Origin of the sequence: Zunongwangia atlantica 22II14-10F7 (assembly GCF_002094855.1) — a bacterium.
Lineage (GTDB): Bacteria > Bacteroidota > Bacteroidia > Flavobacteriales > Flavobacteriaceae > Zunongwangia > Zunongwangia atlantica.
Genome location: NZ_ARYN01000013.1, coordinates 57,672 through 173,014 on the forward strand (window position 1 = coordinate 57,672; position 115,343 = coordinate 173,014).

Here is a 115,343-nt window from a genome sequence, read left to right on the forward strand (position 1 = left end):
AAAATCTACCGCTGTTCTTATAAAATATCTTTCTGAAAAGTCTTCCGAAGAAAACTTCACGATCATTGTTGCCGATAAAGATTTAGAGGTCGCAAAAAAAGCCATCAAAAATCACCAAAATTGCCTTGCTGCTAGCTTCGATATTTTTAATGCTGAAAGTTGTAAAAAACACATTGCTCCTGTAGACCTTGTAATTTCGATGTTACCGGCAAGATTTCATATAGAAATTGCAAAAACCTGTCTTCATCTAAAAAAACATTTGGTTACCGCTTCATACATTAGTAAGGAAATGAAGGCTCTAGACACTGAAGTTAAAAAAGCCGGACTCATTTTTATGAATGAAATTGGCGTAGATCCAGGGATCGATCATATGAGTGCCATGCAGGTGATAGATCGTATTAGGGATAAAGGCGGAAAAATGCTAATGTTTGAATCATTTTGTGGCGGATTAATTGCTCCTGAAAGCGATAATAATTTATGGAATTATAAATTTACCTGGAATCCAAGAAATGTTATTGTTGCCGGCCAGGGTGGTGTTGCAAAATTTATTCAGGAAGGAAAATATAAATACATCCCATATCACCGCTTATTTAGAAGAACCGAATTTTTAGATATTGAAGGCTACGGAAGATTTGAAGCTTACGCCAATCGAAATTCTTTAGATTACCGCAATGCTTATGGGCTTCAGGATATTTTAACTTTATATCGCGGCACCATGCGACGTGTTGGTTATAGCCGAGCATGGAATATGTTTGTTCAGCTTGGGATGACAGATGATAGCTTTACGATGGAAGATTCAGAAAACATGACCTATCGTGAATTCGTAAATTCTTTTCTTCCCTATTCCCCTACAGATTCAGTTGAACTTAAATTGCGTCATAATCTTAAAATAGATCAGGATGATATTATGTGGGAAAAATTAATGGAGTTAGACCTTTTCAATAATAACAAGAAAATTGGGATAGCAAAGGCTACACCTGCCCAGGCATTACAGAAGATATTAGAAGAAAAATGGAGCCTTTCTTCAAAAGATAAAGATATGATCGTAATGTATCACAAATTTGGTTACGAATTAGACGGAAAACAAAAACAAATAGATTCAACCATGGTTTGTATTGGCAAAGATCAAACAGAAACCGCAATGGCTAAAACAGTAGGTCTTCCCGTTGGGATTGCCGCTGTAAAAATTTTAAAAAAGAAAATAAAGTCTCCAGGTGTACATTTACCAATTTCCAAGGAAGTTTACGAACCTATTTTACAAGAACTTCAAGAAAACGGTATCATTTTTAAAGAAAAACAAACTATCTATTTAGGATACAATGCAATAGGTGGGGTAAGCAATTAGGAAATGAAATCTTTTTTCCTATTTTAGCTTTATAACTACAACCAAATGAAGATCATAGACCAAAATGTCGTTATCGATGGTATCGACAAAACCATCCTTAACTTCCTTATGGAAGATGCCAAAAGGCCAATTTTAGAAATCGCAAAAAACATAGGAATTACTGGCGCAGCTGTACACCAAAGACTACGTAAACTAGAAAAATCTGGATTAATTGAAGGTTCCCGCCTTATTATAGACCCAAGGTTATTAGGTTACAAAACTATGGCTTTTGTAGGTGTTTATCTGGATAAAGCAGTAAGTAACCCGCTTGCAGTAAATAAGCTTAAAGAAATTCCAGAAGTAATAGAATGCCATTACACCACAGGAAATTGGTCTATTTTTGTAAAAGTGCTTTGTAAAGACAACGAGCATTTAATGAAAGTTCTAAATAAAAACATACAGGGCATTGAAGGTGTTTCCAGAACTGAAACCTTTATTTCTTTAAACCAACAAATAAGTCGACAAATTAAGATTTGATATTTGGATTTATTCTAAATTAAAATTAATTTTGGCGGCAAATGGATACGATTTACACCTCAAAATATTTCGTTGCCAGCCAGTGCGACAATAGCCGACGATTCTATATCGATTTTGGCCATAAAACCGTGAAGTTTTCTTTCTGCCAGTTATTAGCACTTCGTCACAAGCTGAAGTCTATAGATATTGAACAGCACGTAAACGGTGAAAACATTCATGGTTTAGAAGTTTTAAGTCTTTGTAATCGTGAGCATTTATTTGTCTTTAACACTCTAGAAATTCTTGATCTTCAGGAATTAATTCATGGAACTTTTGCCATGATGGAAATTAACTCTGTCCTAGCTTAGGTTTAGACTACTTCTAAATTGACCTCATTTTTAGCTACTTACTCCTTTTTTAGGTAATTTTGATGAAAATCAAATCCTATGAAAGACCTTGTAAGACAAAATCTACTTATTCACGTAGACATATTAGATTTATTAAACAAACAGATAAAGCAAGAAGCAGAATCCTCTGCAGCTTATCTTGCAATGGCATCCTGGTGCGATCATAACGGACTTGTTTACAGCGCTGAATTCTTTTACGAGCAATCTGCAGAAGAGCGCGAACACATGATGAAAATCTTCCACTTTATAAATGATAACGGTGGGACTGCATACTCTCCTGAAGTTGCAAATATTAATCACGATTTTGCTTCTTTAGAAGAAATATTTGAAACCGCATTAGATCAGGAAATCGCCATAACTAAAAGCATTCACAACATCGTTTATGAATGTAGAAATAAACGCGATCTTACTACTGAAAACTTTTTACAGTGGTTTATTACAGAACAAATGGAAGAAGAACAAACGATGCGCAGAGCATTAGAGTTGTTTGACCTTATAAATACTGAAAATGTTGGACTTCGCTTTTTAGACGAAAAAATTAAAGAAATTCGAGACGAAGCAAATCCTGCATAGTTTAAGACAACATCAAAATAAAAGAGGCTGCAATTTGCAGCCTCTTTTATTATTTAACAACTTATTGCTTTTAAGCTTTTTTAAGCCAATATTTAAAATTCACCTCCTGATCGATAATGGAAGCTAATTCTGAAATTGGCACGCGCTTTTGTTCCATCGTATCACGATAACGAACTGTAACCGTTTTATCTTCTAAAGAATCGTGATCTACAGTAATACATAACGGAGTTCCGGCAGCATCCTGGCGACGATAACGTCTACCCACTGCATCTTTCTCGTCATATTGCACTCTAAAATCCCACTTCAGCTCTTCTACAATCTCCTGAGCTAGTTCTGGTAAACCATCTTTTTTAAGCAATGGTAAAATCGCTGCTTTTGTTGGTGCTAAAACCGCTGGTAATTTAAGCACGGTTCTGGATTTCCCATCCCCAAGATCTTCCTCCTGTAATGAAGCAGAAAATACGGCTAGGAACATTCGATCTAAACCAATCGAGGTTTCAATTACGTAAGGCACATAATTTTCTCCCATTTCTGGATCATAAAAACGTAATTTTTTACCAGAATGTTCTTCATGTGCTTTTAAATCGAAATCGGTTCGAGAATGGATCCCTTCTAATTCTTTAAATCCAAAAGGAAAATCGAACTCAATATCTGTAGCGGCATTAGCATAATGTGCTAACTTTTCGTGATCGTGGAAACGATATTTCTCGTCTCCAAGACCTAAGCTTGCATGCCATTTTTGGCGAGTTTCTTTCCATTTTTCGAACCAGCTAAGTTCTTCTCCAGGACGTACAAAAAATTGCATCTCCATTTGTTCGAACTCACGTTGGCGAAAGATAAATTGTCTCGCAACAATTTCATTTCTAAAAGCTTTACCAATTTGTGCAATTCCGAATGGAATTTTCATTCTCCCGGTTTTCTGCACATTCGCAAAGTTTACAAAAATACCCTGCGCTGTTTCTGGTCTTAAATAAAGATCTGTAGCACTATCTGCTGATGCTCCAAGCTTGGTTCCAAACATTAAGTTGAACTGCTTAACATCTGTCCAGTTCTTAGAACCACTTTCTGGGCAGGCAATTCCTAACTCTTCAATCAAAGCTTTTACATCTGCCAAATTTTCTTCAGTTAAAGATTTAGCCAAACGCTCCAAAATTTCCTTTTCTTCAGCTTTATATCGCTGTACCCTTGGATTGGTTGCTACAAACTGCTCTTCATCAAAAGCATCACCAAAACGTTTTTTAGCTTTCTCTATCTCTTTTTGCGCTTTTTGATTGATTTTTTCAGCATAATCTTCAACCAAAACATCTGCACGATAACGCTTTTTAGAATCTTTATTATCGATTAGTGGATCGTTAAACGCATCTACGTGCCCAGAAGCTTTCCAGGTTGTTGGATGCATTAATATTGCGGCATCGATACCAACAATATTTTGATGCAGCTGCACCATACTTTTCCACCAATATTCCTTTATATTCTTTTTTAATTCAGCACCGTTTTGACCATAGTCATAAACCGCGCTTAATCCGTCATATATTTCACTAGACGCAAAAATATACCCATACTCCTTAGCATGGGATATCACGTTTTTAAATGAATCTTCTTGTTTTGCCATGTAGCAAAAATAAAAAAACCGCCATGATTTAACTCATGACGGTCTCTAAAATTTTGAGTTTCTTATCTTAAGCTAAAAGATGCTGTTCCTATAAGTGTTGCATCGTTATAAACATACACTTTATAGTTACCTTCCAGTAATTTTTCTTCAGCAGTATTAGCTAGAATACATACGTCTAATTCTTCATTTTCATAATATACTGTGCTTTGCGCACTATACACCATCACACCACCATCATGCTCTACTGCTATCTTATCGCCTACCAGCTCGTTTTCTGGATTGTAAACCTGCACATAAAGATTTTTCTCGCCAGCTTCAGTAAGATCATTGGCAGTGATTATGAAACAAGTTCTAACCTGGTCGATTCTTCTGGTACGATCGTTTTCTACAACTTTACCGCTATTTCTTACAATAACACCTTCTCCACGTAAACTGGTAATTTTAAGCTGAGAAGCTTTATTCACTTTATTTGCTAAACTTTGATTAGAAGTTTGTAACGAATCTGATAATCTTGTTTTTTCAGAAAGTTCTGTTTGAGTACTATCAATAGTCATTGCCATTCTTTGGTTTTGCAAGCTTAAACTATCTACTACTCTAAACAATCTTTCTTTTTCAGCTTTAAGATTACTAATTTCTCTACGATATCTTGTAATTAACACAAGATTTGCTTCGTAATCCTGAACTGAATCTAATAACCGGTTAATACGCTCCCGGGCATCAACCAGATTTTGATCCATAATTTCATTTTCATCAATAGCTTCATCATATTTTACGATAAGCTCGTTAAGCTCGTCCTCTATGGCCGCCTTTTCTTTCTGAAGAATTTCTTTATTCTCTTTTTCTTCATTGTAGAATCTTATCGTATAAATAGTAAGCGCAATAAGAGCCACCGCTAAAACACCAATAAGAATCTTTAATGCAGTATTATTCTTCTTTTCAGTCATCATAAAGTATTTTATATTTTATAAATTTAGAGGTTTAAGGCTTTCCGCAACAACCACTTAACAAATGTTTCACGATTTCATTAATTTGTTTTATCCAAAGACCTGCAATTGCTGCGAAAGACCATTATTGGATCGTGAAAAAGTGATTTGCACCTCTTGTTTACATCAACTCCCGCTTACTAACTATCAACCTAATAACGAAAATCAGGCAGATAAAGTATTTTATGGCAGAGCCGAAATTAATGCTGCTTATGCATTACTGATTTTTCGTAAAAAGAACATTGTGCAAATCTTACTTCACAACCTCAAATATAAGAGACAATTTGAAATAAGCTACTTTTTGGGGGAGTGGACGGGAGAAATACTTAAAAATAGCCACAGATTTACCAATATCGATATGGTGATCCCGGTTCCATTGCATAAAAACCGCTTAAAAGAACGTGGTTATAATCAAACCGAAGGCTTTGGGATAGAAATTGCCAAAAGTCTAAATGCACAGTATCGCGACGATCTACTTACTAAAACAAGCTCTTCCAAAAAACAGGCGCTAAAAAATCGAATTTCGAGATGGAACCTTATGGAACAATCCTTTCAACTCACCGATGCTTCGGCTATTTCAGGAAAACATATTTTATTGGTAGATGATATTTTAACCACTGGCGCAACTTTAGAAGCTTGCATTAACTGCTTGCGAAATTCAGAAAAAATAAAGGTCAGTATCGCTACTATGGCAATTACCATTTGATTGTTACGTTTAAATTCAAAATAATCGTTTCTTTGCGAAAGGATTTTTAAGTCTGAATTCTGAAAAATTTATAGCTCTTTTGAAGATGAACAGGAAGCTTTTCAACTTTATTCTTTTTATTGTAGTAATCACATCTGTAGTGCGATGTGCTAAGAAAGGAATGCCTGAAGGCGGCCCGATTGATGAAGAACCACCTCGATTTATTAGAGCAAATCCCGAAAATTACACTACCAATTTTGATGCTGAAGAGATTAGCATTCTGTTTAACGAATTCATTAAACTTGAAAATCCACAACAGCAAATCATCATTTCGCCACCAATGGATCCAGAACCAAATATTCTTCCGTTAGGCCAGGCCAGAAAAGATGTAAAAATCGAAATTATCGATACACTAAGAGAAAATACTACCTACGCGATTAACTTTGGGAAAAGTATCGTAGATAATAACGAAGGGAATCCTTATCCTTATTTTAAATACGTATTTAGCACCGGGGATTATATCGATTCTTTAGAAGTCTCAGGATTTATTGAAGATGCCTATTTAAAAGAAACGCCAGAGTTTGTTTCGATTTTTCTTTACGAGATGGATAGCACGTATACAGATTCTGTTGTGTATAATGAAATCCCGCGCTATGTGGCTTACACTCGCGATAGCAGTGTGAATTTTGACCTGGAAAACTTAAAAGCAGGGAAATATCAAATGGTCGCTATTTTAGATGACAACGACAATTATAAATTTAATCCTGGCAAGGATAAAATTGGCTTTTTAGAACAGCCAATCACCATTCCTACAGATAGTGTTTATACGATCTCAATTTTTCAGGAAGAGTTAGCTTTTGAAGTGAAACGACCTAAACTTTTTAAAGGAAGACAACTTTTAATTGGTTACCAGGGAGTGCCGAATTTAGATGATTTAGAGCTTAATTTTTTATATCCACCAATGGAGCCACCGGTTTCCAGAATTACCCGAGATGCTGAAACCGATACGCTTTATTACTGGTTTAGAGATCCTATAGAAACCGATAGTGTTTCTTTAGAATATGTAACGCCACGCCAACGCGACACCGTTTATATAAGAATGGCACAATTAGAACGTGATTCTTTAAATGTAAAAGCTGAACCGTCTGGAAATATTGAATACGACCAACCATTTTTACTGAAAGCAAATACGCCTTTGGTTGAAAAAAATGATGCGCTAATTACGATTTTGGATAAAGACTCGCTTGAAGTTTCTTTTACTTCTGAAATTAGAGATCTAGACAATCAATTAGAGATCTATTTCGATAAAGAACCTGAAGGGACTTACTATTTTAAAGCCTTACCAGGAACTTTAACTGATCTATTTGGAGATCAAAATGACACTATAAGTCAGAAATTAACTACCAAACCACTTTCTGATTATGGTAGCATTATCATGTCACTTCGAAATGTGCGCAGCTATCCAATGATCGTTCAATTAACCACTTTAAAAGGCGAAGTTGTTAAACAACAAACCTTAACTGAAGGTACGCAGTTCACTTTTGAGCATATAAGCCCTGGAAAATACTTTTTAAGAGTGATTTACGACGAAAATGAAAATGGTTACTGGGATACTGGTAGTTGGCTAGAACGCAGAAGACCCGAAAAAATAAGCTATTTCCCAGATACTTTAGAAACCCGCGCCAATTTTGACGAAGTATATCAATTTTACCTAGACTAATTTAAACTGATCACGATCGTCTAAAAATTTAAGCTGATTTCGTGTATTTTCGAGATGCGTTTTATCAAGCGTAATTTCTTTTGCGAATTCATTTTCAGCATTTTGCTGAGTTAAAATTTCACCCAGGCAATCGTAAATTCCGCTATGGCCGTTATAAACGAAACCATCGCCATCTTCGCCAACACGATTTACGCCAATACAAAAACTCATGTTTTCTATTGCTCTGGCTTTTAATAAAGCATCCCAGGCTGCAACTCGTTTTTGTGGCCAGTTTGCAACATAGATCAGCAAATCGTAATCTTCTGTATTTCTCGCCCAAACAGGAAATCTAAGATCATAACAAATAAGCGGACAAATTTTCCAGCCTTTATAATTTACGATCAAACGCTCTGTTCCGGCAGTATAGGTTTTGTCTTCTTTTGCCAAAGTAAAGGTATGTCGTTTATCATATTTTTGCACGTTTCCATCAGGAAAAACAAAAAATAATCTATTGTAAAATTCACCATTTTCAGTAATAATTACACTTCCGGTGATGGCCGCATCTTTTAGTTTTGCTTGTTCTTTCATCCATAGCAAAGTTTCTCCTTCGGCTTCTTCGGCTAAATTTTCGGCATTCATACTAAAACCTGTGGTGAACATCTCTGGTAAAACAATAAGTTCTACGGAATCACTTAAAGCAGCTATCTTTTTACTGAAAAGACTACGATTCGCAACCGAATCTTCCCATTTAAGATCTGCCTGAATAATCGCTACGTTTAAATTTTGCTTTGTGCTCATATTTTAAAAATAGAATATTTTTTCAAGTTCCTGTCAAATGATTGTTAAATGATTGCAGAAGCGTTCTAGATTAGATAGTTTTAGGTTAAAATCGATTCTCATGTTTTTAGAACACTTAAAAAGTAATCCAACAATTAACAACAAAACCACCCGAAGTATTATCGCAGGTGCCATTGGTGGATTGGCAGGTGGAGCTGTAAAAGGTTTGGTTGAACATTTTTTACCTGTTCGTAAAGCTGAAAATCGAAGTGCGCAACTTAAAATTTTGGATGATCTTTCTACCAAAATCACCGGAACTCCTATAAGTGTTCAAAACGAAGAATTAGCAGAACAATTGGTGAATTTTCCCGTTGGCGCTAGTGTTGGAGCTGCTTATGGCTACGGAAAAAAAGATAAAGATCAATTAAATCTTGCTGAAGGAATTATTATGGGAACCTCAACCTGGGTATCTACACATCAAACTTCGTTGCCTATTCTTGGGCTTAAAGACAAACCAACCGACGTTCCTTTAAAAATGCAAGCAAACGAGTTTATAGCGCATCTTTTATTCGGAATCACTACAGAATTGGTAAGAAATAAGGTAAATCAAGGCTTGAAGAAATAGAGTTCAGTTTACAGTTAAGGGTTTACGGTAGACAGTATTATTAGTGAGAATTTTTAGTTTTAAACCTTCAGGTACTTACTTAATATTGACAATATAAAATTTTTGGTGTAAATTCACATCAAAAACGCACCATGTCTAGACAGAGCATTTCCTTAACTGAGCCTAACGATGAATGGCTCAAAGATCAGGTAGATAGTAAAGAATATTCCAGCAAAAGTGAGATCGTTAACGACCTGATCAGACAGGCCAGAAAACAACAAGCTAAAATTGATTGGATAAGTGCTAAACTTAAAAAGGCAGAACAAAGCGGATTTACATCAGATAGTAAACATGATATTTTAGCACAATCTAAGTCATTATTAGATGGCTAATTATAAGCTTAGCAACACTGCGAAAGAAGATATAATTCGGATTCATCAATATGGCGTTTCAAAATTCGGAATGAAACAAGCCGATTTATATTTTCATCAACTTTTTGAATATTTCGAGATCATCGCCAAAAATCCATACTCATTTGAAGCTGTAGATTATATAAGAAAAGATTACCGCAGATGCGTATGTGGGTCAGACAGTATTTTCTACCGTGTGAATAATGATACGGTTGAAATAATGGCAATCATAGGAAAACAAGATTTGGACAGTATTTTTAGCTAGAACCTATCAGTTTTTAGCCTTCAGCGGTTAGATTTAATAATTACAAAATTGTAATGGAGATGCTGAAACAAGTTCTGCATGACGGACAGGTTTAGCAGAACAAAAATAAACTTATTCAAATTTCAGTATTTCAATCCTGTTTCTTGACTCGTGATTCTTTCGTCTTTACTTATCTATACTCTATTCTCTCTTGTCTAATATCTCAATTCTAAAAGCGCAGCGGTCTAATATCTAACTAGGTTTCCAGACTTTTCATCATTTTTCGAATACGGTCTTCTAGCTTTTCTGATGATAATTTTTCACGTAGTCGATCGGTAATGATCGGAAAAGAAAAAGGTGTTGGTTTTTCACAGTTTTTCCATACGACTTTTTGATGCTCTATTCGCTCTAAAGCTTGTCGTAATCTTCCTTCTTCTAATTGATGTTCAAAGGTTTCTCGAAAAGATTGCAGATAGAGTAAATTATCTTCTTCGTAATCTCTAAAGACACTAAATAACAACTGCGAACTGGATTGTAAATGTTTACTTTTTACAAGTTTGTTAGGATAACCCGTAAAAACGAGTCCGGCGATTACGGCAATATCTCTAAATTTTCGGCGAGCCATTTCTGTTGCATTCAGACTTTTATAGAGATCGTCCATTAAAAATTCCACAGAAAATAAGTTATTATCTAACACCTGCTGCATATCGATTTCCTGATCACTTAACAGCTCAAACCCGTAATCGTTAAAAGCGATAGAAAATGAAATTGGGGACAACAAACTGATACGATAAGCCAGTAAACTTCCTAATGCTTCGTGTACAAATCTACCCTCAAAAGGATAAAAGATAGCGTGATAACCTTCTCGGGTTTTAAAGGTTTCAATAAGAAATTCGTCACTTTTGGGGATTACAGATTCCTTTTTTTGACGCTCAAAAATACCGGTTAGAGCAGAAAGTTCTTCAGACTTCCCGGTAGCCGAATCATATTCTGAAGCTAGATACATTTCTTCCCGTAAAAATTCACTCATCTGCGCAGAAAAGGTCATTCTTCCGCCCATCCAACTGGGAACTTTGGCGGTTTTTTTCTTCGATTTTTTAACCAAAACCTGCATGTTTTTGATCCTGACCAGTTCTAAATTTCGGCCGGCAAAAGTAAACACATCACCCGGCGTTAATTTAGAAATAAACCATTCTTCCATGGTTCCAATATAGCCGCCTTTCATATATTTTACGCTCAGCATCGCATCACTCACGATTGTCCCAATTTGTAATCGATGTCGCATGGCAACCCCTCGATGATTCACTTTAAATCTCCCATCTTCCTCGATTTCGACCTTTTTATATTCGTCATAAACCTGTAAACTCTGGCTGCCTTTCGTGATAAAATTGAGCACCCAGCGCCAATCATCTTCAGTCATCGCCTGGAAACAAAATGTCGACTTTATTTCAGGATAAATTTCCTTCGGAAAAAACCCGTTTGAAACCGCCAATGTGGTTAAATACTGTACCAAAACATCGAAACTTAGCAAATACGGAATTCGATCTTCCACCGCTTTTTTCTCCACAGCTTTTTGCAAAGCTGAAGCTTCGATCAATTCGATCGCGTGTGTAGGTAAAAAGTAGATCACACTTTCTTTTCCCGGCTGGTGACCGCTACGCCCGGCACGCTGTAAAAACCGGGCAACACCTTTAGGACCGCCAATCTGAATAATGGTTTCTACCGGCGCAAAATCGACTCCCAAATCTAAACTCGAGGTACAAACTACCGCTTTCAGACTTTCGTTTCGAATCGCCTGTTCTACCCACAATCGTGTTTCCTTATTGATACTCCCGTGATGCATGGCAAGTTCGCCTGCAAATTCAGGATATTTTGAAATGATCTTTTGAAACCACAACTCACACTGCGACCTGGTATTGGTAAAAAGTAGCGTAGTTCTTGAGTTTTTAATGATCGGCACCACCTCATCTAACAAGTGCAATCCCATGTGTCCTCGCCACGGAAACTTTTCCATGGTTTCGGGAATAATAGATTTTACTTTTATCTTTTTCTGAAGATTCGCCCTAATCAATTCTGAATTCTGAAGTGCTTCAGATTCCGGCCCCAATAAAACTTCCCTGGCCTGCTGAAGATTTCCTATAGTTGCTGAAATTCCCCAAATTCGAAGCTTTTTTGAAACAGTTTTTAGTCGCGACAAACCAAGTTCTACCTGTACGCCACGCTTGCTCCCTAAAAGCTCGTGCCACTCGTCTACAACAATCGCTTCAAGATTTTTAAAGGTTTTATCGTAATTTTTTGAAGAAAGTAAAAGCTGCAAACTCTCTGGAGTCGTAATTAGCAAATCTGGCATCGATTTTTTCTGAGCTGCTCGCTCCTTTTGCGAAGTATCACCAGTTCTTATTCCCACCGTTAAATTAGTACCCAATCCAGAAGCAAAACGTTCAGCGGCTTGTTCAATTTCAACAGAAAGTGCGCGAAGTGGTGTGATCCAAATCGCTTTTAGTCCTTTTTTAGGCTTGGTTTTATAATCGGGATTATTTTTGATGTAATTCAGCACAATGGGCACCCAAAGCGCGTAGGTTTTACCACTTCCGGTAGGCGCGTTTAGGAGTCCGTTTTTCTTTTGCAGGTAAGCTTTCCAGGTATCCTTCTGAAATTTAAATGGTTTCCAACCCTGATCAGAAAACCAATCTTCAGCAATTTTCAAAAGTTCCTGTCTTGTCATTTTAAATAAAAATATATCCTGAAATTATCGAATTTCGAATCTAATTTTCTACGGAATCAAAGCTTTGAGATCTTCCAGCGTATTGGCTTCTTCAATTTTTTTATCGGTTCGCCAACGAAGAATTCTTGGAAATCTGGTGGCGACGCCACTTTTATGACGTTTCGATTCGGCTATGCCTTCAAAAGCGACTTCAAAAACATGATGAGGTGTCACGCTTCGCACTGGGCCAAAACGCTCTAAGGTATTTTTCTTGATCCAGGCATCTAACTTTCTAAATTCAGCATCGGTTAAACCGCTATACGCTTTAGCAAAAGTCACCAATTCTTCCTTTTTCTCGTCCCACAAGCCAAAAGTATAATCGGTAAACAAATTACTTCGCCTACCGTGACCGCGCATCGCATAGGTAAGCACCGCATCGATAGTTAGAGGATCGACTTTCCATTTCCACCAATCGCCCTTTTTACGCCCAACCAAATATGGCGAATCTAAGCGCTTCAGCATTAAACCTTCAGATTTTACTTCTCGAGATCGCTCTCTTTCTTCAGCTGCTTCTTCCCAATTTTTAAACTGGATAGTGTGCGATAAATGCAAGGGTAATTCATCAGATTTTACTTCAGTATATAATTTCTCCAGTATCGCCCTACGCTCTTTAAAAGCCCGTTGCCGAATATCTTCACCTTCCCACTCCAGGACATCATAAGCTTTAAGGATTACCGGTGTTTTTTTCAGTAAATTTTTTGAAACCGTTTTTCGGCCAATACGAGTTTGAAGATCTTTAAAAGTTCCTATTTCTCCTTCTGGAAACGGCAAAATTTCTCCGTCGATCACTGTTCCGTTTGGGATTACGCCCACAAACTTTTCGAACTCAGGATATTTATCGGTTACCAGTTCTTCCCCGCGGCTCCACACGAACAATTCGTCATTTCTTACAATTACCTGCGATCGTATGCCATCCCATTTATGCTCGGCACTCCATTCGCTTACATCGCCCAAATCTTTTGGTTCATCTTCGATTGCATAGGCCAGATAGAACGGATAAGGTTTCGATAAAAAATCCTCTTCATTTTCTTCTAAAATCAGCTTCGTATAAGTAGTTTTTGCGGGATTCCAATCGCCCATCATTTTATACGCTAAAATATCTTCGTCGATATCTGTGGCTTTAGAAAGCGCACGCGTCATTAACTTCTGGCTCACACCAATTCGAAAACTTCCGGTAATAAGTTTGGTAAAAACAAAACGCTCGTAATAATTTAAACTGAGCCAATTATCTTTTAAATATTCTTTCTTCTCTTCCTCAGATTTTGGTTTTAGATCGATGATTTCCTGTAGAAACTGATTTAGGCTTTTTTCTGAAGATGCTGAAGAAGGTGGAATTACCAAGGCAATGGTTTCAGCAAGATCACCAACGATATGATAAGATTCCTCAAACAACCACAACGGAATATTAGCAATTTCTGAAGCCCATAATCGCATTAAAGTCGTATTTACCGGTCTTGGCGGTCGCCTATGCGAAAGTATGGCGATCGTCCAAACCTTATCACGATCTGGCGCATTATTGAAATATTTGGTTAAAGCTTCAACTTTTAGCGTGGTTTTGTTGGTGCTATCCAGCGTTTTTATAAGTTCTGCAAACTGTCTCATTCGTCTTCGGTTTTAGAAGTTTGCTCGGCATTTTCTTCTTCATATTGGGTTTGCTCGGTTCTGGCATCGTAGCCAATTTCCCGAAGATATTTCGAAAAAATATCGGTATACCCGTGAGTACAGATCACTTTCTCTGCACCGGTTTCTTTTATTGAAGAGAGCAATCCCTGCCAGTCACAATGATCTGAAAGTACGAATCCGCGATCGATAGCTCTACGTCTTCTGGCACCACGAAAGGTCATCCATCCACTTGCTGAAGCCGTAACATAAGGCACCATTTTTTTAATCCATGGTGTTCCATGAGCACTCGGCGGTGCCACCACAATATTGCCTTTAATTTCATCCTTTTTTACATCGCGGGTAATCCTGGTAGTTTCTGGCATTTCTAGTTGTGGTCGCAAAACTTCGGTCATATTTTCTATCGCTCCATGCGTATAAATTTTCCCAATAGAAGTATCTAAATACTTCAGCAATCGTTGTGCTTTCCCAAGAGAATATCCAAAGATCACCGAAGTTCTTCCTTCAGCCTGATTTTGTAGCCACCAGTTATTTATTTCAGCAAAAACCTCTTCCTGTGGCTGCCATTTAAAAGCGGGTAAACCAAAGGTACATTCAGTAATAAAAGTGTGACACTTTACCGGTTCGTAAGGCTTTGCCACACCATCATCTTCAGTTTTATAATCACCGGTAAACACCCAAACTTCGCCTTTATATTCTACCCTTATCTGTGCTGATCCAATAATATGTCCCGCAGGATGAAACGAAAATTTCACGTTATTAATGCTAAAAGTCTCGTTCCAATCTTTTCCGCTTACATTAATTTCTCCTAATCGATGTTTTATAATTGGAATATTGCTGTGATGAGTAATATATTTTTTATGCCCCCAACGAGAATGATCGGCGTGTCCATGCGAGATTATCGCTTTATCTACCGGGCGCCAGGGATCCAGATAAACATCTGCCTGGGCGCAATAAATTCCTTTGTCATTAAACGCCAGTAGCGGAGTATTCTTCATCAGGTTTTTACATTTTTTGCAACAATACTGATGAAATTAGGCAAAATAGAAAGGCTAAAAAAGGGATTAAGAAAAGATTAGCGAATGTTCTATAATTGAAATTTCTTAAGAATTAAACAAAAATATCTCATCATTATTTATATTTGCAGCCAAAATCCCTCAATATGTCATTTTCAGATTTATTCGGCTCAGGAGAGCATTTAAGAAATTTAAGTCATTTTGCAGCTATTGTTAATCTTGCTGCGGTAGACGGTGCAATTAATGAAGCAGAAGAAAACTTATTAAGACGCTTTGCCAGAAAGTTGGATATTACAGAAAGTGAGTACAAAAAGGTACTTGAAAACCCTAAAGGATATCCATTAACTCCTTCTCATGATACTGAAAGACGTTTAGAACGACTTCACGATCTTTTTAGAATCATCTTTGCAGATCATATTATTGATGATGAAGAAGCCGAACTGATAAAACGTTACGCTATTGGTCTTGGTTTTTCCAGTCAGGCTTCAGAAGCTATAATTAAAAGATCTGTACAGATTTTTGGTGGACAAATCTCTTTTGAAGATTACCAGTATTTGTTAGAGAAAGAGGATTAATCTCCGTATTCTTTCATGAACGCTTCAGCTTTTTCTACCATTGTTTTGCTTCCGCAGAAAATGGCAGATCGCTCATGCAGTTCTGTAGGCATAATATCCATCACACGCTGGTAGCCATCACTGGCTTTACCACCGGCCTGCTCTACTATAAATGCCATAGGATTACATTCGTAAAGTAAACGAAGTTTCCCTTTGTTGTATTTAGTGCTTTTTGGATAAATATAAATACCACCTTTTATCATATTTCGATGAATATCTGATACCATCGAGCCTATGTATCTTGAAGTGTAAGGACGATCGCCTTCTTCTTCCTGGCAGTATTTAATATATTTTTTCACCCCGTTAGGAAAGTGTGCATAATTCCCTTCGTTGATAGAATAAATATTGCCTGTTTCAGGAAATTTCATGTCTGGATGTGAAAGATACCAGGATCCCAATGCAGGGTTTAAGGTAAAGCCATTCACTCCGTGCCCGGTTGTGTAAACTAGCATTGTTGAAGTTCCGTAGATAATATATCCTGCAGCCACCTGCAAATTACCGGGCTGTAAGAAATCTTCTGAAGTTACCGGAGTTCCTATCGGAGTCACTCTTCTATAGATCGAAAAGATTGTCCCAACCGAAACATTTACATCGATATTAGAACTTCCATCTAATGGATCCATAAGCACCACATATTTATTTTTATGGTCTTTACGGCTTCCGGCAATAGTGATAAATTCATCATTTTCTTCGGAACCTATTCCGCATACGATTTCACGATTAGTAAGGGTTTGGATAAACGTATTATTCGCAAATACGTCTAATTTTTGTTGATCTTCTCCCTGAACATTTTGTTCTCCAGCAGCCCCTGTAATATCTACGAGTCCTGCTTTATTTACCTCGTGATTTACTACTTTTGCTGCTAAGCGAATAGAACGTATTAATCTTGATAATTCTCCCGTCGAATATGGGAAATCCTGTTGGTTATCGATGATAAACTCACCGAGCGTTGGTCTGGTTTTAGTCATTTTGATTCACAGTAGTTTGTTATCAAATTTATTGAAAAATTGCCGTTTTACATCGTTTTCGTAAACGTTTTAACACAAATTAAAATTTCACCTGAAAGGTTTTCAATATGAAAATAGAAGTTAGAAAAGCTGTAAAAGAAGATATGACCGCTGTTTTAAGGCTAATAAATGAATTAGCTAAATTCGAAAATGAACCCGATGCTGTAGAGCTTACTGTAAAAGATTTGGAAAACGATGGTTTTGGAGATCGCCCGTTATTTGAATGTTTTGTTGCTGAAGCCGATGGCAAGATCGAAGGTATGGCATTATTCTATTATCGCTATTCTACCTGGAAAGGAAAAACCGTACACCTTGAAGATTTGGTGGTAAGCGAAGCTTTTCGTGGAAAAGGTCTTGGTGGCGCATTGTATGCTGCAGTGATCAATTATGCTAAAGAACAGGGTTGCAAACGAACCGAATGGGTTGTGTTGGATTGGAACACCAATGCAGTTGAGTTTTACAAAAATAGTGGCGCTACTGTATTTAAAGAATGGCGCACAGTACAGATGGATGAAGCCGCTATGGAAGCTTTTTGTGCAAAAACCCGTTAAGATTAAGCTAAGTCCTTTTAAATCCTGAAAGTTCTAAAAGCATATTCCTATTTTTGTTAAAATCAAAGCAAAAATTATGGAATATCAGATACGCGAAGCTAAACGGGAGGACATGCCAAAAGTTCTTGAATTGATCATGGAACTGGCAAAACATGAAAATGCTGAAAATGAAGTAGAAATTTCTGTAAAAGACCTGGAAACTGAAGGTTTTGACCACGGAAATTTTAAATGTTTTGTTGCCGATGTTGACGGCAAACTTGCCGGGATGGCTTTAGTTTATTTTAGATTTTCTACCTGGAAAGGTCGTACCGTTCATTTAGAAGATCTAATTGTTACTGAAAGTATGCGTGGCACTGGTTTAGGCGGCGCTCTATATAACCAGGTGGTAAAATATGGTTATGAGCATGGCGTAAAACGTGTAGAATGGGTTGTTTCTGAAGGAAATAAAAATGCGATCGAATTTTACGAAAATACAGGTGCCGATATTAAAAAGAACTGGTACACAGTTCACATGAATGAAAGCGTTATTAAAAAGAATATCCAAAAATAACGAATGAAAGTCTTCAAATTTGGGGGAGCATCTGTAAAAGATGCAGCAGGAGTAAAAAATGTTCTAAAAGTGCTGCAAAAGCACCAAAATCCAGATAAACTGATCGTAATTTCAGCGATGGGGAAAACCACCAATGCGCTGGAAGTTATTATCCAGAAATATTTGAGCGAACAATCTCCTGAACCCGAAATTGAACGATTAAGATTGTTTCATGTAGAGATCATGAACGGACTTTTCGAAAATAAGCAGGCTGCGGTTTTCGAAAAAATCAATCAGTTTTTCACCAATCTTAAAAATTTTCTTCAGCATAATAAATCGAAACAATACGACTTTGTTTATGACCAGATTATAGGTTTTGGCGAGTTAATTTCTACCAGCATTGTAAGTGAATATTTATCAAGAAACGGTATTAAAAACACTTGGGTTGACGCTCGTGACCTTATAAAAACCAATAGTACTTATCGTGATGCTAAAGTAGATTGGGAAACGACACAGAAAAATATTATTACTGAAATTAAGCCTAAAAGCATAAGTATCACGCAGGGTTTTATAGCTTCAGATGCTAACAATTTCACCACGAGTTTAGGACGAGAAGGGAGTGATTATACAGCAGGAATTTTTGCATATTGCCTGAATGCTGAAAGTGTAACAATCTGGAAAGATGTACCCGGAGTTCTAAATGCAGATCCTCGAGAATTTACCGAGACGACTTTGCTTAACGAAATCTCTTATGAAGAAGCGATCGAACTGGCCTTTTACGGCGCATCTGTAATTCATCCAAAAACGCTTCAGCCATTACAGCAAAAGGAAATCCCGCTTTTTGTAAAGTCCTTTTTTCATCCAGAAAACGAAGGCACAAAAGTTTGCAAAGGAGATGGATGCGCGGTAGTTCCGCAATTACCTTGCTTTATCGTAAAGAAAAATCAGGCTTTAATATCTTTATCTTCGCTGGATTTTTCGTTTATGGTAGAAGAAAATATTAGTGAAGTTTTTCAGCTTTTTCATCAATACCAGATGAAAGTCGATCTTATACAAAATTCGGCCATTAGTTTTTCGGTTTGTGTGGATAACAAATTCAATCAGCTTGAAAAATTAATTCAACACTTAAAGGCAAAATTTCGCGTTGAATACCAAACAGGTGTTTCATTATATACTATTCGCCATTTTAATGAAGCTGCAATTACTTCCGTAGAAAAAGGAAAAAAGGTGCTGTTAAAACAGCTTACGCATAATACTGTACAGATGGTAACAGATTGCTAAAACCTTAATGCTATTTGTTTGCTATATTTGTTTAAAACCAATTAACCAATGGGATTTGTAACCGCCAAAGAAGTTGCTCGAGTAATGAATCTCGAAAAAATGGGTTTTCTAGGAACCACGGCTGGATGGGTGCTTTTAAGAACTACAAAGCTTTCCCGATTAAATAAAGAATATCAAAAACGAAAGAGCCTTAAAGGGGTTGAGTTTATCGACTCAATTCTTGAAGGTTTCGAAATTCAGTTCGATATTCCAGAAAAGGATCTGAAGCGTATTCCTAAAACCGGCCCTTTTATTACTATTTCTAACCATCCACTTGGCGGTATCGATGGGATGATCTTAATGAAGCTACTGCTGGAACAAAGGGAGGATTATAAAATTATCGCAAACTTTTTATTGCATCGTCTAGATCCTTTACGACCATACATTATGCCGGTAAATCCTTTTGAAACTCATAAGGATGCAAAATCGAGCGTTGGCGGCATTAAAGAAGCGATCGCTCATTTGCGCGAAGGCCACGTATTGGGGATGTTTCCTGCAGGTGAAGTTTCTACTTATAAAGATGAAAAACTAATTGTAGATAAACCCTGGGAACCGGTAGCAATGCGCTTGATCCAAAAGGCAAAAGTTCCTGTTGTTCCTATCTATTTTCACGCAAAGAACAGCACATTTTTCTATCGTTTAGCCTCGATGAGCGATGTCCTTAGAACAGCTAAACTGCCTAGTGAAATGCTTTCGCAAAAACGCCGAAAAATAAAAGTGCGAATTGGTAATCCAATATCTGTAGAAGACCAGGCAGAATTTAAAGACCTGGAATCGTTTACCGGGTACCTGCGCCGTAAAACTTATATGCTGGCCAATGTTTTCGAAAAAAAGAAGCTTTTCGAGAAAATACCGCACACTTTAAAACTTCCCAAATCGCCAAAAAAGATCGCTACAGAAACCAAATCTGAGCTTATGGAAGCTGAGGTTGAAAAGTGTAGACAGCTTGACAAACGCTTACTGGTTTCTAAGAATTACGAGGTGTTTTTAGCTAAAAGAGAAATCATTCCCAATATCGTGCAGGAGCTTGGGCGATTACGTGAAATCACTTTTAGGGAAATTGGTGAAGGCACAAATAATCCGGTAGACCTGGATCCTTTTGACGATCATTATTATCATCTTTTTCTGTGGGATAGCGATGCCAAAAAAGTTGCCGGGGCGTACCGAATGGGAATGGGTGCCGAAATTTTTAAAGACCATGGTATTAATGGTTTTTACCTTCAGGATCTTTTTAGATTTGAGCCAGAATTGTATAAAATGATGAGTGAATCTATCGAAATGGGTAGAGCATTTATCATTAAAGAATATCAGCAAAAACCAATGCCTTTATTTTTGCTATGGAAAGGAATTGTGCATTGTACTCTTCGATTCCCAGAGCATAAATATCTTATTGGTGGCGTAAGCATTAGCAACAAGTTTTCTAATTTCTCTAAATCGCTTATGATCGAGTTTATGCGCTCTAATTATTACGATCCTTACGTAGCGCAATATGTAAGACCGAAGAAAGAATTTAAGGTAAAACTTGAAGATGCCGATAAGGATATCGTTTTTGATAAAAGTGAAGCCGATCTTAATAAGTTTGATAAGATTATTGACGAGATCGAACCAGAAAACCTTCGATTACCTGTATTGATCAAAAAGTATATTAAACAGAATGCAAAAGTAGTTGCCTTTAATGTCGATCCATTATTTAACAATGCGGTAGATGGTTTAATGTACATTAGAATCGCAGATCTTCCTGAAAGCACCGTAAAACCAGTAATGGAAGAATTTCAAAAAGAACTGGAAGAAAAACACTTAAACAACCAGTAATTGCAAGGCTGTTAATTTAGTGTTATACCTAAAAAGAGCTTAGGTAAATGTTATTTCAATTATTATATTCATTTTAAACAGAAAGCAAAAAATGGAAAAGATATTGATTGCCGGCGCAACCGGCCAAACAGGAAAACGAATTATTGAAATACTAAACAGCTCGCAAAACTTCAACCCTGTAGCGATGATTCGAAAAGAAGAGCAAAAGCAAATCTTTGATGATATGGGCGTAGAAAGCGTACTTGCAGATCTTGAAGGAGATGTAAAACCTGCATTTAAAGGAATAGACAAAGTTATATTTGCAGCAGGCTCTGGAGGAAGTACCGGACCAGAAAAAACTACGGCGGTAGACGAAGAAGGAGCCATTAAAATGATCGATGCGGCAAAAGAAAATAACGTAAAAAAGTTTGTAATGCTTAGCGCTATGGGAACAGACAACCCTGAAGATGGCGGAGATCTAGAACACTATTTACGCGCAAAGAAAAAAGCTGATGATCACTTGCGTGAAAGCGGAGTTCCTTTTACCATCGTACAACCAGGAAGTTTAAGTGACGAATTGGGCCGTGCCCGAGTTAAAGTTGCTGAAAAACTAGGCGAATATGGCGAAATTGCACGAGATGATGTTGCCTTTTTAATGGTAATGTCTCTTGCCGATCCACTAACTAAAAACATGAGTTTTGAAGCCTTAGAGGGCGAAACTCCGGTTAAACAGGCGTTAATCGAGTTAAGCGGAATTGGATAAAATAAAGGCTTATTTTTTAAAATATTAAGGATGGTAAAAATACCATCCTTTTTTTATAGGTATTGTTTTACAAATGTTCTACAAAAATCCTTAATCTCGATCCTAATATTTTCAAAAGCATCGTGAATTTGTCGATTATTACCTTTTACTGCAGCAGGATCTTTAAAATGCTGATGGATCATAACGGCTTTAGATGTAGAAAAGTAAGGACAATGCTCCTTAGCATGATCACAAACACTTATTATAAAGTCAAAATCTACATTTTTGTATTCTTCTATTAGATTACTGGTATGCTCTTTAATATTTATGCCATCTTCCTGCATTGTTGCGATTGCACGAGGGTTAACGCCATGTTTTTCTATACCTGCGCTATAGATATTGGCCTTTTTAAATGCAAAATATTTTAAATATCCGTGAGCAATCTGGCTACGGCATGAGTTTCCTGTACAAATCACAAGAATGTTTTTCATAAGCCTACTTTTTACGATAAAGCTTCAGCAATTACAAGACTGAAAAAACGATAAAAAAATCGCGAATATCGCTAAAATACTAAGCTAAGATAGATTTCCTGTTTCCGTAGTGTTAAGCATTTAGGCTATTTTAGAAAAACTTTATCTACAGGTTCCCAAAGTTCTATTTTATTCCCTTCAGCATCTAAAATCCACCCAAATTTCCCATAATCATAACTTTCTGGCTCTCCCACCACGGTAACTCCTTCAGCTTTTAATGTTTCTAAAAGTTCATCTAAATTTTCAACCCTAAAATTCATCATAAATTGCTTTTTAGACGGCTCAAAATAGCTGGTTTCTTTATCCATTGGGCTCCATTGGGTAGAGCAATCTTTCCCTTCTTTATCTTTCCACCAAAATGTACATCCATAATTATCGGTATCTAAACCTAGATGCTTTTTATACCATGATTTTGCTGCATCGGGATCTTCAGACTTAAAAAAGATACCGCCAATTCCTGTTACCCTGTTTTTCATAATTTCTGAATTAATTTTAGTAGCTATTTTGAATTTGGATGAAAACTGATGATCTCTAAGATATTAAATAGTTCTATAACCTGAAGAATTAGTAAAAAATATAAAACAGCAGAAATAAAAAAGCTGCCTGAAAATATCGAATTTCGCAGGCAGCTTTCTTAAAATTTATGTGATTTGGCTTATTCTTCGCCTTTACCAAATTGCTTAATAATTTTATTGGCAATTACCGTGGCTAACTTTTCGTGCGACTCTACCGTCCAACCAGCCACATGCGGACTCAAAATTGTATTGGGCATAAACATAAGTTCACGCATTGCTTCAGGTAAAGGTTCTGCCGCACTTACCGCTACGTTTTTCTTGTTAGCAAATAAACTTTCGAAAGAAGATTTTTCGTATTCTAAAACGTCTAATCCTGCACCTAAAACCTGTCCAGATCTTAAGGCATGTACTAAATCTTCAGTCACAACATTTTTACCACGTGCGGTATTAATAAACCAAAATGGTTTTGCGAAAGATTTTATAAATTCTTCATTTACCATTTTATCTGTCTTTTCTGTCCACGGGGTATGCAAACTCACTACATCACATTTTTTAGTGAATTCTTCCCAATCTACCTGAGTGGCATTACTATCGTCTACATCGTCTTTAATATCGTAACAAAGTACTTCTACATCAAAACCTCTTAGTTTTTTAGCAAAAGCCTTCCCCATATTACCGTAGCCAATAATCCCTACGGTTTTTCCATCAAGCTCGATCCCGCGATTATCTTCACGATTCCAAAGTCCTTCTCTAACTTCTCTATCAGCTTTATTTAATTTATTAAAAAGGGACAGCAACATACCTAAGGTATGCTCTCCTACAGCATTTCTATTACCTTCTGGAGCCGAGAATAATTTAACACCGCGTTCTTTTGCATAATCCACATCTATATTCTCTAAACCGGCACCAACTCTCGCAATAAACTTAAGGTTTGGGGCAGCATCTAGAAAATCTTTATCGATAGTATATCTACTTCTTATTACAATTCCATCATATAAATGCTGATTTTGTAAAGTTTCTTCCCTGCTTTGTGTAAATCCTTCGATATTGTGATGCCCTGCATCTGCCAATAACTCAATCAACTTAGAGTGATTCGTATCGGCGTGTAAAATGATCATTTTAATCTATTTTTATTAATATATAATTCGTGATTTATGGTTTGAACGCACAAATCCTTTACCCAGTTAAGCTTAGAAAACCAGATACCTTTCTGTTCCATATTTATTCTGAAAAAGATATAATCTGAATTTATAGCAAATTTATCCGAAGAAAAAGAGGATAAACCGCCTTCTAAATTTAATTGTTGAAAAGTGAAAAGTGTCATATTCAACCGCTACAATAGCTAACAAATTTAAGCAAAGCTGAGAATATGAAGAAGAAATAAAGGATTTTCTTAGAAGCCTAATATCGCTTTTGCGATTAAAAAATAGGTAAGAATCCCAAAAACATCATTACTGGTTGTAATAAACGGCCCGGTGGCCACAGCAGGATCGATATTATTTTTATCTAAAACTATTGGAATTACTGTACCAATCATGGCCGCTAACAAGATTACAGATATCAACGCCACACAAACACTTAAAGACTCTGTATACGTAGTTTCAAACCAAACACTGCTTATTATAAATACGATAATTGCAATCGAGACTCCGTTTACCAATGCCAGTGAAGTTTCTTTAAGCAGGCGCTTTGCAATGATATTTCCTTTTAAACTTCCGTTAGCTAATCCCTGTACAACAATGGCACTAGATTGCACGCCAACATTCCCTGCAGTTGCCTGAATTAGCGGAACAAAAAGCAGTAATTTAGGGAAAACCGTCATCGTTTCCTGAAAACCACCAATAATCCCAGCTGCTCCCAAACCACCAAACATACCTATTAAAAGCCAAGGTAATCTTGCGCGGGTTTGTTTAAAAATATTATCATCAGCTTCTACACCTTCAGAGATACCAGCCGCCATTTGGTAATCACGCTCGGCTTCCTCTTTAATAAAATCTACAATATCATCGATGGTAACTCTACCTACCAGTCTTCCCATCTCGTCGATAACTGGTATCGCTTCCAAATCGTATTTCTGCATGATTCTGGCCACATCTTCGCCATCGGTATGCACACTTACATAATCTACATTTGGGATATAGATATCTCGAATATTCTCGTTGCTTGCCGCGGTAAGTAAATCTTTTAGAGACAGCCTTCCTTTTAATCTGTTTTTATCGTCTACAACGTAAATAGAGTGCACGCGGGTTACATTTTCTGCTTGTGCACGCATCTCGGTCATACAACCGGTAACACTCCAGTTTTCGTTAACTTTTACCAGCTCTTTTGCCATTAGACCACCGGCAGAATCTTCAGGATAACGTAAAAGTTCTACGATATCTTCAGCATGTTGCTCGTCCTGAATTTCAGAAATTACCTGCTTCTGCAACTCGGGCGAAAGCTCGTTCATAATATCTGCCGCATCATCGGTATCCATTTCTACCAACTCGTCTGCAATTTCTTTAGCAGACAGCGTTTCTAAAATGCGCTCTCTAACCCCTTCTTCAAGCTCCATAAGAGCTTCTGAAGTTTTTTCGCTATCAAGAAGTTTTACTAAGTAAGTTGCTTCGTCTAAACTAAGCTCGGTGATAATTTCAGCAATATCAGCATGGTGAACATCATCTAAGTGCAATAACAATTCTTCATCATTCTTTTGCTCGATGAGGAATTGAATTTTTTCAATTAGTTCGTTGCTAATTTGAAACTGCATAAGGCTCAATTTTTAAGGTCAGTGAAATAAAATCCTGAGTGCTGAGCTGCTCTGGCCGCTTGCCAAAGATAGCATCTTCCCTTAAAGTATCAGGTAAATTAAGACTTTTTAAACTATTTCTTAAGGTTTTGCGCCGTTGCTGAAATGCGGTTTTAACAATTCTGAAAAATAAGGCCTCATTGCAAGGTAAATGATAGTCTTTTTTACGAGTTAATCGTAACACACCACTATCTACTTTTGGAGGCGGATTAAATACTGAAGGCGGTACGGTAAATAGATATTCAGCATCATAAAAAGCCTGAGTTAAAACTGAAAGTATCCCATAGGTTTTACTCCCCTCTTTTTCACAAATTCGCTGTGCCACCTCTTTTTGAAACATCCCTGAAAATTCTGGAATCTGATCTCGCATTTCTAAGGCTTTAAAAACTATTTGCGACGAAATATTATACGGGAAATTACCCGTTACTGCAAAAGGCTTGTCCCCAAAAACCTGAGTGAGATCGTATTTTAAAAAGTCCTGTTCGTGAACTCTGCCATGCAACTTTAAGTAATTGGCATTTAGATATTCTACACTTTCAGTATCAATTTCTACAACATGAACTTCAGTGTCTTTTTCGAGCAAGAATTTGGTTAAAACGCCCATCCCGGGGCCTATTTCCAAAACATAATCATAGCCAGAAAGCGACAAAGTATCACCAATTTTTTTGGCAATATTCTCGTCTTTAAGAAAGTGTTGCCCAAGATGCTTTTTTGCTCTAACCTGGCCACTTTGATCTTCTTGGCGGGATGGCTTATAATTTTTCTTAAATTTCTTCTTGCTCATATTGTTTGTTTTTAGAACAAATTATTGCTGATCCATCACCTGAAGTTCTGTAGAAAACTCTACAATCTTACCTTTAAAAACTGAAGTTTTAGCAATCATTGCTGCATGATCTTCTACATAAAATGTTTTTAGATAGGCCATACTTTCAGCGGTGTATTGTACAGAATAGGTAATCCCGCCCATTGGCTCTTTGCTAAGCACTTTAGTCATTAAAGCATTGGTAAATTTACCAGTATCCAGCATTGCAGGAATATATTCGGCTTTCATCCACTTTAGCCACTCGTCGTGCACTTCTTCCTGAACGTTTGTTGTCACGTTATAAATAACCATTTTCTAAAATTTAATCCTGAATTTGCAAAAGTACGAATCAAAAACCTTGATACAAGCCAATAAGTTGCGAAACCTAAAAGCCATTAATGCTTAATTTCAATATTAGTTAAAATTTAATGCTTTTTATTCCGAAGAAAAGAAACTAAAAAATTTAAAGGAAATAGTATTTGTGCTGCGATGGTAACAGCTGCTGTAAAAAGCATAAGCAACATTAGAGTTTGCTTAAAAGCATAATCGATCTCTAAATTTTCAACATCATCATAAAAAACTAACAATATCAATAATCCAAAAATGCTTATAAAAACATGGTAAGCCGTCATCCAGCTAATCAATTCCCTGTTAAATTTATCCATTAGCCAATATCCTAAACCAAATAATGCAAAAAATATGACAATGAGTCCCGCAAAAAACAAGTGATTAATCACGAAATAAGTAGCATGAATATTTAATACCGCAGAATGTTCTTTATTGAACAAACCATACATAAAGACAAATGGAATAAGCACCCAGAAAAGTTTATAGGATTTTTCGAGAAGTAATTTCATTCTATTTCGTCGCCTCTAAGCGATCTGTATTTTTTTCGAGATTCGATAAAATAAATACTATCCTCGAAATTAAACAATATCTTTTCGTAGTATTGCTGGGCTTTTTCAGGAAGATTTAGCATGTTGCTATACATTTCTGCCAGATTCCAGGCCGCATTATCTGCTAATAAATCCTGCCCAAAATTATCCAATATCGCCAAATAATTTTCTTCAGCTAAAAGATATTGCGCTTGTAACTCGTATAACTGCGCCTGTTTAAAAAGGGCTTCATCTTCAATTTTCTCGCCTTTATGCTCGGTTAATAATTCTGATAACTCTGCTATAGCCTGTTCATTTTTTCCCTGGAAAGCCAATAAATCTGCATGTGCGTATTTTTTTAGCGCAACCTGGGTAGAATCCTCTAAAGTATTATCGTTTATCATTAAACTAAGCTCCATCGCATCGTTTGCGATTAACTGCGAAGTTGATTTTTTTAAAACATCAAGCTGAGTTTGTGCCCATTCGAAATCACCTTTATAATAGCTGGTTTTGGCTACTTTAAATTGCGCATCCTGAGCAATTTTGTCGTTTTTCACCATCTTTTGCACCTGCGTGTAGGTGATAAGCGCTTCATTAAATTTTTCCTGAAGTACTAAAACATCGGCAATTGCCATTTTAATTCGGGCTTTCTCGTATTCATTAATAGCCTTATCTAATAAATTTTTCAGCAAATTTTCAGCTTCGATCACTTTATTAGATTTAAAGGCCAAAAATTGTCCAAAATCGATTTGTAGCGGAATGGTTTCTCCAGCGTTTTTATATTCTGCAATAACACTGCGGAAGTTTTTTTCTATTTCTGGATACTCTGAAGTTGTTGCGGTAGCTACATCCAAACTTAATTTTAGCTGTTTTGCGCGTAATTTTAAATTTGGCGGAGCTTCTTCAATTATAAAATTGGTGACTTCCTTAGCCGCTTCAAGATCTTCTGCTCTTTTTGCTGCGTAAGCCAAATTCATTATTCGGTTTAAATTTGGCACTTCAGCTCTTCTAAAAATTGCTTTTTCCTGAACTAGTGCTTTGCTATATTCTTTTTGCTGAATATACAGCCAGCTTAGCATTTCATTATAAAAAGGATCTGGATTGGTTTGAAGGCGCTTTAAAAGTGTAGTTCTTAATAAAACATTAGCTTCGGCAGAAGCATCTTCAGTAATAAATTCTCCAAATTCACGATTGGCATAAGGAAAATATTTTTCGTCTTTAATTACAAGATCCAGGTAACTTTCAAACATTTGTTGAAGCTCACCCTGTTCTCCATAAAGCCTGGCCAACTTAAGTTCTAAACCGGCATTTGGCATAATTTCGTTGGCTTTTTTATAAGCTGTAGCAGCGTATTCTAATAAATTAATATTCTCGAATTTTAAGCCTACGCTAAATGCCTGTCGTGGTTCGGTTTCTATAACTGCCAGTGCTTTTTGGTAATATTCTTCAGCTTTAGCTTCATTTCTTTGCAAAGCAAAATTATGCCCAATATCAATTAAAAAAGTTGAGTTTTGTGGCGAATCTTCTAATTGCCGCATAAGCATTTCTTCCGCCTTATCAAATCGTTCTAACTGTTGTAAAGAACTAACTACACCATTAAAAGCACGCGGATTATTACTTTGCTGCTCTAATGTTTTTTGATAATAAGACAAAGCTTTTTCGTACTCTCCTTTATCAAAAAAGTTTTGGGCCAGTTGTAAGGATTGTGCGTTTACTTGTAGCGAAAAAAGAAAAACTGATATGAATAAAATAAAAAAGCGCATATTGTAAATATAACAAAATGCGCTTTTCAATAATGATAATTAACTGGTTAATCGATCATATCGAAACCTGTGTAAGGCACAAGCACCTCTGGAATTTTAATTCCGTTTTCTGTCTGGTAATTTTCTAAGATTCCGGCTAAAACTCTAGGTAACGCCAAAGCACTTCCGTTAAGTGTATGTACCAACTCTTTTTTACCTTCCTTATTTTTATAACGTAATTTTAAACGGTTTGCCTGAAAAGTTTCAAAATTTGAAACTGAACTAATTTCTAACCAACGATCCTGTGCGGTTGAAAACACCTCGAAATCGTAAGTTAAGGCAGAAGTAAATCCTAAATCACCACCACATAATCTTAAGATACGATAAGGTAATTTTAGATCTTTTAGCAATCCTTTTACGTGCTCTATCATTCCTTCTAAAGCAGCATAAGAATCTTCTGGCTTTTCAATTCTTACCAATTCTACTTTATCAAACTGGTGTAAACGGTTTAAACCACGTACATGAGCTCCATAAGAACCAGCCTCTCTTCTAAAACAAGGTGTATAACCGGTACAGGCGATAGGAAAATCTTTATCTATTAAAAGATTATCACGATACATATTGGTAATTGGCACCTCTGCAGTTGGGATCATATAAAGATCGTCTGCAGTGATGTGATACATTTGTCCTTCTTTATCTGGCAATTGCCCTGTACCATATCCAGAAGCTTCATTAACCATTAATGGCAATTGATATTCTGAATACCCCGCCTCTACCGCTTTATCTAAAAAGTAAGAAACTAAAGCACGTTGTAACCTTGCTCCTTTACCTTTATAAATAGGGAAACCAGCCCCGGTAACTTTATTTCCCAGCTCAAAATCGATAATATCGTATTTTTTTGCCAGTTCCCAGTGTGGTAAAGAACCTTCAGCTAAGACAGGAATATCACCTTCTTTGTAAACTTCCTCGTTATCATCTTCAGAAGTTCCTGCCGGAACAACTTCGTTAGGAACATTAGGAATTGTATAAAGCAGTTTTTCTAAATCTGCGATTGTATTTGATAAAACCTCAGAATAATTCTTAGAATCCTCTTTTAGTTTTCCGGTTTTCTCTTTTAGAAGATTGGCTTTTTGATGCTCTCCATTTTTAAACATCAATCCAATTTGCTTAGAAAGCTTATTGGATTCGGCCAAAGTATCATCAAGTTTGGACTGAGTGGAGCGACGGGTTTCGTCTAAACTCAATACCTCATCAAAAATAGATTCAGCATCAAAATTTCTCTTCTTCAGCGCTGCGATATAAGCGTCTTTATGCTCTTTGATGTTGTTAACTTGTAACATAAGGCCAATTAATTTTTATTGCCGTTAATAATAATTTGAAGCAGCAAATGTAATAAAAGCAAGGCTAATTATTTGTCTAAATTAGAAGGCAAAATCCAATCGTGATGGGCAAAATAATTCCATTCTTCATTTGCAATATCAACCTCTGGATCGATAAGTCTTTCGTAAGGTCTTCCGTTCACAGAAATCTGTGCATCTACAAACACCTGTATCTCTTTCCCTTCTTTAGCATATTCTTGTTTTAAACGCTGTGCAAACTGCCAAATAACATCGGGTTTAGTACTAATAATTCGGCGTTGTTTTTTAGAAAGATATTTATGCTTTTTTACAATTATAGTATCCTTAGTTCCCTTTTCTACAATTTTAAAGCTGGATCTTCCGCTTTTTGTTCTTAACATCATTCGCCAACTAAGTCTGTGCCCTTCCTCTGTCCACAGTACATTATCTTTAATTAACCAATGCCTTAGCGGTAAAGAAATTTGGATCACAAACCATAAAACAATAGCAAATTTTAGAATCATATTATTTTCAGGAACAATCACCTCATCCCCATCGTAGTGCTCTTTTTTATTCCGAAGTAAATATTTATTGACTTTTTGAGTAGGAAAAAAGAATACACAAAAGGCCAGAGACAGGTATGGAAATATCCCAATATGAAAAACAAAACTATTGAATAAATGAAAAAATATCGCCAAGATAAAGAACGGAACGCGGGTTCGTTTCCAAAGCAACATAGGCACGATAAGTAAATCGAAAATTAATCCAAAATAAGCAATCACCCATTTTATCCATGGTTTTTGAAGAAATTCGCCAACCAGCCAGTAACTTCTTTTCCCTCGCATTAACAACTCGGGCACTGTACCATCTAACCAATCTGGATATAACTTTGCAACCGATGCATAAGTATAAACAATCCATAATTGCAGTACTATAAAAAGCCAAACCCAGCGAGGCATAGAAATCGATCTTATTGCTTTATTTTTCCAGGCGTCGTAAGACAAGGCTGTGTGCGCCGGCAAGCAGGTCATAATAAAGCAAAGTAACATTAAAAGATAGTAATGATTATTGTAGGAAGACTTTTGCATTAAATACACTGATGCCCACATAATAGTGTAGCAAAACATCGAAAATCGATATTTAAAGCCTATCATTACCAGGATACCAAACAAGCCCATTAGCCCATAATAGTAATACATAAGATCACCAGGCAGCGGTTGTAAAAATTCGAATCCTATAAAATTGAATGTAAAATCTGGTTCGACTAAAGTACGTCGAATCCAACCTGTGAAAATTCCGCCAATAGCTTCAAGCGCAATCAATAATCCAAATGCTATTCTAAAGAAAATTAATCCTGAATTATCTACCCGCTTAAAAAGCCATCTATTCCACATAATTATCTTTTATATATTGAGATGAAAATGCTTCATCCTGTTTCATGGCTATTTTAAGGTCATTTACAGAATTAAACTTTTTCTCGTCTCTAATGCGTATTAACAAATCTATTTTTAATCTCTCCCCGTAAAGGTCTTTATCTAACTTAAAAAAATAAGTTTCGATGGTTCGAGAAGTACCACCAACTGTTGGGTTGGTGCCAATACTCATCATCCCAAAATAATTTTTCCCTTCAATATTGGAGCGTACCACGTAAACGCCGTTTTTAGGGATTAACTTATACTCTTCTACAATATTAATATTAGCGGTTGGATAGTTAAATTCTTTTCCTAAACCACGACCTCTAACCACTTCACCTTCTAAAGCAAATGGATATTGTAAATATCTATTGGCTTTTTCTACCTTACCTTCTTCTAAGGCTGTTCTTATTTTGGTGGAACTTACTGCAACTTCTTCTACATCCTGGCGGGTAATCTCTTCTACCTCAAAATCGAATTCTTTTCCAAATTCTTTAAGATCGTCGATATTTGCGGTACGATTTCTTCCAAAACGATGATCGTAACCAATAATCACTTTTTTGGCCTTTAATTTTTCTACCAGCACTTCTTTTACAAACTCTCTGGCGGTAAGTCTTGAAAACTGCATGGTAAAAGGATGAATCACAAGATGATCTATTCCAGATTTCTCTAAAATATCTGTGCGTTCTTCAATTGTATTTATCAGTTTTATACCGCTTTCTTTCTGCAAAACCATTCTTGGATGCGGAAAAAATGTAAGGATTACCGATTCTAATTGATTGGCCTGCGCACTATCTACCAGGCGGTTTATTATTTTTTTATGCCCTGCATGTACCCCGTCAAACGTACCAATAGTTACCACTGTTGGCTTATCACTCTCAAATGCATTTGCTCCTTTATGTATTCTCAAGGCTCTTTATTTTCCGTTAAATGAATTCATTGTATTAGAAACACCTGCTGTCCCAAAAGATTCAATCAACTCGGCCGACTTTTTTAAACGCTCTGGAAGCTCTTTATTTTCCTCATCACTCCATTCTCCCAATACATAATCGATTTGCTGACCTTTAGAAAACTGGTCGCTAATACCGAATCTGAATCGGTTATATTTTGTAGTGTTAAGCTGACTTTGAATATCCTTTAACCCGTTATGCCCACCATCACTTCCTTTAGTTTTAAGGCGTAATGTTCCAAAAGGCAGGTTAAGATCATCTGTCACCACCAATAAGTTTTCTATTGCAACTTTTTCCTTCTGAAGCCAATAGTTCACCGCCTTTCCACTTAGGTTCATATACGTACTGGGTTTCAGTAAAATAAACGTTCTGCCTTTGTATCTAAATTGGGCAATATCGCCAAGCTTTTGAGTTGTAAACACTGCTTCGTGCTTTGCTGCTAATTCATCCAGAACTTTAAATCCAATATTATGGCGTGTATTTTCATATTTTGGACCAATATTTCCCAGGCCCGCGATTAAAAACTTTTTCATGGGATCAATTTCTTCTTCTGTAGCTTTCTTACTTTTTAAAATTCTTCCGAAGAACGACAGCATTATATTGTTTCTTTTGGTAAAGATAAAATTTTCACTGTGCTTTTAATAACAGTGATGCTAAAGTTCTTACAAAAAAATATCCCGTATCGTGTTGATACGGGATATCCTATATTTAAGCAATTTGAAGTTTATTCCTGAGAATCATTAACTTCAGTTGCTGGTACATCTTGTGCATCGTCGTCATCTTCATCGTCGTCATCAAGAGCAACAATGTTACGAGAAGTTCTAACCTGGCAAATTACTGTGTTATCTGGGTGCTGAATTTTGTAATCTTCGCTTTCTACAGCAGTTACATATAATTTCTGACCAATTCTAAGCTTAGTAACATCTGCCTCGATATAATCTGGAAGTGCTCCTGGTAAACCACGTACTTTTAAACGACGTAAGTTATATCTTAACACACCACCATTTTTAACACCACGAGCAACACCTACTGTATGGATTGGAATTTCCATAGTGATTGCTTTGTTGTCGAATATTTCGTAGAAATCAACGTGAAGAATATTATCAGTTACAGGGTGAAACTGAATATCCTGAAGAATTGCATTGTACTTTTCTCCACTCTTCAACTCGATTACCACAGTGTGAACATCTGGTGTGTACACTAAGTGCTGGAATGAAATTTCCTCGGTTGTAAAGTGTAATGGCTCTCCATCACCACCATACAATACACAAGGAACCTGGCCAGCATTACGTAGCGCTTTAGTAGCTTTTTTACCTACGCTTTCTCTTTTAGATCCTTTGATCGTAATTGACTTCATTTCTTATTTATTTTTTAAGGAGTGCAAAATTGCAACATTTTGCTGAAATATTAAAGCCTGATTCTAAATTTTTTAGCAAAAAAAGAATTACATTAAAAATTTAGAACTGATAGAACGGTTGCCATGTACACGTTGCATTACGTCTGCAAAAAGTTCAGCGCAACTTACAACTTTTATCTTATCACATTTTTTTCTAAGCGGAATAGAATCTGTTACGATAAGTTCTGAAAGTTTAGAATTTTCTACACGCTCGTAAGCGCCACCTGAAAGTACCGGATGCGTACAAATTGCTCTTACACTTTTTGCACCACGTTCTATCATAATATCTGCAGCTTTGGTAAGTGTACCGGCAGTATCTACCATATCGTCTACTAATATTACATTTTTACCCGTAACATCACCAATTAACTCCATGTGAGAAATTACATTAGCCTTTTCTCTTTGCTTATAACAAATAACCACATCGCTTTGCAATTCTTTAGAATAAGCATAAGCTCTTTTAGAACCTCCCATATCTGGAGATGCTATGGTTAAATTATCTAAATTAAGGCTTCTTAAATAGGGTAAGAAAACAGTAGATGCAAATAGATGATCTACAGGTTTTTCGAAGAATCCCTGAATCTGATCTGCATGCAAATCCATCGTGATAATACGCGTAGCACCAGCAGTTTCCAGAATACTCGCTATCATTTTTGCAGCAATAGGAACACGAGGTTTATCCTTTCTATCCTGTCTTGCCCAACCAAAATAAGGCATTACTGCAGTAATATGTCTTGCCGATGCACGCTTTGCAGCATCTAGCATTAAAAGCATTTCCATCAGGTTATCTGCTCCAGGATTTGTAGAACCAATGATAAATAATCTGGCCCCGCGAACAGACTCTTCAAAAGAAGGCTGATATTCACCATCACTGTAAGTAGAAGTGATTACATTCCCAAGCTTGATACCGTACGAAGCAGCAATTTTCTCTGCAAGATCCCGGCTTTGGGTACAGCTAAAAATCTTAGCTTCGGTTAAAGGAGTACTCATTGTTGTGTTGTTTAATTATTAATTAATAGTTGCGATGCAAATTTAGAAATTAATTCTTTGTTAAAAACCGCAAATATTAATTCTATTTGAAGCAATATAACAACACAATAAAATTATTAAACAATTTTAGAAATAACAGCCTCGGCTACCGCTTTTTGCTCTTTTATTTCTTTGTTTAGAAGAATCAAATATTGTAAAATAAACACTACAAAATATTGTATTTATCCTACCATCATCAGAGCTATAATTATATGTATTCCCGTTATTGCCGCGCAAACTTAAAATTTGACGATCATTAGAATCTGCCGTGTAATCATATTTTACACCAAGCCCAAGCCAATCGTTTATATCGTATTTTGCGCCAAAATGAATAGCCCAGGAATTAATAATAATTTCTGGCTCTCTAACCTGTGCACTATACTCTTTATTTAAGAAGTGTTGATAAGCAGGCCCTGCAAATATGCTGAAGTTATTAAATAATTCTACTCCAATTAAAGCAGCCGCACTAACTTTATCCAGCTTGTAAGAAGTATCTAATCTACTTAACTCGTAATTAAGAGTTATGCTACTGTATTCTATTTCTGGACGGATAAAAAATGTTGGAGAAAAATTATATTGTCCAAATACACCGCCATGAAATCCAATATCAGAATCTGGCAAAGTTCCTGTATCTGAGAAGTTTAAAGTTTGAAAAAAATTGACTCCTCCCTTAACACCAGCAGTAAATTCCTGTGAAAAAACTTTTGGGGTTAAAAAAAGGGCCAGCAATACCATTAAGGTTAGTCCTTTATATTTCATAAATATTGTATAAATCGGGGGCACAATTTCAGCTGTAAACTTAAACGATATTTTATAAAACTAATTGTAAAATAAACATATTTTAATCTAAAAATCCGTTAAAAAAAAAGCTCTGCGACTGCAGAGCTTTGAATTACAATTACTTAGTACCTTGGGTGGGAATCGAACCCACACTTCCGAAGAAACTGGATTTTGAATCCAGCGCGTCTACCAATTCCGCCACCAAGGCAATTGGACGGCAAAATTAAAAAATTATTTGATATGCAGTATCTTTTTCTTTAAAAATCGAATTCTAACATTATCCTCTCTACTAAACCCAAGATTGGATAATTTTTTAGCTCTTTTTTATAAATCAATTCTTAAATCCTAAAGTTTACTTCCGCAGAAAACATAATACTCAGGATTAACCAAAAAGCTATAAATCTTTTTCATAAAAAAATCCACCCCGGGATAGAGGTGGATTTAAGAAACAAAAGGAATGAACAGGTTCTAAAACCTGTTTCGTTATTTTCTTAAAGAGAACCTCTTTAAGCTAATATAAATTTGGATGTATTTCACCAAACCCGAATCAATCTCAAAAAAACAGAAAAAACCTTAAAAAACTGTTAGCTGCAATTCAATTAAATGTAAAGTTTAGCTTCAATAATTGTTAGCAATATTACCTAAACATGAAGTATTAAAAGCCTTCAAAAAAGAATAGACTTATAAAAAACTAAAGGCAAGCTGCTTATCGCTCTGAACCATCTAAAAACAAAAAACTCCCGACTATTAGCCGGGAGCATCATTTCATAAATGAAATCGAGAAAACGTTCTTAGACTTCACTGCAAAGTAGAAAACAAATAGGTTTTGCAGCTAAGCTTTTAGAACAAACCCCTATAAAGAGGCAATTGAACGAAATACTTCATTAATACTATTTAAGAACTGCTAGTACCATGAATTAATACTCCAAAACTAGCTTATAGGTTTAGATAGCACCATCCCCATGCAAGGGTATATTTTAAAAATCGTATTTGCGCTGCAACGCGTAGCGAAGTAATTCTCCCGGCCCATGCAAACCGAGTTTTCTTATCATGTTTTTACGGTGAGTTTCTACCGTTGTTTTCCCAATAAACAAAGCATCTGCAATTTCCTGATTGGTTTTGCCTTTACCTACAAGTTTTAGAATTTCGATTTGGCGTTTGGTAAGAATTCCTTTTGTTTCCTGAACGGTATCTTCAGCAGTAAGACTTAAATTGGCATCGTAATATAAATTCCCTTCAGAAACCGCCAATATCGCCTTCTCCATTTCGGTAAGCGGAGAGTTCTTTAGCAAATATCCTGTTGCGCCGGCTTGAAGCATAAGATCTACCGCTTCGTCCTGATCGAACATACTAAAAGCAATGATTGCAATTCTGTCGAATTTCGCTTTGATCAATTTTGCGGCTTCGATACCATCCATCACCGGCATTCTAATATCTGCCAATACCACATCTGGAATATTTTTTTCCACCAGTTTTACCAGTTCTTCCCCATTTTTTGCATGACCAATAATCGAAATCGTATCGTGATACTTAAAATAGGCCAAAACTCCATCGGCAACGGCTAAATGATCTTCAGCAATAATTACACGAATCATGTTCTTGGAATATTTAAAATTACCGTAGTACCGCTACCCGACTGGCTATCGATATCTACATTACCGCCAAGATGTTCTACCCGTTTTATGATCGAAGCCAAGCCCATCCCGTCGTTATCTTTTATAATAGAAGGGTCAAATCCTTTACCATTATCTTCTACCATAATATTAATATGATCTTCGAAAGAAGTAAGATGCACTATAATTTCTGAAGCTTGCGCGTGTTTGATCACGTTGGTTATCAATTCCTGTACAATCCTGAAAATCGTTATTTCTACACTATTTTCCAGGCGACCTTCCATATCGTGATCTTCTACCTGTACCACCAGATTATTCCCCACAGAAACTTTAGAGGCAAAATTCTTTATCGATGGCACCAAACCTTCGCTCGTTTTTAAACCGGCATTTCGTTGATGCGCATAATTTCTTACCTGTTGGTAGGTTTCATCTAAAAGTGAATTGGTAGCTTTAAATAATTCGTCCTGCTCGTCACGAAGACGATCGGTTTTAGTTTTTAAGTTATGAAAATGAAGTTTTAACGTGGCCAGTAATCCGCCTAAATTATCGTGAAGATCGTTTGCAATGCGTTGGCGTTCTTTTTCCTGCCCCTCGATCATGGCGTCTAAACCGGCAAGTTCCTGGTCTTTAAGTTGCTTTTCTAACTGGTTTTTCTCTAAAGCCGATTGTTTTATTTCTAACTGCTTTTTGGCCATGCGGTTGCGATACACCAAATAGGTAGCAACAAGCAATAATACCAGTAGAATTACTCCTGAAATTAACCAAAATCGAGATTGCTTTAATTGTAGGTTTTCATTTTCTTTTTTCTGAACCTCGTACTTGGTTTGGATATCGTAGATCGCTTTTTCCTGTTCCTGCAGGTTTAAACTATCCTGGTAAGCCTGGGTTAATTTGTAATATTCTAATGCTTTTGCAGGTTGCTCATCCAGCTCGTAAGTTTTAGCTATTAGATCGTATAGAAATTGTTTTCTAGAGATTCTGTAGTCCTTCTGTAGATTTAAAAGCGAATCTGCTTTTAGATAATTGAAAATAGCTTCATCATAATTGCCTAATTTCTTATTTAAACTACCAAAATTCAGATAATTATTTTTCTGATGATTTATACTTCCAAATTTCTGAAATAAAGGCCGAGAAAGAGTTAAATAATAATAAGCTGAATCTTTACGAGGAGTGAATTCCATATAAATTACCCCAATATTACTCAACATATGGGCTTCTGCTAAACTATCTTTATCTTCCTTTGCTATATATAAGGCTTTTCTAAAATATCCTATTGCGCTATCTGGAACAGCATTTCTGGCAAAATTAGCTGCAATTCTGATGTAAGCTTTTCGCAGGTTTTCTGAATCATTTTGCGACAGATGATAATCCACATACGCATCAATATATTCATTATAATTCAAATGTTCACTCCCAATATTTCTTACAACCTGAAAAAGTTCAAGATTAATAGTTGCTACTTTTTCAAGACTATCCAATTCAGTATATAGCTTTCGCGCTTTAAGCAATAAGGGATAAGCATCTGAATCTTCTTTTTTGAATTTATGGTTGGCAGATTGTAAATAATAAAACCTGGCTTTTTGTGGAATAGATAGCGAATTTGTATCAATTTGCGATAGTATATCTAATGACAACTGATAATTATCTGCTTCTTTAGAAGCTTCAGCTTCATCCAAAAGTTGTTGCTGAGCAAAGCACGAGGCCAGCCCAAAAATTAAAAATCCACAAAAAACCAGTAACTTTTTCATTATCCTAAACCACCAATTACACCTTCTCCTACCGTTTCTTCATCTTCAGGATCGCCAATACCTCCGCCTACTCCTGTGCCTAACTTCCAAACTATTTTAAATTTTAAAAAGCTAAATTGAAAGTCACCCAAATTCAAAGAAATATTTTTAGTCGCTACATCGCTACTAGGTGTAACATTTTTATCTCCTGAAACATAAATTTCAATCTTCAGAATTTCGGGAACTAATGGGCTGTTACCAATTACTTCGCAAGTGGTATACGAAAAATTTTGGGGGAAATGGAAATCTACGGTATAGTTACTACCGTCTTTTTGTAAATTATCCACATAAAATAGTGGATTGCTGTTAGGCTTACTCATTTTAAAATTTAGATTTTAACATAATTTTAAAAATAAGAAATAAATCAACTCAATAAAATAATGCTTCATTTTTATCGAATATTAGCTATTAGAAAGCTTAAACCAATAATTCACTATTAAGTTAAAAGCAAAACCACTATTTATTTAAGTATTCATTAACATAAACTAAATTTAGTAAACATTGCATTTTTAAACATTTGTAAGAAACAACTTTCAATTCTTTCTACATACTACAAAAGCATAAAAAAACCGCCAAAAAATGGCGGTTTAGAAGATAAACTCATTAGGTCAGAAACTCTTAGAAAAAGTAAAGCCTATAAGCTGAAATTGTAAAGTTTTAGGCCTTCTTTATTTTAGGCTTTTTCTTCATTTTATTCAACCAGATAAATGTCCCGGTGATAGGAAGACTGGTTGCAATTAAACAGGCTAAAAAATAGATAAATTTAGAGAAACCACCATAAATGGCTCCTGTATGTAAAGGCTTAATTAAAGAAGTGATTCTTACATTAAGCGGTTTATCATTAAAAATTTCCTTTTTAAGCACTTTCCCGTCGCGATCTACAATTAGATTATCTGCAATTATCGGGGAAAGTTTAGCCGATTCGTATTTTCTTATACTATAAACACCTTTATCTCCAGATGGGAAACTAATCGAGGTTTTTCCCTCGTAATTCAGTTCCTGTGCAGTAATCTTTTCAACTTCAGCAATAGATATTACCTCATCTTCGCCAATTTGAGCTTCACTTTCTACGCGCGGGCCACCACGACCGCCAAAAATCTGCGCACCCATAACTTCACTTCCCAAATCACGATACCATTGGAAAGACCAGCACAAACCGGTAAGCGACATCACCACTAAAAAAATACAGGCATAAAATCCTAAAGTATTATGTAAATCGTGGTTAATACGTTTCCATCTTGCAGAAAATTTAATTTTGAAGCCAGGTTTTAAGGTTTTCCACTTAATATTTTTCTTCGGAAACCAAAGTACGATCCCAGTGATCGAAAGGATTAAAAAGATAATGGTTGAAACTCCAACGATTGGTCGCCCAATTGAAGAATCCAATAACAACCATCTGTGTAATTTAAACATCGAAAAGAAAAAACCATCTAAAGAAGATTCCTGAGTTTTACTAAATTCTGCCGTATAAGGATTCACATAATACGTGCTTCCACGGCGTTGTTCTGGCGATTCTTTAACGCTAAACTCGTAAGCTTCGCCTTCTTCAGCTGGTACGGTAACCGAGCTTACGATCCCTTCACTTTCTAATGCCGATATTAGTTGTTCTACAGATAATTTTTTATCTCCAGCTTCAACCGTAAATTTTTCAGCAAAAAAACCTTTTATCTCTTCTTCAAAAGTAAGTATGGTTCCGCTAAGACAAACCAAAAACAAAATAATTCCGCTGGCCAACCCCAACCATAAGTGAACATCGTTAATAAATGCGCGTAAACCGTACTTTTTCTTTTTCTTCATTTTAAAATATATAAAAATAAGCCTAACAAATCCCTACTATTACTAAGATTAGCCAGTTTTAAAGAACTTTATTTAGACTTATTCAAAATTATTGCTTCAAAAATAATCAGCTTTTTCAATTCCTTATAATTTAATTAGACCAATTTTAAACAATTTTCAAAATAACACTGATTATCAAGTTCTTACGTTTTGTTAAAATTTAAGCGAAATTTATGCAATTAGAGATTTTATATGGTTTATCGTATTAGCTTTTGTGATTTTCTTAAGAAGTCGTACATTCGGCAACCTTAGCCTTTATCCCGTATGTCACAATTTTGGTTATATCTTAAGTTAGGCCTGGAGCATGTTTTAGATTGGAATGCTTACGACCATATTCTTTTTTTAATTGCTCTGGTAGCATCATACACTTTTACCTCCTGGAAAAGAGTGTTATGGCTAGTCACTATTTTTACACTAGGCCACACTGTAGCTCTATTTTTATCTACTTACGAAATTGTGATCGTAGATACGGCATGGGTAGAGTTTTTAATTCCGGTTTCGATCATGATCACTGCGATCTATAATATTTTTACCGCAAGTAATAAAGAAAAAAACAGCAACCCCGCTTTATTATATTTTACAACTGCATTTTTTGGGATTATACACGGGCTTGGTTTTTCTACCTATTTTAAAATGCTAAGCAGCGGATTTTCATCAAAAATATTTCCTCTTTTAGAGTTTGCTTTAGGTATAGAATGCGCACAGGCCATCGTAGTATTATCTGTATTAATATTAGCGCTTATCGTTCAAAATTTCTTTCAGGCCTCTAAGCGTGATTGGATACTGGTTGTATCTGCCATTGTAATAGGAATCATTCTCCCCATACTAAGAGATAATTTTAACGCGATTTAATTAACTTTAACGCCTTAAAATTGGTTTAACCTGTCGCTTACAATAATTTAGCGATTCTTACATTATAAGATTTAGAGATTAAAAAAAATCTCTTTTCAGAAGACATGCAAAAAGAAAAACAACTTAAATACGACAAAGCCTATTTAAGAATAGCCAGAGAATGGAGTAAACTTTCTCATTGTAAAAGAAAACAGGTTGGTGCAGTTATTGTAAAAGATAGAATGATTATTTCTGATGGTTACAATGGTACCCCAAGCGGATTTGAAAATTTTTGTGAAGACGAAGAAGGCTACACCAAATGGTATGTTTTACATGCCGAGGCTAATGCTATTTTAAAAGTTGCCGCTTCTACACAATCCTGCCAGGGTGCAACTTTATACATCACCATGTCGCCATGTAAAGAATGTAGCAAACTTATACACCAGGCAGGGATTACTAGACTGGTATATTGCGTAGACTACAAGGATAATAGTGGTCTCGATTTTCTTAAAAAAGCTGGAGTCGATTTAATACAGATAACGCAATTAGACGATTGAAAAATAAAAAAAACATATATACCCCACTGCTTTTAGGTATTGCCTGCGCTATTGGCGTATTTATGGGCGGTAAGATAAATTATTCATCTTCAGATCAATTATTTTCATCAAACCCTAAAAAAGAAAAATTAAACCGCCTTATCGACTATATCGATTACGAGTATGTTGATGACGTAAATACAGATAGCATCGTAGATGTTACGGTAAATACGATTTTAAAAGGTCTGGATCCTCACTCGGTTTATATCCCAGAGCAGGAATACGACAATGTTTCACAAAACATGAAAGGCGATTTTGTGGGAATTGGAGTAAGTTTTTATTCGGTTGAAGATACCATTATGGTTATCCAGGCATTAGAAGGCGGGCCAAGTGAAAAAATAGGAATTCGTGGTGGTGATCGTATTTTATATGCTAACGATAAGCCGCTATTCGATCTTGGTGTAAGTAGTGATTCTTTAACCACTTTCTTAAAAGGAAAACAGGGCAGCAATGTAGAACTTAAGGTAAAACGCCCGGGACGGGAAGAGCTGCTAAGCTTTAACGTGAAACGTGATCATGTACCCATAAAAAGTGTTGAAGCAGTATATATGCTGAATAAAACTGTTGGTTACATAAAAATTAATCGTTTTGCTGAGTCTACTTACGAAGAGTTTGATGCCGCTATACAAGCCCTAAAATTAATGGGTGCTAAAGAAATTGCATTAGATCTTCGTGATAATCCTGGTGGTTATTTAGCAGAAGCGATTAATATTGCAGATGAATTTCTAAAAGATGAAAAACTAATTCTTTTCACAAAAAACAAAAGTGGCTCGATCGAAGAAACCTTTGCCCAGCGTGAAGGCGATTTCGAAGACGGCCATGTGTATGTTCTTATCAATGAAAATTCGGCTTCAGCAAGCGAAGTTGTTGCCGGCGCATTGCAGGATAATGATGTAGGAACAATCATTGGGAGACGCTCTTATGGAAAAGGATTGGTACAACGAGAAATGGATCTTGGTGATGGTAGTGCAGTACGCTTAACCATCGCAAGATATTATACGCCAACCGGTAGATCTATCCAAAAACCTTACGAGAACGGAAACGACAACTATTTTAGGGATTACGAACGTCGCTATAAGAATGGTGAACTTAAAAGCATTGATAGCATAAAAGTAGACGATTCTTTAAAATATGTTACTCCCGGTGGAAAGATCGTTTATGGTGGCGGCGGAATTATCCCCGATGTGTTTATCCCCAAGGATATCGAAATTGAACGCGAACACATCAGGATTTTACTGAATGGCGGCTTTTTAAGCAGGTTTGTTTTTCAGGAATTGGAACGCGACAGAAAATACTACAATTCACTTTCTAAAAATCAATTTGAAAATGAAGTAGAAGTTACAGATGAAACTGTAGATCGATTAATTGCCTACGGAAAAAGCGAAAAACTAAATATTCGCCTTACCGACTATAAACCGCTTATGAAGCAATATTTAAAGGCAGTAATGGCGCAACAGTTATTTGGCTCTACTTACTTCCAACAATTAAAAAACGAAGGCGACCCGGTGATCGAAAAAGTCCTGGAATTATCTGAAAAGAAGAATAATTTTAAAGATTAATGGCTATAATCGATCTCCTTGGCACCTACTGCATCATCTTACCCTTATTATTTTTTGTAATTGCAGTAAGCTTCAGGTTATTGGATAATAGTGCATTGTTATTTCTGCAAAAGGATATTATGGTAAGCTCTTCTTATGTTTCAAAAAAAACCATTAGGAGACATATCGCTTCAAATCCAGATAAAGTTTTTACAGGTAAATTAAAACGGGCTTTGATTTACCGCAGTTTACACAAGCTCTTTATCATCTTAATGATTAGCGCTATCATTACCGGGGTAAGTTGTATTATTTTAGGATAGTTTGTCGTGAACTTTAGTATGTTCACCACCATTCCAATCGGTAAGAATATCTGTTGCTACAGCAGCACCACTTCCGCAGGCAATAGAAAACTGGCTACGCCAACCTGCCAAAGAACCAGCCACATAAAGATTAGGAACTACAAGATGATCTTCGTTAATTAACTGCACTCTATTTTTAGAAGCTTTTGCTTTTTTATGCGGAATCACATATTCGTCTACTCCGCCAATTCTAAAATTATCTGAATAGCCAATAGCGATCACTACTTTTTTCGCTAAATGAGAATTCTTATTGGTTTTAAGCTCGTAAACTCCGTTTTCATTTTTACTAATATGCTGAAGTTTCTCGCCTTTTAATTGTTCAACTTTAGGATATAAATCTTCCAATTGTTTAGGACCTTGTTTAAGTACATCCATTCCTTTAGTTCCCGGTTGTAACCCAAGTACATTATTAAAAAGTGCAGTTTGCAGATCTGATGTTTTTTGATGCATCACGATCCCCACTTTTTTGTCTTTGGCAAATTCCTTTTCTAAACCAGATCCTATCACTAAAGCACAAGACATTCCTGCGGCGCCTCCTCCAACAATTAAAAGGTCATATTCCATATTATTGATTATGTTTTTTTGCGATCGTTCTGGAAACTAAAAGAATTCCCATTAATACAATTACACAAAGACTTGCTACAATTGCGATTAATGCTGTTCCACTTTCGTCTTCCATTAGATTATTAAAATCTAAAATAGTGATATTAAATCCAATAACAACAATTCCTAAAAAAACGATGGTGTAGATTAAATACTTTGTCATGAAAATAAACTCTGAATGTTTGCGGCAAAAAGTTTAACGGCGATTGCCAGTAAAATAACGCCAAATATCTTTCGGATAACATTTATACCCTGCGATCCCAAAACCCGCTCGATTTTTCCTGAAGATTTTAAGACGATATATACAAAGATAATATTGATTATGATAGCCACAATAATATTTATGGTTTCATATTCTGCCCTAAGCGACAAAAGCGAGGTCATTGTTCCTGCGCCGGCAATTAAAGGAAAGGCCAAAGGTACTATCGAAGCAGATTCTGGCGCATCATCTTTATATAAACTAATCCCCAAAATCATCTCTAAAGCCAGGAAGAATAGAATAAAAGAACCCGCTACTGCAAACGAGTTTACATCGATCCCAATAAGATTTAAAATCTCTTTCCCTAAAAACAAAAAAGCGATCATTAATAAACCGGCTACCAAAGAAGCCTTTTCACTTTGTATATGTCCTACTTTTTTTCGTAAATCCAAAACAATAGGGATGCTCCCAATAATATCAATTACCGCAAATAAAACCATCCCTACGGTAAACACTTCCCTGAAATCGAACAAATTAAACATAGCTCAAAATTTTTTGCAAAAGTAAATTTTCATAGCGATTTTAGTTATTTTCAGCTATAAATATTTCTCAAAAATTAAATCGATAAAAGATCGTATTTAAAGCTAGCATAGAACGATTTTAAATCTAGGGTATCGTGCAAATAATAAGGCGCTTTTCTTTATAAAATCAATCTTAAAATTATCTTTGCCGTATGTTTCAGTTAGGTAAAACCATAGTTTCAGAAGAAATTCTAAAGAAAGAATTTGTTTGTAATCTCTCTGCCTGCAAAGGAGCGTGCTGTGTAGACGGTGATGCTGGTGCTCCTGTAGAAGAGTACGAGAAAGAGATCATGGATAGAATTTATCCAAAAGTAAAACCATTTCTTAGGCAAAAAGGAATCGATGCCATCGAAGAACAGGGACGATATATCACCAACGATTTTGGGGAGATCGAAACTCCACTTATCGATGGTGCAGATTGCGCTTATGTAACTTTCGATGACAAAGGCACTGCGCTTTGCGGTATCGAAGAAGCCTATAACCAGGGCGAGATCGATTGGAAAAAACCGGTTTCCTGCCACCTTTACCCGGTGCGTGTTCAGGATTATTCAGAGTTTTCTGCCGTGAATTATCATCAGTGGCATATTTGCGACGATGCCTGTAGCCTTGGCGAAGAATTGGGCGTACCCATCTATAAATTCACCAAAGAAGCTTTAATTAGAAAATTTGGAGAAGACTGGTATGCCGAATTAGAAAAAGTAGCCGAAAAATTATAATCTGGGCGTTGCCTACGGCCGGGCTTTCGCTACTCGCTTCACAAGATCTATTGATCTTGCAAGAGTTCAAACAAAACGCTCTATCCCTAACGCAAAACTAAAATCATGAACTGGGAACAACTATTATCACTAAAACGATCTGGAGATACCAATAAAAGATTACGTAAAGAACAAGACGAAACCCGTTTAGGTTTCGAAGTAGATTACGATCGTATCATTTTTTCTTCAGCCTTTAGAAGTTTACAGGATAAAACCCAGGTAATCCCGCTTTCTAAAACAGATTTTGTACATACGCGTTTAACCCATAGTTTAGAAGTTTCTGTTGTGGGCCGTTCTTTAGGAAGATTAACCGGAAAAAAGGTTTTAGAAAAGCATCCACATCTTAGCAACATTCACGGTTACCAAATGAACGATTTCGGAGCCATTGTTGCCGCGGCTGCTTTAGCACATGATATAGGAAATCCTCCTTTTGGACATTCCGGAGAAAAAGCAATAGGTGAATATTTCTTAAATGGAAACGGTAAAAGATTCAAATCACAAATTAGCGATAAGGAATATCAGGATCTGGTAAAATTTGAAGGTAACGCAAACGGATTTAAAATTCTTACCGAAGATCGACCTGGTACGCCGGGCGGCTTAAGAATAAGCTACGCAACTTTAGGCGCTTTTATGAAATATCCTAAAGAATCTTTACCTCACAAACCCACAAAAAATATTGCCGATAAGAAATTTGGTTTCTTTCAAAGTGAAAAAGAAACCATGCTTGATGTTGCGCAAGAACTGGGATTATCTAAAACCGGTAAAGATGGAGATATTAGCTTTTCCAGACATCCTCTAGCTTTTCTCGTAGAAGCTGCAGATGATATTTGTTACACTATCATCGATTTTGAAGATGGGATAAATCTTGGTTTAATCGATGAAGATTATGCTTTAGAATATTTAATAAAACTGGTAAAAGATACCATTTCTACACCAAAATATAATTCACTTCAAAGCACCGCAGATCGTTTAAGCTACTTAAGATCATTAGCAATAAACACTTTAATTCGCGAAGCTGCCGAAATATTCTTAGCCAACGAAGAAGCTATTCTTGCAGGAGAATTCCATCAGGCACTTTTTGATAAAAGCAAATACGAAGCGCAGATCAAAGATATAATCAAAATTAGCGTAGAAAAGATCTACCAAAGCGAAGAGGTGATCAATAAAGAAATTGCCGGGTATAAAATGCTCGAAACTTTACTAGATACCTACACCAAAGCATTTTTACCAGAACGTGAAGATTTAGACTCTAATTTTAATGATCTGGTCTTAAAATCTGTTCCAAAATTAAAACACCTGCAAGCTGAAACTTCGGTGTACCAAAAATTAATTCAGGTTTGTTCATATACCGCATCATTAACCGATGGGTTTACGGTTTCTTCTTTCAAAAGATACCAGGGCTCAGGTTTTTAATTTTTCAGAAAAAATAATCTTGGGTTAAGGCCACCAATGATGAATCGATATATCTGCTAACTAAAAATCCTCGTTAAGGGATTTCAGCTTAAAAAACATAAGTAAAACCAATTCCTAAAAGCTGTTTCCATTGTACACGTGCGCCCAAAGTTTCCAGTTCGCCATCATCGTCGATATCTTCCCTATACTTAGTATCATTATCGTATAGCAAATGAGAACCAATATTAGCTTTTATAAAATCGTTTACCTTCATATCAAAAGCCAGTTGCCAGTCGACATCAATATTCCCAAAGTCTTTTAAATAATCTGAATATAAACTAATCTGGGTATTCATATTTACGTTAGGAAACACCTGCTTTTTAAAATCACTGGTAATTAAAAATCCAAACTCAGATCGTACTTTCCTACCCTCTCTAATTAAATTGCCAAGCTCATCATACTCGGCAGGATCTACCCCAAAAGAACCTTCGTTTGCCAAACGCTGATCGAGTACAAAAGTAGATTTCTCGGTTACCGGAGAGATATAGGCGTTAAAATTCTCGTCTGGATGTGAATATTGTGTACCCACACCAATTAAGAGATAACCCGGAGCCATGAATTTAGAAATTGCTGTCTCGGTATTAGGATATCGATATCCATTAGCAAACTGCGTTCTAAAATCGATATTCCCAGAATAATACCAGTTAGAGACCGAATCTGTACGATATCCAAAAGTAGTTTTAAACTGAATTTGATCGTCGGTTTTTCGTACTTCCTGACCTTCCTGAGAGTTTAGGCCATATCTTAAGGACAGGTAATTTTTCCAGCTGGTAAGCTTTTTCTTATAGTTTCTTTCGAATTGCCCGTGGAATAATGCTGAAATGGAATTGTTTCCACCGGCATTCCAGTTTACAAAGGCTACTTCACTTAAATTCACTCCAACTGAATTTTTTTCAGACCAGTATATCACTACAGGCTCAACCTCTGCAGAATCTTGCGGCGACTGTGTGGTGTCTTGCGCCGTTTGATTTTGTGCACACATCGATAAAGAAGAAATACCCAGATAGCATGAAATACAAATTAAACTAATGGTTAATCGCACTTTCATTGGTTATTTAGATTATTCGGATTCGCAAAATTAAAATTTATAATAAATATTTCACCTGGCGGACAATACTTTTAACGTCGATTCTGGCAATTTCTTGTAATTCGTCAATTTTTCCGTGCTCTATAAAAGAATCTGGAACTCCCAAACACTTTATTTTACAAGTGTAATTATGGGCCGCTGCAAATTCTAACACCGCACTTCCAAAACCACCACTTACAATACCATCTTCTAAAGTGATAATACTTTTATATTTACTAAAAACATTATGCAACATAGTTTCATCTAAAGGTTTAGCAAACCTCATATTGTACAATCCCACCTCGTTTTCTATTTCCTCTAAAGCCAGTTTCGCATTTTTTATAATCGATCCTAAAGCTAAGATTGCAAGGTTTTCACCTTCTTTTTCACAAACAGCTTTACCTATTTCTATCGCTTGAAAAGGAACCTGCCAATTATTAGTTATTCCTCTACCTCTTGGATAGCGTATTGCCATTGGATGTGTTAAACCTAATTGAGCAGTGTACAAAAGCTGCCTTAACTCAATTTCGTTTGCCGGTGCCGCAATAATCATATTCGGGATAGCCCTTAAATAAGCCAAATCGAACAATCCATGATGTGTAGCGCCATCTTCACCTACCAAACCAGCCCTATCCAAACAAAAAACAACCGGTAAATCCTGCAAAGCAACATCGTGAATTACCTGGTCGTAAGCTCGCTGTAAAAAAGTAGAATAAATATTACAAAAAACAACTGCGCCCTGCGTAGCCATCCCGGCAGCTAAGGTCACAGCATGCTGTTCGGCAATTCCAACATCAAAAGCTCTTTCAGGAAAAGCTTTCATCATATATTTTAGGGAACTTCCGGTAGGCATTGCGGGAGTAATCCCTATAATCTTTTTATTTTCTTTCGCTAATTCAACCAAAGTAAGTCCAAAAACATCCTGATATTTTAGCGGTAAGCCTTCAGAATTTCGTGGCAATAATTCCCCTGTTTCTGGCTGAAATTTCCCCGGCGCATGATATTTCACCTGGTCTTCTTCAGCTTTCTTTAAACCTTTCCCTTTTTTGGTAATAACATGAAGAAATTTAGGTCCTTTAATTTGCTGTAGTTCTTTTAGAATCGATAATAAAGCTTCTAGATCATGCCCATCTACCGGCCCAAAATAATTAAAATTAAGAGCCTCGATGATATTGCTCTCCTTAGGTTTATATCCAACTTTAGCTTTGGTAAGATATTCTTTTAAAGCACCAACACTAGGATCGATCCCTATTGCATTATCATTTAAGATCACCAGCAAATTAGCATTTGTTACTCCGGCATGATTTAAACCTTCAAAAGCCATCCCGCTTGCAATAGATGCATCACCAATAACAGCGATATGGTGTTTTTCTAAATTTCCGTTTAACCTAGAAGCCAAAGCCATTCCCAGCGCTGCAGAAATAGAAGTTGAAGAATGCCCAACCCCAAAAGTATCATAAACACTTTCTTCTCTTTTTGGGAATCCGCTTATGCCTCCTAACTGCCTGTTCGTATGAAAATTATTTCTACGACCGGTTAATATCTTGTGTCCATACGCCTGATGACCAACATCCCAAACCAATAAATCTTGTGGAGTATCAAAAATAAAATGCAGTGCAATGGTTAATTCTACAACGCCAAGACTCGCACCTAAATGACCTTCTTTTACCGCTACAACCTGAATAATGTAATGGCGCAATTCTTTTGCCAGTAGTTGTAATTCCTGGAAAGACAAGTCCCTTAAATCTTCAGGCTTTTCTATTTTATTTAAAATCTGATACTCCATAATCTTGACAAATTTAGCTTTATCCTGAAACTAATTTGAATAATTAGTACTTCCTTTTTTATCTTGCTGAAAAATTAAAGCGTGCTTACACCATACGATGATACTTATTTTATGAAAAAGGCTTATGAAGAAGCCGAAATTGCTTTTGAAAAAGGCGAGATTCCTGTAGGTGTAGTGGTAGTTATTAAAAATCGAATTATCGCCCGTGGCCACAATCTTACTGAAACTTTAAACGATGTTACCGCTCATGCCGAAATGCAGGCGATTACAGCTGCAGCTGGATTTTTAGGAGGAAAATACTTAAGGAACTGCACGATGTATGTTACTTTAGAACCTTGCCAGATGTGTGCCGGCGCGCTGTATTGGAGTCAGCTTTCTAGATTGGTTTTTGGAGCAAAAGATGAGCATCGCGGTTACCAAAAATTTGGCGTACAACTGCACCCAAAAACAGAAGTTACCAATGGCATTATGGAACAGGAATGCGGCCAACTTCTTAAGCGCTTTTTTATAGAAAAACGCAACCTTAACTAGGCTATTCCCGGGCTTATTGGTTTTTATGAAAATTTTTAGGCTTCCGGAATCAAAAGTGTTATAGATAGTTAAAATTTATTCCCATCTCTGATTTTTTTTGAAATTTCACATCGCCCAAGCGCAATTTCGACTTTTCAAAAAACTAATAGAATATACATGGTGAATAGATTTATACTTCAGCAAACCTCTTTCAGTTTTAATAAAATTTACTTCGCTTTTTGCCTAATCTTAGCAATTAGCAGCACCTATTCTTACGCTCAACAACCTGGCAGAAAAGTGTCTCAAACTTTTTATTTTACAGGAAATACGGGGGTAGACGAATCCAGTTATACTCAGGAGGTACTTTCAGCAATAAATAAAATGTCGCAACAAGATGAGAAAGCGACATTTGTTGCAATTGGTAATATCACAGCAAAAAATGGTTTTCCTCCAAAGAAAAAAGACAGGGAAAAAGCTGAAGAATTGCTTCGTAAAAACCTTATGGAGCCCATGGAAAATTTTAACGGGCGTGTAATTTATACTCCGGGTAAAAACGAATGGAACAAAAACGGCCATGAAAATATCGATGATATGGAGTCTTTTATACAAGACAATAGTAAAGCTGAATTTTGGCCAAACGATGGTTGTGTAAGAGAACTTGAAGATTTAGATACTGAAAATATTGAATTATTAATGGTAGATTCTCAATGGTTTTTAGAAGATTGGGACGATCATTTATACATTAATAATAAGTGCGAATTAAAAACACGCGCCGATTTTTTTACCAAGTTTAAAGATGATCTTAAAGACGAACAAAACAAAACGGTAATTGTAGCAATACATCACCCGGTTTTAAGCAATACAAGACAGGGATTTTTTGAAAAAACAGGCGGATTTAAAAAAGAAGATTACCACAGCCAGCAGCGAGAACAATTAAGAGGGACTTTAGAAACACTGGCGAGTATGTTCCCAGATGTGATTTTTGTTTCTGCAAGTGACGAGAATTTGCAGTATTTAGCAGACGACGGAATTCCTCAAATTATTAGTGGTACTGCCGGAAAAAAAACCAGAAAAGCAAGAGCAGATGAAGATGATGGCCAATTTGCCTCAAGCGATCATGGTTTTGCCAGACTTACTGTTTACGACGATAACAGCTCTGAAGTTGAATTTTATTCAGTTGAAAATGGAACTCCTGAAAAATTATTCAGTAAAATCATCAAAAGACAGCAAACAACGATGGACGAAGTTTCTTATCACGATATAAGTGACTGGTCATCTACCAAAAAAGCCTCTATTTATACTGAAGAAGAAACCTCTAAAACCGGTTTATACAATTTCTTCTGGGGTACCCATTATCGTGATGTTTATAGCAAAGAAATAGAAGCTCCTGTTTTAGATCTTAGCAAACTACCAGGTAATCCCGTTGCGATTTCTGAAGGTGGTGGGCACCAATCAAGATCGGTAAGAATAAAGGATGATAATGATCATGAATTTACATTAAGGGAACTTAGAAAAAGTGCCGTTAGATTTATACAATCTGCCATTAAAAACCATTATGTAGAGGATTATATGCAAAACACCGTGGCAGAAAGAATTGTGCAGGATTTTTATACCACGGCACATCCTTATGCTCCTTTTGCCTTAAATCCTATCTTAGACACGCTTAATATTTATAATGCAGAGCCAGAAATCTACTATCTGCCAAAGCAAAAAAACCTGGATATCTTTAACGAAGATTATGGTGATAAACTTTATATGATGGAAGTTCACGCCGGGGACGAGAATAAAGACAATCCTAAATTTGGAAGTCCAGATGATATTGTATCTACTACAGATCTTTTACTGGATATGCGCGACTCTAAAGAATATCAAATTAACCAGGCTTCCTGGGTTAAAGCGCGTATGGTAGATATGCTTATTGGAGACTGGGATCGTCACTTCGATCAATGGCGTTTTTCTGAATTTGAGCAGGAAGACGATACAAAACTTTATGAGCCGATACGAAGAGATCGCGACCAGGCATTTCCAAGATACGATGGAATAATCATTAAATTACTGCGCCTGGCGATTACCGATTTCAGAAAAATGCAGGATTATGAAAAAGGCGTTAAAAACGTTAAGTGGCTAAATTTTGATGGCTATGCTTTAGACCAGGCATTTATTAAAGATCTTAGCTGGGAAGATTGGAAAAAGCAGGTTGAATTTATCCAAAATCAGCTTACAGATCAGGTAATCGAAGATTCTTTTAAAGTCTTACCAGAAGAAGTTCAGGATCAATCTATAGAAGATATCAAAAAAGCAATGAAAGAACGCCGTGATAATCTTTTAGAACCTGCTCGTGCCTATTACGAGTATTTAAACCGTTTTCAGGTAATTACCGGAACAGAAGAAGATGACAAATTCCTAATCACCAGAAAGCCTGATGGAAAAACTACCATTTCTATAGAATCTGAAGATGAAATTGTTTACGAACACACCTACGATAAAAAATTAACTAAAGAAATCTGGATTTACGGTTTAGATGGTAAGGACGATTTTAAAATTGAAGGTGATGGTGACCATCCAATTAAACTTAAAGTTATAGGTGGAGAAAATAACGACAGCTACGATTTTGAAAATAACCGCAACGCCAAGCTTTACGATTATAAAAACAAGAAGAATACTGTTAAAGGCAGTAGCAGCAAATGGCTGGTAGACGATTATGACATTAATAATTACGATCCAGACAAAAGAAAATACAGCACAAATACCGTATTCCCGGCAATTGGCTGGGATCCGGATGCCGGCTTTAAAGTTGGAGTTTCAGACACTTATACAACTTATGGATTAGCCAATAATCCATTCCAAACTCAGCATGAATTTGGCGCTGCATATTTTTCAGCTACTAATGGATTTGAATTCACTTACGCAGGAGAATTTGCTCATATTTTCCATAACTGGAACTTTGGGATCGAAGCTGGATTTACAAGTCCTAATTATGCGATCAACTTTTTTGGCTACGGAAATGAAACCAGTTACGATGACGATGCAGTAGATAGAGATTATAACCGAGTAGGAATTGCACAGTGGAACATAGCTCCTTCGTTAATCTATAGAAATGGAAGCGGAATAAACTTCGCCATTAAACCAATGCTAGAATCTCACGAAGTAGATTATAAAATGAATGAAGCTACAGGCGAATTTTTCAACCCTGAAAATGATGTTTTTGAAAGTCAGGTTTACGCCGGTGGGGAGCTTTCATTTCAGTATAAAAATAAAGGGAACGAGCTGGCATTTCCAAGAAGAGGATTTCAGTTCGATTTAGCTACAGGTTATAAGACAAATATCGACGAATTCAACAACGAATTCGTATATTTGAAACCATCTTTATCTATAGATTATCCGTTACATGAAAGTGGGCTGGCAGTGATTGCAACTAAGATTGGGAGCCAGATGATTTTTGGTGATAACTACGAATTTTATCATGCAGCAACCTTAGGTGGTAATCATAGTTTAAGAGGGTATAGAAACGAAAGATTTAATGGTAAAACATCATTTTACCAGAGTACAGATTTAAGAGTAGGACTTGCTAAATTCAGGACTAATTTTATCCCGGTAAGAATGGGAATTACTTTAGGTTTTGATTATGGTCGCGTTTGGGAAGACAACGACAACTCAGATGTTTGGCACAACGATTTTGGAGGTTCTATTTTTATAAATGGGTTTAATGCACTTTCAGGTAATTTAGGATTATATCATAGCGAAGATGGAAACAGAGTAATGTTCTCGCTAGGATTTAACTTCTAAAATATTAATAAATGAATGTAAATAAACCGGTATTTAGTTATATCGAATTTTACGAATGGACGGTACAGCTGGTAAAAAACAAACAGACTTCCGGAGAAAAACAAACCGAAAATCTTATAAAATTTACCGAACTTAATTTAAGCCGAATGAAAAGGCTAAATAAAACGACAAAACTAATTCCTGAATTAGAGAATTTTGTGACCACACTTAAAAAACCGCAGGTGTGGTATGTAATTACTGAAGCCTGGTGTGGGGATAGTGCCCAAAACCTACCAGTGATTGGTGAAATTGCTGCTGCTGGCAACAAAATTGATTTAAGGGTCATTCTTAGAGATGAAAACCCTGAATTAATTGAGAAATATCATACTAACGGCAGTAAATCGATACCTAAACTAATTGCTTTTTCTGAAGAAGGAGTAGAATTATTTACCTGGGGCCCAAGACCAAAAACTGCACAAGATTTGGTTATGGACTGGAAAGAAAACCCTGCCGGTAGAGATTTTGAAGCTTTCGAAAAAGAATTACACACCTGGTACACCAAAGACAAAACACAAACTACCCAAAAAGAATTTCTGGAGATTTTAACCAATCTTAAATACTAAAAAAAATGAGGGCTGAAATTGTACAATTTCAGCCCTCATTTTTTAAAGCTTTAGAAATTCTAGAAAAAAGAAAAGGCTGCCAACAAGCGTTGATCAGCCCTTTTCTCACTCTCTCTCACTTAAAATCAATTACAAATACTGAGTTCTTCAGAATTTGTTTCCGGGGAATCAGATTTAGGAATGATTGCCCAGAAATACATTTTAATTTCTTTCCTTTTTAGCTTTAAGACAAACAGCTGATTCAAAAGTATAAATTGAATGCCGTTTAAATTGTTAACAGCTTGTTATTTCACTTTATTTTAAGCTTTTAGAGCTACCTTATTTTTGCTCGGTTTTTAGTTCTTCACTATCTCTTGCCATCATCACAAATAGGTAGTCACCACTTTCTTCTTTAAAATTGAATTCTTCGCCAATAAGCTCCCAACCTTCAACATTATATTTTTTTATGAGTTTTATTAATCCATTAAAATCATAATGATTAAAAAGCTTAGATCGTTTTTGTTTGATTTTCTGGTAATCTTCTCCGTTTAAAGAAACATAGGCCATATTATACTTAAAACTATACGGACCATAGACTATGCTTAGATAATCTTTTCGAATAGCTTTATGATTAGAAACTTCAGGTGAAATTGCTAAAGAATCTGTTTCCTGAGCGCTCACCATAATAGAAAACCCGAAAACAATTAAAATCGAAAGTAGTTTGAAAAATTTCATAGGAATACCATTTGAAGTTTTTCAAAAACAAGAATAACTCCAAAGTCTAAAAATCGATAACTTATTTATACAAAAAGGGAAATTTCCCCTTTAGTAGGTGCGCGTAAAATCCTCAGGAATAAAAAGTATAAAATTACCGGTATTCGCTTTTTCTGGAACAAATTCTAAAGCTTCGTCGTCGCTTTGTTCTGCACTAATAACCGCGATCTTTAAATCGGGTTTCATTTCTTTTAGATACCAGTAAATTCCGCCATAACTTTTACTATGATAATCGCCGTTATAATGAAGAAAAATCCCATCTTCAGGAAGGTAATCCAAGATCTTTTCAGCCATTGTCGCGTCTTTGATCGCCTGGGCTTCTACAAATTTCATGGCATCGCCCTGCATACCGTGACCGCTCATCATTTTTAGCATTTCAGCATAACCGGGAGTGATCGTATCTACTTTTATGGGAAGTTTTGCGAAGTAAGATTTAGCTTCTTCAGCATAAGTTTTTAAAGAATCCAGGCCTTTTTTAGACACTGCAGATGCATAACGTCTTGGCACATTGGTTGCCACAAATTGTAGTTTATTGCTTTTTGCGAATTCGATTAGAGGTTTATAATCTGTTTTATAATTATTCCAAAGTCGCATTTCTTCTTCGAAACGGCTCTGCGGAATTTTACCTTGAAGATATTCATCTAAAATCAATTGATTATCGGCTTCAAACATTTCGGCTCCTAAGACCAAATTGGTGTTTTTAGCATATAATTTTTCAGTAAGCTTTTTCTGAAGCCAATGCACAACAGGATGATCATGGAATTCTCCAAAAAGCACCACATCATAATTCGATAAACTATCGCTCATTTTTTGAAATGAAACCGAATTTCCTTCAGAATCATAAATTTCGTAGGCTTTTAATTGTTGCGCATTTACTGTAAAAGCTGCCACTAAAACGAATAAGGTTACAAAAATCCTTTTCATACTAAAAATTTAAAGCTTAAGATAATTAAATTCCATCATTACAAGGCTTAACAAATGCTTTAATCGAGAAAAAATCCCTGCCTTTGTAAGCAGGGATTGCACTAACTAAAATAACACTTCTTATAAAAGATCGTAAACGATCTGAGGAAAACCGCGTTCCCCTTGTTCATTAAGCAACGCAGTAAATTGTAATTTGTAAAAATTACCATCGGTATCTCTTACAATATAATAACGGTCTGAAAGTGCTCCTTCACTACTAGAACGCCATCCACTTGCAATTAGGGCGCGATCGTTATATTCGAATTCATTTTCGTTTACATCTTCTAATGTAAACTCGTCGTACGATGGTGCTCCGGTAGCAACAGGCGCAGCATCTTCGCCTTCGCCAGGCTCTTCAGTAAGTACCATATAAACTCCTACGCCATTCAAAGTATTATGCAACACATAATCTGAATATGTTAAACCCGCATTTATACCGCCCATACTTCCGTAGTAAGAATATACGCTGGTATAATTTAGATCCCAGTTTTCTTTGGCTGGTTCTACATCAACCTCGGTTCCATTTTCTAAACTAAAAGCAGTAAATTCATAAGCTTCGTCTTTAGTGATCACTACTTCTGTATGTGTAACCTCACTTAAGGGAGCGTATTGTAAAACATAATCACTGTCTTCCATAAAAACTTTGATCTTATAGAAACCACGATGATCTCCAGTGGTGTTTATCGATCCTGCTTCTGCTGCATCTTCTGGGATTTCACTACCAAGTGAGATAATGATCACCTCAGCTTCGGCTTCAGTATTTGGAATATCGCCTATGGCAGTTTTATCTAAATCACCTGTACTATCATCGGTAAAAGAAATATTATTTTCTACGTCCCCGTACATAGTGTAACCCAATGGTAAACCAACAAGCAATTCTCCTACTGTTGTTACACTTACATCTACTGGTTGAAAAGTTGCCATGTTCAGAGATTTTAGATTCATTGTAGATTCTAAAGCCGTGCTCTCACTAACCGCATCGATGTCGTAAATCCCCTCTAGTTTTGCCGCTGAAGCTAAAATCGAAGAGTTTAAAACCACACGATTCTCTGAACTTACAAAGCCAAGTTCCCAGCTATCACGACGAACTACAGTTGTTTCTTCTGTACTTAGATCGATATATACCTGGTTAGGTTCTGTAGAGCCGCCAGACTCGATATCTAAAACTGCACTTTCTACAGCGGGGATTTCGATAATTCCTCCTCCGTTATCATCATCGCTACTACAGCTAAAGACAATAAAAGAGAGGCAAAATAATTGAAGTAAAAGATTCTTTTTCATTTGGTGTTGATTAGAATTAAATATTTAGGTTATATAAAAGTTTTAAAAAATAAGACCGGCCGTAACCAAACAACAAAGAAGTTGATGGTGCTTCGTGACCGGATGTTGCGGTAATAGCCGAATTGTTTACGCGAACTACATTAAATAGATTTCTGGCGCCCAGTGTAACTTCAAAACGTTTCTTAAAGAAATATTTGTTGATACTGGCATCCATTAACGAATAATCTTCCTGCGTTCCCTTTACAAATTCGTTAGTATCGTTATCTCTAAAATATTGCTGCAACTCGCCATTGTATTTTAGCAGCAGTGAGAAACGAGTTTCAGCTTTTGGCCAGTAGTAGCGCAAAGCAGCCGTAGCATTTAAGCTGAATAAATAATCATCTGGATTAGACAATTCGGTTTCCAGGCTTTGTGAAATCCCGGTGTAACTTAGGCCAATATTGGTTTGAAAATTTTTATAGCTGAAATTATTTTCAGTAGAAACACCTAAAATTTTATATTCACTGATATTTAGATATTCCATTTGCGAATTATCGCCCACAACCGCCAGATCTATTTTATCCTGAATATCAAAATGGAAGAATTTCAGGTTATTCTGAAGCCGAAATTCGTTGTTTAAAACTGAAGTTTTTTCCGCAGAAATCAGGTACGAAATTCCGTCTTCTGGCTTTAAATCTGGATTACCGCGCACATCATGATTGGCATCTACAAAATAGTAGTATAAATTAGTGAAAGTTGGCGTTTTATAAGCCGATCCTACCACCGCCTGAAGTTTTAGATCCTTCGCCGGCTTGTAATTAGCACTGGTAGACCAGATAAGTTTCCCGTCGTAATTAGAATTGTGGTTATAACGGACTCCCGGATAGATCGACCAGTTATTTTTAGTAAAAGAAAGCTGAGAAAATACATCATAATTCCCCAAATCCTGTTCTGCAATGTTATCTGAATATGCTCCGCTGGCTACGGCATCATAACCTTGCTGATAGGTGATTTCGTAACCCGCTGTAAGATTAAAATTGGCTGATTTTGACAATAAATTTTCGAAAGTCCCTTTAGAAAACCAAAGATCACTTTCTTGATTGGTCATTTTTGAAGTTGTACTTCTCTTTTGTTGTCGCCTAAGATCGTAAACGTAGGTTTCGTAATCTCGAACCTGAGTTTGGTACGAAAGTGATAGATTATAATGCACCTGGTTTAAATTCCCAAAAGCCTGAGCTTCGTGCCTAAACCGGTTACTTACAAATTGCTCATCATTTGCAGTAATATCGTATTCTCCATCCTGGATTCGCGTATTTATAGCGTGATTGTAAATATCCAGAGTTTCATTATAATAGTTGAATTTGTAGAAAAAATTGAAGTCGTTTTTAGCGAATTTTAGCATTCCATTTAAAGTGTGCTGAAGTTTTGGATTCCATTCATAACCTCGCCTACCGTCATTAGCCACACTATTTCCAGACATGCCGAAATAATCTCTTCCGAAGTAATTATTTTTGAATCCGTTAAAATCGTTTCTTGAAAAATTAGCTGACGCATACCAGTGATCTGAAATATTATGCGCAATATTTAAGTTTTGGATATGCCTCCCTTCATCTTCAAAATTATATTCTTCACCAACCGTTTCTTCCTGTACACTTGCCCTGATATTCCATTTAGAAGCACTAGATTTTTTGGTGATAATATTTATAACTCCGGCTACAGCATTATCGCCATAAAGTACGCCCATAGCGCCTTCAGCAATTTCTATCCGTGCAATATCTTCAAGATTAATTTGGGTGAGATCAATATTATTTCCGTAGCCATTATCGCTAACCAGCGGCACGTTATCCACAAGGATTTTCACATAATCTCCAGACAAACCAAACATGCTCACGGTAGAGCGACCATCTGCAGCATTGGGCGTAATGCTAATGTTTAATTGCTGATTTAAAATGTCTGCCAGGTTATTCGCCCCAACCTGATTGATCTGCTGTGCGCTAATCGTATTTACGCTAAATAATTCTTTATTTATACTATTTATAGTCTGTTCATTTCCAAACAAAAGCACTTCGTCCAACTCATTTATATTAACCGAATCCTTTTGTGCATAAAGGCTCCCAAAGATTAAGCTGAAATAAATAAAAGCTGCAATTCTCATTATTTAGATTTAGTTTAAATAAATTTAACCGCAAACTTATATGCAGAAATTGAAACAACCAAAGAAAAACTCATATTATTTTTAACCAATCTAAATAAAAATAAATTTAACATTTGAAATTGGACTTCTTTCAAAATGAATTTTACATTTGCCTTATTTAGATTTAATAAAAATAAAATATGAAGCTATTTAAACTATTCAGTATTCTATGTTTTATCGCCATAATTGGTTGTAAAAACAACGAATCTGAAGCTAACCAACCACAAGAATCTCAGGAAGAAACAGCTAAAGAGCGTATTATTAGTCTTAATGGTACACTAAGCGAAATTATTAGCGAATTAGGCTTTAAAGATCAAATTGTAGCTGTAGATGTTACCAGTATTTACCCAGCCGACTTAAAAGAAAATGCTACAGATCTTGGCCATGTAATGAATTTAAATGTTGAAGCCCTTCTTCAGCAAAAACCAACACAAATTTTCGCGGTTAAGAAAGAACTTTCAGCAGATATTATTGCTCAACTTGATGGCTTAGAAGTACCGGTACATTATTACGAGCCAGAATACTCTGTAGAAGGAGCAAAAAAACTGGCCAATAGTGTTGCGAAAGACCTAAATACTGAAGCTCCAAAAAAGATCACTAAAAACATCGAAAATGAGCTTGATGCTTTAAAGGAATTTAATAGCAAACCAAAAGTAATGTTTGTTTATGCCCGCGGTGCTGGTACTTTGCTTGTTGCCGGAAAAGAAACTCCCGTAGCAAAAATGATCGAACTTGCCGGCGGCGAAAACGCAATAAATACTTACGATGATTACCGCCCACTTACTACAGAAGCTGTTGCACAGGCCAATCCCGATGTGTTGCTATTTTTTGATAGCGGATTACAAAGTGTAAACGGTGTAGAAGGTTTAAAAGATATTCCTGGTCTGGCGAATTCAACCGCTGCTAAAAAAGGACAGGTAATTAGCATGGACGGCTTGTTACTTACAGGATTTGGCCCAAGAATGGGAGAAGCTGCGGCTCAACTTAACACAAAGCTTAGCCAGTATGCAAACTAAGTTTAAATGGTATATGTCCTTAGGCTTTATTCTATTGATTGTCTCTTTTATAGCCTCTAGCCTTTTGGGCGTATACCAGCTAAACTGGAATGACTTTCTGCTTTTATTTAAAAGCATTTTTGATGATACTGTAGCAGTAAATCCTACCGATGCTTATATATTCTTTGATGTACGTATGCCACGAACCATCTTAGCAATAATTATGGGTGCAGGACTTGCTGTTACAGGAACATCTTTGCAGGGTATGTTTAAAAATCCACTTGCTACTCCCGGAATTATAGGAATAACTTCGGGATCTGCACTTTTTGCGGCTGTAGCCATTGTTTTAGGAAGTACGATAAAAAGCTTTCTTCCTGAAATTTTACATTATTCCTTAATTTCTATCGCTGCATTTATTGGTGCACTATTAGTCATGATGCTAGTGTATAGCATTTCTTTTAAAAACGGAAAAACTCATGTAGTGATCATGCTTTTAGCCGGAGTTGCCATTGCTGCCCTGGCCGAAGCAACTACAGGTTTTCTAACCTTTATTTCTAAAGATGACGAACTGCGTGATCTTACGTTTTGGCGATTGGGAAGCCTTGGTGCTGCCAACTGGCCAAAAGTGATTATTCTATTAGTAATTAACCTTGTTAGCCTTAGTTTTTTATTGGGCAATGGTAAAGCTTTAAATGCCATGATGCTTGGCGAAGAAAATGCCAGGCACCTGGGTATAAAAGTGAAAAAATATCATGCAAAAATTATCTGGTTATCCTCTTTAGTTGTAGGAGCTTCAGTAGCGTTTGCAGGAACAATTGCTTTTATAGGACTTATTGTGCCTTACATTCTAAGATTGCTTTTAGGATCTGACTACCGCATCATTTTACCGCTCTCTGCCGTTTTTGGCAGTTTGTTGCTGCTTACTGCAGATATAATTAGCCGAACCACTTTAGCTCCTATCGAAATCCCAATAGGAATTATTACCGCTTTTATGGGCGCTCCGGTTTTTATTTTAATTCTTCTTCAATTTAAAAAAGCTTTATAATGTTAGCCGTTAACCAGTTAAACATCAGCATAAAAACGAGGCGACTTCTTCAGGATATTAACTTTAATATCCAACCGGGAGAACTTTTTGTGATCATTGGTCCAAACGGCGCCGGAAAAAGCACTTTGCTTAAAGCTCTAACTGAAGAAATCAACTATTCAGGAGAAATTAATTTTCAGCAACAATCAATTAAAAAATGGACCACAGCAAAGCTTGCAAAAACAAGGGCTAAATTTAGCCAACATCACCAACAGGATATTCCGCTGCCGGTAAACGAGGTAGTTATGATGGGGCGCTATCCTTATTTTGCCAGCAAACCAAACCTTACCGATCTAAAAGTAGTTTCTGAAAGTTTAAAACTTACAGAGATGAGCGCTTTTAAAGACAAATCTTATAACCAACTCTCTGGCGGGGAAAAACAACGTGTTCACCTTGCCAGAATATTTGCACAGCTAAATAACGAATTTCAGGAAAAACTAATGCTACTGGATGAACCGCTCAACAACCTGGATGTTTATTATCAGCATAAAGTTTTAGAAGCGGTTAAAGGCTTTGCAAAAAAAGGAAATATAGCCGCAATTGTGATGCACGATCTAAATCTTGCTGCACAATTTGCAGATCGTATTCTCTTGCTTAAAGATGGCAAAATGGTAAAATATGGCAATCCTAAACAAGTGCTTACATCTAAAACCATTTGCGATGTTTACGATTTTCCCTGCAAGGTAATGTCTCACCCTCTCGCACAAACACCTATGATCGTGTTTGGTGAGGAAAAATCAACCTCAATAATTCAAAATATTAACCCATGAGTACAACAAGTTTAAAACAACAATGGGAAACTCTTAAAGAAGAGCAACCTCAACTAAGAATACGTAATGCCGCACAGGCGCTAAATGTAAGTGAAGCTGAATTGCTTGCCACAAAAATTGGTAATGGCGTTACCCGATTGGAGAATAACCCTAAAGAAATTTTACAGGAAATCGAATCTTTAGGAAAAGTAATGGCTCTAACCCGAAACGAAAGTTGTGTACACGAAAGAAAAGGAACCTATTTAAACCCATCGATTGGCAAATCACCGGTTGGTCTTTTTGTAGGGGAAGATATCGACCTAAGAATTTTCTTTATGCATTGGGCATTTGCATTTGCTGTTTCTGAAATGGCTCGCGGAAAAGAACGTCTTAGTCTTCAATTTTTTGCTGAAGATGGTATGGCAATTCATAAAATCTATCTTACGCCGCAAAGCAATATTGATGCCTATAAAAATTTAGTTGAAAAATATAAAGCTGAAGAACAATCAGCCGATTTAGAAATTAAGCCTTTTTCTGAAGAAAAAAATTATAAGAGCGATGAAGAAGTTGATCTTGCCGGCTTCCAAAAATCCTGGCGTGAATTGCAGGACACGCATCACTTTTTTGGACTTCTTAAAAAACACAATATTAGTCGTACACAGGCTTTAACATTAGCGCCTAGTGCTTACTACGCCGATAAAATTGAAAAAGATGAGATTGTAAGAATGTTAGAAATTGTTGCCAGCAAACAAGTGCCTATCATGGTATTTGTTGGTAATCGCGGAAATATCCAAATTCATACCGGTGACATTAAAAAAACGCTGTGGCACCAGCAATGGTTCAATATTATGGATCCAGATTTTAATCTTCATCTAAATATGGAAAAAATCGAGAATTGCTGGGTGGTTAGAAAACCAACCGAAGATGGCATTGTAACTTCAATAGAATGTTTTGATGATAATGACGAATTGATCGTACAATTCTTCGGAAAAAGAAAACCAGGAATTCCGGAGATTAAAGAATGGCAGGAGGTTGTAGCACAACTTCAGCAATAAAAATAAAATCGGCAAGTATAAAGCTATAAGAGAAAGTTCTTCAAATCAGCTTGAATAAGATATAAAAAGCTTTTGCGAAGCCATTAAAAATTAAGTTATGCTGGAAATCATATTAATCGTTCTGGCAGTTATTTGTTTTTTGATTATTCTGTTGCTTTACAAAGGCGGCGGAATTAGTTCTAGTAAGTTTTAAAGTCAGGAAAAGGGATTGGAGGTTAAACTCTAATCCCTTTTTGGGTTTTAGATAAAATGTATTTATAAAGAATTCTCCTTTTTAACTTCGAAAACAAAATTTATACAAGTATGCTAATTGAATTTCACTTCATCACCTTTCAAATTGAAGCCAATCTATCTCTACTCCGTCACCGCTTTTAAGTTGCAATATCAAATCCTGAATAGCTGTGACATCATACTTAATCTTTTTGTTAAAAATATCCCATTCCCCGCCATTGTGGATACTCAGTTCCATAATTTCCTGATCGATCTCACCTGCCAATTTTAAGGCTATAGTACCACCAGTTAGAGATCTAGCTCTTATTTTGATATTCTTAGGCGCTTTGGAACCAAAATCAACCCGATTATATCTTATCCAGGCATCAGGTTTATTTAAAACCGCTTTCCATCCGCGAAAAGGATCAAGCCTATCTAGAAAAACAACAGCAACTCCATAATTGCTTTTCGCACTATATCGGTCGATTTGAATTTTAGAGGTACTTACAGTGATACCAACTCCACGTTTGGTAGGAATCACTTTTTTAATATCGCCATTCTCTCGAAAGAACAAACTATCGGCACGAATGGATCGATTTTTATCAAAATCTGGAGAAAGATCATTATCGTGATAAAACAAATACCACTGATTTTTATAATCTACAATGGAATGATGATTCGTCCAGGTTCCCGATTCAGATTCATCCATAATTACACCTTTATGAGTGAAAGGCCCCATTGGATTATCAGAAACAGCGTATTCCAGTCTTTCAATATTATTGGCTACGTGAGGATATGTCATATAATAAATACCTCCACGCTCAAAAACAAATGGCCCCTCGATATGCCCTTTTTTAGGAATTTCATCAAAGGTTTTGATTTTTGAATCCAGCTCAATCATATTATCTTTTAACTTAGCTCCATAAATTTTACTCTGAGACCAATAGAGATAAACCTGGCCATCTTTATCTATAAAAACGTTTGGATCTATACCTTCCACTCCGTTGATAGGATTATTTTCGATCTTGTAAGGACCTTCAGGTTGTTCAGCAATCGCTACACCTATCGAAAAACCACCTTCACCCTCCCCAGCATTTTGCATCCTCGTAGGAAAAAAGAAGTAATATTTATCATCTTTTTTAATTGCATCAGGAGCCCACATACTATAAGCTTTAGAATCTGCCCATGGTACATCTTTTTGATCTAATATTTTACCATGATCTACCCAATCGATAAGATTTTCCGAAGAAAAAACATGGTAATCGGCCATATTGAACCATTCAGTACGACCTTCACCTTTAGGCGGCACAATATCATGAGAAAGATATACGTAAAGTCTCCCATCAAATACTCGAGCCGTAGGATCTGCTGTAAACTGATCCATTATAAGCGGATTCTGCGCAAAGGCATTAAAACAGAAAAAAAGCATAAACAAGTGCAAAGAATGTATCTTCTGCATTTTGAAATATTTTATCTTAATTGGATATTTCCAGCTATAATTTTAAAAGCTATCACGACCTAATGCTCTATTTATCTTTTTAATCTAAATAAAACACATCTTCACAACCAGGCTTTTGGTACATCAAAAGCCTGATATTAAAAGAAAATTTTAATCAAATACATTTTACCGAAACTATGTTATTGCAACCAAGTAACCTTTGTTGGCTTAATCGCCAAAACCTTTATTATATCCTGTTATTTTGTATTAAAAAATCTTGAGCTCTTCAATCTATTCCTCAGCTCCCAGGCCTATTGCAAATCCAGCATATGGTAGTTTTCTATTGTAGCCAGAATCCCATAAACCTGCCGTATTATCAACAGGTTCAGCTAATGAGATCCCGTATTGTTGTTCACTTGGAACATTAGATTTATACGAACTAACTAATCTTTCATATAATGCAGATTGTTGGACATAAGCTTCTTGCGTATTTTCTGAAATGACAATTTTAAGATCTGTAACATAAATAAGTTTTCCTGTTGCAGCTAACTCATCGAACATATTTTCTACTAGATTAAAATCACTTTCCGTATTCAATTCTAGACCAACCGCAACACCGTCGATATCATCATTAGCTTTAAGCAAATTAATAACCGCATCTCGCTCATTGGAATTTATATCCAAATTGGTTTCACTTAAAAACAATTTGGTAGATTCTGGAGCTTTCTCTCTAACTGTACTAAATGCAAAGGGTATGTAGTCCTCTCCAAGAAAATCTGCCCAATAATATGAAGTTTCTTCTTCTGCATCACCACTTACAGCTATACTACCTGTTTCTTCAAAAGGTTCTTTTACTACTGTCCAGGCATCAACTTTGTCACCAAGCTCATCATATACATTCGTTATATACTCTTTAAGAACTCTCTGAACTGCATTTTTCTTAACATCTTCAGACACATCAAGCCTTACTTCACTCTGAGAAATTGCTGGCGAGCCTACTCCAGAAGGAGTATTGCTTGTAAGAGTGAAATAGAATCGATCTATCTGAAATCCGTTTTCACGAATTGAAGCAGCGAAATTATTTTCTCCAGCCGTTAAGTTATAGGTGCCAATATTTGTCCATTTCCACCCACCAGAGCTTAAGGGCCAATAACCATATGTAAATGGGCTTCCATTAACACTAAGAAAAAATGAATCGTCACTTGCCGTAGGGCCTAATCCACGAACCCAACAAGTATAGGTTCCCGCTTTAACAGCATTGATAGTATAATTTATATAGTATGGCTCTGAACCAGGATTATTTGGAGTAAGGTAATTTTCGGCACTATTTGCCAATACGTACATTCCACCAGACGCATCAGCATCGCTATTTATTTGCCATTCTGAACCTAGAATTCCATCCTCTGCTTCAACAAATATTTCTTCAGGATTTTCAACTTTACCATTTAAATTGATCAAGGACAGTCCTTCTATATTCAAAAAATAGGTGACATTAGGGGTATATCCCAATTCTATTTTGAAAGAAAACTCACCACTATCATCGAAATCTGTAGTTTGAAACTGAATTTTATTCCAACCTATTTCCGTAGTAAAAGTAGTGCTGGTGGAGTCTACTTCTGTCCAATCCATTTCTGGTTCATTATTATTCAAACCGTCAAAAATAACTCTTCCCTCACCAACCTGATCGGAAAGTATGTAAAAAGTCAATTCAAATTCTGCACCTTCATCAACTGAGTAAACAGGTGATTGTAAAGATGTATCTTCTCTTGAAACGACTGATGCATCATTCTCTAACTTAACAGATTGCTCTCCCATATATTCCTCTATAGAAATATCACCGTTAACCGTCCAATCAGTAAAGGTTCCATCAGCAATAACACTCTGATCTACAAAATTAGGAAACAAAGGTGTAGAATAAGTGATTGATGCTCCAAATGAGTTTAGATATGAAGCATTTTGATTCAGGTTTGAAACAATGGCGTCACCATATACAGAAAGTTCCTTATTTGTTGCCTCATTAATGTAATTATTTATTACTGAAAAATCATAAGTTCCATCATCAGATAATATTGCACTAGAATTGAGTCCCGCTAAAGGTGTAACTTGTGTAAAGTTTGTTCTTACCAACTTTCCCATATTTTCGTCTGACAAGTCGGCTAAAGATGCATTTGCTCCTATTTTTAGTTCGCCTGCATATGATTTAAGAACATCGTAAGTATTCACCATCTCTTCATTTACTACACCAACAGGTTTTTCAAAAGTTAGTCCCGATTCAAATTCACTATCTAATTCGGCTTCTTCACAGGAAAACATCGTAGCCATTAAGACAAATAAGATTATAAATCTATTAAGTATTTTCATTTTTATATTTTTTAAGCTATGTCCTTATTAGAAGATATTTTTACTCAACAATTACGCTGAAATATTCGGGTGACACGCCCCTATCCCTCGTCACTAGAGTATCCTTAGTTGTATAATTATACCCTAAATCTTGTAAATCTACTGTATAGTCTAAATAGAGTGCATCTCTATCTGTACCACCTATACTATTTTTTTCTCCATCAATAACAAATTCCCCTCTACCCGTTATAGAATAAGAAGAAGAGTTACTCGATATAACACAATTATTATTATCATCAAAAGTCAATATTAATTCAATATTTGCACGAGTAGTTAAATTATCGTCTTCATAGATTGTAATAGGTAAAGTACATTGTCTAAAACCAGTAGTAGAGAGACTCACAACCTCATCATACTCGACATATTCTTCTTCTCTTATATCGGTAATTGTCGTTGTTCCGTCAGAAATTTGATCCTCTCCCCTTCTTAGGTAATTTGCATCCCAAGGATTTACATACTTAATCCCATATAGCACATAATCTTTAGGTGGTGTTACCCAATCTGAGCTAATCATCCTATTTGGTGTATCAACTAAGGCATTTCCACTTAATATACTATCTGCATTCGTTACACCTGTCATTAAAATTGGTATCACATAATGACGGGTAAGAGTAAGCGGATCTTGAAAAAAAGCATCCTCAAACTGCACCTCAACTCCGCCCAGGATACTTCCGTCTTCAATTACAATTTGATTACTTTCTAAAGTGTAGTAATTACCTGGTAATGGAGCGAGATTAGATCCATCTTGAAAACTTAATCCATCACATAAGGATTCATCAACTTCTATATCAATTATACGATCTTCAGTATTTGAATATACTCCCCCCATCGTTGCAGTAATTTTAACCTTATGCTCATTATCGAGAGAATTATCTACTTGAGGATCTCTTCCAAGCTCTAAAGTTCTTAATGGATATTGATTTGCGAAATATACAGTAGTATAATCAAAATCAGGATAACTGATATCTTCACTCTGGCAGGAGAACAAAAGCCCCACTATAGAAAAAGTCAATATTATTATATTTTTCCTCATAATTTTTAATTTTAATCGTTTATTCCCAACCATTATTCTGTAATAGTGCACTATACTTTAAGACTTCGCTAAAAGGTATTGGACCGTAGACCATATAATCTTCATATAACCGCTGTTCTACATCAAATACTTCATTAGTACTCGCATCGTATCCTCTTGCAGGTTCATTTAAATCTTCATCCCATCTACGCAAATCCCAAAATCTGAAGCCCTCAAAAGAAAGCTCAAGTCTTCTTTCGTTACGAATTAAATCTCTCATTTTATTCTTATCAACAGAGCATTCATCCAGGTATGGGTCATCAGTAATTCCAAGAGCACGCTCTCTTATTGCCTTTATAACATCAACCGCAGAATAGGATGCGTTTGAGGAAGCCCCAGTTGGCCCATATGCCTCATTAGCTGCCTCAGCATAATTAAGGAAGATCTCGGTGTATCTTATTCGTGGTGTATAATTAATTTGTCCTTGCCAGGATCCATCGGCATTATTATAATTAACGTCCATTCTCAAACGCTTTTTCATATAATAACCTGTTCGCGTTGAGTTTTCCAATCTATTTATAGCATCATCTGTTCCTGAATTGGTACCAGTATAAATAGGAGTATCATTAACTCCTAAAACACTACCATCATAAACAATGTAATTTGATAAGCGCGGATCTCTATTTATATAAGGTTCAGATGAATCGTACCCACTAGACGGATGTGTTATTGGATAGCCATTACTCATTGGAAATGCTCTCACTAGATTATGGGTAGGATTCATTCTACCATCTCCAAACAATGACGGAGGAAAGTTTGTAGATTCCTGAGATGATCTTGATGTCTCAATATTATTACGCCATAAAATCTCAGTAGGATTATTACCTCCGGATAAGCCGTTTAACTCGCTTGTATTAGAATAATAAGTATCTCCTAGTGATGCCAGGCCAGAAATACCTCCAATATATTCCAAAACATCAGCGGAATAATTAGCTGCTTCATCCCATCCAATATTAGAGCCGTTTCGAAAAGCAGGACTTGCTGCCATCAAAGCGACTTTAGATCGAAAAGCCATAGCAATTTGCCCATTGAGTAATTGGTTAGAGAAATCTCCCATTACCCTATTATAATTACTTGACAGTGTTACAATGTTCGCATATTTATCTGGTATCTGGCCAGGTCCTGCAACGTTATTATATTCAATTGGCAACAGAGAAATAGCCATATCAAGATCACTTAGTATTTGCTCCACACATTCTTGATAACTGGCTCGAGGGATATTAAAATCAGCTCCAGAATCTTGGAACTCAGTTAAGATTGGCACTCCTAACAAGTCTCCATTAACCGAATAACCACCGTGATTCCTTAAGATATAATATAAAAACACTCCTCGTAAACCATAAGCTTCACCTTTCATTCTCATATTAAAAAGCTCTGCCACTTCTGGATCTTCAACCCAATTTACATCATCGCTACGTTCTATAAAAGTGTTTAAAGTCTGAATTGCTCCATATCCATCCACCCACATTCCAACAGGATTGTAAGAAGCAGTCCAGGAACCAGTAGCCATTTGCAAATATGAATTGCCTCTGTCATTTGTTACAGCATCATCCGTGGCATATTCAGTATTTGAATATTCATCGGGCAGATAGCGATATGCAGATGTTAAAACGCCCTGTGCAAATTTTGGATCAGTGTACATAAAGTCTAAATCCTTAAAATTTTCAACTGCCGGATCGAATTGATTCTCACAACTCGATAATGACAAAACAAAAACAAACAAGAGTAAAATATTTCTTCTCATAATCTTTTAAATTTTTAATTAAAAGGCAGCTTTAAGCCCAAGGTTATAAAACCGGTATTGAGGGGCAATACCAACGTTCATTTCCATCATTTCCCTTTCCTTTGATACGGTCAAAAGATACTGCCCACTTACGTATAAACTAAACTCGCTTAGTAAAGATCTATCATTAAATAAGGTGTCAGGAAAATCATAGGTAAGTTGAACCTTCGTTAAATCAAAACGATTATTATCAAACCTCCAGAAAGTTGAATTTCTGAAGTTGTTAGTATTAGAAGTAGTTGTTAACCTTGGGTAAGTTGCTGAATTAGCTGTTTCTGGAGTCCATCGACCTAATACATGTTCTGAATATTTTCGATTACCATAAACCCAAAAATATGGTGAGTTTTTATAACCAATTGCACCAGACTGCCCTTGCCCCATAGCAAATAATGTCCAATCTTTATATTTTAGTGTTAGATTTACTCCGTAGGTAAAAGGCGAACCACTTCTACCTAAATCTACCTGATCCCTAGTATCTACAATTCCATCTCCATTTACATCCCTATACTTTAAATCCCCGGGTAAAACATCCCCAAATGTTTGATTTGCATGACTATCAATATCAGCCTGATCTACAAAGAAGCCTTCAGATATGTAACCAAAAGATGCATCTAAAGGTTTTCCTTCTCTATTTTGATATTCGTCCTGATATACCTCATCTCTAACTACGGCTTCAGAATTATAAATCATTCCCACAACTCCTAACTCGTATTCAAAATTCCCGAGTTTGTTATTGTGAGAAACAGAGAAGTCCACACCAGTTCTCATATCCTCATTAAAGTTGATATATGGCAGATAAGAATAATCCCATCTTCTATAATACGAAGGATAAATAGTATTTGCACCCTGGGTAAGTAACCCATCAGTTGCTTGATTGAAATAGTTTACATTCAATATTAATTTTTCATCTAAAAATGCGCCATCCAACCCTACTCGATATTCTTCTCTCTTCACAAACCCTAAATTAGGATTGGAACCTCTTTCTGAAAGCACTGTCGCGCCCCCCATGGTATTATCTCTCCATCTATACCACCCACTATCATCATAATATCCCTGATACATATAATAATCAGTAATATCAATATCCTGGTTAAGATTCGCATAAGATGCTGTAATCTTTAGATTATTTATAAATGATGAATTTTTTAGAAAATTCTCATCGCTCAGTCTCCAGCCAACTGTAAAGGTGGGAGATAAAGCGATTCTATTTCCTTTTGGTAATTTGGCAGAATGAACAACTGCGCCAGAAAAATCTACATAATACTTATCAGCATAATTATAAGCTGCCTGAATACCTAGGTTCGTATTATTAGTACTGTGGTAATCACTTCCCTCATGACCAGAATCAACAGAATTTCTGGATTGATAACCCCATCCTATCAAGTTTCCTGTTATATTATGAACCTCATTGAATACTCTTTCATAGTTTAACTGAGAATAAAAAGAAGTTGTCTGTTCATATCTAGAATCACCTAAATATTCGTTAGTAGAATTTGTATCATCGCCATAGCTGGTTAGGCTTATTATTCTATCAACTCCATTCATATTTGCCCATGTAGGCTGATAGGTGGCATAATTTTCTCGAAAAGCTTCAGAATAATAATTACTGTAATCGATACTAAAAGTGTTTTTAAAAGAAAGCCCCTTGATGGTATTGCTTAAATCTGCTATAGCACTTACCTTATATTGGAAAACACGGGACTTATATCTAATGTATCCAGCAGCTAACATATCTGCAAAAGCATTTGTCTGTACCGCATTGTTACCTCCTAATAAATACTCTCCATCAATAATATTGTTACTATTATCGATAATGTTTTGTAGCGCCGTATTTTCACTATCTAAAGAGCTTATGGGAATTAAAGGAGTGAACCAGTTGGGACGCATATAAGAACTTTGGCCCCAAAAATCACCGCGTCCAATATAATTATTATCAAACCTAACATAAGCATCTGCATTGGCAGACAACCAGCTTGTTAGTTGCATATCCACATTACCACGTACGCGAAAATTTAGATCACTATTATTTCCCTGTTCCCCATATTTTATAATATCATTATTATAACTCATCCCAAGATTAGTATAATATTGAGTCTTTTCATCTCCGCCAAAAACCTCTACTGTTGCATCAGATCTGTTATAGGTTTCACGCAAAAATTCCGAAGAAAAATAATCAACATCGGGATATCTATAAGGCCTAGTACCTGACGCCGTATTGTAAATAGTTTCATCGCTGTAAATTCGAGCTATACCATCATTATCAGATGCTTCATTATACAACGTCATATATGATGGAGCATCTAAATAGTTAGGGTAACTCTTAGGCACAAAAAAACCTGTATTTGCTCGAGTTTGGATGGTTAATGCTTGTTCTTTCCCTCTTTTAGTGGTAATAAGGATCACACCTTTAGCTGCCCGACTTCCGTACAGCACAACAGCGTTAGCGCCTTTAAGAACAGTAACAGATGCCACTTCAGTAGCATTTAGATTAGAAGCATCTCTGGGAATCCCATCTACTAAAACTAATGGAGATTGCCCCCAAATATTACCTGTATATCCACCTACAAAACTACGAATACCATCGAGAGCATATGTTTGATAATTTTTATCTAAAAGATTATCTATATCAACAGACGAAATCGCTCCTAGTACATCTTTCTTTTCTTGAGTATCAAAAGCAACATTCACTAAATCGCCAGGAGCCTTATTTGCTAAAACTGTAACAATACTATCTTGATTTTCCTGTGCTTTTACTGTGAAAACCCCCATACAAAGCATCACAACAAATACAGAAAGAAAATTTATAAATACTTTATTCATTTTATTTGAAATTAAAGATTGAATGTTCGGTAAAACAAATTACCAGCCTGGATTTTGGTGAAATTCAGGATATAGATTTACATCATCAAGCAAGAGTGGAAACCAATAATTTCTTGATGTTAATTGTCTTTCGAATATGGGAACCATTCTCAAATTTAAAACTCTGGCATCCTTATAATTTTCAGCAAGTCCATCGCCTGTTAACCCATTAGGATCTCTCTCAAATTCAATCGCTGATTTTAATGTATAAGGTGCTTGATCAAGTAATTTCCATCTACGTAAGTCGCAAAACCGATGTCCTTCATAGGAAAGTTCAACAGCGCGTTCTCTTCGTAACTCCCCCATAAAACCAGCTAAAGAAGTAGTGTATTTATTAGCTACAGGGCCTACATTTGCCCTGTCTCTAACTACATTTATAGCTTCTACAGCAGACAAAGAGTAGGAATTAGCTGAGGATTCAATCCCATAACCTACTGCAGTTGCCTCTGCATACATCAAATAAACATCTGCTAATCGCATTAAACTTAACACTACGGTATTATTTGACATTGTTGTACTTTCAGTATTTCTCTCTGCCATTTTAGGCTTAAATTTAGTAAGCATTAATCCTGTTAGATTAGAACGCCCACCATTAACTGTTCTAAATCTGCCACCTGTATATAAACTAGCAAACTCTATATCATCTGGAAGAGATTCAGTTGCGCTTACCCTCTCTCCATCTAGTATTAGATCTTTATAAAGCCTTGGATCTCTATCTTTCCATGGGTAATTTGGATCATACCCAGATTCTGAATCTGCTTGGGTAATATCTCTATCGCCATTGATATTCTCACTTTCAGTAATAGGTAAACCATTAGCCATTCCGTAGTTATTAAAAACATAGTTAGCTGTAGGGCTTATGTAATAACCTCCCTGGCTCAAGTCTTTTGGTATATAATTATTAATTTGATTCCATCTAAATCTACCTGCGGCTTCAACCGTATTTTCCCAAAAAATAGTTTCATTTAAACCTGGAATTCTTCCATTGCTATTTTGCGTATAGAACAGTTCTGTATATTGACTAAAATCTGCCAACTCATATCTTCCAGTAGTCTCAGATAAGGCTAGCGCTTCTCCTAAAGCTTCTGCAGCTTGTCTACAGTAATCCTGATTATAAGAGTCTGTTCCTCCCGAGGATTCATTCATAAGCGGACTCCCTGCGTATAATAAATTCTTTCCTAAATATGCAAGAGCCATGATCTTATTAGCTCGCTGCATATTATTACCCAGGGTTGTTCTTCCTATAGCAGTTTCATCCCAGTCTACAGGTAGCAAGTCTGCTGCTCTCCTAAAATCCTCAGCTATCTTATCTGCCGTTTCTTGATACGTCAATCTTGGAATTCGAATAGGCTCGTTAGCAGGAAGTACTTCATCAATATAGGGCAGACCTCCCCAATATTTAATTAAAGAATAATGAAACCAAGCTCTAAAAAAATAAAGTTGTCCAGCAATTAAATCTCTTTCTTCTGGTGTTGCATCTGTAAGAAGATCTAAATTTGCGATTCCAATATTTGCTTTACGGATTCCATACCAGGAAAACCCCCAAACATTACCTTTATCAAATCTATTTGTAGATGATGGGTTTGTACCCGTTTTAAATGGAGAACTATAGTTGTTCCATGCCCAAAAATTACCCCGATCTACAGCTTGGGCAAATTCATTAGAGGCAGATTGGTCCCAAAAGACCTCTTCCCCAAGGTTAAAAGAATTATGATAAGCATAAGCCGTATAAACAGGAACAGCATTATATAATTCTTCTGTAAAACCCTGAAAATTTCTAAAATTTTCAAAAGGTTCTGTTTCACTAATATCACTATTTGGCGACCTATCTAAATAATCTTCGCAAGAAGAAAGTATTCCTAATAAGCCTGTTAGTACCAGTGTATAAAAAGAATATCTTATATATATTATTTTTGAATTCATTATATCTAATTTTAAAAATTCACATCAAAACCGAAAGTAATACGACGCATCGTTGGATAGGCACCTCCTCTAGAATTTCCACTGAAATTACTTTCTCTATCATCTGGCATTTTCGTCCATAAAAACAAATTATTACCGCTCAAATAAAATTTGCAAGAGTTCATACCGATACTCTCTATCCATCCATCTCTAAATGTATACCCTAATTCAGCAGTTTTTAATCTTAAATACGAGCCATCATAAATATATCTAGTCCCTACAGCCTCATTACCTTTGGGAGCTAGCCATCGTGGTAAAGGCACATCTCCACCATCTTTTATCGTCCAGTAATCACCTTCTACATATGCATTATTATTACTCTCGGAGAAGGTTGGGAAAAATACTTCTCTCGTCACATTAGATACTCCGTAAAATTGCATAGAGAAATTAAATCCTTTCCAATCCACCCCTAGCATTGAACTGAAAGTATTTTGAGGAACTCCGGTATACCCGTAAGGGGCTTGATCATAACTATCTATAATACCATCTCCATTAAAATCGATTATATTATAGTCTCCCGGTAGCTTCACATTATCATTTATTTGGCGAGGTGTACTTCCAAGTACTTCATCCCAACTTGTAAGATATCCAGAGTCTAGATATGAAGTATTTTGTCCAATAGAATAGCCCGCAGATTTCTGATAACCTGGATACAACTGTGGATCATCAGCGAACACTATTTCATTTTCTGCATGAGTCATATTTATGTTCGCCCAAACTGTAAGATCTGAGTTAAGATCTTTGCTAAGATTTAACGCAAACTCATATCCAGAACTCTTAACTTCTCCCAGATTTCCAGTTGGCGCCGAACCTCCAAAGAAGGAAGGAATTGCACGAGATCCACCTCCTATTAATATATCAGTTCTATGATCATTGAAGTAATCAAATGAACCCGAGATCAAACCATCTAACAGGGAGAAATCGACTCCTATATTTTTTTTCTCAACGGTTTCCCATGAAATATCAGGATTACCCATAGATGTATTTCTAAAATAAGTGTAAGGAGATTCATTAGAGGATAATCTTCCCAATATTGAGCTTCCACCGTAATTCCATTGATCTGCATATAACCAACGTCCACCTACAGAATCATCACCTATTCTGCCCCAGGAAGCTCGAATTTTAAATGTATTGATAAAATCTAAAGGCTTCATAAAGCTTTCGTTAGACAACATCCACCCACCCGATACGGATGGAAAAAAAGCAAAACGATTTTTTGGCCCAAACTTCTCAGACCCATTATAAGCTCCGTTAAATTCTAAAAAATACCTATAGTCATAATTGTATGTCCCACGAAAAACCCAATCCTCTCTAAAGTGAGAAAACTCACTTCCGGTAGCGTACTTCTCGCGACTAAACAAACCAAGTAGTGTCACGGAGTGTAAACCAAAATCACCTAGATAATTTAAACGCCCAGAATAATATTGTCTTCTATAGGTTGAACCAAGTGCCACACTACCAGCATTTGTACCCCATAATCTCTGGTCTACAAAATCTAATTGTGTAGAAGCATCTATTGGTAAGTTGTAAATAATTTCCCCAGTATCTGGATTTACCCACATTCTTTGAATGTTCTGAAATGCTCCGTCATTAACACCTCTATCTACTTCTCTAAAAGTATTGTCATAAGAATATAATCCTTCAAGAGTTAATCCATCTGTAATAAAATCAAGACTTTGCTTTAACCTAAAATCTGCAGTAATTTTCGCTTGCGTTTGTTTTTCAAATCCAGCACGGGCAAGATCTCTATAAGAGTTTGGTTGATTAGCATCATGCGGAAAGTAAAAACCATAAGTATTTGTAGAAGTATAATAAGGTAGCATCGCATCTGGCGCAGTTCTATATGCTGCTGCCCATGGACCATTCCCTGAAAAATCCCAGGGTGTTTTCTGAACCCCGTTTGAACCAAATAAATTGGTACTAAAAACGGTTGTTTTTGTTAAATCAAAATCTAAATTACTCCTAACGTTTATTCGGTCAAATCTAAATCCTGGTTGATAACCTTGATCGTTATCAACTATCTTAAACAAGTCACCTTCACTTAAATAATCTACAGCCGCAAAATATCTAACTAGCTCTGTTCCACCCGCAACATTCACACTTGCATTATGTGATAAGGCATAATCTTGGAATAGAACGTCCTCCCAATCTACATTGGGGTATCTTTCTGCCTCCGTTAAATCTGCTGGATAACGATATTTGTCAATTATTCCCAAAGGCCTATAGTCTTCCCAACTTACCGGCGAAACAGACAGCTCCCTTTCGATAGATTGATTTCTAAGCATTAACGCATCATAAGAATCGTATTTAGCAGGTAGCCTGGAAGCGGTCTTCACAATAGTATTTGCTCTAACGTTAATACTCGCCTTACCCTGTTTACCACGTTTAGTGGTTATAAGTATAACCCCATTTGCTCCACGTACTCCATATACCGCAGTAGCAGAAGCATCTTTAAGAACCGAAATACTTTCTACAGAGGATATTGCGACATCATTCATTGATCGCTCAATACCGTCTACAAGTATAAGAGGTCTGCTATTGTTCCATGACGTTTGTCCTCGAATGTAAATATTAGGATCTTCAGATCCAGGTAGACCGGTTGAAGAAGTGGTTACCACTCCTGGTAATTGTCCTGTTAAAGCAGCTCCAATATTAGTTACTCCTCCTGTTCTTTGAAGATTCTCTCCGGTGGTTTGAGAAATAGATCCAACCACACTCGCCTTCTCCTGCCTACCGTAACCAACAATAATAACTTCCCCCAGTGAATCCTGGTCGATTTCTAAAACTACATTGATCTCTGTTTGATTATTTACTTTCCGCTCAACCGTTTTATAACCAATAAAACTATATACCAGTGTTGCACCAACAGGCACCTCGATAGTATACCTGCCATCCATATCGGTTATAGCTCCTCTATTGGCTACCCCTTTTATCATAACATTAACCCCAGGAACTCCTAGATTATCTTCTGAAGACGTCACTGTACCACTTATGGTAATTTCCTGCTCCTGAAATTCTTCCACTTTTAGTTCTGCTCCGTAAAACGGAACCAAAAACAAGAATTCAAACAACAAAATTATGGACAACCATCTTAGATAGTCCGGACATTGTATTTCTGTTTTCATATGATATTTTCTTAGTATTAGTTAAAAGATCCAGAAATTCATGAATTCGATCTTTTTCGAAAACGTTTTCGAATGCTGATTAAAATAAGAAGTATGAATTCCATAGATAAAATTCAAGCTATTAGCTAAACTTCGTTTAAGCGCTTTTGGCCATTTTCGTATTGATTGAGAATCAATCATAATTTCAAGTTTTAATGATTGGTTATTAGTTGACTTTTAAAAATTTCTCGATAAAATGATAAGCTTTGGCTGAAACTGGATCAACAATTGCGATTTGTACAAATACTATCATTTATTTTGGAAAAGTTTCCCAAAGATTAATAGAGTGCGTTTCTTCTATTTTAAATGATATAAATCGACAATTGATTTATTCATATTTTCAAAATTGTGTCACAATTACCCCTTAACATTTATATAAGAAATCAATATTTACTTTTATTAATTATTTCTTAAATAAAATTTTGATTTAACACAATTATAATTTTTGAAGCTTATAAATGTGAATTTTATCTAAAAACTGACTTCAAATATATTTTATATGAAAATTGAATAGCTATTTATTTGTTACAATTACTTTTCTTTATGTTACATGGGAAAAAATAATGGCAAAAAAGAGTTGATTCCACATAATTATCAATCGATTTCGTTGATATATTTACAGAATAAATCCTTCAAAATTGATTATAATTAAATTTATACGGTCAATTATTGAGTTATTATTACCAATTACTACATCCTGTGCAAATCACAACAAGTTAATAGCAACTATCAAATCTGGAATCCATTTGACCCGATTTTAAAAAAAATTCTAACACATGTTTAGGCTGATTTTTTTTCAAAGAGAAAAAAAGATATCCAGTTAGAGAAGAGCTTAAAAAATTTAAAAGCATCAGTAGAAATTTTAGAAATAAACCTAGAATTTCTTCTGATAGTTTTATCTGGTTATTCGAGATGTAGCTAGACATCACTGAAACCTTTGCTCATAAACAGGAAAATCTAATGTTGAAGATCTGGAAGTAAATACAAGCATCTTCAATACATATAAAAGAAAATAGATGATATTAATAAGTCTAAACAATAGAATTATCAATACTTATTTAAGTAGCCTCGCCAGGAATCGAACCTAAGTATATAACTAACTAAAAAACAACAACTTAACCACTATACTTGATTATCTGTTGACGATCTGTGAACTTTTGGAGAAAGATTTGATCTTTCATATATCAAATTTAATCAAAATAAATCAACTTAAATGATAAACACCAAGAGACTTCGCTTCAAAATAAATAGCATCTCTTTCTCAAATACAACTAAAGCTTTACCTTCACTCAGCGTTTGTTATTTTACTAAATTACAATAGTAAAACCTACCACACAATTAAAAAATTGAATAGTAAATTAAAAAAACTGCCCATTGCATTTGGATTTCGAACTTTTTACGCAGTAACCTTACGATTATTTTTTGGTTCAAATATTATTGCTATCTATAATCTCAGCTAAATCAACATTTTCTTCTGCTATTGATTTTTATCGTGTAAATATTAGAATCATACACTTGAAGTACCCTGTTAGGAAAGCTTAGCTGCTAAACTAAGTTCAATTTTTCATTTATCAAGCAGCATTTCTTCGTAGTTTTAAATATTGGTTAATTGGTATTTCATTTTCTATTCTCTGGTGCCGTCTTTTATAGTTATAAAAACTAAAATAGGTGCCCAGTTGCCAGTAAAGATTTATACCAGATTCTTGAGGATTTAAGTAAATACTTTCGTGCTTCACGTTTCTCCAAAGCCGTCCTATAAATACATTATCGATAGCTCGTCCTTTTCCATCCATACTGAGTTTGATTTTTCTTGAGAGGACACTATGGGTAAAGATCTCTGAAGCGAACTGGCCTCCCTGGTAGGTATTGATGATCTCAGGAGTCCCGTAGTTATCAATAGCTTCTTCTAAAATTTCTTTACACGACTTAGCATCCACTGAATTAGATACCGACCAATTAAGAAAATAGCGGCTCTGCAGGTCTATAATCGCTACCAGATACATAAATTCTTTTTGCATGGGAATAAAAGTGATATCGATGGCCTAAACCTAATTGGGGCGATCTACAGTGAGGTTCTCCAATAAATAAGGATACACTTTATGTTCTTTATTTCGCCTGGAGGTATGTTTCCCTAGCATGATAGCTCTAAGTCCCATTACCCTCGATTAAAGTCGCTCTATGGATTTTTTATTATCTTATATCCTTTGTCGAGGATAAGCCAAATATGCATTCGTCTGACTCCTTTAAACGGATAATAGGTATAGTGTTCATCCATCAATCACATCTGTTCTAAATTGAGTTTATTCTCTCTACGCGGTTCGTAATAAAGACCACTCCGATCGATCTGCAATAGCTTACATTGTCGCTGAAGGCTAAGTTTTGAATGATCCTTGCTTATCATTGTTCTACCTTCCTCTAAAGGTTTTATCGCAAGGCGTTTTTTGAGAAATCATTCTCCACTATAAGCTTCCTACTCACCTTAGGAAGCTGGCTTTTCTTCTCCTCTTCATCTGATTTTTTTGGTTTTTCCCCTTTTTGAAAAAACAGTATCGGCCTCCTTTTGGAAAAGCCGTTTCCAGGTACCTATTTGTTGTGGAGTAATCCCAAATTTTTGTGCTAGTTCCTTAACCGTTTGACGCTCTTTCAAACCTTCAAGAACTAATTTTATTTTAAATTTGGAGGTAACTGCCTGCATGGCGGCAGGCAGGTTTTCTTCGTGCTATAGTACAGTAAAATTAAGGTTATTTTTGAAATTAACTTACGGTCCTAATTTTGGGAGGATATTCATCTATTGTTGTATTCGATTAGACTAAAGTAACCTTTGATATTTAAGCCTTCTACGGTAATGGTACTACGCAAAATAGGATTCTGGAACTAACTGCCCATCCGTTCATTTTGGTAAGGCTCCAGCATAGGCGTGATCATAGTCAATCCTCAAGAGAATCAGGTTTTTCCGTTATTGCTAGGGCTTTTTCCAGTGATGCCAGATGCAATACCTTAAACGATTCCTCAGCCATTCTTCTAGCTCTTTAAGCTTTCCCTGAATGGATGCAGATTTGAAATAATTTATCCAGCCTCGGACCAACAAGTTAATTCGTAGGACACGTTCTTCAAAACTCGCGGGTATCATCTTTTTGGTTAGGTATTTAAGCTTTGCTTTAAACTCCTTCCTCTTTAACGATCCAGCCTCCAGTTGTTACTTGCTTTTTCGCCCTTTCTTATAGGTTGCACAAAACAAAACCTTAATACCTCAAGGGCAGAAGGATTCAAAACCCTTCATTCCCTGCAGTAAATTCAAGACTATTAAATTTTATGTTAACGATCTGTGAACTGGTCTTTTTTCGTCACTGTAAATTTATTAATTTTCACTTTAAAATAAAACATTTCTCGTACTAGAAATAAAAAGAACCAACTATCTATCAAATAGTTATAAAAACACCTTAAAATTCTCTTTTCCCAAATTCACTTTCTATAAATCTCGATTCATTTTTATTATTATTAAAGGAATAGGTAAGGTTTAAGCGGATTATATCCACTTCATACACATAATTTGTCGTGGTATAAAATTCTCCCGGCCGGGCGGTGGTTATACTTTGTTCATTTGAATTTAATAGGCCCAGGTCGATATTCTGCCATTGGAAAGAAGCTGTTAATTGGTCATTAAGAAAACTCTTTTGAAAGCTTAAATTAGGAGAATAGAACCTGGAATCTTCACCCTGGGCCGTATTATGATCGGATAAATAATTAAAAGTAAATTGCAAACTGGTTCCCGGAGAAAACCGGTAAGTTGAATTTGCATTTATCGAATATATCCAGCTATCGTTATCGATCCTCTGATTATCAAATGTACCTTCAATAGCGTTATGATATACGTTTGCCCCAATAAAATTTGTCCATTTTTCTACCGGTTTTAATTCAGCTCCAATTTCTAATCCCACGGCTTTTTCCCGGCCTACATTTGAATAAATTCGGTTAAGTATGGTATCGTTATAAACCGTATTCACCCTGTTTACCAGGTTCTCTACATTTCTATAATAAAGGGTTCCAAAAATGGAATTTCCACCTTTAAGAGGTTTTTCAATCCCTAATTCTACAATATCTACAAATTCTGGTAATAAAGTAGGATCTCCCTGTTCTAAAGTTTCAGAATGCTCTCTCTCCGGAAAAGGATTCATCTTAAAGGTAGTGGTTCGTTCTACTCGTTTGCTGTAAGCTGCTTTGACTTTCAAATCGTTTTTAAATGTGTATTGAAGCGAAGCCGAGGGAAAAAGTTTAAAATAATCGTAATAATAAGTAGTATCCAAATCTCCTGTTTTGTCACTTAAATCTAATTCCCTATCGGCTAATTCTGCTCTTAGCCCGGCGGCATATTCCCAGTTATCTCTGGAACCTGTAAGCTGCCCGTAGGCCGAATGAAGCTTTCTTCTTAGGTTGACCTCACTTGAAAATTCGGGAACAAGTTCAAAATCCTCATTTTCATTTTCTCTTCGTTCATATACAAAATCGCCGGTATGATCCAGGTTCCGAAACTGGTAACCAGTTTCCAGTTGCCCAATAGATAGCGGCTTTAGTTTATAGTCTATTTGTGCCCTAATACCGTGTAAAGGATTATCGTTGGTATTATATTCATTCTGAAGTAATTCAGAGGTGTCGGGATAGCCTAAATTTCGATTGGTGGTTGGGCCACCCAACATGGTATATTCATATAAAAAAGAAGAGGATAACTCCGATTTATTATCGAAAGTATGACTGTAATCTATACTTCCCAAAGCAAAATCGCTTCTTCTAATTCTTAAGTTCTCATTAAAATACTGGAAAGTGCTTACCCGCTCTCCCCCTTCGGCTGGCGTAATTTTATGATTATCGTAGTATAAAATATCTGCGGTTCGGTCTTTAGAACGTTTTCCTGCATAAAAACCAAGAGAAAGAGCATTTTTATTATCGGGAAGATAATCTAAGGTAAAGCGTCCTGAAATATTTTCCTCATCAAAACTTCGCTCCCCATCTGAAGGAAACCGGGTTAAGGTATCGTTGATAATAGTAAAAACATCACCTTCTCTTCTTCCGTTGATATCATTATGCAAGTAACTAGTTCCTAAGGATATATTCCACTTTTCCTTACGCACATTATAGGTGATATCGGCACCATAGCGCTGTGGATTTTCTGAATTATCGTATGGCTCGATACTGGGAAGTCCGGCCATAACATTTATTTGGGTAAAAGCTCCTTCAGCAGCTCCTTTTTTAGTAATAATATTTAAGATTCCAGCTTTACCCTCGGGATCATATTTAGCTGAAGGTGCAGTAATAACTTCAACCCGTTCTACGGCATTGGCAGGCAATTGACCTAAAATGCCAGCCGCATCACCCTGGGTTGGGCGCCCGTTTAAAAGCACCTCAAAACCACTGCTTCCTCTTACATTAATTTCGCCTAATCCATTTACACTTATAGAAGGTAAATTGCGAAGTATATCGGTAGCGGTACCTCCTTTACTATTCTGAAACTTAACAGCACTATAAACCTGGCGGTCTACTTTATTCAGTACCGTAGCACTCCCTGCCGTAATCATTACTTCTTCTAAAAACTCATCAGACGGACTTATAAGAACTTCACCAATAGCTATTTCCTGGTTACGGCGGGTAACCTTTATACCTTCTATGGTTTTAGGTTTGTATCCCATAAATGAAGCTTCAAGATAGTAAGTTCCTTTAGGCACACCCTGTAGTTCAAATACTCCTGCCTCATCGGTAACCATTCCTTCTACCAGTTCATTTTCATTATTGAATAAAGTAATGCTGGCATATGGTAATTTCTCGTTACTGGTGCTGTCTATTAAAGTTCCGGTTATTTGACTAAATCCTTTTACACTCACTAGTATAAAAAGCAAAAAGCAAATTTGATTTTTAAACATAAAATATAGATTTTCAGGTATAATTTGAGGTTGCAAATTTATCTTACAGTTCCTGTAGAAAATTGTTTATTTGAAAAAAGAATAGTAATTATCGTTTTTGTTCCGATATTTTAAGGGAGTAAGCCGATTGTGTTGCTTAAAATACTTTATAAAATATGAGGCATCTTTAAAATGAAGCTTATAAGCTATTTCTGAGATATCCAAATTTGAATATAATAAGAGTCTTTTTGCTTCCTTATTTATGTAAATAGCAATTACTTCAGAGGCTGTGAGCGAAAAATGCTTTTTACAAAAAGAGTTTAAGTTCTGAGGACTCATTTGTAATTGTTCCGCATAATAAGCTACTTCATTTCTGGGATTAGTTTGAAGGTGGTTAATAAATTCCATTGCTTGAGCATTAGAATGGCTTAATAAACCAACATCGGCATCTTTTAGGATATTAAATAATAAAGCTTTTAACAAGCTTTCATTTAATTCATTTAATTCTACAGGAGCATTTAGATTGGGTTCCGTTAACATTTCAAATAAATAATTAATATGCTTGCTTCTTTTATGCAAACAAAGGCAATTTATTTTCTGAACTGATTTTAAAAGGAAAACCAATTGTTTATCTTTTACATCATCTAAAAAAGTTTCTTTGAATATTGCCACATAACCTTTGGGATTCTCTTCAAGCTCCCAATAGTGTACTTGATCTTTTTCAATAAAAGAAATACAGGGAGCATCTATTCTATAAGCCTTTGAATCGATATAATGCGTACCCCTGGCATCTTCAAAATAAACAATTTCCAGGTATTTATTATGTTTATGCGGTCTGGTTCGCGTTTTCGAGGTATCAAAAACTGCTATTTTATAATTACTATGATGGCTTATTTTATCGTTTATTCTTATTGAATCGTATCCCCTCATACTATGGAATCTTTCCTATTCCTTAACCATTTCAGGAACGGCTACTGTTCTAAAGCCCAAATGTTCCTGGGAAGAATCAAGAGAATTTGCCATTCTTGCCGATGGTCTAAAACTGGCACAATAGGAAGCGTGGCACAAATAAGAACCACCCTTAATAACTTTTTCTTTCATATAGGGATGGTTATTAGGATTGTAGGATTCACTGGCTCCGGCAGGGTTTTTAGTCACTCCCTCACCGCTTTGTGACTGGTAATAATTGGTGTTATACCAGTCGGAGGTAAACTCCCAAACATTTCCTGCCATATCAAACAATCCATATCCGTTTGGCGGATAGCTTTTTACTGGCGCTTTATTTTCAAAACCATCGGCCTGGGTATTTTCTGTAGGGAATTCTCCTTCCCAGGTATTCGCCCGTTCCGCTAATACTTCTTTATCATTACCCCAGGAGAAAATGGCATCTTCCAGTCCGCCTTTAGCAGCCCATTCCCATTCTGCTTCGGTAGGCAGTCTTCTTCCAGCCCACTCGCAGTAGGCCTGGGCATCTTCATAAGCTATATGTACCACAGGAAAATCATCTTTTCCTTCAAGGTTACTATCGGGGCCTTCGGGATGTTTCCAGCTAGCTCCTATCTTCCATTCCCACCATTGTGAATAATCATAAAGGTTAGGAACACTGCTTTTGGTTTTCTTAAAAATAAGCGAACCAGGTTGTAAAATAGAATCGTGGGGTTTTGGAGTTCCAGCAGGAAGTTGTTTTTTCATTTCCTCCCATTCTATTTCCCTTTCGGCAACCGTTACATAACCGGTAGATTCCACAAATTCCCGAAATTCTGCATTGGTTACCTCTGTTTTATCCATAAAAAAACCATCTACGGCCACCTTATGGTTAGGATTTTCGTGCTTCATAGCCATTTCATCACCCGCTACGGCACCCTGAGAAAATTGCCCTCCGGGAATCCAGACCATCCCTTCCGGAGTTTCGATTTCATCGAGTTTTTCGGTTAAAACCTCAACCTTCTGTGGTTGGGAAGTTTCATCGGTTTTTGAATTTGTACTACTATTGGTCTCTTTATCTTTGCAGCCAAATAAACAAACAAGAGTAAAACCTATTAAATTTTTTTTTGTGTTAATATTCATTATTGATTAGTTTTTTATATACTTACTCTTTAGTATAAATTTTAATGTTTTTATAGAAAGCGGAACGCGTATACATAAGAAGAATCCCTATTCTACCTTGCTCAATTGGTTCAACCTTCTGAATATCCCAGGTAAATGTTGATTGATCGCCCTTACTCTCCATCTTAAAATAGAGTTGTTCCTTATTTTTAATAGCCGTTATGTGATAGGTCTTACCGGTCTCAAACAGACCTTGATCATCATACGAAGGTTCTATAAGGGTCTGCTTAAATGGTTTTTCATCTAGTTTAGGGTATCGTCTCGCCCGAATATAGTGTGTCCCGTCACCACTGTTTCCAAAAGCGGCATAACTGATAAGAAAAACATTCATGTTTTCAAAATATTCCCTCATAGCAGGAACCTCGCGCTTCTTTTTCCATTCTGATATGTCACGTTCGTGCACCCCTTTCCCATGTCCTGTAGCTTGGATATAAAGAATATTGACAAATCGGTTTTCGTGATCTGTTTTGGTATAATCAAATTCTATTTTTACATCGCCAGAAAAGGAGTCCTTAGTCCATAATACGGCATGATGGGCATCATTCCACTCGCTGTTGCCACCGCTGCCTCGCGCTCCCTTACCTGATTTAAAAGAAACGTTTAGAGCCCACGCCAGAAATATATAAAATAGATACCTCAAAAATATTTATTTTTCCTTTAAAAAATATTCACCCCATTTCTCCTTAAGTTCTGCGCAAAGCTGGTTAACGGTATCTTGATATGCTGGTTTTTCGGCCAGATTATTTAACTCCAAAGGATCAGTCTCATGATCAAATAGCATACGGGCATATGCCTTACCATCATCCTTGACTTATTCCGTATAGAACAGATCGCCCTTTATTTAGGTAACCATATCCCTAAATTTGAATACCGCCCAGTCCTTTTGTGGTGTTTCATCATTTATAACGGGAACAAAACTTTTACCATCAACCGTTTTAGGAATATCTAATCCTACCAGTTCTGCTAAACTTGGATAGATATCTATATATTCTGCAATAGCATCTGTTTGCTGACCGCTGGTTCTACCAGGAACTTTTATGACCAGTGGTGCTTTTATACCTGTTTCAAAGGTTACATGCTTGCACCACAATTTATGGTCGCCCAGATTCCAGCCGTGGTCGCCCCAAAGAATAACAATGGTATCATCTTCTAGCTCCAATCGTTTCAATTCATCTAAAACCATACCTATCTGTGCATCAACATAACTCACACAGGCATAATAGCCGTGAATGAGTTTTTTTGCCATCGCTTCGGAAACCTACCCTTTTTGAGGAATACTGTCATATTTACGGAGTTCCCCAAATCTGTGAAAAGCCTCATTGGGTGTAGACTCGGGTTGCTTGTAGCTATTAGGAAGCTCAATATTGCTCCTATCGTAAAAATCTTAGTATTTTTTTGGCATTAAATGGCAGGTGCGGTTTCATAACCCAATTGCCAAAAAAATGGCTCCTTAGCTTCTTTTAATTTTTGTAAGTCCTCTATCCCTTTATTGGCGATTTAACGTAATCTTACAAAAATTTCATTACCCAATATCCAATCATCAAATCATTTTAAAGCAATTTTTTTTATTAAAAACTTTTTTGTTTTCAAAAAAATTATTTTTTCAGTTTGCTAATTTTTTCCCATTCTATCTCTTGTTTAGGTGAAAAATCATTTGACTTCAAATATTCTAGTAAACTATATTTTAGTTGTTTGGCAACTGGCCTGTTTTCAATATTGCTATACAAATCTATACTAGTAAAAAGCAAACTTCCTTCCCCAACTTTAGCTTCAAAAACATTAGCTAAACTTCGATTAGTTACAAAATTATCTATTACCCTGACAATCGGCTCAAGCTCCTTGTCGTTTAAAACTACAGACTTAGATTGAATAGCCAGGTCCCACCAATTCCACTCAGTAAACGAAGAAGTAGGGAAATTATCTAATGCAAAATGATCCTCATCAATCAAAAGCCCCATAGTGCCCGGTTGATCTGGAAAATGTACTGGACTCCAAAATACAGGTACAAACCTTCCTGTAATCCCCTCTATATCTTCTAATTTTGGGTTAAAAAATACCTTTGATCCATTTTTTAATGCCTTTTGAGCTTCTTCAAAAGAAGATGTCATTACCACCCCTGCAGGCTTGTCTACTTCTACATCAGGATACACCCAAATTGGCCAGGAATTTTTATAATTTGTTCCTTCCAATGCTACTGACACATGTAATTTCTGGGCCGTTTTTATTTTCTCTAAAGGGAAATTTATCGTTTTCAAATTTTTATTATTTCCAATATTTAAATTTGCAGAAAAGCTACCTTTCTGAAGCTCATTTCCTTTAGCATCGGAAATACTCCATTCAATTGTTTGGTCTTTAATTTCTTTATAAAAATCAGCTATCTCCAGATTTGCATGAAAATTCTCATGCGATTTATAAACTGCTTTTTCAAAATGTAATAGTGGAACTACCTCTGAGTTGAAGTTTCTAAATTCCTCCCCGGAAATAATACCCTTTGATTCCCAAAAGGCATTAAGTAATCCAACCAATGCTGTCCCTTGTCCAGGAAAATCTTGCAATTGCAATAACTGAAAACCATCAAACTCTTCTGTTTTTAAAGCTCTCTCAATCTCCTCTTTATACAAGATTGCAGCCAGATTTCCAGAGGCATTAGTGAACTCATCCGAAAGGTCTAGCAATCCCTTTTCCTTGAGATCGTTTTTAACAGCAATAAAATTTAAAGGCTCCAGTACGCCTGTATACTTTTCTATCTCAGATAAATCAGGATAAACAGAATATTGTCCAATTTCATGGGAAACTACAGGGATTTCGATATGTTCCATATTAGCTGAATAATCCTGATCAAATCTGGGTGGCTGACTATTAAAAATCCCCTGGCCTCTAATCCATCCTTTATCAGTCCATTGTGTAATAAAAAAATCATCTTCAGGTTCAGGTCTTGTTCCCGATGGCTTTTGAAAAGAAAAGCTTGTAGTCGCATACAAATGTCTATTATCTTTTTCTTTTAAGGCAGCGGTCATTTCATTAAGAACGCTCATATCACCCTCTAGTTCATTCCCCATTGTCATCATGACAAAGGAAGGGTGATTTCCGTAATCCTGAATCATTTTTTTAGCTTCGGAATAAAGGAAGACTGTGGTTTTTTTATCCTCGCCTACTTTCAAACTCCAGTGAGGCAATTCCACCTGCAAGTAAAAGCCGGCCTCATCTGCAGCTTCGAAGGCCGCTTTTGGCGGACACCATGAATGAAATCGTAAATGATTCAAACCGTAATTTTTTGCCTGACCAATTAATGAACTCCACTCCTCCTTTTCCATGGGTGGATAACCTGTTAATGGGAAAATAACACACTCAAGATTGCCTCTCAGGAATATTCTATGATCATTCAATTCCAGAATACCATTTTCTGTCGAAATATTTCTATATCCGAATTTAGCAGAAGTACTTCCTCCAGAACTTGTGACAATAGCTTCATAAACATTGGGAGAAAACTCATCCCAATATTTCAATTCTTCCGGTCGTTCTATAGAGAATTTAACCAAACTATCTTCTGCCAAGTAATCTTCAATTGTTTTTGATAAAATTAAATTCCCATTGCTATCAATAATTTCAAATTGAATTTTTTCTGAATTGCTAGCTACTTGTTCAAATTCCAAATCGATTTTTCCATTTTGCGTATCTGGATATATTTGAAGGTTTTGCGGTTCTGACTTTTCTGAAGCTTTTAATACAATATTTCCAAGTATTCCATTCCACTTGATTTGCGTATGATTGGTATAGCCATGTGCCATTTGCTTATCGGCTTCGTCTGGATATTTATTCCCCAAAACATTAATGTTTGGATATTGATCTGAATTATCGATTCTTACGGAGATAGTATGATTTCCTGGCGTAAGTACACCAGAAAGATCATAAACATGACTACCAACAAGGCTTTCACGAGTTCCAATCGCTTTCCCATCAACATAAACCTTTGACTCCCATAAAACTCTTTCAAATTCAAGTGCTATATTTTTTTTCTTCCAATTTTCTGGTATTTCAATTTCCTTTTGATACCAGGCTTTTCCATAATATTCATGTTTACGGTTTAAACTGGAGAGCACAATGTTATTCAAGGCAGGTTCCAAGGTACTCGTTTTACCAAATTCAGCATCATCCAGAGTACCTGGTAGCGTTATGCTATTAGCATCTTTTAAACCATTAGCCCAATTTTCTTGGTCACCAACTTCCATAGAATCTAGTTTTACACTCCAAGCTCCCGAAAGAGAAATAGTTTCTCCCACCTGCTTCTCACAACCGGTCACGATTATTAGAAAAAAAAGCAAAACTATCTTTATCGAATTAGGCAGTATATTTCGAATTTCCGTATTATTTTGAGACATTTTCATTTAATATTTTAAGGAGTTCATTTTTCATTTTTTCTACAATATCTGGATGAAATTCAGCTATATTTTTGGATTCCGAAGGATCATTTGACAGATCGAATAATTGGGGTTCTTCGAAAAAACCAGGATCTATTTTTTTATTCTGTAACCAACCGGGAATCGATATATCTTCTTTTGGATGGATGTATTTATAGTTTTTCATTCTTAGCCCGTATGCGTAGGCCTCTTCCAGTAAATACTTTCGTCCAATAGTTTTTTTTCCTATCCACGCAGAAAGATGGTCTTCACTGTCTGGGGCATCTTCCGTTTCCAAACTTATATTTAACAAACTTGCGATAGAGGCATAAAGATCTACCTGGGATAAAAGCGCATCACTAGTCCCAGGTTTAATTTGATCATTCCAGTAAACAATAGTTGGAACCCTGGTTCCCGCCTCAAAAACGGAATACTTGGTACCTTTAAACTTTCCGCCTGGCTTATGATCACCTACTAGCTCCTCGGCATAGTCCAAATATCCGTCATCGAGAATGGGACCATTATCGCTAGTAAAAATAATTAAAGTGTTGTCTAAAATTCCTTGCTTTTCTAAAAGCTCTATAACCTTACCTACACTCCAGTCCATTTGAGCGATTACGTCTCCTCGAGGCCCCATATCACTTGACTCTACAAATTGAATATTTGGAGTTCTTGGTTGATGGATATCATGAAATGAATAAAACAAAAAGAATGGATGATCCTTATTCTCATTTATAAATTCTTCCACCTTATCATTTAGCACAAATGGTATTTCCTCGTCTATCCACAAAGCTTCTCTAGCTCCTTTCATAAACCCAATACGGCTAATTCCATTAGTAATCGAGCTTAGATGATAATTATCGGTATGTTGTTTTAATAATTCTGGATGATCCCTGCCAGAAGGATAACCTCCTGGAATAGGTTTTTTATAATCAACTAATAATGAATCTGAGTGATTTAGGTTAAAAACTCTTTGATTTTCCAAGTAAACAGTAGGAACCCTGTCACCAGTAGCAGGAATCAAGAAACTATAATTAAAACCCACCTCTGCAGGCCCGGGTGAAACGCGCTGGTTCCAATTAACTTTACCTTTCCCAAGTCCAAGATGCCACTTTCCAACGATTCCAGTGTAATAGCCTGCCGATTGCAACATATCGGGTAAAGTTTTCATTTCAGTATCTATAATTAAAGGAGCATCACCTTCAAGAATTTCAGCTTTATTCCTAAAGGCGTAACTACCTGTTAAAATAGAGTACCTAGACGGCGTACAGGTTGCAGCCGAAGAATGTGCATCGGTAAAATTGATTCCATCTTTAGCCAATTTATCAATATTAGGAGTTTCTAAGCCTTTAGCCCCATTCACACCAATATCTCCATAGCCTAGATCGTCAATATAAATCAATACGATATTTGGTTTTCTACCCTGATTTACTGACTGTGCGTTTATCTTCTGGAAACCCAGAAAAATAACAACGGCGACAATCAGAACGTTTTGTTTTGACACAGTAAGTTTATTCATTCTTCAGGTTTATTTTTTGACAATAGTTCTTCCAAATCAAGAAAATCTTCCGCTGCCGCTTTTGTTTTGTACCCAACTTCTGAATTGTAAACCTTCTTTATATCCGGAATAAAAGACGAACGGTTTTCGAGGTATAAGGTATAATTGATTGCACTTAAAGCCAGATGTTCATTTTGGCTAAGTATGAATTCTTTAAGAACCCTTTCAGCTTCTTTATCCTCTGTTTGTGCATAAAGGGATGCCGCAAGGTTAATTTGTACCGGAGGATAATCGTCGCCTAGTGCCGCTTTAATTTTTTTTAATTGATTTTGGCTCAGATCTGATTTTATTGCATATAATCCCATAGATGCCCAATATCTCACACAACTATTCTCATCATTTAGATCTTGAAAAAGTTTTTTCTCAACTGCTTTACCCGATTTCCCAACCAGATTGGCCGTTTCCAGAATGTTTTTTAATGGATATTTTTCTTTATTCTTCCTAAATTCATAAGGCGTGGTAGTTTCCGAAATTTCACCCAGTTCATATTCAGGAAGAAAATGAACATCTCGATCATCCATTATCTTTTCTTCTAAACGTTCACGCATCTGCTCCATCATTTCCTGATATTCCGGTTCTTTAGCGAGGTTATTAATTTCCCAGGGGTCAGATTTAAGATCGTAAAGTACTTCTAAAGGCTTTTTTTTAAACATTGACTCCTGAAATTCATTTAATTTCCCAGCCTTATAATCCTTCCTAATTTGCTGTGTGATCTCCCCGATATCGATGTACCTAATGTATTTTACTTCTGGGAAAAATGGCATAAAATTTCGTGAATAAACATATCGGCCATCCGTGATCGTCCTAACCATGTCAGGACCGTTATCGGCCCTATCGGTAGATAAATAAGTGTAATCTGGAGCTGGTTCACGATCTTTTTCCAACAAAGCCCGTCCGTTCATATATTCCGGAACTTCAACACCGGCGAGTTTTAAAATGCTTGGTGCCAGATCTTCAAAATCAATAAGTTCATCGCTTACAAGCCCGCTGGTGCCCCAGGGGGATAAGTGCTTATATTTTTCAGGGAACCATACTATGAATGGCACCCGGTATCCCAAACCTATCCCATTTGTTTTGGCACGCGGCACCCCCTCACCATGATCAGAAAAAATAAATACGATGGTTTCCTCCAATAGGCCATCTTCTTGCAGCCGTTGGAGGAGTTCGCCCATTTTCATATCCGTAAGCTTGATAGAATTATAAACCCGTGCCATCTGTTTCCGCATAGCTTCACTGTCTAGGTAAATTGGCGGCATGGCAAAAGCAGTATCGCCAATTATTTTTTTCTCATGTAAACCTGAAAATTCCTTTTTAGCGGGGATTTTCAATTCAATATCCTGGCTTATTTCCCTATCATCATCTTTATCATTTTTCTTTTCAGGTTCCAAATAGGCGAGAACATTCTTTTCATACCACTCGTAGGACATACTCATCGTTCTGGACTGGTGAGAGTCTGGAATATTAAAAACTGAAAAGAATGGCTGATTCCCTTTGCGATTCCACCATCCAGCTTTTCCGGAACTTTCATCCCAGGTCTCAGCAACAAAAGTGTCCATTCCTGCGATGTTGTAATCTGTTTTATAATTATTGGTAACGTAATACCCTGCTTCTCTCAAATATTTAGGAAAGCCTTTTATAAATTCGGGAATAGGGAAATTGCTCCTGTGATTCCCACTGCCCATTTTATAAGTAGGTACTCCTGTAATAATAGTACTTCTACTAGGGGAACAGACAGTTCCGGTAGAAAAAGCATTCGTAAAGCGCACCCCTCCTGCTGCCATTTTATCCATTACTGGAGTTTCCGCATTCTCATCACCATAACAACCTATAAATTGGGGTGAAGTATCCTCAAATGTAAGCCAGAGTATATTAGGCTTTTCCTGAGCAACCCCAATAGTGGAGTACTCTATAAAAACCATTACTCCAACTATTTTCAAAATTTTAAACAATCTCATTAATACTCTATTATTTGGTGACTTCAACTACATCTTCTTTCCCCTCTATCATAGCCAGATGAATTTTAGCAGGAAGATGATATAAATCCATTTTGAGAACCTCCTTAAAGGCAGAAATAGAAGCCTTTTTATTTTCCAACCCAAATTCCCCCAGACCAATAAGATAATTACAATGAATATTATTTAGAACATTAAGATCTTCTTCCCATATTAATAGGTCCGGTAAAGAAATGGCGAAATAATCCAGTTTCACATCGTCGTTTAAGTGTTGCTTTCCGTAATTTAATAGATTATCAAACCGTTTTTCTGCTTCCTTTTGCCTACCTAATTTTAGCAGGGCGAGCCCTTGGTAAAATATTTTATCAGGTTGCTGATCATTGTAGAAAATAGCTGGACTGGGGTCGCTTAATCCCTCAGCTGCTTTTTCCCAGTTTAGTTTAGCCAGTTCTTCTTCGTGCAAACCATCATAGGCACATCCAAGCCAGTAAAAAATGTCATTTTCCTGGGCTCCAAAGAGTTTGCCTTCACCAAGATTATGAGGATATTCCTGTGCAGCGCTGAGATGTTCTATAGCCGATTGATAATCTCCTTCAGAAATAAAATTCTTTGCTATTTCTACATGCAGGGTGATATGCTGAAAGGGAACTTTTCCTTCACCGCCCTCCCAAGGATGAAATTGTCTTTTCTCAAGAAACTGCAGTGCTTTTTCAAATTCACCTTTATGGTTTAGCAGAGCAATTTGTTCAAGATATAGATCATCCCGGGAATTGGTAAGTTTTTTATTATCTTGAAGTAATTTCAATCTTTCTTCTACCGAAACATTCATCTTTTTATAAAGCTGGTCCAGTTCCATTAAAACTCTCGCATCTTTATTATCAATTTTAATAGCTTTTTCCAGATATTCTCTGGCCAATCCCTTCTGATTGTTTTTATTGTAATACAACAAAGCCAGGTTTCGGAGACAGATAGGATTTACTCCATCATATTTTATAGATGTTTCCCAACACTCCTGTGCATTTTTGTATTGTTTGAAAGCATACCAGAAATTCCCAAGCAAATAGGCAGCTACAGAATCCTTAGGATTAAAATTTCGAGCTGCTTCTAAGACAATAACTTCTTCCAGCCTGTTTGGAAAGCAATAATCTATATTTAGGCTTTGAGCTCTTTTAAACCAATCACTTGCAACTTCATTATTTTTATTTTGTATTGCATACCAACCCATAAAATAGGCTGCCATAGGATAAATATCTCTAGAGTTATTTATATAAACTGAAAGAAGTTGCATAGCTTCAGAATAAAAACCAGCTTGAGCATAATCCAGTGAAAACTCAATATAATTATGTGAATTGTACCGAAGTATATTTTCAAAATACTTAAGATCTTCCTGTTTTTGACTACTCAAATAACACTCAAATAAAATTCCAAAGTTAAACTGGTCGATATTTAAAGAAGCTTCAATAAGCTTTTGTGCTTCTTCTTTCCTCCCCATTTTTCTTAGGATAATAACTTTAAGATGTCGTGCCTTATGGTTATGCCAGTTTCTGATTAACGATTTATCGATAAGTTCAAGAGCTTTTTCGAAATCACCTTTTATACAATCGATCTGGGCAAGATTAAAATATCCTGCATCTTGCCATGCTGCATTCCAACAAGATTTAAAAAAAGCATCATATGCTTCTTTGTTCCGACCGAGGAATTTTAAAGTAACACCCTTATTGAAAAATGGTTCCCCATCATAAGGGTTTGGATTATGTTGGGTCAAAGTTTCAATAGCTTTATTGAAATACCCCAAAGCTTTCTCAAATTGACCCTTGCGCAAAAGCCATAACCCCATCGCATTGTTATTCCGAACATCTTTTGGCTCCCGGGAAAGGGCTTCCAGGTAATAATCTGTAGGAATATAAGTCGCATGGCGGTATTGTTCGAGATGCAAACCTCTTAGATAAAGTTGCTCTACAGTTTCAATATCTTCAGGTTGTTTTGCAGCTTTTGCAGGTTCTGGAATTTCTTCCTGAGCATCACCATTTGGGGACCAGGAAATCATTAGATTTCCGTCTCTATCATATACTTCAGCTAAAAGTTCCTTATAGTGCGTGTTGTCAATTTCAACACACTCTTCAAAAACACTTTCCGGATTTAAGTCCAGTGTCTTTTCAATAAATATTTCTTTCTCAGATTTTAAAACAACCCTGGAGTTCTTATAGGTACCGGTAACATGTATTTTTAAACTAGTTTCTCCATTTTGTTCCTCAAGGTTTAAAAGCACATCTTTATTAGCATTTTTAACTACACCAACGTTGTAATATGGCATAAAATATTGCTTAAAACTTTTTTCTTCGTAAGGCTGTAACCAGGAAAAATCAGGCTGATTATCTGTATAAACCCCACACATTAACTCAATGTAAGGTCCATCTTTTTCGGTTAGGTTCCGATCCCAGGCTCTACCAAAATCTCCATTACCCCAAGTCCATTGTTTTTTACCTGGAGAAACATGGTGATCGGCCACGTGTAGTAATCCTCCTTTAGAATCGTTCTCAAAACCACCCACGAAATCATATTCCGACTTAATAGCCATGTATGATGTAGGAACAGGAATATTCTTATACCGAGAAATATCGGTCCCTGGTGAATAATCTACTTTATAATACTCCCCTTTTGCAATCGGAAATTCTGAAACATCCCTTTTCCCGTGATCAAATACGGCATGGACATCTGGTGGAAAAACCGACTGATAATGGTCGTTTACAGCTACAGCTGGATTAGCCCACCATAAAAATGTTTGTGGGTGTGGGGTACGATTATATAATTGTGCTTTAATTTCAAGATAGGCTTTATCTGGATGTAATGTAAAACCAGCCATACCTTTTGTTCTGAACATTCTTTCTACTTCACTCACCCAAACAGTGATGCTTCCATCTTTATTTTCTTCAATAGTACTATCCACTGGATCGTAAGTACTTGGTCGATGATGTTGTGGCCAGTTAAATTCTATTCCTCCAGAAATCCATGGACCGGTTAAACCTACTAGTGCAGGTTTGATCACATGATTGTAGTACACAAAATGACGCTCTCTTATTTTGTCGTAGGCCATCTGAATACGTCCTCCCAGTGCGGGTAGCACCATAATTTTGATATAGCGGTTTTCAATAAAAATGACATCCCACTCCTTATCTATTTTGGTATCGCTTATATGTTCAATCACGGGATTAGGATATACTGCTCCACTACTGGCTTGATACACTCTTTTCTCTAGAAAAACCGGATATTTTTCTGGTTCCCCTACCTCATAGGTTGGAATAACTACCTTTTCTTTCCAAGCTTTTACCTTTTCCATTTTAAAAATCATTTTACTGACCACCTATTAACTGCGGCGACCTGTTTATTAATTATTTATTTTCCGTAAATACTTCTAACATCACTCAGAGCCACTTCATTTTGTGGATTGAATTCTTTAGAGCTTATATATTTTTTTAAACTGTACAGTAATTGTTGAGCCTCTAATCTATTTTCAATATTGGTGTGGAGGTCTACACCTGAAATCAATAGCTTTCCTTTTCCGACTTTTGCTTCAAACAACAAGGCTAGCCTTCTATTTTCAAACCAATCATCTATTATTCTCACAATTGGTTTTAAATCGGAGCTAAATTCATCCAACACTATAGCATTACTATGACTCATAGCATCCCACCATTGCCAGTTAGAATGATATTCCGTTGGAAAATCTTTTAACGCGGGGTGCTCGGGATTACAGAGAATTCCTAATGTATGCGGTTTCTGTCCATTAGTCCAGGACGTATTCCAAAAGATACTGGAAAAACCTACAGCAATATCTCCCCCTTTACCAGAGACCACAGCACCTTTAGAAGGATTAAGCAGAACTTTACCTCCATTTTCGAGGTAATCAATTGTACCTGTGTCCAAGGTTTCAACTACCCGAAAATCGGTTTCAGGTATTTCAGATTTTTCGGCAGGATATACCCAAAGATCCCAATCATTTGTATAATCTCCTACGGCTACACTTAGGTTTAACTTACTAGCTTTATTAATATCCTTAAAAGAAACTGAAATTTCTCCCAGATCAATTCCATTTCCAATTGGAATTGTTTTGCTAGAGAAGGCTCCTTCAGCGAAGGTTTTACCATTCTCAAATTCAAGAGTCCAAGTTGATGTCACATTTTCTAAAATCTCTTCTCCGAAATGGGCAATTTCTACCTTAGCGTATAATGTATCAGTGTTTTTAAATGTCCTTTGCTTTATTCTTACTAAGGGTACCGTTTGACCAGAAAAAGACTTAAATTCATCGGGTGAGACGTAGCCTTTCTCATCCCAAAACGCATCTAGTATCCCAACCAAAGCAGTTCCCTGACCGGGAAAGTCGTGTAAATCCAATAACTGGAAACCTGCAAAATCTTTTGTTCTTAAAGCTGCTTCAATGTCTGCTTTATAGCAGAGGACCTGTAACTTACCGGAAGCTAACATGAGGCTATCGGCCAGATGGCCCATATGGTTATCCTCCAGAGTTTCTTTAAAAATTTCAAAATTTTTAGGTTTTAGAATTCCTGTATATTTAGGTAATTCTTTAAAATTCGGATATACACACCATTGTCCAATCTCATGACTCACTACAGGCATTGATGTTGAATCAATAATCTCCTGATAATCAAAAACGGTTTGCGGAGGTTCCCTATTAATAATACTATTTAAATTTTGATTCCATTGCTGAATCCTTGGTTTTGGTGTGTTCCAATAATCGGCGTTCTTAATATAAGGATAGCCTGCTCCGCTAGTATATACTTTAGTATTGTCCTGGTTTTTAAAGTGCTCTACAAAATTTATAAGATATTCTTTATGCTTTTCTCCACTCGGTTCATTTCCATGAGCCATCATAACAAATGACGGATGATTTCCATAAGCATCCAATATAGCTTGCGCTTCTTTATACAGCCATTTATCAATAGGTTTTCCATCACCAACTACCGTCCACGCAGAAGCTTCTACCTGAAGATAAATACCAGCTTCATCTGCTGCATTAAAAGCCGCTTTCGGAGGACACCATGAATGAAAACGCACGTGGTTTAAACCGTGATCTTTAATGATACTGAAAATCCTTGCCCATTCTTCTTTATTCGTTGGAGGGTATCCGGTTTTAGGGAAAATTGCAGATTCCAGTGTACCCCTTAAAAAAACGGGCCGACCATTAATAACAAAATGTTTGTCATCAGCTTTAAAATCCCGCATACCAAAACGAACTTTCTTGCTATCTTCACCTTTTTTGGAATTCAGCTTTAAATTCATTTCATATAAATTGGGGTTAAATTCATCCCAAAGCTCTACACTATCTCCCATTGGATAGGATATAGATACGGTTTGGGATTTACTTACTGAATATTTATTTTCTATTTCACCAGTATCAACCTCTACTCCTTCGATATTATTAGCTGAAAGTTTAAGTTCTACAACTTGGGAAGAATTAGAAGTATTGATTATTTCTGCAATGACTTCAACCTCCTTTTTGGTAAAATCTGGCTTCACTCTTACCAGATCTATGTATACTTTGGGCTTTGCAACTAGATGTAAATCTCCTATCAGACCGTTCCAGTTGCTTTGGGTATTATCAGAAATACTATGTGCATCCTTTCCTACATTTATATGCTTAATCCTATTGTCTACACGAATACTAATTCGATGCTTCCCTGGTGAAAGCAAATCAGTAAGGTTGTACATATGCGGAGTAGCAAGTAAATTTTCGGCTCCCACCTTCTGACCATCAATCCAAAGTGTAGTTTCCCAGTGGGCACGTTCCAAATCCAAAAACACATTTTTTTCATTCCAGTCTTTTGGAATTTTAACTGTTTTCTGGTACCAGGCAGCACCGTAATATTTTTTCTCAGGACTAAGCCAAGAGGATATTTTTATATTGCCAGGTTGCCGGTATTCTGCATATTTCTCATCTCTATACCAAAGGCTATCGTTCCACATATTAGCCGTCCAATGGGTATGAAGGTCAATATCGTGGCCTTTACCATTTTCAGCCATTGATCCTGGCAGAGATATAGAATCTTCTAATGATTTTTTGAACCATTCCTCATCTTCACCAAGATCCAAAGAATCGATTCTAAAATTCCAGTTTCCAGCTAAATCTATTCTTGTAGATTTATCCTGACAGGATAATAAAACAAAAAGTAGACTTAAAAAGGCGATATGTTTAATTGGTAGTTTCATTCTTTAAAATATTCACTAAAAATCAAATCGGCTAACAGTTGATGCCCCTTTTGGTTTATATGATTATTCTGTGCCATAAAAGCTTTAAGTTGCTTAACCGTCGATAATTCTTTAAACATTTGGTAGCTATCAATTAACCCCACTTCATACTGTTCAGCTAGATCTCGAATCTGTTCTGCGTGCTTAGCTAAATTTGAATCTGGATTAGCAATATCTTCTCTTAAATCTGGTGTAGGGGTTAGAAGAATTACTTTTAGCTTTTTGGAAAGTGCAATTTCAATCATCTTTTTCCAGGCAGCTTTAGCTGTCTCCAGTCCAATGCCACGGTCGTTTAAAGCATAGTCTATAAAGAGCACATCTGGTTTATATCTTAGTACCTCATCTTTGAACCTCCTGGCTCCTTGTTCTGCCTGTTCTCCTCCAATTGATGTAGTTATCACATTAACCACCGAATATGGATAGTAATCATTTATATTTTTTAGTGTTCGAAATGGATATGAATTTATTCGATCGACCACACCTCCAGTTGTATACCCGGTAGGAACCGAATGCCCATGAAAAACAAGGTTGATCGTCTTGTTATTAGGCCATTTCTTTTCAAGGTCCATTTTTAAAGAATCAAGATATGTTTCCCCATTTGCTACTTGCGAATTACAATCCTGCATTCCAACAATCTGAAATAAACCAAAGAAAATAATTATGATATGTACTTTATAAATTTTCATGTCTAAACTTTTACCTCTTTTCCAGATTCTCTCTGACTTATTTCTGCTTCCTTCCCAGTCAATTCAATTTCAATTTCTTCCAAACTCTTCCCTTTAGTTTCCGGTAATTTCTTTTGGATAAAGACGAAGCCTAAAACACAAATTCCACTATATACCCAAAAAGTTCCTGATGCTCCCAAAGCATTATTAAGGATGGGAAAAGTAAAAGTAAGTATGAAGGAGGCTACCCAAAGGGAAAAGGTTGCTATAGACATTGCTGCACCGCGCAGTCGGTTTGGGAAAATTTCTGAAAGCACAACCCACGTGATCGGTGCTAATGACATTGCATAAATTCCTATTGCGATGATTACTAGAAGTAACACAGGCCAGCCAGTGAACTGGAAATAATAAGCCCCGCCTAAAATTGCATAAACTACGGCCAAACCAATAGACCCCAATAACATCAGTTTTCTTCTTCCCCAGCTATCAACTGTTCGCATTGCAATAAAAGTGAAAATAAGATTTACACTTCCTGTGATTACGATATTAAAGAGCATATCACCTACACTATAACCGGCAGCAGTGAAAATTTCTTCCGCATAATTGAAAATAATATTTATCCCACACCACTGCTGAAAAATTGCCAGTACAATTCCAACAATAATAATAGGTTTAACCTTTGGGTTACGGAAATCTGAAAAACTTATTTTCCGTTTATTATTTTGATTTAATGTGAATTGAATATTTTTTAATTCCTTCCTCGCATATTCTAAACCTCCAATTTTCCCTAAAACTTTCTGTGCTCTGTTGTCTTCTTTTATTTTCACCAGGAAACGGGGACTTTTTGGCACAAAAAACATTAGCAAGAAAAAAGCTCCCGCGGGAATAAGTTCTGCCCAAAACATATAGCGCCAGCCTACTTGACCATTCCACGATTGCAGAACACCTGTAGCAGAAAGAGTTTCAGGTATAGACTCTGCAATAAAATAATTAGCAATCTGGGCAGCGAGAATTCCAATAACAATTGTCAATTGATTAATAGCTACAAATTGGCCGCGATATTTTGCTGGTGCTATTTCAGCGATGTACATTGGTGATAATGTAGATGCTAATCCAATCCCCAGTCCTCCAATCAATCTATAAATAATAAAAGGGGTAAAATTATCAACATAACCAGTCCCAAAGGCCGATAAGGAAAACAAACCAGCCGAGAATATCAGTGGGAGCTTACGTCCATACCGATCTGCAACAAACCCTGAAAGTACAGCACCAAAAATACAACCAACCAGTGCACTACTCATGGCCCAGCCCTGTAATGATGGCATAGTATTTATCTCAAAGTAGAGTTCGTAGAATGGTTTGGCACCGCCTATTACTACCCAGTCATAACCAAATAAGAAACCTCCCATTGCAGAAACTAAGGCTAGAAAAAGTAAATAGGTGAAATTGAATTTTGTCTTCTCCATTTGAAATTTATTGGTTTTTGATTGTTCCGGTAATGGTTATTATACTTCTAGGTAGAATTTCGATAGATCTTCCTTTATTTTCTTTTAAAGCTAGATTCTTATGAGTTGAAGTTTCATAGACCTTTTCAAAGGTGACTTCTCTATTATTTACCTGCAATGTTTTGGGATTTTCACTATAATTTATAGCAACTATAACCAATTCATTGGTTATAGAATCCTTATAAGCGGAAACCATAATATCTTCATACTGTTCATTCAAAGATTGATCTAAATTTAGATCAGCTGAAATTCTTTGCATCCCTGGCTTTACAAACCTGGAAAAATTGCCTAGAGCCCACAATAGTTTAGAATCGTGAAATTCTCCATCATATTTCAAGGACTCTCTATTGTACATATCTTCAGGATTTCCTGTATCCAGATAGATCAGACCATCCTTAAAATCTGCAATTGTCAAAGCCGTCCACCATTGCCAGGATTTAGCATTTGCTAAGGTTAAATCAGCATGGATAACACGAGCTACATAAAGTGCAGTACCCATTCCCAAATCCCTTATGCCCCCTCCTCCTATATCGTCATTCTTCTCTAGGATACAGAATTCACTTTGCCAATAGCCAAGATTATTCTTCTTTAATGATTGATTTAAATCCTGTCTAATGCGAATCAAACTATCCACAGGCCAGGTAGTAAAATAACTATGACCGGAAACTGTAAGCTGCAAGCTTTTTAAATTTCCAACATATGTTTCCTTATTCTTTTTGCTTCCAAAGAAATCTTCAATTTGATTACCCCGCTTAGGTCTGTTAAAATCTGAATAGAGATATCTTAGATCAGCAGCTTCAGGGATAATGATTTCCGTTTTCAGATCATTCTTACTAATTTTACTATCTAATAATTCAACCAGCTCTGAGATATTTTCATTAGTTGCAGGTGTTCCTTCCTGAGTAGCTTTTTCCCAGTCCCATTGTGGCTCATTAATTGGACTGAGATAATCGAAACTTATTCCTTCTCTCTTGAAATGATCAAGAAATTCTACCAGAAAGTTCGCGTAATCATCATAAAATTCAGCTTTCAAATTTAAATTACCATCAGTTCTATTGTTCCAGCCTTTATTATTATCTGCCCAAAAAACGGGCGCCGCGATGGAAAAGGCTAGAAACTTTTCTACACCATAATTCTTTGCTTTTTGGAGGAACCATTGCTGTCCTTCTTGTTTAGACCAATCGTAATTTCCATTTTGATCTACAAATGATTCCCCACGTCTCCACTCATTTTGAATACCTGAATTTTCACCTTGTTCTGCGGTCCCCGCACTTATGTAAAATCTCCAAATGGAAAGTCCTATCCCCTTAGGGTTTCCTTGCTCATCATTTTCCTTGCTAAAAAGCAACTCTGCGATTTTTTCTTTTTTTGCTTCCGGCCAATTATTGCCAACAAATTGAGCTCTCCAAGCATCAGAAGCACCAAAGCCTTCTATTTGCTGAAATTCATTATTAAGATCTATTTTCACTTCAATAGTCTGCGCCTTGATAGAAGTGCAAAAAATTATAGTAAAAAAGTAGAATATATTCGCTTTCATTCAACTCAGTGTATTGTATTCGTCATTCAGTTAGTAAATTGATCGTATCTTTTAAATTCCTCTCTAATTAATACTTCCTTTAAAGACCAGTTTAATAATTTGATAGGAACCCTCTTCGTTAATTCTGAACTGAACTTCATTTTCATAATCTATACTGGCAGATGCTGTTTCTACTCTATATGGCGCCGCTTTGGCTGTTTCTGTATAATCATCTGGAACAAACTTTTCAGCCACCTCAATAGACTCTACATTAAACCCCTCAAAAACTAGTTTGATATCTGTTGCATCCCTATCTTTTCCCGGAACATAAACCACTAAAGTTTGATCATCCTGTAACGCTGCTGTGATTTGAAAATTCCCATCACTAGTACTTACAACTTCGCCAGTAAAAGAATTTGATAAATCGGAAAATATTTGTCCAACAGGAAATGTTTTTGAAAAATTCCAATTAAACACTCCTACTCCAGGAATGGAAGAGTTTACTGGCGGCCAAAATGCTGCCGCATCTGTACCGGCCATAGCATAAATTTGAAAAATATCTGGAATTATATTTGCTGCTTCCATATAGAGCCTTCTTTCATTATAATCCCTTGAAGGCATCCATTCAGATAAGTATATATAATTTCTCTCTGGATTAAAATTATCAGCAGATTCTTCTATCCGCTGCTGAAGGTCCACCATATTATGGGTGTCGGTTTGATAACCAACATAAGTATGCAAGGCCACCCCATCAATTTCTTCGTAAGCTTTAGTGAATTGTTCTTTCATCTCGGTGAATTCATTCGGTTTAGTATAATCACCATTGATCAGTAGTTTAAAATTTCGCTCTGGAAATTCTTCACTGATATATTCTGCTATGTTCATTGCAACTGTAGTATACTTAGTCAATTTCTCAGCTCTATTTACACCTCCTGCATATTGCAACCACCATTCATTTCCAATTTCAACAATTCCTATTTCATTCACGCCCGCCATGGTAATAGCGGTTTTGGCTGTTTCTTCAAGTTCAATCAAAGCTTCATTAAATGAAGCTGAATTTAATTCATGATTCATAGCTATAGCGGTAGGTAGAACAATACTATAATTTTCAATATTAGATTTCACCGTATTTATGTCAGCACCCGGCTCCTCAGGTTTATTATCCCAAGTTGGGGTAGTATTGGTTTCCCAATCATAAAATTCTGATTCCCAACCCCCAGGGAATCTCAACAAAGTACCGCCTAAGTTTTTATATTCTTGACTAAAAGCTGTGAATTGGGTACTGGGTATTTGCCTCCAGTCGTTGTTCAGCCCAAAAATCAATGGGTTTATTTCTTTTCTATTAGAAACATTAATTGAAAAAGTATCTCCGGTGAATTCATTCTCTTCTTCTACCTCCTCTTCAGCTTCTTCTTCAGGAATTCCATATTTAGGATCCATAGGATCTGTAGCATCTGGACTACATGAAAAAAAGATCACCAGGATTGTTAAAACACTTATAGTTCTTATTTTTAAATATTTCACAGTTTTTTTTTTAATTAAACTAGTCTTTCAATCTAAATTGATCTTATCTTGATATCATTTACCTAACCCAGAAATAGTTGGGAAGTATAAGTTTATAACCTATTTTTTAAATATCTTCTGTTTACTAGTAACCCGGATTCTGTTCAATCCTACCTTGTGATAATTGAATCTCCTCTGGAGGTATTGGCCATAACATATGAATTGACTCATCAAATAATTCTCCTTTATTCATTGCCTCGCCCATATTGGTGGTTTCAAATGGATCATCATTTTCATTTAAATTATAATCCACAAAACTTCCATTTGGCCCCATAATTAAAGAAATACGTGGTGTGCCATTGATTTTCTGGCGTCTAATATCATATAACCTATGTAATTCAAGAGCTAATTCTAAACGTCTTTCCTTCCAGATAGCGTCCCTTAGTGTGGGACCACTAAGATTCATATTTGTTTCCAACTCAACCCTATCTCTTACTTTTGCTAAAGATTCTAGGGCTTCCTGCTCATTACCGTTAAAATATGCGGCCTCAGCGTGCATTAACAAAACATCTGCATATCTAATATGAATATGACTTAATGGATGTTGGCCTATTTGATACGGCTCTGGTCTATCAACAGTAGGTACATAATATTTTCGGTTAATTCTACCTGATTTATTTCTAGCAGGAGCAGCATCAAATTCGGTTACTTCTGGATCGCCATATACAGGCTCACCGTGTTTTATTATCGTTGATCTTAAACGAATAGAATCTCCTTCTGATAAAAATGCATTTTCTAAATCACTGGTTGGAGTACCCCAACTCCAACCTAAATCTGCACGACTTCCCTGAGTGGTTGAATAAACGCCTCCAATATTAGGAAACTGTTCATTATTAATATAACCTACCTCAAAAATAGACTCAACTCCGTATCTATGGTTAGGCTTCCATACATCTGCAAAATTATCTTCAAGCTTATATTCATTTGATTGAATAACATTTTCGAACATTTGCTCTGCCTCCATCCATTTTTCCTGATATAAATAGGCCTTTCCCAAAAGAGACTGAGCTGCTCCCCTAGTAGCTCTACCAAAATCTTTTTGAGCGTACATGCTTTTTAAAGGAAGTACAGCTATTGCATCATTTAAATCCTGTTCGATCTGAGTATATACTTCTTCAACACTATTTCGCGTATATTCATAAACCTCTGGCTCGAACAACTCATCCCAAGTAGTAACGATAGGCACTCCACCATAATTTTTCACTAATTCAAAATAGAACCAGGCTCTCAAAAATTTAGTTTCCGCCAGTAAGCGCATCTTATGATCTTCATCCATTTCTACTTCAGAAATTTGGTCCAAAGCTAAATTAGCACGGGTGATCCCAATGTAATTGTGCTCCCAAAAAGAATTGATATAGGCTGAGCCCGGAAAAACATTAAAATGCGCAATGCCAGTTATATCAGCTCTGGGCTGTTCGGTATTACCAGACCATTGATTGTCAGAGGCCATGCCATTAATTGTTCTAAAAAAATTAATTTGTGCCCAACCTTCACCATTTACCTTCTGATAAATACCGTTTACAAATCTTTCACTTGCCTCTGCTGATGCAAAAAAATCATCTAATTCCTGTTGTCCCCGTAATGGCTGATCTAAAAAATCATCAGTACAACCATTTAAGACAACACCTAATACGATTAATAATACTATTCTTTTCATTTTTAAAAATTTTATAATGAGAAATTAAGTCCAACTAAAAAAGTTCTAGTAAGTGGATAGTTGGCGTAATCTACTCCATACCCATTGATTACATCTCCTCCTGCACTAACTTCCGGATCAAATCCTGAATAATCTGTAATTGTAAATAAATTTTGAGCGGATAATGAAATTCTCATTTTATTGATGCCTTCTAAAGGAATATTATAACCCAATTGTAAATTTTTAAGTCTTACAAAACTACCGTCCTCCACAAGAAGATCAGACGGCCTTTGATAATTTTGGTTCCTGTCAAGACTACTAAGTCTAGGAAAATCAGCGCCGGGGTTATCAGGCCTCCACACCCTATCTAAAGCGCCGGCTCTAACATTTACTTCGTTTATAGCAGAATAAGCAAATAAGTTGGTATAATTGATAATATCGTTCCCAAACACACCATACCACTGCATAGTCAAATCCCAACTGCCATACGAGAAGTCCACATTTAAACCAGCTGTAAAATCTGGAAAAGGATTCCCAATAATTGTTAAGTCTTGATCATTGAGAGCTCCATCGTTATTTTTATCCACAAACCTTAAATCACCAGGAACAGCATTCGGTTGTAAAAGAGCACCATTCTCGCTAGAATGACTGTTTATTTCTGTTTGATTTTGGAATAAACCACTGGTTTCATAACCGTAGAACAGCCCAGCTATCTCTCCTGGTCTCGATATTTTCAAGTATCTATTTCCTAAGTCTGATCTTCGTTGACCAAATAATTCTTCAATTCCTGGAGCAATTTCTTGCAAACGACTTTCGTTAGCAGATATATTAGTATTTATTGAATAAGTGAATTTATTTTTGGTATCTGAAAATCCAAAAGATAAATCCCATCCTTTAGACTCCATACTCCCTACATTTTGCGCTATGGTACCAGGAATACCAGTATAGTTTGGCGGCTCAACCTGGAACAGAAGATCCTTTGATGTTCGCTGATATCTTTCAATCGAAAATGTCAAACGGTTATCAAAAAGGGCCCCTTCTATTCCAACATTAATATCTTCAACCGTTTCCCATTTAAGATCTACATTACCGAATCTATTTAAGGTATTTGTTACAACTCTTTCCCCTCCAAATGCGTAATTTGAATCTCCTATTCCAAAAAATCTAGATGCAGGATTTATATTTTGATTTCCTAGTTGGCCGTACCCGGCTTTAATTTGAAAGGCGTTGATAAAATCAAAATCAAAGAAAGATTCGTCAGCCAAGGACCAGCCAACAGAAACACTAGGGAAAGTACCCCATTTATTCTCTTCTGGGAAAACTGAAGATGCATCTCTTCTAACGGCTGCGGTTAAAAAATATTTATCCTTGTAATTATACATGAGCCTACCAAGATAAGAGAACATCGTTCTTACACTTTCGTTTCCTCCTACACTCATATTCTCACCGGTGGCGGCATCGATATATCTTAATTCTTCTGATTGGCCCGGAACATCTTCCCGATAAGCTGACACATAATTAAAACGTTGTTCATCTATAATTAAACCAGCTGTAAAGGTTATATCATGTTCTCCAAACTTATTTTTATAGGTAGCCGTATTATTCCAAACCCAGTCTCTGTTATTATTGATCCTTCTAGATACATTATTTATAAGATTTTGTTCATTAGGGTGAATAAAGAATTCAGGATTAAAATCATCACGACGGCTACTATCAAAGTTAAAACCAAATTGACTTTGAAGGTCCAACCATTCAAAAGGGGTATAATTTAACTGCGTATTAGTAAACAATCCAAAATAATTAATTCCCCCAAAAACCCTTGATACACTCGCAACCGGATTTGGAACTCCTATCCCTGAACGACCGAAAATACTAAACTCATTTCTACCTGCTCTTTCCTCAATTGGAATGTATACATCAGTAGTTGGTTCAATCCTTAAAGTATTGTAGAATATATTAGGAGTATCTTCCCAACGTTCATATCTCGGACTTATATCTTGCTTTAGTTTAATCTTATCACTAATTTGAAAGTCCAAATTGAAGCGACCAGTTATTTTTTTTCTATAGCCTTTCTCAAAATGAGATTGCTCTTCAAAATACCCAACACTTGCAAGGTATTTTATATCTTTTCCACCACCAGAAATACCTAAATTATAATTTTGAACCAGAGCAAAATCACTTAATACTTCATCCTGCCAGTTTGTTCCTTCACCAAATTCACTAATTTCTTCTTCCGAAAACTTTATATCCTGTCCTTCATTTATATTTCTTTCATTAATCACTCTTGCATACTCCTGTGAATCCGCTAAATCTATTTTATTTATATTACTCACACCCGATGATACATCTAAAGTAAACAAGGCTTTACCAATTTTCCCACGTTTAGTTGTAATTAAAATTACACCGTTTGAAGCTCGAGAACCATAGATTGCTGCGGCAGAAGCATCTTTTAAAATTTGAAAATCTTTTATATCTCTAGGATTAAGAAAGTTTAGATTTGTACCGGAAGGAAGCATCACGCCATCAACAACAATAAGAGGTGATTTATCGTTATTAAAACTAGTAATACCACGTATTAAGATTTCTGGCGCAGCACCAGGGGCCCCACCTTGAGAAATCACCTGGACACCCGAAGCACGACCCTGTAATCCTTCTGCAGCATTCCCCGTAGTAATTTTTTCTAAATCATCTCCATCTACGGTTGAAATACTACTAGTTACTTCTTTTTTCCTTGCCTCTCCATATCCAATAACAACCACTTCTTCAAGTGCTTCTTGATCACTAGACAGTTGAATATCTATAGTGGTTCGACCATCAACTTTAGCATCTTTAGATACAAATCCTATATAGCTAAAAGAAAGTGTGGAATTAGATGACACTTTTATCTCGTAGTTTCCATCAAAATCGGTAATTACTCCATTGGATGTTCCTTTCTCGATAACATTTACACTAGGCAAAGGCACACCATCTATATCGGTTACTGTTCCACTTACCGTAGTCTCTTGCGCAAGGATGTTCAAACTAAATAACATCGCGAAACAAAAGAAAACAGTTTTAATATTTATTTTCTTATAAGTCTTATTCATCTTAAAAAATTTAATTCGATTAATTCGTTGGAGTTATCATTACAGTATTTAGATGAGTATCAAAAATAAATTGATAGGTACCATCAAGTGATTCTTCCGAAAATGTAAGGGTAGAACCTCCCTGAGGCACAGCCTTATTCTCATCAAATCGCCAGAATGGAGCCCAACCTTCTTTATTTGAATTCATTATCATTCCATTCGCACCTTCACTATCAGGTTCATCAAATATTTCGACAGTTGCATAAAATCTATATAGATTATCCTCATCTTGTATTAGAGCTTTACCTGAGCTAAAATGAAAACACCTGAAGGAATCATCGGCATCCGCATTACAGGTATTTTCCCCATTTACACGCATACCTGTTGCAATGATCTGTACAAAATCAAAAGTTTCGTCTGTAGGTGTATAAGGAGTAATGCTATATGTAAAATCTCTTAAATCTATTTTCAGTTCATAATACCCCTTACTCGGCAATACCAGAGGATCAACCTCTGAACTAGTTCCATTTACCAAACTACCTTCCTCATTAGGGTCTGCTCCAAAGGTATAAGGCTCAAACGATGCTTTCTGAGGAATAAATCTTATTTCGGTATTTGCTTCTGCAGCATAATATCTCCCAGAAAAAACAAATCCTTGCTCCTCTTCTGTTGAACTCCCATTCATTATAGCGGGCACCCCAAAAACATCAGAAGTTAATTGAGTATCAGAAGTTACTTCGGTCATATACATTTTCTCGAACTTCAACTCATCAAATACATTAACGGTGAAACTGGTAGAATTAGAATTCCCAGCCATATCCGTTACTATAGCATTAAATGAGTAAGCACCCGTTGATTCTATATTTAGACTATTTTCATAAGTAAAACTACTACCTGAAATTTCTAGGATATCATTAAAATCATTACTTTCTATTCTAAATTCAGATAGAGATTCATTATCCGTCACTGTAATATTGAATTCTATTTCATCCCCATCACCGAGTAATACAGTTGCACCATCCATTGGTTCTTCTATTGATATTTGAGGTGCTTCCACATCTAGATCAAGAGTTACAGTAAAATCAGTGGTGGTACTTATTCCTCCAATATTTGTGGAAGTTACACTTATAATATGCTCACTATTTTCAGTCGCTCTTTCTGGAACTTTAAAAGTGTAATCTAAATTGTATGAATTAGGTAAGGAATCCTTAATTATAGTTTTATCTAAATCCCAAGGTTCATATTTTATGTTGACCGTTTTAATTCCTGCTGGATCATTAATTGTTGCTTTCAATGATAAATCCATTCCAGGCAAAGAAGATATAGTTGTTTCAGCCATTGTAAATTCCGGTTGAGAATCTACTCTCATATTATTATCATCATCTGTGTCGCAACCAACAGCCAGTATGAGTAAAATAACTCCTAGTAAAATTTTATTTTTCATGATTTCGTATTAAAAGTTAATATTTACGCCAAATCAGCCTTACAGTACTATTTCTATTTTTCCTTAGGGAATTGAGCTTTTATATCTTTTAGATATTGCATAAGATCATCTTCAAGACTTGAAGCAAGTTCTGGTTTTAAAGAGGCTAAATTAGTAGATTCGGAAGGGTCGGCATTTAAATTATAAAGTTCGTTTTCCCCACTCTCATAAAAGTGTATAAGTTTCCAATCTCCACTTCTAATTACTGAAGCAGGTTTTCCTCCCTGAGGACTATAATGAGGATAATGCCAATACAGACTTCGATCAGGCATTTCTTCTGATGAAAGAATTGGTTTAAGGGAAATACCGGAAAATTGTTGATCAGGTTTTTTATCAACACCACTTACATCAACAAGTGTAGGGAAAAAATCATGGCTAATTACAGGATATTCAACCACTCTATTTGAATCTTCGTCTGTTAGTGGTGGATACTTGATTATTAATGGCTCCCTAATTCCTCCTTCGTAAACCCATCCCTTACCTCCGCGCAGAGGTTTATTGGACGTAACACCGTAGCCAGGAGCTGAAAGTCCACCATTATCCGAAAAGAAAATAACCATGGTATTCTCATCCAAACCAAGTTCCTCTAGTTTATTCATTAGCGATCCTACAACTGAATCCATGGCCCATACCATTGAAGCATAAGTAGCATCACTTTGATTTATTCGATGTTTTACTCCTTTATCGTTTTCGTAAACACCATTAGAATCCAATCCAAGCTTTTCTTGTCTATTTTTAAAAATTTCAATAAAATTTTCGGGAGCCTCAATTGGCGTATGCACATTATACATCGAAAAATACATAAAAAAAGGATTATTTGACTGCTTTGTATGTTTTTCAAGTAGAGAAATAGCCTCTCTTTCTAATCTGAACGGCAAATATTCTCCATCAGGTCCATCTTCCAAACGAGGATTATTATAAGGTGAAAAGAAACTACCTGGATTACCTCTACTCCAACCAGCAATATTTACGTCAAACCCCTGATTTTCGGGCCAATATTCTTCTGTCTCGCCTAAATGCCATTTTCCAATGAAGTACGTAGAATAGCCGTTGGCTTTTAATGATTCTGCCATTGTAATTCTATCTAATGCGAGATGATCCGCGATTCTGGGTTGCATTAATTCATCACCACTGCGATCTTCATATTTCTGAGCTCCTATCCAATTAGAGATATTAACCTTTTGATGAGCAGGATCCATTCCGGTTAGTATACTGGCGCGAGTTGGGCTACATACCGGATTAGCAGCATAAGCATTAGTAAATCTAACCCCCTCCTTAGCCAATTTATCTATCTCAGGCGTAAGATAGTAATCGCTACCTTGAACCCCTAAATCTTTCCAGCCAAGGTCGTCAACTAAAATAAAAACAATGTTCGGCTTTTCATTTTGATTTATCTGAGCTTGCATATCGGTTAAAATCAAAAGAAACAAAGTCATTAATATATTACCATTAATAATATGTCTAAAATTTAAAATACCTCGAACTGAATTCATAAACTAAAATTATGTTAATATTGATTTCAAATATAGAGCTTAAGACAATATGGATAAATGGAGATAACAATTGTAATGATGGACTTTCTTGTGATTTTTCCAAATAATCACATCTTAATCAAAAAATATTAAATTTTTGTATTTAGTTTTATTATAAATATTAAAACTAAATTTATTATCGATATATTATTTATCCGAGGGTTTCTTGATAAATATCAAAAACATTATATTCATCCCTCATAACTTAAAGAATTCAAGAATGGATAATCATACGCCTTTAGAGAAAAAAAAAGAGGGGTTCCTAGGACAAAAAATGATAGTCCTTCCTCCTGATGCATTAAGAAAAATTCTTAAAAATGTGTTGATACAAAATTTTCATTTAACAGCGATTGGCCATTACCCCAATGCAGTATTTCATGACAGAAAAAGAACAACTGGTTCCAAAGAATATATATTACTCTATT

At 36.2% G+C, this 115,343-nt stretch carries 92 protein-coding genes and 1 tRNA gene (2 of these 93 cut by a window edge); 29 read left to right on the plus strand and 64 right to left on the minus strand.

Going from position 1 to position 115,343, the window contains the following annotated elements; all coding sequences use genetic code 11:
• The 4 genes from IIF7_RS14275 to IIF7_RS14290 all read left to right on the plus strand — a co-directional run.
• Positions 1-1,345 carry the 3' portion of a saccharopine dehydrogenase family protein gene (locus IIF7_RS14275; protein ID WP_084842378.1) on the plus strand. It extends 29 nt beyond the left edge of the window, so 1,345 of the gene's 1,374 nt are visible here — the last part of the coding sequence; its start codon lies off the left edge, out of view; the stop codon is at positions 1,343-1,345.
• A 45-nt stretch (positions 1,346-1,390) separates the two neighbouring features.
• Positions 1,391-1,861: an Lrp/AsnC ligand binding domain-containing protein gene (locus IIF7_RS14280; RefSeq protein ID WP_084842379.1), complete on the plus strand. Its 471-nt coding sequence runs from the start codon at positions 1,391-1,393 to the stop codon at positions 1,859-1,861.
• Positions 1,862-1,902: 41 nt separating this feature from the next.
• Positions 1,903-2,208 carry a hypothetical protein gene (locus tag IIF7_RS14285; protein WP_084842380.1) on the plus strand — a complete coding sequence of 102 codons (306 nt, stop codon included), beginning with the start codon at positions 1,903-1,905 and terminating at the stop codon, positions 2,206-2,208.
• A 78-nt stretch (positions 2,209-2,286) separates the two neighbouring features.
• Positions 2,287-2,820, plus strand: coding sequence for a ferritin (locus tag IIF7_RS14290; protein ID WP_084842381.1), 534 nt, complete (start codon positions 2,287-2,289; stop codon positions 2,818-2,820).
• 70 nt (positions 2,821-2,890) lie between these two features.
• Here IIF7_RS14290 and IIF7_RS14295 read toward each other — a convergent pair whose 3' ends face one another.
• On the minus strand, positions 2,891-4,432 hold the full coding sequence (locus IIF7_RS14295) for a glycine--tRNA ligase (RefSeq protein WP_084842382.1): 1,542 nt from the start codon (positions 4,430-4,432) through the stop codon (positions 2,891-2,893).
• Positions 4,433-4,494: 62 nt separating this feature from the next.
• A complete protein-coding gene (locus IIF7_RS14300; RefSeq protein ID WP_084842383.1) occupies positions 4,495-5,379 on the minus strand; it encodes a hypothetical protein in 885 nt (294 codons plus the stop codon).
• A 61-nt stretch (positions 5,380-5,440) separates the two neighbouring features.
• On the opposite strand from IIF7_RS14300, the gene IIF7_RS14305 reads away from it, so the two are divergent.
• Together IIF7_RS14305 and IIF7_RS14310 are read left to right on the plus strand one after the other, a co-directional pair.
• Entirely contained in the window at positions 5,441-6,121 is a 681-nt protein-coding gene (locus IIF7_RS14305) for a ComF family protein (protein ID WP_176218967.1), read from the plus strand.
• Between the two features lie 85 nt (positions 6,122-6,206).
• Positions 6,207-7,820: an Ig-like domain-containing protein gene (locus tag IIF7_RS14310; RefSeq protein ID WP_084842384.1), complete on the plus strand. Its 1,614-nt coding sequence runs from the start codon at positions 6,207-6,209 to the stop codon at positions 7,818-7,820.
• On the opposite strand, the gene IIF7_RS14315 is transcribed toward IIF7_RS14310, so the two are convergent.
• Positions 7,812-8,597, minus strand: coding sequence for an amidohydrolase (locus IIF7_RS14315; RefSeq protein WP_084842385.1), 786 nt, complete (start codon positions 8,595-8,597; stop codon positions 7,812-7,814). The genes IIF7_RS14310 and IIF7_RS14315 overlap by 9 nt on opposite strands.
• 100 nt (positions 8,598-8,697) lie before the next feature.
• Here IIF7_RS14315 and IIF7_RS14320 point away from each other — a divergent pair, with 100 nt between their 5' ends.
• The 3 genes from IIF7_RS14320 (at position 8,698) to IIF7_RS14330 (ending at position 9,855) form a co-directional block, all read left to right on the plus strand.
• Entirely contained in the window at positions 8,698-9,201 is a 504-nt protein-coding gene (locus tag IIF7_RS14320) for a DUF1440 domain-containing protein (protein WP_084842386.1), read from the plus strand.
• Positions 9,202-9,332: 131 nt separating this feature from the next.
• On the plus strand, positions 9,333-9,572 hold the full coding sequence (locus IIF7_RS14325) for a ribbon-helix-helix domain-containing protein (RefSeq protein ID WP_084842387.1): 240 nt from the start codon (positions 9,333-9,335) through the stop codon (positions 9,570-9,572).
• Positions 9,565-9,855, plus strand: coding sequence for a type II toxin-antitoxin system RelE/ParE family toxin (locus tag IIF7_RS14330; protein ID WP_084842388.1), 291 nt, complete (start codon positions 9,565-9,567; stop codon positions 9,853-9,855). Before IIF7_RS14325 ends, IIF7_RS14330 begins: the two co-directional genes overlap by 8 nt.
• A 235-nt stretch (positions 9,856-10,090) precedes the next feature.
• Here IIF7_RS14330 and IIF7_RS14335 read toward each other — a convergent pair whose 3' ends face one another.
• From IIF7_RS14335 to IIF7_RS14345, 3 genes are read right to left on the minus strand one after another with little or no spacing between them, the layout of a single operon-like run.
• Complete coding sequence (locus IIF7_RS14335) at positions 10,091-12,559, minus strand: ligase-associated DNA damage response DEXH box helicase (protein ID WP_084842389.1); 2,469 nt, start codon at positions 12,557-12,559, stop codon at positions 10,091-10,093.
• A 48-nt stretch (positions 12,560-12,607) separates the two neighbouring features.
• Positions 12,608-14,200: an ATP-dependent DNA ligase gene (locus IIF7_RS14340; RefSeq protein WP_084842390.1), complete on the minus strand. Its 1,593-nt coding sequence runs from the start codon at positions 14,198-14,200 to the stop codon at positions 12,608-12,610.
• Positions 14,197-15,216: a ligase-associated DNA damage response exonuclease gene (locus tag IIF7_RS14345; RefSeq protein WP_084842391.1), complete on the minus strand. Its 1,020-nt coding sequence runs from the start codon at positions 15,214-15,216 to the stop codon at positions 14,197-14,199. The genes IIF7_RS14340 and IIF7_RS14345 overlap by 4 nt, the downstream gene beginning before the upstream one ends.
• A gap of 164 nt (positions 15,217-15,380) precedes the next feature.
• Here IIF7_RS14345 and IIF7_RS14350 point away from each other — a divergent pair, with 164 nt between their 5' ends.
• Complete coding sequence (locus IIF7_RS14350) at positions 15,381-15,809, plus strand: TerB family tellurite resistance protein (RefSeq protein WP_084842392.1); 429 nt, start codon at positions 15,381-15,383, stop codon at positions 15,807-15,809.
• On the opposite strand, the gene fbp is transcribed toward IIF7_RS14350, so the two are convergent.
• Positions 15,806-16,816 carry a class 1 fructose-bisphosphatase gene (fbp, locus tag IIF7_RS14355; protein ID WP_084842393.1) on the minus strand — a complete coding sequence of 337 codons (1,011 nt, stop codon included), beginning with the start codon at positions 16,814-16,816 and terminating at the stop codon, positions 15,806-15,808. The genes IIF7_RS14350 and fbp overlap by 4 nt on opposite strands.
• A gap of 107 nt (positions 16,817-16,923) precedes the next feature.
• Between fbp and IIF7_RS14360 the strand changes: the two genes are divergently transcribed.
• The 5 genes from IIF7_RS14360 to IIF7_RS14380 all read left to right on the plus strand — a co-directional run bounded on the left by IIF7_RS14360 (position 16,924) and on the right by IIF7_RS14380 (position 21,809).
• Positions 16,924-17,406 (plus strand): GNAT family N-acetyltransferase, encoded by a 483-nt coding sequence (locus IIF7_RS14360; RefSeq protein ID WP_084842394.1) that lies wholly within the window; start codon positions 16,924-16,926, stop codon positions 17,404-17,406.
• Positions 17,407-17,482: 76 nt separating this feature from the next.
• Complete coding sequence (locus tag IIF7_RS14365) at positions 17,483-17,956, plus strand: GNAT family N-acetyltransferase (protein ID WP_084842395.1); 474 nt, start codon at positions 17,483-17,485, stop codon at positions 17,954-17,956.
• 3 nt (positions 17,957-17,959) lie between these two features.
• Complete coding sequence (locus IIF7_RS14370) at positions 17,960-19,216, plus strand: aspartate kinase (RefSeq protein ID WP_084842396.1); 1,257 nt, start codon at positions 17,960-17,962, stop codon at positions 19,214-19,216.
• Between the two features lie 48 nt (positions 19,217-19,264).
• On the plus strand, positions 19,265-21,067 hold the full coding sequence (locus IIF7_RS14375; RefSeq protein ID WP_084842397.1) for a GNAT family N-acyltransferase: 1,803 nt from the start codon (positions 19,265-19,267) through the stop codon (positions 21,065-21,067).
• A gap of 91 nt (positions 21,068-21,158) precedes the next feature.
• Positions 21,159-21,809 carry an SDR family oxidoreductase gene (locus tag IIF7_RS14380; protein WP_084842398.1) on the plus strand — a complete coding sequence of 217 codons (651 nt, stop codon included), beginning with the start codon at positions 21,159-21,161 and terminating at the stop codon, positions 21,807-21,809.
• Between the two features lie 53 nt (positions 21,810-21,862).
• Here the strand turns inward: IIF7_RS14380 and IIF7_RS14385 are convergent, their stop codons facing one another.
• The 20 genes from IIF7_RS14385 to IIF7_RS14485 form a co-directional block, all read right to left on the minus strand.
• Positions 21,863-22,279 carry an arsenate reductase ArsC gene (locus IIF7_RS14385; RefSeq protein WP_084842399.1) on the minus strand — a complete coding sequence of 139 codons (417 nt, stop codon included), beginning with the start codon at positions 22,277-22,279 and terminating at the stop codon, positions 21,863-21,865.
• Between the two features lie 125 nt (positions 22,280-22,404).
• Entirely contained in the window at positions 22,405-22,794 is a 390-nt protein-coding gene (locus IIF7_RS14390) for a VOC family protein (protein ID WP_084842400.1), read from the minus strand.
• A 179-nt stretch (positions 22,795-22,973) separates the two neighbouring features.
• A complete protein-coding gene (locus IIF7_RS14395; RefSeq protein WP_084842401.1) occupies positions 22,974-23,951 on the minus strand; it encodes a 2-hydroxyacid dehydrogenase in 978 nt (325 codons plus the stop codon).
• Positions 23,952-24,226: 275 nt separating this feature from the next.
• Positions 24,227-25,582, minus strand: a complete 1,356-nt coding sequence (gene mgtE, locus IIF7_RS14405; protein WP_084842403.1) for a magnesium transporter — start codon at positions 25,580-25,582, stop codon at positions 24,227-24,229.
• Positions 25,566-26,405 (minus strand): 16S rRNA (adenine(1518)-N(6)/adenine(1519)-N(6))-dimethyltransferase RsmA, encoded by an 840-nt coding sequence (gene rsmA, locus IIF7_RS14410; protein WP_084842404.1) that lies wholly within the window; start codon positions 26,403-26,405, stop codon positions 25,566-25,568. The genes mgtE and rsmA overlap by 17 nt, the downstream gene beginning before the upstream one ends.
• Before the next feature lie 21 nt (positions 26,406-26,426).
• Positions 26,427-26,735, minus strand: a complete 309-nt coding sequence (locus IIF7_RS14415; protein WP_084842405.1) for a DUF4286 family protein — start codon at positions 26,733-26,735, stop codon at positions 26,427-26,429.
• Between the two features lie 113 nt (positions 26,736-26,848).
• Positions 26,849-27,280 (minus strand): hypothetical protein, encoded by a 432-nt coding sequence (locus IIF7_RS14420; protein WP_084842406.1) that lies wholly within the window; start codon positions 27,278-27,280, stop codon positions 26,849-26,851.
• Positions 27,277-29,061 (minus strand): tetratricopeptide repeat protein, encoded by a 1,785-nt coding sequence (locus IIF7_RS14425; RefSeq protein ID WP_084842407.1) that lies wholly within the window; start codon positions 29,059-29,061, stop codon positions 27,277-27,279. Before IIF7_RS14425 ends, IIF7_RS14420 begins: the two co-directional genes overlap by 4 nt.
• Positions 29,062-29,108: 47 nt before the next feature.
• Positions 29,109-30,380, minus strand: a complete 1,272-nt coding sequence (serS, locus tag IIF7_RS14430; RefSeq protein WP_084842408.1) for a serine--tRNA ligase — start codon at positions 30,378-30,380, stop codon at positions 29,109-29,111.
• Between the two features lie 68 nt (positions 30,381-30,448).
• On the minus strand, positions 30,449-31,771 hold the full coding sequence (locus IIF7_RS14435) for an HTTM domain-containing protein (RefSeq protein ID WP_084842409.1): 1,323 nt from the start codon (positions 31,769-31,771) through the stop codon (positions 30,449-30,451).
• On the minus strand, positions 31,761-32,699 hold the full coding sequence (locus IIF7_RS14440) for a bifunctional riboflavin kinase/FAD synthetase (protein WP_084842410.1): 939 nt from the start codon (positions 32,697-32,699) through the stop codon (positions 31,761-31,763). The genes IIF7_RS14435 and IIF7_RS14440 overlap by 11 nt, the downstream gene beginning before the upstream one ends.
• Positions 32,700-32,705: 6 nt before the next feature.
• Positions 32,706-33,335, minus strand: coding sequence for an aminoacyl-tRNA hydrolase (gene pth / locus IIF7_RS14445; protein ID WP_084842411.1), 630 nt, complete (start codon positions 33,333-33,335; stop codon positions 32,706-32,708).
• Positions 33,336-33,463: 128 nt separating this feature from the next.
• Positions 33,464-34,096, minus strand: a complete 633-nt coding sequence (locus IIF7_RS14450) for a 50S ribosomal protein L25/general stress protein Ctc (protein WP_084842412.1) — start codon at positions 34,094-34,096, stop codon at positions 33,464-33,466.
• Between the two features lie 87 nt (positions 34,097-34,183).
• Positions 34,184-35,125 carry a ribose-phosphate pyrophosphokinase gene (locus IIF7_RS14455; RefSeq protein ID WP_084842413.1) on the minus strand — a complete coding sequence of 314 codons (942 nt, stop codon included), beginning with the start codon at positions 35,123-35,125 and terminating at the stop codon, positions 34,184-34,186.
• Between the two features lie 126 nt (positions 35,126-35,251).
• Positions 35,252-35,923: an outer membrane beta-barrel protein gene (locus IIF7_RS14460; protein ID WP_084842414.1), complete on the minus strand. Its 672-nt coding sequence runs from the start codon at positions 35,921-35,923 to the stop codon at positions 35,252-35,254.
• Positions 35,924-36,070: 147 nt separating this feature from the next.
• Positions 36,071-36,152, minus strand: a tRNA-Leu gene (locus IIF7_RS14465).
• Between the two features lie 769 nt (positions 36,153-36,921).
• Positions 36,922-37,539: a response regulator gene (locus tag IIF7_RS14470; protein WP_084842415.1), complete on the minus strand. Its 618-nt coding sequence runs from the start codon at positions 37,537-37,539 to the stop codon at positions 36,922-36,924.
• Entirely contained in the window at positions 37,536-39,305 is a 1,770-nt protein-coding gene (locus IIF7_RS14475; RefSeq protein ID WP_084842416.1) for a tetratricopeptide repeat-containing sensor histidine kinase, read from the minus strand. Before IIF7_RS14475 ends, IIF7_RS14470 begins: the two co-directional genes overlap by 4 nt.
• Positions 39,305-39,664, minus strand: a complete 360-nt coding sequence (locus IIF7_RS14480; RefSeq protein ID WP_084842417.1) for a hypothetical protein — start codon at positions 39,662-39,664, stop codon at positions 39,305-39,307. The genes IIF7_RS14475 and IIF7_RS14480 overlap by 1 nt, the downstream gene beginning before the upstream one ends.
• Before the next feature lie 337 nt (positions 39,665-40,001).
• Positions 40,002-41,141: a PepSY-associated TM helix domain-containing protein gene (locus IIF7_RS14485; RefSeq protein WP_084842418.1), complete on the minus strand. Its 1,140-nt coding sequence runs from the start codon at positions 41,139-41,141 to the stop codon at positions 40,002-40,004.
• A gap of 303 nt (positions 41,142-41,444) precedes the next feature.
• Between IIF7_RS14485 and IIF7_RS14490 the strand changes: the two genes are divergently transcribed.
• From IIF7_RS14490 to IIF7_RS14505, 4 genes are all read left to right on the plus strand, one after another.
• Positions 41,445-42,032 carry a HupE/UreJ family protein gene (locus IIF7_RS14490; protein WP_084842419.1) on the plus strand — a complete coding sequence of 196 codons (588 nt, stop codon included), beginning with the start codon at positions 41,445-41,447 and terminating at the stop codon, positions 42,030-42,032.
• 104 nt (positions 42,033-42,136) lie between these two features.
• Positions 42,137-42,568 carry a deoxycytidylate deaminase gene (locus IIF7_RS14495; RefSeq protein WP_013069933.1) on the plus strand — a complete coding sequence of 144 codons (432 nt, stop codon included), beginning with the start codon at positions 42,137-42,139 and terminating at the stop codon, positions 42,566-42,568.
• The gene (locus IIF7_RS14500) at positions 42,565-44,166 is read left to right on the plus strand and encodes a S41 family peptidase (protein WP_084842420.1); all 1,602 of its coding nucleotides are present in this window, start codon (positions 42,565-42,567) and stop codon (positions 44,164-44,166) included. Before IIF7_RS14495 ends, IIF7_RS14500 begins: the two co-directional genes overlap by 4 nt.
• Positions 44,166-44,465, plus strand: a complete 300-nt coding sequence (locus IIF7_RS14505) for a hypothetical protein (RefSeq protein ID WP_084842421.1) — start codon at positions 44,166-44,168, stop codon at positions 44,463-44,465. The genes IIF7_RS14500 and IIF7_RS14505 overlap by 1 nt, the downstream gene beginning before the upstream one ends.
• On the opposite strand, the gene IIF7_RS14510 is transcribed toward IIF7_RS14505, so the two are convergent.
• From IIF7_RS14510 to IIF7_RS14520, 3 genes are read right to left on the minus strand one after another with little or no spacing between them, the layout of a single operon-like run.
• Positions 44,457-45,068: an FAD-dependent oxidoreductase gene (locus IIF7_RS14510; RefSeq protein WP_084842422.1), complete on the minus strand. Its 612-nt coding sequence runs from the start codon at positions 45,066-45,068 to the stop codon at positions 44,457-44,459. The two genes, IIF7_RS14505 and IIF7_RS14510, sit on opposite strands and share 9 nt — an antisense overlap.
• 1 nt (position 45,069) lies before the next feature.
• Entirely contained in the window at positions 45,070-45,270 is a 201-nt protein-coding gene (locus tag IIF7_RS14515) for a hypothetical protein (RefSeq protein ID WP_084842423.1), read from the minus strand.
• A complete protein-coding gene (locus tag IIF7_RS14520; protein ID WP_176218968.1) occupies positions 45,267-45,848 on the minus strand; it encodes a MarC family protein in 582 nt (193 codons plus the stop codon). Before IIF7_RS14520 ends, IIF7_RS14515 begins: the two co-directional genes overlap by 4 nt.
• A gap of 191 nt (positions 45,849-46,039) precedes the next feature.
• Here IIF7_RS14520 and IIF7_RS14525 point away from each other — a divergent pair, with 191 nt between their 5' ends.
• Positions 46,040-46,603, plus strand: coding sequence for a DUF3109 family protein (locus tag IIF7_RS14525; protein ID WP_084842424.1), 564 nt, complete (start codon positions 46,040-46,042; stop codon positions 46,601-46,603).
• 105 nt (positions 46,604-46,708) lie between these two features.
• A complete protein-coding gene (dgt, locus tag IIF7_RS14530) occupies positions 46,709-48,055 on the plus strand; it encodes a dGTP triphosphohydrolase (protein ID WP_084842425.1) in 1,347 nt (448 codons plus the stop codon).
• A gap of 88 nt (positions 48,056-48,143) precedes the next feature.
• On the opposite strand, the gene IIF7_RS14535 is transcribed toward dgt, so the two are convergent.
• Together IIF7_RS14535 and IIF7_RS14540 are read right to left on the minus strand one after the other, a co-directional pair.
• A complete protein-coding gene (locus IIF7_RS14535) occupies positions 48,144-49,142 on the minus strand; it encodes a DUF3078 domain-containing protein (protein ID WP_245801647.1) in 999 nt (332 codons plus the stop codon).
• A 37-nt stretch (positions 49,143-49,179) separates the two neighbouring features.
• On the minus strand, positions 49,180-50,946 hold the full coding sequence (locus tag IIF7_RS14540) for a 1-deoxy-D-xylulose-5-phosphate synthase (RefSeq protein ID WP_084842426.1): 1,767 nt from the start codon (positions 50,944-50,946) through the stop codon (positions 49,180-49,182).
• A gap of 81 nt (positions 50,947-51,027) precedes the next feature.
• On the opposite strand from IIF7_RS14540, the gene IIF7_RS14545 reads away from it, so the two are divergent.
• From IIF7_RS14545 to IIF7_RS14555, 3 genes are all read left to right on the plus strand, one after another.
• Positions 51,028-51,477 carry a nucleoside deaminase gene (locus IIF7_RS14545; protein WP_084842427.1) on the plus strand — a complete coding sequence of 150 codons (450 nt, stop codon included), beginning with the start codon at positions 51,028-51,030 and terminating at the stop codon, positions 51,475-51,477.
• A 156-nt stretch (positions 51,478-51,633) separates the two neighbouring features.
• The gene (locus IIF7_RS14550; RefSeq protein WP_084842428.1) at positions 51,634-55,242 is read left to right on the plus strand and encodes a BamA/TamA family outer membrane protein; all 3,609 of its coding nucleotides are present in this window, start codon (positions 51,634-51,636) and stop codon (positions 55,240-55,242) included.
• Between the two features lie 11 nt (positions 55,243-55,253).
• A complete protein-coding gene (locus IIF7_RS14555) occupies positions 55,254-55,844 on the plus strand; it encodes a thioredoxin family protein (RefSeq protein WP_084842429.1) in 591 nt (196 codons plus the stop codon).
• A gap of 318 nt (positions 55,845-56,162) precedes the next feature.
• On the opposite strand, the gene IIF7_RS14565 is transcribed toward IIF7_RS14555, so the two are convergent.
• The 4 genes from IIF7_RS14565 to IIF7_RS14580 all read right to left on the minus strand — a co-directional run bounded on the left by IIF7_RS14565 (position 56,163) and on the right by IIF7_RS14580 (position 60,975).
• A complete protein-coding gene (locus IIF7_RS14565) occupies positions 56,163-56,558 on the minus strand; it encodes a hypothetical protein (RefSeq protein WP_084842431.1) in 396 nt (131 codons plus the stop codon).
• Between the two features lie 90 nt (positions 56,559-56,648).
• Positions 56,649-57,521 (minus strand): ChaN family lipoprotein, encoded by an 873-nt coding sequence (locus IIF7_RS14570; protein WP_084842432.1) that lies wholly within the window; start codon positions 57,519-57,521, stop codon positions 56,649-56,651.
• 120 nt (positions 57,522-57,641) lie between these two features.
• Positions 57,642-58,841 (minus strand): HmuY family protein, encoded by a 1,200-nt coding sequence (locus tag IIF7_RS14575; protein WP_084842433.1) that lies wholly within the window; start codon positions 58,839-58,841, stop codon positions 57,642-57,644.
• Positions 58,842-58,857: 16 nt separating this feature from the next.
• Positions 58,858-60,975 carry a TonB-dependent receptor plug domain-containing protein gene (locus IIF7_RS14580; protein ID WP_084842434.1) on the minus strand — a complete coding sequence of 706 codons (2,118 nt, stop codon included), beginning with the start codon at positions 60,973-60,975 and terminating at the stop codon, positions 58,858-58,860.
• 179 nt (positions 60,976-61,154) lie between these two features.
• Here IIF7_RS14580 and IIF7_RS14585 point away from each other — a divergent pair, with 179 nt between their 5' ends.
• From IIF7_RS14585 to IIF7_RS14600, 4 genes are read left to right on the plus strand one after another with little or no spacing between them, the layout of a single operon-like run.
• Positions 61,155-62,030, plus strand: a complete 876-nt coding sequence (locus tag IIF7_RS14585; protein ID WP_084842435.1) for a heme/hemin ABC transporter substrate-binding protein — start codon at positions 61,155-61,157, stop codon at positions 62,028-62,030.
• A complete protein-coding gene (locus tag IIF7_RS14590; protein WP_084842436.1) occupies positions 62,020-63,054 on the plus strand; it encodes a FecCD family ABC transporter permease in 1,035 nt (344 codons plus the stop codon). The genes IIF7_RS14585 and IIF7_RS14590 overlap by 11 nt, the downstream gene beginning before the upstream one ends.
• A complete protein-coding gene (locus IIF7_RS14595) occupies positions 63,054-63,863 on the plus strand; it encodes a heme ABC transporter ATP-binding protein (RefSeq protein WP_084842437.1) in 810 nt (269 codons plus the stop codon). The genes IIF7_RS14590 and IIF7_RS14595 overlap by 1 nt, the downstream gene beginning before the upstream one ends.
• The gene (locus IIF7_RS14600) at positions 63,860-64,897 is read left to right on the plus strand and encodes a hemin-degrading factor (RefSeq protein WP_084842438.1); all 1,038 of its coding nucleotides are present in this window, start codon (positions 63,860-63,862) and stop codon (positions 64,895-64,897) included. Before IIF7_RS14595 ends, IIF7_RS14600 begins: the two co-directional genes overlap by 4 nt.
• Before the next feature lie 325 nt (positions 64,898-65,222).
• Here the strand turns inward: IIF7_RS14600 and IIF7_RS14605 are convergent, their stop codons facing one another.
• From IIF7_RS14605 to IIF7_RS14740, 28 genes are all read right to left on the minus strand, one after another.
• Entirely contained in the window at positions 65,223-66,566 is a 1,344-nt protein-coding gene (locus IIF7_RS14605) for a family 43 glycosylhydrolase (RefSeq protein ID WP_084842439.1), read from the minus strand.
• A gap of 270 nt (positions 66,567-66,836) precedes the next feature.
• Entirely contained in the window at positions 66,837-68,906 is a 2,070-nt protein-coding gene (locus tag IIF7_RS14610) for an endo-1,4-beta-xylanase (protein ID WP_084842440.1), read from the minus strand.
• A 40-nt stretch (positions 68,907-68,946) separates the two neighbouring features.
• The gene (locus tag IIF7_RS14615) at positions 68,947-69,978 is read right to left on the minus strand and encodes a DUF5627 domain-containing protein (protein WP_084842476.1); all 1,032 of its coding nucleotides are present in this window, start codon (positions 69,976-69,978) and stop codon (positions 68,947-68,949) included.
• Between the two features lie 19 nt (positions 69,979-69,997).
• The gene (locus IIF7_RS14620; protein ID WP_084842441.1) at positions 69,998-71,761 is read right to left on the minus strand and encodes a RagB/SusD family nutrient uptake outer membrane protein; all 1,764 of its coding nucleotides are present in this window, start codon (positions 71,759-71,761) and stop codon (positions 69,998-70,000) included.
• 18 nt (positions 71,762-71,779) lie between these two features.
• Positions 71,780-74,620, minus strand: coding sequence for a SusC/RagA family TonB-linked outer membrane protein (locus IIF7_RS14625; protein WP_084842442.1), 2,841 nt, complete (start codon positions 74,618-74,620; stop codon positions 71,780-71,782).
• Between the two features lie 39 nt (positions 74,621-74,659).
• Positions 74,660-76,582 carry a RagB/SusD family nutrient uptake outer membrane protein gene (locus tag IIF7_RS14630; RefSeq protein WP_084842443.1) on the minus strand — a complete coding sequence of 641 codons (1,923 nt, stop codon included), beginning with the start codon at positions 76,580-76,582 and terminating at the stop codon, positions 74,660-74,662.
• An 11-nt stretch (positions 76,583-76,593) separates the two neighbouring features.
• On the minus strand, positions 76,594-79,746 hold the full coding sequence (locus IIF7_RS14635; RefSeq protein ID WP_084842444.1) for a SusC/RagA family TonB-linked outer membrane protein: 3,153 nt from the start codon (positions 79,744-79,746) through the stop codon (positions 76,594-76,596).
• 1,610 nt (positions 79,747-81,356) lie between these two features.
• Positions 81,357-81,824: a DDE-type integrase/transposase/recombinase gene (locus IIF7_RS14640; protein ID WP_317041875.1), complete on the minus strand. Its 468-nt coding sequence runs from the start codon at positions 81,822-81,824 to the stop codon at positions 81,357-81,359.
• Between the two features lie 467 nt (positions 81,825-82,291).
• Positions 82,292-82,480, minus strand: coding sequence for a transposase (locus tag IIF7_RS21220; protein ID WP_084842446.1), 189 nt, complete (start codon positions 82,478-82,480; stop codon positions 82,292-82,294).
• A 267-nt stretch (positions 82,481-82,747) separates the two neighbouring features.
• Positions 82,748-82,915, minus strand: a complete 168-nt coding sequence (locus IIF7_RS21105; RefSeq protein WP_245801648.1) for a group II intron maturase-specific domain-containing protein — start codon at positions 82,913-82,915, stop codon at positions 82,748-82,750.
• A gap of 310 nt (positions 82,916-83,225) precedes the next feature.
• Positions 83,226-85,673 (minus strand): outer membrane beta-barrel family protein, encoded by a 2,448-nt coding sequence (locus IIF7_RS14655; RefSeq protein ID WP_245801649.1) that lies wholly within the window; start codon positions 85,671-85,673, stop codon positions 83,226-83,228.
• Between the two features lie 90 nt (positions 85,674-85,763).
• Positions 85,764-86,606, minus strand: a complete 843-nt coding sequence (locus tag IIF7_RS14660; protein ID WP_084842448.1) for a helix-turn-helix domain-containing protein — start codon at positions 86,604-86,606, stop codon at positions 85,764-85,766.
• 15 nt (positions 86,607-86,621) lie between these two features.
• A complete protein-coding gene (locus IIF7_RS14665; RefSeq protein ID WP_084842449.1) occupies positions 86,622-87,743 on the minus strand; it encodes a formylglycine-generating enzyme family protein in 1,122 nt (373 codons plus the stop codon).
• Between the two features lie 22 nt (positions 87,744-87,765).
• The gene (locus IIF7_RS14670; protein WP_084842450.1) at positions 87,766-88,422 is read right to left on the minus strand and encodes a hypothetical protein; all 657 of its coding nucleotides are present in this window, start codon (positions 88,420-88,422) and stop codon (positions 87,766-87,768) included.
• Positions 88,423-88,623: 201 nt separating this feature from the next.
• Positions 88,624-89,028: a sulfatase-like hydrolase/transferase gene (locus IIF7_RS21110; RefSeq protein WP_245801650.1), complete on the minus strand. Its 405-nt coding sequence runs from the start codon at positions 89,026-89,028 to the stop codon at positions 88,624-88,626.
• A 349-nt stretch (positions 89,029-89,377) separates the two neighbouring features.
• Complete coding sequence (locus IIF7_RS14680; RefSeq protein WP_217806689.1) at positions 89,378-92,167, minus strand: sugar-binding domain-containing protein; 2,790 nt, start codon at positions 92,165-92,167, stop codon at positions 89,378-89,380.
• Positions 92,148-93,698, minus strand: a complete 1,551-nt coding sequence (locus tag IIF7_RS14685; RefSeq protein WP_084842451.1) for a sulfatase family protein — start codon at positions 93,696-93,698, stop codon at positions 92,148-92,150. The genes IIF7_RS14680 and IIF7_RS14685 overlap by 20 nt, the downstream gene beginning before the upstream one ends.
• Entirely contained in the window at positions 93,695-95,692 is a 1,998-nt protein-coding gene (locus IIF7_RS14690; RefSeq protein ID WP_084842452.1) for a sulfatase-like hydrolase/transferase, read from the minus strand. The genes IIF7_RS14685 and IIF7_RS14690 overlap by 4 nt, the downstream gene beginning before the upstream one ends.
• Positions 95,693-95,702: 10 nt before the next feature.
• Positions 95,703-99,026 (minus strand): DUF5107 domain-containing protein, encoded by a 3,324-nt coding sequence (locus tag IIF7_RS14695; RefSeq protein WP_084842453.1) that lies wholly within the window; start codon positions 99,024-99,026, stop codon positions 95,703-95,705.
• A 56-nt stretch (positions 99,027-99,082) separates the two neighbouring features.
• The gene (locus tag IIF7_RS14700; RefSeq protein WP_084842454.1) at positions 99,083-101,914 is read right to left on the minus strand and encodes a sugar-binding domain-containing protein; all 2,832 of its coding nucleotides are present in this window, start codon (positions 101,912-101,914) and stop codon (positions 99,083-99,085) included.
• Entirely contained in the window at positions 101,911-102,639 is a 729-nt protein-coding gene (locus tag IIF7_RS14705; protein WP_084842455.1) for an SGNH/GDSL hydrolase family protein, read from the minus strand. Before IIF7_RS14705 ends, IIF7_RS14700 begins: the two co-directional genes overlap by 4 nt.
• 2 nt (positions 102,640-102,641) lie before the next feature.
• Positions 102,642-104,084 (minus strand): sugar porter family MFS transporter, encoded by a 1,443-nt coding sequence (locus IIF7_RS14710; RefSeq protein WP_084842456.1) that lies wholly within the window; start codon positions 104,082-104,084, stop codon positions 102,642-102,644.
• Between the two features lie 7 nt (positions 104,085-104,091).
• A complete protein-coding gene (locus IIF7_RS14715; protein WP_084842457.1) occupies positions 104,092-105,660 on the minus strand; it encodes a glycoside hydrolase in 1,569 nt (522 codons plus the stop codon).
• A 63-nt stretch (positions 105,661-105,723) separates the two neighbouring features.
• Complete coding sequence (locus IIF7_RS14720) at positions 105,724-107,163, minus strand: hypothetical protein (RefSeq protein ID WP_084842458.1); 1,440 nt, start codon at positions 107,161-107,163, stop codon at positions 105,724-105,726.
• A gap of 124 nt (positions 107,164-107,287) precedes the next feature.
• A complete protein-coding gene (locus tag IIF7_RS14725; RefSeq protein ID WP_084842459.1) occupies positions 107,288-108,859 on the minus strand; it encodes a RagB/SusD family nutrient uptake outer membrane protein in 1,572 nt (523 codons plus the stop codon).
• An 11-nt stretch (positions 108,860-108,870) separates the two neighbouring features.
• Positions 108,871-111,924, minus strand: coding sequence for a SusC/RagA family TonB-linked outer membrane protein (locus tag IIF7_RS14730; protein ID WP_084842460.1), 3,054 nt, complete (start codon positions 111,922-111,924; stop codon positions 108,871-108,873).
• A gap of 19 nt (positions 111,925-111,943) precedes the next feature.
• Positions 111,944-113,347, minus strand: coding sequence for a hypothetical protein (locus IIF7_RS14735; protein ID WP_084842461.1), 1,404 nt, complete (start codon positions 113,345-113,347; stop codon positions 111,944-111,946).
• 53 nt (positions 113,348-113,400) lie between these two features.
• Positions 113,401-114,792: a sulfatase gene (locus IIF7_RS14740; protein ID WP_176218969.1), complete on the minus strand. Its 1,392-nt coding sequence runs from the start codon at positions 114,790-114,792 to the stop codon at positions 113,401-113,403.
• Between the two features lie 346 nt (positions 114,793-115,138).
• Between IIF7_RS14740 and IIF7_RS14745 the strand changes: the two genes are divergently transcribed.
• Positions 115,139-115,343: the 5' portion of a helix-turn-helix domain-containing protein gene (locus IIF7_RS14745; protein ID WP_084842463.1), read on the plus strand. The gene runs 686 nt beyond the window's last position; 205 of the gene's 891 nt are visible here — the first part of the coding sequence; it begins with the start codon at positions 115,139-115,141; its stop codon lies off the right edge, out of view.

Coding starts and splice junctions, on each gene's coding strand:
- IIF7_RS14280 (WP_084842379.1), top strand. CDS start 1,391: ATGAAGATCATAGACCAAAATGTCGTTATCGATGGTATCGACAAAACC.
- IIF7_RS14285 (WP_084842380.1), top strand. CDS start 1,903: ATGGATACGATTTACACCTCAAAATATTTCGTTGCCAGCCAGTGCGAC.
- IIF7_RS14290 (WP_084842381.1), top strand. CDS start 2,287: ATGAAAGACCTTGTAAGACAAAATCTACTTATTCACGTAGACATATTA.
- IIF7_RS14295 (WP_084842382.1), bottom strand. CDS start 4,432: ATGGCAAAACAAGAAGATTCATTTAAAAACGTGATATCCCATGCTAAG.
- IIF7_RS14300 (WP_084842383.1), bottom strand. CDS start 5,379: ATGATGACTGAAAAGAAGAATAATACTGCATTAAAGATTCTTATTGGT.
- IIF7_RS14305 (WP_176218967.1), top strand. CDS start 5,441: ATGTTTCACGATTTCATTAATTTGTTTTATCCAAAGACCTGCAATTGC.
- IIF7_RS14310 (WP_084842384.1), top strand. CDS start 6,207: ATGAACAGGAAGCTTTTCAACTTTATTCTTTTTATTGTAGTAATCACA.
- IIF7_RS14315 (WP_084842385.1), bottom strand. CDS start 8,597: ATGAGCACAAAGCAAAATTTAAACGTAGCGATTATTCAGGCAGATCTT.
- IIF7_RS14320 (WP_084842386.1), top strand. CDS start 8,698: ATGTTTTTAGAACACTTAAAAAGTAATCCAACAATTAACAACAAAACC.
- IIF7_RS14325 (WP_084842387.1), top strand. CDS start 9,333: ATGTCTAGACAGAGCATTTCCTTAACTGAGCCTAACGATGAATGGCTC.
- IIF7_RS14330 (WP_084842388.1), top strand. CDS start 9,565: ATGGCTAATTATAAGCTTAGCAACACTGCGAAAGAAGATATAATTCGG.
- IIF7_RS14335 (WP_084842389.1), bottom strand. CDS start 12,559: ATGACAAGACAGGAACTTTTGAAAATTGCTGAAGATTGGTTTTCTGAT.
- IIF7_RS14340 (WP_084842390.1), bottom strand. CDS start 14,200: ATGAGACAGTTTGCAGAACTTATAAAAACGCTGGATAGCACCAACAAA.
- IIF7_RS14345 (WP_084842391.1), bottom strand. CDS start 15,216: ATGAAGAATACTCCGCTACTGGCGTTTAATGACAAAGGAATTTATTGC.
- IIF7_RS14350 (WP_084842392.1), top strand. CDS start 15,381: ATGTCATTTTCAGATTTATTCGGCTCAGGAGAGCATTTAAGAAATTTA.
- fbp (WP_084842393.1), bottom strand. CDS start 16,816: ATGACTAAAACCAGACCAACGCTCGGTGAGTTTATCATCGATAACCAA.
- IIF7_RS14360 (WP_084842394.1), top strand. CDS start 16,924: ATGAAAATAGAAGTTAGAAAAGCTGTAAAAGAAGATATGACCGCTGTT.
- IIF7_RS14365 (WP_084842395.1), top strand. CDS start 17,483: ATGGAATATCAGATACGCGAAGCTAAACGGGAGGACATGCCAAAAGTT.
- IIF7_RS14370 (WP_084842396.1), top strand. CDS start 17,960: ATGAAAGTCTTCAAATTTGGGGGAGCATCTGTAAAAGATGCAGCAGGA.
- IIF7_RS14375 (WP_084842397.1), top strand. CDS start 19,265: ATGGGATTTGTAACCGCCAAAGAAGTTGCTCGAGTAATGAATCTCGAA.
- IIF7_RS14380 (WP_084842398.1), top strand. CDS start 21,159: ATGGAAAAGATATTGATTGCCGGCGCAACCGGCCAAACAGGAAAACGA.
- IIF7_RS14385 (WP_084842399.1), bottom strand. CDS start 22,279: ATGAAAAACATTCTTGTGATTTGTACAGGAAACTCATGCCGTAGCCAG.
- IIF7_RS14390 (WP_084842400.1), bottom strand. CDS start 22,794: ATGAAAAACAGGGTAACAGGAATTGGCGGTATCTTTTTTAAGTCTGAA.
- IIF7_RS14395 (WP_084842401.1), bottom strand. CDS start 23,951: ATGATCATTTTACACGCCGATACGAATCACTCTAAGTTGATTGAGTTA.
- mgtE (WP_084842403.1), bottom strand. CDS start 25,582: ATGCAGTTTCAAATTAGCAACGAACTAATTGAAAAAATTCAATTCCTC.
- rsmA (WP_084842404.1), bottom strand. CDS start 26,405: ATGAGCAAGAAGAAATTTAAGAAAAATTATAAGCCATCCCGCCAAGAA.
- IIF7_RS14415 (WP_084842405.1), bottom strand. CDS start 26,735: ATGGTTATTTATAACGTGACAACAAACGTTCAGGAAGAAGTGCACGAC.
- IIF7_RS14420 (WP_084842406.1), bottom strand. CDS start 27,280: ATGAAATTACTTCTCGAAAAATCCTATAAACTTTTCTGGGTGCTTATT.
- IIF7_RS14425 (WP_084842407.1), bottom strand. CDS start 29,061: ATGCGCTTTTTTATTTTATTCATATCAGTTTTTCTTTTTTCGCTACAA.
- serS (WP_084842408.1), bottom strand. CDS start 30,380: ATGTTACAAGTTAACAACATCAAAGAGCATAAAGACGCTTATATCGCA.
- IIF7_RS14435 (WP_084842409.1), bottom strand. CDS start 31,771: ATGTGGAATAGATGGCTTTTTAAGCGGGTAGATAATTCAGGATTAATT.
- pth (WP_084842411.1), bottom strand. CDS start 33,335: ATGCTGTCGTTCTTCGGAAGAATTTTAAAAAGTAAGAAAGCTACAGAA.
- IIF7_RS14450 (WP_084842412.1), bottom strand. CDS start 34,096: ATGAAGTCAATTACGATCAAAGGATCTAAAAGAGAAAGCGTAGGTAAA.
- IIF7_RS14455 (WP_084842413.1), bottom strand. CDS start 35,125: ATGAGTACTCCTTTAACCGAAGCTAAGATTTTTAGCTGTACCCAAAGC.
- IIF7_RS14460 (WP_084842414.1), bottom strand. CDS start 35,923: ATGAAATATAAAGGACTAACCTTAATGGTATTGCTGGCCCTTTTTTTA.
- IIF7_RS14470 (WP_084842415.1), bottom strand. CDS start 37,539: ATGATTCGTGTAATTATTGCTGAAGATCATTTAGCCGTTGCCGATGGA.
- IIF7_RS14475 (WP_084842416.1), bottom strand. CDS start 39,305: ATGAAAAAGTTACTGGTTTTTTGTGGATTTTTAATTTTTGGGCTGGCC.
- IIF7_RS14480 (WP_084842417.1), bottom strand. CDS start 39,664: ATGAGTAAGCCTAACAGCAATCCACTATTTTATGTGGATAATTTACAA.
- IIF7_RS14485 (WP_084842418.1), bottom strand. CDS start 41,141: ATGAAGAAAAAGAAAAAGTACGGTTTACGCGCATTTATTAACGATGTT.
- IIF7_RS14490 (WP_084842419.1), top strand. CDS start 41,445: ATGTCACAATTTTGGTTATATCTTAAGTTAGGCCTGGAGCATGTTTTA.
- IIF7_RS14495 (WP_013069933.1), top strand. CDS start 42,137: ATGCAAAAAGAAAAACAACTTAAATACGACAAAGCCTATTTAAGAATA.
- IIF7_RS14505 (WP_084842421.1), top strand. CDS start 44,166: ATGGCTATAATCGATCTCCTTGGCACCTACTGCATCATCTTACCCTTA.
- IIF7_RS14510 (WP_084842422.1), bottom strand. CDS start 45,068: ATGGAATATGACCTTTTAATTGTTGGAGGAGGCGCCGCAGGAATGTCT.
- IIF7_RS14515 (WP_084842423.1), bottom strand. CDS start 45,270: ATGACAAAGTATTTAATCTACACCATCGTTTTTTTAGGAATTGTTGTT.
- IIF7_RS14520 (WP_176218968.1), bottom strand. CDS start 45,848: ATGTTTAATTTGTTCGATTTCAGGGAAGTGTTTACCGTAGGGATGGTT.
- IIF7_RS14525 (WP_084842424.1), top strand. CDS start 46,040: ATGTTTCAGTTAGGTAAAACCATAGTTTCAGAAGAAATTCTAAAGAAA.
- dgt (WP_084842425.1), top strand. CDS start 46,709: ATGAACTGGGAACAACTATTATCACTAAAACGATCTGGAGATACCAAT.
- IIF7_RS14535 (WP_245801647.1), bottom strand. CDS start 49,142: ATGAAAGTGCGATTAACCATTAGTTTAATTTGTATTTCATGCTATCTG.
- IIF7_RS14540 (WP_084842426.1), bottom strand. CDS start 50,946: ATGGAGTATCAGATTTTAAATAAAATAGAAAAGCCTGAAGATTTAAGG.
- IIF7_RS14550 (WP_084842428.1), top strand. CDS start 51,634: ATGGTGAATAGATTTATACTTCAGCAAACCTCTTTCAGTTTTAATAAA.
- IIF7_RS14555 (WP_084842429.1), top strand. CDS start 55,254: ATGAATGTAAATAAACCGGTATTTAGTTATATCGAATTTTACGAATGG.
- IIF7_RS14565 (WP_084842431.1), bottom strand. CDS start 56,558: ATGAAATTTTTCAAACTACTTTCGATTTTAATTGTTTTCGGGTTTTCT.
- IIF7_RS14570 (WP_084842432.1), bottom strand. CDS start 57,521: ATGAAAAGGATTTTTGTAACCTTATTCGTTTTAGTGGCAGCTTTTACA.
- IIF7_RS14575 (WP_084842433.1), bottom strand. CDS start 58,841: ATGAAAAAGAATCTTTTACTTCAATTATTTTGCCTCTCTTTTATTGTC.
- IIF7_RS14580 (WP_084842434.1), bottom strand. CDS start 60,975: ATGAGAATTGCAGCTTTTATTTATTTCAGCTTAATCTTTGGGAGCCTT.
- IIF7_RS14585 (WP_084842435.1), top strand. CDS start 61,155: ATGAAGCTATTTAAACTATTCAGTATTCTATGTTTTATCGCCATAATT.
- IIF7_RS14590 (WP_084842436.1), top strand. CDS start 62,020: ATGCAAACTAAGTTTAAATGGTATATGTCCTTAGGCTTTATTCTATTG.
- IIF7_RS14595 (WP_084842437.1), top strand. CDS start 63,054: ATGTTAGCCGTTAACCAGTTAAACATCAGCATAAAAACGAGGCGACTT.
- IIF7_RS14600 (WP_084842438.1), top strand. CDS start 63,860: ATGAGTACAACAAGTTTAAAACAACAATGGGAAACTCTTAAAGAAGAG.
- IIF7_RS14605 (WP_084842439.1), bottom strand. CDS start 66,566: ATGCAGAAGATACATTCTTTGCACTTGTTTATGCTTTTTTTCTGTTTT.
- IIF7_RS14610 (WP_084842440.1), bottom strand. CDS start 68,906: ATGAAAATACTTAATAGATTTATAATCTTATTTGTCTTAATGGCTACG.
- IIF7_RS14615 (WP_084842476.1), bottom strand. CDS start 69,978: ATGAGGAAAAATATAATAATATTGACTTTTTCTATAGTGGGGCTTTTG.
- IIF7_RS14620 (WP_084842441.1), bottom strand. CDS start 71,761: ATGAGAAGAAATATTTTACTCTTGTTTGTTTTTGTTTTGTCATTATCG.
- IIF7_RS14625 (WP_084842442.1), bottom strand. CDS start 74,620: ATGAATAAAGTATTTATAAATTTTCTTTCTGTATTTGTTGTGATGCTT.
- IIF7_RS14630 (WP_084842443.1), bottom strand. CDS start 76,582: ATGAATTCAAAAATAATATATATAAGATATTCTTTTTATACACTGGTA.
- IIF7_RS14635 (WP_084842444.1), bottom strand. CDS start 79,746: ATGAAAACAGAAATACAATGTCCGGACTATCTAAGATGGTTGTCCATA.
- IIF7_RS21220 (WP_084842446.1), bottom strand. CDS start 82,480: ATGCAGGCAGTTACCTCCAAATTTAAAATAAAATTAGTTCTTGAAGGT.
- IIF7_RS21105 (WP_245801648.1), bottom strand. CDS start 82,915: ATGATACCCGCGAGTTTTGAAGAACGTGTCCTACGAATTAACTTGTTG.
- IIF7_RS14660 (WP_084842448.1), bottom strand. CDS start 86,606: ATGAGGGGATACGATTCAATAAGAATAAACGATAAAATAAGCCATCAT.
- IIF7_RS14665 (WP_084842449.1), bottom strand. CDS start 87,743: ATGAATATTAACACAAAAAAAAATTTAATAGGTTTTACTCTTGTTTGT.
- IIF7_RS21110 (WP_245801650.1), bottom strand. CDS start 89,028: ATGGCAAAAAAACTCATTCACGGCTATTATGCCTGTGTGAGTTATGTT.
- IIF7_RS14680 (WP_217806689.1), bottom strand. CDS start 92,167: ATGAAAATGTCTCAAAATAATACGGAAATTCGAAATATACTGCCTAAT.
- IIF7_RS14685 (WP_084842451.1), bottom strand. CDS start 93,698: ATGAATAAACTTACTGTGTCAAAACAAAACGTTCTGATTGTCGCCGTT.
- IIF7_RS14690 (WP_084842452.1), bottom strand. CDS start 95,692: ATGAGATTGTTTAAAATTTTGAAAATAGTTGGAGTAATGGTTTTTATA.
- IIF7_RS14695 (WP_084842453.1), bottom strand. CDS start 99,026: ATGGAAAAGGTAAAAGCTTGGAAAGAAAAGGTAGTTATTCCAACCTAT.
- IIF7_RS14700 (WP_084842454.1), bottom strand. CDS start 101,914: ATGAAACTACCAATTAAACATATCGCCTTTTTAAGTCTACTTTTTGTT.
- IIF7_RS14705 (WP_084842455.1), bottom strand. CDS start 102,639: ATGAAAATTTATAAAGTACATATCATAATTATTTTCTTTGGTTTATTT.
- IIF7_RS14710 (WP_084842456.1), bottom strand. CDS start 104,084: ATGGAGAAGACAAAATTCAATTTCACCTATTTACTTTTTCTAGCCTTA.
- IIF7_RS14715 (WP_084842457.1), bottom strand. CDS start 105,660: ATGAAAGCGAATATATTCTACTTTTTTACTATAATTTTTTGCACTTCT.
- IIF7_RS14725 (WP_084842459.1), bottom strand. CDS start 108,859: ATGAAAAGAATAGTATTATTAATCGTATTAGGTGTTGTCTTAAATGGT.
- IIF7_RS14730 (WP_084842460.1), bottom strand. CDS start 111,924: ATGAATAAGACTTATAAGAAAATAAATATTAAAACTGTTTTCTTTTGT.
- IIF7_RS14735 (WP_084842461.1), bottom strand. CDS start 113,347: ATGAAAAATAAAATTTTACTAGGAGTTATTTTACTCATACTGGCTGTT.
- IIF7_RS14740 (WP_176218969.1), bottom strand. CDS start 114,792: ATGCAAGCTCAGATAAATCAAAATGAAAAGCCGAACATTGTTTTTATT.